Source organism: Parvimonas sp. D2 (assembly GCF_035282635.1).
GTDB lineage: Bacteria > Bacillota > Clostridia > Tissierellales > Peptoniphilaceae > Parvimonas.
The window spans coordinates 115343-230685 of the sequence record NZ_JAYKBO010000001.1 but is presented as its reverse complement, the minus strand read 5'-3'; the positions used below and the strand labels follow the sequence as shown (position 1 = coordinate 230685).

The following is a 115343-nucleotide window of genomic DNA, read 5'->3' as shown; positions in this document are numbered from 1 at the left end:
AGAAAATAGAGTAATAGTTCAAGGAGTAAATATTCAAACTAAACATAAAAAGGCTAGAAATCCTAAAGATGAATCTGGCTTAATTAAAATTGAGGGAAGTATTGATGTTTCAAATGTAATGTACCTTGATCCTAAAGTTAATAAACCTTCTAGAATTGGTTACACTCTTGAAGGAGATAAGAAAGTTAGAATCAGTAAAAAAAGTGGTTCAAAAATAGATAAATAGTTGAAAGGAGGAATCTTAAGTGACTTCCAGAATGCAAGTTAAATATAAAGAAGAAATAGTTTCTGCTTTAATGGAACGTTTTAAATATAAAAATATTATGGAGGTTCCTAAACTAAATAAGATTGTTATCAATATTGGTTTAGGTTCAGCTAAAGATAATCCAAAAGTTTTAGAAAGCGCTTTAAGAGACTTGGAAATTATTTCAGGCCAAAAACCTGTAATAACTACTGCTAAAAAGTCAATTGCAAACTTCAAACTAAGAGAAGGTATGAAGATAGGTACTAAAGTAACTCTTAGAGGAGAAAAAATGTATGATTTTCTAGATAGATTAGTTAACATCGCTCTTCCACGTGTAAGAGACTTTAGAGGTGTTAGTGCTTCAAGCTTTGATGGTAGAGGAAATTATGCATTAGGTATAAAAGAACAATTAATATTCCCAGAAATCGTATATGATATGATTGATCAAATAAGAGGAATGGATATTATAATAGTTACTACTGCTAAGACTGATGAAGAGTCAAAAGCACTTTTAGAGCTATTAGGAATGCCTTTTAAAAAGTAGTAGGAGGAAATTTAATGGCTAAAAAATCAATGGTACAACGTGAATTAAAACGTCAAAAGTTAGTTGAAAAATATGCTGCAAAACGTGCAGAATTAAAAGCCAAAGGGGACTATGTTGGATTAAGCAAATTACCAAGAAATGCTTCTCCAACACGTTTACACAACCGTTGTAAAATAACTGGACGTCCTCATGGATACATTGGAAAATATGGAATCAGCCGTATTGTATTCCGTGAATTAGCTTACAAGGGAGAAATCCCTGGCGTTAAAAAGGCTAGTTGGTAATATTAGATAAAGGAGGAAGCTTATATGATGACTGATCCTATAGCAGATATGCTTACAAGAATTAGAAATGGTAATAACGCAAGACATTCATCTGTTGAAATACCTGCATCAAAAATGAAGAAAAATCTTGTACAGATTTTATTAGATGAAGGTTTTATTGAAGGATATAATGTAATTGAAGATGACAAACAAGGAATCATCACAGTTGACTTAAAATATGGAAAGAACAATGAAAAAGTTATTTCAGGACTTAAGAGAATTTCAAAACCAGGTTTAAGAGTTTATGCTAGAAGCCATGAAATTCCTAAAGTTTTAGGAGGACTTGGAATTGCTATTATCTCAACATCAAAAGGAGTTGTAACTGATAAGGTTGCTAGAAAAGAAGGTATTGGTGGAGAGGTTCTTTGTTACGTTTGGTAACATGTTTAAGGAATAAAACTAAGGAGGTAAACCAATGTCAAGAATTGGATTAAAACCAATTGTTATTCCTGCTGGAGTTGAGGTAATCTTAGGAGACGAAAACTATGTTGAAGTAAAAGGACCTAAAGGGAAATTAACTCAACAATTAAGCAGAGAAATGAACATAAAAATGGAAGGAAATACAATAAATATAGAACGTCCTTCTGAAATAAAAAGACATAAATCACTTCATGGTCTAACAAGAACATTACTTGCGAACATGATTGATGGTGTTTCAAAGGGATTTACTAAAACTTTGATTATTGAAGGAACTGGATATAGAGCAGCAAAATCTGGAAAGAAATTAACTTTAAATTTAGGATATTCTCATCCAATTGAAGTAATGGATCCAGAAGGTATTACTGTTGAAGTTCCTGAACCAACAAAAATTGTGATTAATGGTATTGATAAACAACAACTTGGAAACTTTGCAGCTAATATTCGTTCTTATAGAAGACCAGAACCTTATAAGGGTAAGGGTGTTAGATATGAAGGAGAATATATCAGACGTAAAGTTGGTAAGACTGGTAAATAGAAAGGAGTGAAATTTAATGTTAAAGCAAATTAACAAGAATGAAAATAGAAAAGCAAGACATGCTAGAGTAAGAAAAAAAGTTTCTGGAACTCCTGAAAAACCAAGATTAAATTTATATAGAAGTAATACTAATATATATGCTCAAATTATAGACGATACTAAAGGTATAACTTTAGTTTCAGCTTCAACTTTGGATAAAGAATTAGCTTCATTAGAATCAAAATCAAATAAAGAAGCTGCTAAAGCTGTTGGTCTTGCAATTGGAAAAAAAGCTATTGAAAAAGGCATTACAGAAGTAGTTTTTGATAGAAGCGGATATTTATATCATGGTAAAGTTAAAGAATTAGCTGATGGTGCCAGAGAAGCTGGACTTAAATTTTAGTATCAGGAGGGTAATTAATGGAACTTTTAATTAAAGAAGTAGAAGGATTAGAATTAGAAGAAAGAGTAGTTGCCATCAACCGTGTTACTAAAGTAGTAAAAGGTGGTAGAAACTTTAGATTTAGCGCTCTTGTAGTAGTTGGAGACGGAAATGGACATGTTGGTGTTGGTATTGGTAAAGCACTTGAAGTTCCTGAAGCCATAAGAAAAGGTGTTCAAGACGCTAAAAAGCATGTGATTAAAGTGCCTCTTGTAAATACTTCAATTCCTCATGAAATTGTAGGAGTTTTTGGAGCTGGTAGAGTTTTATTAAAACCTGCTGGAGCTGGTACTGGAGTTATCGCTGGTGGCCCTGTTCGTGCGGTTTGTGAACTTGCAGGAATCAAAGATGTAAGAAGTAAATCTTTGGGAACTACTAATGCTAGAAATATAGTTAATGCAACTATGGAAGGATTAAAGAATCTTAAGAGAGCTGAAGATATAGCTAGATTAAGAGGAAAATCCGTAGAAGAAATATTAGGTTAAGGAGGGCTTTTAAAATGGCAAAGCTCAAAATAACACTTAAAAAGAGTAAAATTGGTAGAATAGAAAAACATGTTAAAAATGTTGAAGCTTTAGGTTTAAAAAAAGTTGGTCAAACAGTTGTTAAAGAGGACACTCCATCAATTAGAGGGATGATCAATCAAATTAGTTTTATGCTTGAAGTTGAAGAAATTTAAGGAGGTATAAAGCGTGAAGTTACATGATTTAAGACCTGCTGAAGGTGGAGGCTCAAAAGCAAGAAAAAGACTTGGTAGAGGTTACGGTTCTGGACTTGGTAAATATGGTGGTAAAGGACGTGACGGTCAAAATTCAAGATCAGGTGGTGGAGTAAGACCTGGATTTGAAGGTGGACAAATGCCCCTATTTAGAAGACTTCCAAAAAGAGGTTTTACAAATATTTTTGCTAAACAGTATGCAGAAGTTAATGTAGAACAATTAAATATTTTTGAAGATGGTACAGAAGTTACTGAAGAATTAATATTTGAAGTTAATTTAGCTAAAAAAGCTAAGGCAAAAGATGGTGTTAAAATATTAGGTAATGGAGAATTAACTAAAAAATTAACTGTATCTTGCAGTAAATTTACTAAGAGTGCTATCGAAAAAATAGAAAGCACTGGAGGAAAGGTAGAGGTGATCTAATATGTTCAAGACTCTATCAAATGCGTGGAGAATAAAAGAAATCAGAAGTAAAATGATTTTTACACTATTGATGATTGTTGTTTATAGACTTGGGAATATTATTCCAATTCCATTTATGGATAAAACAGTTGTTAATAAGCTCATGAGTAGTAATGCTGGAGGTTTAGTAAATTTGTTAGATTTACTTGCCGGTGGTAGTTTAAAACAAATGAGCGTTTTTGCTCTAAGTATTTATCCATACATTACTGCATCAATAGTTGTTCAACTTCTTACTATTGCATTCCCAAGACTTGGCGAAATTGCCAGAGATGGTGAAATGGGCAGAAAAAAAGTTGCAAAATATACTAAGATAGGCGCAGTAATACTTGGAATATTTGAAGCTATGGCAATAGCAAATGGATTATTTGCAAAAGCAATAGTTGCTAAAGGATATATTCAATCAGCATTGATTATTACATCTTTATTAGCAGGTTCTATGTTCTTAGTTTGGTTAGGTGAAATGATTACTGAAAAAGGAATTGGTAATGGTATTTCAATTATTATCTTCCTTGGTATTGTTTCTAACTTACCAACACAAGTCGGAACATTTATTTACGGAATTGCGACTGGAACAGTTGGAATTTTAACAATAATAGGTGTTGTACTTGCTGCTATTGCAATAGTTGTAATTGTTGTACTTATAAATGAAGGTGAAAGAAAAATTACAGTTCAATATGCTAAGAAGGTTGTTGGAAGGAAGATGTATGGGGGACAAGCTACTCATATTCCTGTAAAAGTTAATATGAGTGGTGTAATGCCAGTAATCTTTGCATCATCTTTATTAGCTATGCCACAAACTCTTTCATTATTATTTTCTGGTGGAACTCCAAGTTGGATTAGTTCATACTTAACAGTTGAAGGTTCAGTTGGTGTTTATGTATATTCAATATTGAATTTTATGTTGATTATATTGTTTGGATTCTTTTATTCATCAATTCAATTTAATACTGTTGAATACGCAAAAAATTTACAACAATATGGTGGATTTATTCCAGGAATCAGACCTGGCAAACCTACCGGAGAATATTTACAAAAAATATCAAATAGAATTACTTTCTCAGGTTCTATTATACTAGCATTAATTGCTTCAGCACCAATAGTTATTTCACGTTTAAGTGGAATGAAAATTAATTTTGGTGGAACATCAGCTATAATTATAGTTGGTGTTGTAATTGAAACAATGAAACAAATAGAATCTATGATGTTAATGAGACACTATAAAGGTTTTTTGAATAAATAGTTTATAGGAGATAAAATATGAGACTAATTTTGTTAGGACCCCCTGGGGCAGGAAAGGGAACTCAAGCGTCAAGTATCGTTGCGGAATATGGTATAACTCATATTTCAACAGGAGATATTTTTAGACATAATATTAAAAATGAAACAGAACTTGGAAAAAAAGTAAAGTCATATTTAGATAAAGGTCAATTAGTACCTGATGAACTTACTATTGATTTAGTTTGGGACAGATTATCAAAAGATGACTGTAAAAAAGGATTTTTACTAGATGGTTTTCCAAGAACAATTAATCAAGCAGAAGCTTTACAAAAAGGCTTAGAAGAAAGAGGTCTTAAACTAGATAAGGTTATAAACATTGATGTTGATAAAAATATTTTAGTAAAAAGACTTTCTGGAAGAAGAGTTTGTAAAAACTGTGGAGAAACTTATCATGTAGATAATAAACCAACATTAAAAGATGGAGTTTGTGATAAGTGCTCAGGAGAAGTTATTCAAAGAGCGGATGATAATGAAAAAACTGTATTAGATCGTATAGAAGTATATGAAAAGCAGACTTTTCCACTAATTGATTTTTACAAGAATTTAGGATTGATTTTAACTGTTGATGGTACTTTGTCTATTGAGGATGTCTTTTCACAAATTAAGGAGTCTCTTTCTTAAATGTCTGACATTTTGGAGAGTATACTATGGATCTAAATTTTGATTTTAAAGTAGGTCAGGTTGTAAAATCACTTAAGGGCCGTGACAAGGGCGAAGTAATGATCATAGTTGAGGTAATTAGTTCATCATTAGTAAAAGTTGCTAATGGTAGTAACAGACCTCTTTCTAAACCTAAACTTAAAAAGTCAAAGCATTTGCAAATTTATAATGACGTGCTTAAAGATTTTAGTTTGAATCCATTATCATTTAATGATTCTAATTTGAGAAAATTATTAAAATCATATATACAGGATAATGTAGAAAAATAGGAGGTTCTTTAAATGTCCAAAAAGGATGTTATAGAAGTTGAAGGAACTGTTATTGATGCTATGCCAAATACTATATTCAAGGTTAAACTTGCAAATGGTCATGAAATAACAGCTCATATATCAGGAAAATTAAGAATGAATTATATAAGAATTCTTCCTGGAGATAAGGTATTAGTTGAACTATCACCTTATGATTTAACAAAAGGAAGAATAACTTGGCGAAACAAGTAGCATAGGAGGGACTTAAATGAAAGTAAGACCATCAGTGAAAAAAATGTGCGAAAAATGTAAAATCATCAGAAGAAAAGGTAGAGTAATGGTGATTTGTGAAAATCCAAAGCACAAACAAAAACAAGGTTAATGAAGATGGAGGTGTAGGTAACAGTGGCAAGAATTGTAGGTGTCGACTTACCAAGAGAAAAAAGGGTAGAAATAGGTTTGACTTATATCTATGGTATAGGTAGAAAGACTTCAAATGATATTCTTAGAAATGCTGGAATCAACCCAGATACAAGAGTTAAAGATTTAACTGAAGCTGAAGTTGCTTTAATAAGAGCTGAAATAGATAAATATCTTGTTGAAGGTGATTTACGTAGAGAAATCGCTATGAATATTAAGAGATTAAGAGAAATTAACTGTTACAGAGGAATCAGACATAGAAGAGGTTTACCTGTAAGAGGACAAAATACTAAAAATAATGCCAGAACTAGAAAAGGTCCAAAGAAAGTTTCTGGTACAAAAAAAGGTAAATAAGGAGGGGATTTAATTGGCAATTAAGAAACAAAAAGCTCGTGTTAAAAGAAGAGAGCGTAAAAATATTGAAAAAGGACAAGCTCATATCGTTTCTTCATTTAATAACACTATGGTAACTCTTAGTGATTTAAACGGTAATGTAATTTCTTGGGCAAGTGCTGGACAATTAGGTTTTAGAGGATCAAGAAAATCTACTCCATTTGCTGCACAACAAGCTGCTGAAGAAGCTGCAAAAAAAGCTATGGAACATGGACTAAAAGTTGTAGAAGTTTATGTTAAAGGACCTGGATCAGGTAGAGAAGCTGCTATCAGATCATTGCAAGCTACTGGACTTGAAGTTAGTTTAATTAAGGATGTTACTCCAATTCCACATAATGGTTGTAGACCACCAAAGAGAAGAAGAGTGTAATTGTAAACTTTTAAAGGTATTTAAAAGTTTCAATATGAATTAGACTAAGGAGGATAAAGTCTATGACAGAAGATTTAAATACAAATATTGAAGTTTTAGATATAGATCTTGAAAAAAACTATGGTAAATTTGCTATTATGCCTCTTGATAGAGGATATGGTACTACATTAGGGAATTCAATGAGAAGAGTACTTTTAGGATCTCTTCCTGGTTCTGCCATAGCAACTGTTAAAATTGATGGTGTTGGACATGAGTTTACTACTATTAAGGGTTCAATAGCTGATGTTCCAGAAATTTTAATTAATATTAAGGGAATTGCATTAAAGAAATTTAATGATGAGCCAGTGATATTAGAATTAAATGTAAAAGGTCCAAAAGTTGTAACAGCTGGAGATATTTCTGAAAATCAAAATGTTGAAATAGCTAATAAAGATCATTATATAACAACTCTTAATGAAGAGGGAGAAATCCGTATGGATTTATTAGTCTTAAATGGTAAGGGCTATAGAGTTAGCGACTTGAATAAAGAATATTGCGATATTAATTCAATAGCAGTTGATTCTTCTTTTTCTCCTGTAAAGAAAGTAAACTTTATGGTAGGGAATACTAGAGTTGGACAAAGTATAGATTTTGACAAACTTGAAATTGAAGTTTGGACAAATGGAACTATTACTCCACAAGAAGCTCTTTCAACAGGTGCTGGAATTTTTATAGATTACTTAAGTCTATTTAGATCACTACCAGACATTAACCTTGATAATTCAAGTATAAAAGATGGTAAAAATTTAGACACTAATAGTGTTTTATCAAAGAGTGTTGAAGAATTAGATTTATCCCTTAGAAGTTTTAACTGTTTGAAAAGAGCAAATCTTGATACAGTTAAAGATATTATTTCACAAGATATAGAACAACTAAAGAAGATTAAAAACTTTGGTAAGAAATCTGTAGAAGAAGTAGTAGATAAAATACATGAATTAGGTTTAAAATTTTTAGATGAAGAATAAAAAGAGGAGGTAGTACTTTGGCTAATTTAAGAAAACTTGGACGTAGAGCTGATCATAGAGATGCAATGCTTAGAAATCAAGTTCAATCTCTTATTGAAAATGGTAAGATTGAAACTACGTTGACAAGAGCAAAGGAAACTAGAAGAGTAGCTGAAAAAATGATAACTCTTGGGAAAAAAGGCGATCTTCATGCAAGAAGACAAGCTTTAGCTTATATTTACAAGACTGAAACAGTTCATAAGCTATTCGAAGAAATTGCTCCACTTTATAAAGAAAGAAATGGTGGATATACAAGAATATTAAAGCTAGGACCTAGACAAGGGGACGCAGCTGAAATGGCGATTTTAGAATTAGTAAAATAATTTGCTTAAAGGCTAATATTAGATTTTAATAAAATTTTACTAAAGGCACTGATTAATCAGTGCCTTTTTTGTATAAAAAATAGAATGAAAGATTTTTTATAAGATTATTATAGATTCGTTAGAGTATATTTTATAGAATATTAGGAAATTTTTTTCTTAAACTAAACAAGCTAATTGATAAAATAATAAATACAATAATTTGATTTTTAAAATGAGTAATTACTATTATTTTTGTACTTTTTATTATGTTTTCTTGTAATTTATAGCATTTTGGAGTATAATTATGGTAATGTATTTTTAAAAAATGGAGTTTTATGTATATGAGTAATATTATTTATTTTGATAATTTCGCGACTACAAGTTTAAATGAAGAAATTTTTAATGAAATGAAGAAGTTTTTGATTTTTAATTATTCTAATCCTTCTTCTCTTTATGAATTTTCACAAAAATCTAGAGTTGCTATTGAAAAGTCAAGAGAGAATATTTCCAATTACATAAATGCCGAAAAAAATGAGTTATTTTTTACATCTGGAGGGACAGAAGCAGATAATTGGGCTCTTATGGGACTTACTTTGTTTAAGGGAAGAAAAAATGGTCATATTATATTAACAGCCTTTGAACACTCTGCAATCATAGAAACTGCAAAATTTTTAGAAAATAGAGGTTTTGATGTTACTTTTATTAATCCTGATAAAGAAGGTTTTATAGATAAAAAAGATATTGTGAATGCAATAAGAGAAGATACAATTTTAGTATCTGTTATGTATGTTAATAATGAAGTTGGAACTATTCAAGATATAAAAACAATTTGTAATCTTGTAAAGGAAAAAAATTCAAATATAGTTTTTCATACAGACGCAGTTCAAGCTTTATCTGAACTTGAAATTGATGTTAAAGATTTGAATGTTGATTTGCTTTCTATTTCTGGTCATAAGGTTCATGCTCCAAAAGGAATAGGCGCTTTATATATAAAAACAGGAACAGATATTGAAAATTTTATCTTTGGAGGGAGTCAAGAACGATCAAGGCGAGCAGGAACTGAAAATGTTGCTGGGATAGTTGGTTTTTCGAAAGCTATTGATATTTTAAGAATTAAAAGAGAAGAGAATGTTTCTAAGAGATTTGCATTAAGAAATTATTTTTTGAAGAAAATAAAAGAAAATTTTGAAAACTATAAAATTAATGGTTCTATAGAAAATAGATCTTCTGGAAATATAAATATCTCTTTTTTAGGAATAGATAAAGAAATGATTATTATGTCTATGGATTTTAAAGGAATATGCATTTCAGGTGGTTCTGCATGTAGCAGCGGATCTGTTGAAAATTCTCATGTTTTAACAGCAATGGATATTGATGAAGAATTAAAGAATAGTGCTATAAGAATAAGTTTTGGAGAGAATAATACTTTTGGGGAAATAGATGAATTTATTATAGCTTTAAAAGAAATAATTAATTAGGTGGAGGTAATATGTTAAATTTTGATTCTGTTTTAAATATTACTATAAAAATACTGATTTCTGTTTTATTAATAGTTGGAATATATGTATTTATTCAATTTTCTAATAGAAAGTTAGAAGATGATGATAAAATAAAATTTAATAAATTAAAAATTATAAGAATATTACTGTATATTTTAATTGCATTTATAATATGCTTTTTATTTAAGACTTATCCAATTTTAAGGATAACATTATTTACTTTTATAGCATCTGTAATAATAGCTTATATTTTAAATCCATTTATGAAATTTTTAGAGAAGAAAAATATAAAAAGATTATATGCTATAATACTTATTTATATTATAATTGCATTAGCAATTTTTGTTTTAGCTATTGGAATATTTCCAAGTACATTTAGACAGTTTAAACATTTATTATTTTCATTGCCTGATATGGTTAAAAATTTTGTAGATTATAGTGATAGAATTAGACAAGATTTATTTACAGATGCTCCGTTTATTAGTGAATTTATAACTGGAATTAATGGACAACTAGTAAAGATTGCCAATACATTATTGTCATACTCTGCAACATGGATTACAGGAATGGTAGCTGGAATTTCAAGTTTTATAGGAGTTGTTATTCAATTAATTTTAATTCCTGTAATAACATTTTATTTGTTGCTTGAAAAAGATAAAATTTTAGATGTTATAAGCAAAAATGTTCCTGATAGGTATGAAAACTTTTTGGTTAAAATTTGGAGAGAAATAGATGAATCTCTGTCTATGTTTGTAAGAGGCAGAATTATAATGGCTATTTTTGTAGGAGTAGCTACTATGGTATATCTTATGGCATTTGGAATTGAGTTTTCCTTTGTAATAGGTGTTATAACATGTGTAGCAGATATTATTCCATATATTGGACCATTTTTAGGCTTTGTACCTGCGGTTCTACTAGCATTATTTAAAGGACCTTTTACTGCTTTCTGGGTTGCTGTTCTATTTTGTTTTGTTCAATGGCTTGAAAATAATATTTTGGGGCCAAAAATACTGGGAGATAGTACAGGAATGCATCCACTAATAGTTTTGATACTATTAATAATAGGCGGCGGAATGTTTGGAGTTTTTGGTATGATTTTCTCTGTACCAGTTGCAGCGGTTATAAAGATAATTTATAAACATACAAAGCCATATGTAAAAAAATATTTATACAAAGATAAAATTAATGATTAAGAGGGATATATGAGAAAACTAGGATTAAATGAAATAAGAGAAGAATATTTAGAATTTTTTGAAAGTAAAGGACATTTGCGTTTAAAAAGTTATCCTTTAATACCAAACAATGATAAAAGTCTTTTACTTATAAATGCTGGAATGGCTCCATTAAAAGATTATTTTACTGGAGTAAAAAAAATGAGTAAAAATAGAGCTACTTCTAGTCAAAAATGTATTAGAACAGCAGATATAGATAATGTAGGAAAAACTCAAAGACATGGAACTTTTTTTGAAATGTTAGGGAATTTTTCTTTTGGAGATTATTTTAAAAGAGAAGCTATAACATGGGCTTGGGAATTTCTTACTGAAAAACTAGAAATGGATAAAAATTTATTATCAGTAACTGTTTATGAAGAAGATGATGAAGCTTATAATATTTGGAGAAATGAAGTTGGACTTCCAGCAGAAAAAATTCAAAGACTTGGAAAAGAAGATAACTTTTGGGAATTAGAAGTTGGCCCTTGTGGTCCTTGCTCTGAAATAATGTATGATAGAGGAGAAAAATATACTAATCCTGATGATAGATTTATGGAAATTTGGAATTTAGTTTTTACTCAATTTAATAAAGATAAAGATGGAAATTACCATAGATTAGAGCATCCAAATATTGATACAGGTATGGGACTTGAAAGACTTACTTTGGTTTTAGAAGAAAAAGATAATATATTTGAAATAGGCTTAGTAGATACTATAATAAAGAAAATAGAAGAAATATCAGGTGTTCAATATAAATCAAATGAAATCTCTGATATTTCTATAAGAGTAATAGCCGATCATGCTAGAGCTATGACATTTTTAATATATGATGGTGTAATTCCTAGTAATGAACAAAGAGGTTATGTTTTAAGAAGACTAATAAGACGTGCAGCAAGACATGGCAAATTGTTGGGAATTAAGGATAATTTCTTAGTAGATGTTTCAAAAGTTGTTATGGAAGCATATAATACGGAATATCCTGAATTATTGGAAGATAGTGAAAGAATTTTTAAGATTTTAAATGCTGAAGAATCTAAATTTCAAGAAACAATAGAACAAGGTTTAGGTATTTTAAATTCTTATATAGAAGATGAAAAATCAAAAAATTCAAAGATTCTATCTGGAGAGAAAGCATTTAAATTGTATGATACTTATGGATTTCCTTTAGATTTGACAAAAGAAATTTTAGAAGAAGAAAAAATGGAAGTTGATGAAGAGGCTTTTAATAAAAATATGCAAGACCAAAAGATTAGAGCTAGAGAAGGTAGAAATATTTCATCAGCAGGTTGGAGTGAAAAGAATACTGATTATTTAAAAGCATTAAAAGAAACAGAATTTTTGGGTTATACTGAAAATGAATGTGTTGGAAAAGTAATAAAATTATTTAAAGATGAAGCAGAAGTTTCAACTTTAAGTCAAGGAGATAGAGCTCTTTTAGTTTCTGATAAAACTGTTTTCTATGGTGAAGGTGGAGGACAAGTTGGAGATATAGGAATTATTGTTGGTGAAAACTGTGAACTTAAAGTTTTAGATACTAAGAAAAATAAAAATAATGGAATATTCCATAGTGTTGAGGTAATTAGTGGGAATGTTAAGCTAAATGATGAATTAACATTTAGAATTGATGTAAATAATAGACGTGATATTATGAAAAACCATTCTGCAACACATCTTTTACATCAAGCTTTAATTGAAGTTTTAGGTAATCACATTAATCAAGCAGGTTCTTTAGTAGATGCAAATAAATTAAGATTTGATATTACTCATTTTGAAGCTATAAGTACTGAAGATTTAAAAAGAGTAGAGCAGATTGTAAATGATAAGATAGCTTTAAATCTTAATACAATTGTAGAAGAAATGTCATTAGAAGAATCATCAAAAATGGGAGCTATTGGACTATTTGAAGACAAATATAAGGATGTAGTAAGAGTAGTCTCATTTGGCGGTTGGTCAATAGAACTTTGTGGTGGTACTCATGTAAAAAATGTTAGTGAAATTCAGATGTTTAAAATAATTTCAGAGTCAAGTGTTGCTGCAGGAGTTAGAAGAATTGAAGCTATTACAGGAAGAAGCGTTTACGAGTACCTAAAGAAGACTGAAAATCAAATCGAAGAAGTTTCAAATGTGTTAAAGTGTAAAAAGTCTGAGTTAGTTTCTAAAGTGGCTTCTCTTACTGATGACATTAAGTCATTAGAAAAAGAACTTAAAGAAATTAAATCTCAAATGACTTTGAATAGTTTAGATGCTTTTATTGCTGAAAAGAAAGATATAGAAGGTATTTCTTTTATAGCAAAAAAAGTAGAATTTGAAAATCAAAATGATTTAAGAGATTTAATTGATAAATTAAGAGATAAATTGGGTACAAGTGTAATAGTGTTTGCTAATGTTTATCAAGGAAAACTTACTTTTACAGTTGGAGTAAGTAAAGATTTGAATGCAAGAAAAATTAATGCTGGAAATATTGTTAAAGATGTCGCTAAACTTGTTGGCGGTAACGGTGGTGGTAGACCAGATATCGCATCAGCAGGAGGTAAAGACTTAAGTAAAGTTGATTTTGCTTTAGAACAAGCTGAGGAGATTTTAAAATCTCAATTTTAAAATAGGAGGGATTATATGTCAAACGAATTCAATGAAACAATGAGAATTGAAATACCAACTGATAAGAAAAGTATTAGAGAAATTATAAAAATAGTGTATTGTGCACTAGAAAGTAAGGGATATAATCCAAAAAATCAAATTATAGGATATATTCTTTCAGGGGATCCTACTTATATTACTAGTTATAATAATGCTAGAGGTTTAATTAGACAAGTTAGTAGAGATGAGATACTTGAAGAATTTCTTGAAAATTATATAAAAGATTAATACTATTCCCGGCAAAAATTTTTTGCCGGGGCTTTTACATAATGGAAAAAAGGGGTATTTATGAATAGATATATGGCTTTAGATGTGGGTGATAGAACAATTGGTGTTGCTATTAGTGATCCTTTGTTTATTATGGCAGAAGGACATAGTACAATTTTTAGAGAAAGTATTGAAAAAGATTTTGATATTTTAAAAGATATAATAATTAAAGAAAATATTACTAAAATTATTATTGGACTTCCTAAAAATATGAATAATACTATTGGTCCACAGGGAGAGAAGGTTCTATCTTTTGTCGAATCTTTAAAAGAATTTTTAAAAGAAAATTCTTTTAATATAGAAATTATTATGCAAGATGAAAGACTCACAACTGTAAGTGCAGAAAGAATTTTGATTGAAGGAAATATGAGTAGAAAGAAGCGAAAAAAAGTAATAGACAAAGTAGCTGCTACATATATTTTACAATCATATTTGGATAAAAAATAGGAGTGATATTTTGGAGCGTTTTGAAGCTTTTGATGAAAATGGGAAAAAAATTATTTTTGAATTAATTGATACTTTTGGTATGAATGATTGTGAATATGCGGTTTTAAATTCAAAAGATGATATTAGTACATATATTTTAAGAATTATATATGATAAGGATGGAAATATTAATTTAGAAGGTATTGATGATGAAGAACTTTCCGATGCGATTGAAGTTTATGAGGAATTAAAGTCAGAAAAAGAAAAAATTTAGAAAAGGAGAATAGTTATGGAAGTAAAAGAAATGAAGAAGTTGTTAGTTGAAAACAACTACAAGATTACTAAGCAAAGAGAAATTGTTTTTAATGTCCTTAATGAAAACAAAGGTAATCATTTAAGTCCAGAAGAATTACATGAAATAGCTAGCAAATATGATAAAGATTTAGGAATTGCTACAGTTTATCGTACACTTGTTATTTTTGATAAGATGAATATAGTTCATAAATTGGATTTTGATGATAAAAGATATAGATATGAAATTATAAGAGAAGATGACAAACATCAACATCATCATCTCTTATGTAAAGATTGTGGAAAAATAATTGAAGTTGAAGAAGATTATTTAGAAACTTTAGAACAAATTATTGAAGAAAAGTATAAATTTAAAATTATGAACCACGATTTAAAATTCTATGGAAAGTGTTCAGATTGTTTAAATCTTGAAAAGAAGTAGGGGATTATTGTGGTGCAAAAAAACAAAAAGAAAACTTTAAAGATGATACCCTTAGGCGGAGTTGGTGAAATAGGTAAAAATATGTCTATTTTGGAATATGATGATGAAATTATCATCTTGGATTGTGGGATGACTTTTCCAGATGACGATATGCCAGGAATAGATATTGTAATTCCAGATATTACCTATTTAATGAAAAATATTGATAGGGTAAAAGCTCTTTTTTTGACACATGGACACGAAGATCACATTGGATCAGTCCCATATATATTGAAGAAAATAAATGTACCTGTTTATGGAACTAAATTAACTTTAGGCCTTGTTGAAAATAAATTACAAGAACATAATCTTAGTAAAGAAAATTTGTATTTGGTTAATGCAGGTGAAACGATAAAAACTAAACATTTTTCTGTTGAATTTATAAGAGCTTGTCATAGTATTCCTGATAGTGTAAGTTTTGGAATAAAAACACCAGTCGGAAATATTATTTTTACCGGAGACTTCAAAATTGATTATACGCCTATTGATGGAGATAAGATGGATTTACATCGTATAGCTCAATGGGGAATGGATGGAGTCATGCTTCTATGTGCAGATAGTACTAATGTCGAAAGACCAGGATATACTATGAGCGAAAGTTCAGTAGGGGAAACTTTTATAGAACTTTTTAATAAGGCTCATGGAAGAATTATAGTTGCAACATTTGCTTCTAATTTACATCGAGTTCAACAAATTATAAAAGCTGCAGAGAAATTTAAAAGAAAAGTCGCGGTGTCAGGTCGTTCAATGGTTAATGTTATTAAAGTTGCAACTGAACTTAATAAATTAGAGATAGAAAAAGGAACTCTTATTGATTTAAAGGATATTAATAAGTATGATGAATCTGAAATTGTACTTTTAATGACTGGAAGTCAAGGCGAGCCTATGAGTGCATTAAATAGAATGGCTTACGGTGAACATAGAAAACTAGTATTAACAGAAAATGATACTGTAATAATTTCAGCTTCCCCTATTCCAGGAAATGAAAAAATCTTTTTTGGTCTTGTAAATCGTCTTGTTGAAATGGGAGTTAAAGTAATTCATTCTTCTCTAGCAGAGGTTCATGTTTCAGGCCATGCTTGTCAGGAAGAATTGAAGTTAATTCATACTTTAGTTAAACCAAAGTACTTTATTCCAGTTCATGGAGAATCAAGGCATCTAAAAACTCATGCTAAATTAGCTGTTGAAATGGGAATGTCAAAAGATAATATTTTAATAGGACGAAATGGAACTGTTTTTGAATTTAATTATAAACAAGAAGGATTTATATCAGGAACAGTTGAGTCTGGAAATATACTAGTTGACGGACTTGGAGTAGGAGATGTAGGTAGTGCAGTTCTAAGAGATAGAAAGCATCTATCTGAAGATGGTATTATAATTGTTATGGTAGTTCTAGAAAAATCTACTAAAGAAATAATTTCAGGACCTGAAATAGTTTCAAGAGGATTTATCTACGTAAAGGAAAATTTAGATCTTGTATCTGAAATGAGAAAAGTTGTTGAAAATACTTTAAGTATTTGTAATGATGATTCTATAACAGATATTGGAACTATCAGATATAATATTAGAAAAGATTTAAATTCTTATATTTATCATGAAATAAAAAGAGGACCAATGATTATTCCTATAATTACTGAACTTTAGGAGGTTTTATGAATATATATAATAGTATTTTAACTTTTTCAAATGATTTTAAAAATTGTGATGAAGTTAAAGAATTTAAGAAATTAAAGAAAAAGATTGATGAAAATCCTGAAAACAAAAAAATTATAGATGATTTTCATAAGAAATTATATGATTATCAAATTGCAAAACAAAATGGAGAAGATGTTGCTGAAAAAGAAAAGCAATTAAATGAATTGAATTCTATTTTGATGAGCAATTCTGAAATATCAGAATTTATGGCTGCTGAAGTTAGAATTTCAACTATAATGAATGATATTGTAAAAATGTTAGAAGAAACAATAGCGGAATAATGGAAATAGTTGCAAATTATGTTTCTGAATATATCAGGAGTTTAGAGCAAAGTAAAGAGTCTATATTAATTGAAATGGAAGAATATGCTAGCATAAATAAAGTACCAATTATAGAAGTAGAAGTTGCCAGATTTTTAGAATTTTTGGTAATGTTAAAAAAGCCAAAAAGAATATTAGAGATTGGAACAGCAATTGGCTATTCATCTATAATTATGAATAGAGCTTATCCTGATTCTATTATTACAACTATTGAGATTGATGAGAAAAATTTTTTAAAAGCTAAAGAGTTTATAAAAAGAGCAGGTTGTGAAAAGAATATTGATCTCATATATGCCGACGCAAATGATGCTTTAGATTTTATTACAGACGAATATGATATGATTTTTATGGATGCAGCAAAGGGACAGTATATAAGTTTTTTTGAAAAATCCATTGAAAGATTAAATCATGGGGGAATATTAGTTTCTGATAATATTTTATTTAGAGGTCTTGTTGCAAAAGAGAAAAATAATATAAGAAGAAAAAATACAATAGTTAAAAGATTGAAAGAATTTTTGAAAATCATAACGAATAGTGATAAATTTTCAACTACTATAATACCAATAGACGATGGTATGGCTATATGTTATAAAAAATAGACTAAATATAAATGGGAATCCGATTTTCTTGGATTCCTATTTAATAGTTAAAGGAGAAAATAATTAATGAAAGAAGTTGAACTATTAGCCCCCGCAGGGGATATAGAAAAATTAAAAATGGCAATTATCTATGGGGCAGATGCAGTTTATCTTGCAGGTGAATCATTCGGTTTAAGAAAAGCATCTAAGAATTTTACAGTTGAACAACTAAAAGAAGCTACTGATTTTGTTCATGAAAGAGGTAAAAAAATATATATAACAATGAATATTATTCCTCATAATGATGATTTAATAGGTCTTGAAGAATATGTAAGAATTCTAGTTGATATAGGTGTAGATGCATTAATCGTTGCAGATGCTGGAATATACACTGCTGTTCGTTCTGTAAGTAAAGATATTGAAGTACATATGAGCACACAGGCGAGTGTTACAAATTATAGAACTGTAAAATTTTGGTATGATTTAGGTATTAAACGAATTGTAATGGCAAGAGAATTATCTTTAGAAGAAATTAATTTAATACATAAGGAAGTACCTGAAGTTGATATTGAAGCTTTTGTCCATGGTGCAATGTGTATTTCATATTCAGGAAGATGCTTATTGAGCAACTATATGTGTGGAAGAGATGCAAACAAGGGAGATTGTGCTCATGCTTGTAGATGGAAATATAATTTAGTTGAAGAGAGAAGACCAGGAGAGTATTATCCTATTGAAGAAACAGAACAAGGAACTTTTATATATAATAGTAAAGATTTATGTATGTTGGATTCTCTTGAAGATGTTATTAAAGCAGGAGTTCATAGTTTAAAAATTGAAGGAAGAGTAAAAACTCAATACTATGTTGCAACCGTTATAAGGAGTTATAGGATTGCACTTGATGCAATAAATAACGGAACTTATACAAAAGAAATGGCAGAAAGACTTTTACTTGAAATAAAAAAAGCAAGTCATAGAGATTTTACAAAGGGATTTTACTATAAAAAGCCAGATGAAAATGATCAACTTTACAATTCAAGCTCATATATAAGAACTTATGATTTTGTTGGACTTGTTTTGGACTACGATAAGGAAACAAAAATTGCAACAATAGAACAGAGAAATAGAATTTTTGTTGGAGATGAAGTTGAAATTTTTGGTCCAAGAGATGGTTTTGAAACTTTTAAAATAGAAAAAATGTATGATGAAAATGATGAAGAAATTGATGTTGCACCAAGGGCAAAACAAATTATAAAAATGCCTTTACCATTTGAAGTAAAGCCTTGGGATATAATGAGAAAAAAATTATCTGATGAATAAATTTAGGAGAAATTTATGATTGAACTAAAAAGAATTCAAAGAGATGACTTAAGACGATTATATGATATAGAGTATTCAAGTAAAATGCCTAAATGGAAAGAATATGATGCTCCATATTTCGATGATTTTGAATTTAAAACTTATGATGAATTTATATTATCAAAAGAGATAGAATTCCTTTTGGGAGAAAGAGTAAAAGGAATTTATTTTGATGATGTCCTAATTGGAATAGTTTCAAAATATTGGGAAAATAAAAAAACAAGGTGGCTTGAAATCGGAATAGCAATTTTTGATGAAAATTTCTGGAGTAAAGGAATTGGGTCAGAGGCACTTTCATTATGGATAGATGAAATCTTTAATGCTGAAGAAAATTTAGAGCATATAGGTTTGACGACTTGGAGTGGAAATCTTGGAATGATGAAATGTAGCTTGAAAATTGGAATGATACTTGAGGGAAGAATTAGAAAAGTTAGATATCATAATAATATATATTATGATTCAATGAAATATGGAATTCTAAAAGAAGAGTGGAAAAATCAAATTAAGAATTAATAATTGTAAAATTATAATATAATATAATATCATAAAAATTCGATAATATTCAGTAAAAGTTTTAAAAAACAGTTTACATTTATTGCGTTTTATGGTATACTTATCGAGTACTGTTGCTATGTTTATGGAAACTCCGACCTTTACATTGCTACGGTGAATTATATTTTAGGAGGTAGTTATAATGATAACTAAAGAAGACAAATTAAGAATTATTGATGAATTTAAAAGAAGTGAAGGAGATACAGGTTCTCCAGAAGTTCAAATTGCATTATTAAGTTTCAGAATTAAGTATTTAACTGAACACTTAAAAGAACATAAAAAAGACCATGCAACAAGAAGAGGTTTATTCAAATTAATCGGACAAAGAAAAGGTCTTTTAAAATATCTTAGTAATGTTGATATCGAAAGATACCGTGAATTAACTAGTAAATTACAAATAAGAGGATAATTATTAAAGGGCGATTTTTTTCGCTCTTTATTTTTAGAAGACCATAGGAGGATTAAATGGTTAGAGAATTTATATATGATTTAAGTGGGAGAGAACTTAAAGTAACAATTGGAAAAGTAGCAGAACAAGCTAATGGTTCCTGCCTTGTACAATGTGGAGAAACAGTTGTTTTAGTAAATGCATGTGCTTCTAAAGAACCTAGAGAAGGAGTTGACTTTTTTCCGTTAAGTTGTGATTTTGAAGAAAAACTTTATTCAGTAGGAAAAATTCCTGGTGGATTTATTAAAAGGGAAGGACGTCCAAGTGAAAAATCAATATTGACATCTAGACTTATAGATAGACCACTACGTCCACTATTTCCAGAAGGATATAGAAATGATGTTCAAGTTATTGCAACAGCATTATCTGTTGAACAAGATAATCAACCAGACATACTTGCAATGATAGGATCATCTATTGCACTTACAATTTCAGATATTCCTTTTAATGGACCTACTGGATCTGTTAATGTTGGTTATGTTGATGGTGAGTATGTAATAAATCCAACAATTGCACAAAGAGAAAAATCAAGACTTAATATTACAGTATCAGGAACAAAAGATGCTATTATGATGGTTGAAGCAGGTGCTGATATTTTAAGTGAAGAAGAAGTTTTAAATGCAATTCTTTTTGCACATGAAGAAATCAAATCAATTTGTAATTTTATTGAAACAATAAGAGAAGAAGTTGGAAAAGAAAAATCTGAAGTTATAATAAAACAAAGAGATGAAGATTTATTCAACTCAATTATTGAATTTGGTAAAGAACAAATTATTTCTGCTCTTAGAACTCCAAACAAAATGGAAAGAGAAGAAAATCTTGATAAAATTACTAAAGAAATTTTTGAAAAATTCTTACCTGATTATGAAGATAAAAAAGGTGAAATTAATTCTGCTATAGAATCAGTTATAGTTGATGAAGTTAGAAGATTAATAATAGAAGAAGGAATTAGACCAGATGATAGAGAACTTGATGAAGTTAGAAAAATTTCTTGTGAAAGAGGACTTTTACCAAGAACTCATGGTTCAGGGTTATTTACTAGAGGACAAACTCAAGTTTTAACTTTAACAACTTTAGGAGCTCCTGGAGAAGTTCAAGTTTTAGATGGAGTTATTGATGAAGATGATAAGAGATATATGCATCAATATAATTTCCCTCCTTTTAGTGTTGGAGATGTTAGACCTTTAAGAAGTCCGGGAAGACGTGAAATTGGTCATGGTGCTTTAGCTGAAAGAGCTTTAGTTCCTGTTTTACCAAGTGAGGAAGAATTTCCATATACAATGAGATTAGTTTCAGAAGTTTTATCTTCAAATGGATCAAGTTCACAAGCAAGTATTTGTGGCTCAACACTTTCATTATTGGATGCAGGTGTTCCTATTAAAGATTCTGTTGCAGGTATCGCAATGGGACTAATAAAAGATGAAAAAACTAATAAAATTGCCATTTTAACCGATATTCAAGGTTTAGAAGATCATTTTGGAGATATGGACTTTAAAGTTGCTGGTACTAAAAATGGAATCACAGCTTTACAAATGGATATTAAAATTGATGGTATTAGTAGAGAAATTTTGGCAACCGCACTAGAAAAAGCAAAAAGAGCAAGACTTCACATTTTATCAATTATGAATGACTGTATAGCAACTCCAAGTGAAGAAATGTCAAAATATGCTCCAAAGATATTTACTATGCAAATTTTACCAGAAAAAATTAGAGAAGTAATTGGACCGGGTGGAAAAGTTATCAATAAGATTATTGATGAAACAGGAGTTAAGATTGATACTTTTGATGACGGACGCATTGCAATTACAGCTGATTCAAGAGAAAATGGTGAAAGAGCAAAAGAAATGATTAATGAAATTGTTAAAGAAATTGAGGTTGGAGAAATTTACAGTGGTGTAATTACGACAATCACAAATTTTGGAGCATTCGTTGAACTTATTAAAGGTAAGGAAGGCTTACTTCATATCTCAAATATGACTCACGAAAGATTAAATAAAGTTGAAGATTTATTTAAAGTTGGAGATGTAGTTGAAGTTAAAGTAATAGAAATTGACAATCAAGGAAAGATTAAATTGTCAAGAAAAGCCTTACTTGAAAAGCCTAAAAAAGATAAAGAAAAAGAAGAAAAATAAATAACAGAAATAGGTCAATATTCTAATTAGATTAGGATTGACCTTTTTTATTAAAATCTTATGATTGGAGGATTTGAATATGGGAAAAATAGTTTATAGTGCATTACAGCCTTCAGGTCAACTAACAATAGGAAATTATTTAGGTTCTATAAGAAATTTTAAGAGTTTACAAGATCAATATGAATGTTTTTTTAATGTTGCAGATTTACATTCTATAACTGTACCACAAGAGCCTAAATTACTTAGAGAAAGAACATTGGACTTAATGGCTATATTTTTAGCATCAGGATTAGAACCTGATAAATCTACTCTTTTTGTTCAGTCACATGTACCTCAACATGCTGAATTATCTTGGGTTTTAAGTTGTATGAGTTATATGGGACAACTTAATAGAATGACTCAATTTAAAGAAAAATCACAAAAATCTGAAGAAAATCTAAATGCAGGTTTGTTTACTTATCCCGTATTAATGGCTGCAGATATTTTACTATATCAAACAGATTTAGTTCCTGTTGGTGTTGATCAAAAACAACATTTAGAGCTTGCAAGAGACTTAGCTGAAAGATTTAACAATAAATATTCAGATACTTTTGTAGTTCCTGAAGGAATAATTGGAAAAGAAACTGGTAAAATTATGAGTCTTAAAAATCCTGAAAAGAAGATGAGTAAATCTGATGAAGATGTTAATTCATTTATACTACTTCTTGATGATGAAGAAACTATCAAGAGAAAAATTAAAAAATCTGTAACTGATAGTCTTGGAAATTTCGATTATAATGATGAACAAAAAGGACTAAAAAACTTAATAAATATGTATATTGCTTTTAGTGGAAAAACAAGTGATGAAATTGTGGCAAAATATAGAACTGAAAATTATTCGGTGTTTAAAGAAGATTTAGGACAATTAATTGCAGATAGTTTAAAACCGCTAAGAGATAACTACAAAGAATTTATTTCAGATAAGGCATATCTTGAAAAAGTTATGAAAGAAGGAGCAGATAAAGCATCCTATTATGCAACTAAAACACTTAGGAAAGTTTATAAAAAAGTTGGTTTTTTACCAAGATAAAAAAAAGACAGAAAATTTTATATTTTCTGTCTTTTTCTTTTAATTATTTATAATCTTCTACAATCATTTTTGCAAGTTCATGTGGATTTCCACATCCTGTTGTAATTATAGTATCTTTATCTTTAAATGTTTCAAAGATATAATCTCTTGCTTCTTCAAATGTTTTTAGGTATATAGCATTTACTCCATTTTTATTTAGTTTTTCAACTAAATCTATTGAATGAATAGTAGGATCGAATTTTTCTCTTGCAGCATAAATCTCAGTAACAATAACTTCATCACAATCATCAAAACATTTTGCAAAGTCATTTAATAAAGCTTTTGTTCTTGAATAAGTATGTGGTTGGAAAATACATACAAGTCTGCCTTCTTTATGTTCAGCAATTGAACTTAGACAACTTTTAATTTCTCTTGGATGATGTCCATAATCAGTTAGAATAGTAGCTTTTTTACCATTACCTATTACTCCATAAACTTCCATTCTTCTGTGTAAATTTTTATATTTTGAAATAGCATTCTTAATATATTCAACATCTATTCCTGTTTCATAAGTAGCTATAATAGCAGCAGCTGCATTGTAAATATTATGTCTTCCTATTATATTTAAACAAAAATGATGTTTTCCAAATTTTTCATTTTCAATATCAAAACAAGGATGACCAACTTTATCAAAACTTATATTTGTAATGTTATAAGTAGCATTTTCATTATTTATACCAAATGTAATAGTTTCTCCTTTGATATGTTCTAATAGGGGAAGACAGTTTGGATCATCAATATTAATTATAGCTTTTGAATTTTCATCCAAATTTTTCATATATCCTATAAAAGTATCTACAATATGATCTAAGTTTTTATAGAAATCTAAATGATCTTCATCTATATTTAGAATAATAGCCATACTAGGATAATAATGAAGAATATTTGCCTTAAATTCACAGGCTTCTGTTACAAGATAATCTTCGTTTCCACATAGAACATTTCCGTCAATTTCATCTAAATTTCCACCAATTAAAATTGATGGATCAAATGGGGAATTAATTAAAATTTTTGAAATCATACTCGTAGTTGTACTCTTTCCATGTGACCCAGAAATTGCAATAGAATGAGTATAATTTCTCATCAATGCACCTAAAAACTGTCCTCTTGTTACACAAGGAACTCCAATAGATTTTGCTTTTATTAATTCTTCATTATCCGGTAAAATTGCATCTGTATATACAATTAAATCAGGATTTTCAATATTTTCCTTTTTTTGACCTATAAATATTTTTGCTCCATTTTGTTCTAATATTTGAATTTCTTTAGAAGTATTTCTGTCACTTCCAGAAATATTATATCCCTTTTTTAAAAGTAGTTTAGCAATTCCACTCATACTAATTCCACCAATACCGATGAAATGTATATTTTTGTATTTTTTATCATTAAAATTAAACTTAAACATAATAACTCCATTCAAAATAATATAATCATTGTAATTATATCATAAAATTAATATATATGCCAAATTTTTATCGTAGAGACTAAAAAAGAGAAGAAAAACTTCTCTTTTTAAAAAATAAATATATTTATTTACATGTTATAACTAATATTTCACCATAAATAGCTACATAAGTATTTTCATCTTTACATACTATTTCTTTTAGTGTTAAGTTATTTCCATACCAACAATTTGTATCATTATCATATTCGTTATAATACTTATTATATGGGAAATTAGATGAATTTCCATAAACCTTTATAGTTTTAAATTTTACTATTATTCCTGTATTGAACTTGTTAATATTAAATGAATTAGTAGATGTCATATCTTCAGTAGCATCCAAATCACAAATCCTAGAAATTTCATCTTTATCTACAATCGTAAAAAAACCTTTTTTAAATTCAATTTCTAATTTTCCATTTTCTAGTTCTCTAACTCTATATTCTTCTTTAATTCCATATTCTTTTCCGGATTTAGTGTTTTTGTGAGTTGGTTCAAAATGTTCATTTGCCATTACTTTATTGTATCCTAATCCCATTGATAAAATCAATGTACAAAGTATCAAAAATTTTTTCATATTAACCTCCATAAAACAATCAAATCATTAAATTAACTTCTTTACAATACTACAATATCATAAAAAAACAAAGCTGTCAATATATTAATAAAATTTTTAAAATACTCAACTTTATGCTATAATTAATATAGTTTTACGCCGAGTGGTAAAACTATAATAATTTCAGCATAATAACCAAAATTTAGTTATAATATAGGAACTATGTTATAATTAATATAGTTTTACACCATATGGTAAAACTATAATAATTTCAACATAATAACCAAAATTTAGCTATAATACAGGAATTATGTTATAATTAATATGGTTTGCCAAGTGGTAAAACTTATAATAATTTCAGCATAATAACAAAAATTGATTTATCTTATGGGAATTATGCTATAATAGATTCAACACGATAACATTAATAGAAAAAAAGAACAAGTTTAATAATTTTTATGATAGAATATATTTTGGAGAATAAAATGAAAAAAATACTTTTAATTGATGGATCAAGTCTTATTTTTAGGGCTTTTTATGCAATAAGAAATTTAACAACTAAAGATGGTGTTTTTGTTAATGGAGTTTATGGCTTTTTAAATATGTATTATAAGGCTTTAGAATTAATAAAGCCTACTCATGTTTTTGTTGCCTTTGATAAAGGGTCAAAAACTTTTAGACATAATGAATTTGCAGATTACAAAGGAACTCGTGATAAAGCACCTAATGAAATAATTTACCAATTTGGAATTTTAAAAGATTTGCTTTCTTCTATGAATGTAAATTATTTAGAACTTGATGAATATGAAGCTGACGACATCTTAGGAACTATAGCAAAACTTGCTCAAAAAGAAGGTTTTGAAGTAGATATTTTCACAGGAGATAGAGATTATTTACAATTGGTTGATGAGAATATTTTAGTTTATTTAACTAAAAAAGGTATAAGTGAAATTAAACTTATGAATAATGAATCAATTTTTGAAGAATATGGACTTTCTCCTAAACAGCTGATTGATGTTAAAGCTCTTCAAGGAGATAGTTCAGATAATATACCTGGAGTTAAAGGAGTTGGAGAAAAAACTGCTTTAAAGTTAATCCAAGAATATGGTAATCTTGAAAATTTATATGAAAATTTAGATAGTCTTAAAGGGAAATTAAAAGAAAATCTTGAGAATGAAAAGGATAAGGCCTATTTGAGTCGACATCTCGGAGAGATTTTTTTGAATGTTCCTATTGCAAGAAATATTGAAGATTTTGAAATTAAAGATGTTTCTAATGAATATCTTGAAAAATTAGAAAAATTAGAGTTTAAGAGTATTATTAATAAGCATTTTAAAGATATAAAAAAAGAAAGCGACGTAAAAGCAGACCAAAATATTGATTTTGAGGTTATTAATTTTTCAGAAATTTTTGAAAAAATAAAAAATGATGATGCAATATCAATAAAATTTTTCTCTGATAAAGGATATATTTATAGGGAAAAGTTTTATACTGGAATTTATTCAAACTATAACAAGAAAGCTTATATTTGTAAAGATTTTATGTTATCTGATTTTGAAAAGTTTTGTAATTTAGATGTAAATATAATTGGTTATGATATAAAAGAAGAATTGTTTTTTGCATTAAAAAATAATTTAGAATTTAAAAATTATGAAGATGTTATGATTTTAGAATATTTATTTGATTCTAATAAAGGAAATTATGACATTGGAAAAGTAAGCAACGAATTATTGCATTTAGAAATTCTAGACCTAAAAGAGATATCAGGAAAAGGAAAGAATAAAAAGACTTTTTTTGAATTTGAAGAGGATATTATTTTTAAATATATTTCTCAAAATGTATTTGCTATTTATAAATTATACAATATTTTTATTGAAAAATGCAAAGAAAATAATTTGATTTCGTTGTACGAAAATGTTGAAAAACCTTTAGTAAAAGTATTAGCAGATATGGAAAATACGGGCGTTTTAGTAGATAAAAGTATGATTAAGGAATTAAAAGAGGAGTATTCTAAACTTGCAAATGAGTATGAACAAAAGGTATATGAATTAGCAGGTGAAGTATTTAATCTTAATTCTCCAAAACAACTTGGGGTAGTTTTATTTGACAAAATGAAATTGCCTGTTGTAAAAAAGACAAAAACAGGATATTCAACAGATGTTGAAGTTTTAGAAAAACTATCTAAAAAGCATGAGATTGCAGATTATATTTTAAAGTATAGGTCTTTGAATAAATTAATTTCAACTTATCTAGATGGTATATTGGAATATATTATGGATGATGGTAGAGTTAGAACTTCTTTTAAACAAATGATTACTGCTACTGGAAGGCTTAGTTCAGTAGATCCTAATTTACAAAATATTCCAATAAGAAGTGAAGAAGGAAAAAATATTAGAAAGGTATTTGTAGCAGATAAAAATAAAGTATTTATTGATGCGGATTACTCACAAATTGAGCTTCGAGTTTTAGCACATTTATCTAAAGATTCTGTTATGATTGATTCTTTTAAAAATGATTTAGATATACATTATAAAACCGCAAGTGAAGTTTTTGGTGTTCCTATTAATGAGGTTACAGATAATCAAAGGAGAAGTGCAAAGGCTGTAAATTTTGGAATAGTTTATGGAATAAGCGATTATGGTCTTTCAAAAGATTTAAATATTACAAGAAATGAAGCTAGACAGTATATTGATGGATATCTGAATACTTATCCTAGTATAAAGAAATATATGGAAGAAATAGTTAATAAAGCTAAGAAAGATGGCTATGTAACAACTATTTTGGACAGGAAGAGATATATTCCAGAAATTAATTCAAAAAATTTTAATATTAGAAGTTTTGGAGAGAGAATTGCTTTGAATACTCCTATACAAGGAAGTGCAGCAGATATTATAAAACTTGCTATGATTAAAGTTTATGAAAGATTGAATTCAGAAAATGTTAATGCAAAATTAATTTTACAAATTCATGATGAGCTTATTATAGAGTGTGAAGAAAGTGAAAAAGAAATTGTTAAGAAGATATTAAAAGATTCTATGGAAAATGTATATAAATTAGATTTGCCATTGAAAGTTGATGTTTGTGAAGGGAGGAATTGGTATGAGTCAAAATAAGAAATATATTGTTATTACAGGTCAGGCTGCTAGTGGTAAAAGCAGTTTAGCTAATTTTATTAGGGAAAAAAATGAAAATTATTTAGTTTTGGATGCAGATGATCAAATTAAAGAGTTATATAAAAGGGGTGCTGAACTTTATAAAGTTCTAGTAAAAGAATTTGGAGATAGCATTTTAAATGAAAAGGGTAATATATCAAAAGGAAAGCTAAGAAGAACAATTTATTTTAGTGATGAAAATAGAGAAAAGCTAAATTCTTTAACTCATCCAGTCATTTTAAAAAATATGGTTAATATAGCTAAGAACTCTGATGCAGATGTTGTTTTTTTACAAATTCCACTATTAAATGAATCAATAGATAGATTAGAAAAATTAATTGATATTGATGAAGTATGGAATATAACAGCAAGTGATGAAGTTAGATTTAAAAGGCTAATGGAAAGAAAGGGAATGACTGAAGAAATTGCTCATAGAATTATGGAAATTCAATCAGAGTTTGAAAATGAAAACTATGATATTTTAACTGTTGAGAATAACGGAAATTTTGAAGATTTAAAAAATAAACTTGATTTATTTTTTAAGAATAGTTGTATAAACGAACAAAAAAAGTCGGGGTTTTTTGGAAGATTAAAGAAAAATAAGAAGGAAAGCGAAACTGATAAAATCGAAGAAAATCTTGATGATAAAAATGATGATACTGGTGCTTTTAGAAAAATAACTGAAGAAGAGGTCGTACCAGAAAAAATTGAAGATATTGACTCTAAAAAAGAAATTTCTGAAGAGCAAAATCTAGACAATTCTAAAATTATTGATGAACAAAGACAACCAATATTTTTTCAAGAACAAAACACTGAAAATATTGATTTAGAAAATTTAGATAATCAAGATTCATTAGATATGAAAAAAACAAAATTAACAGATTTAAGTTCAGTACGTGATGATATTAAAGAAGATGATACTAATTCTGTTAAAAGTGAAATAGCTAATTCTAACGAAGAATTTTTTGAAGAAAGTGTTGAAGAAGAAAAAAAAGATGAAGTCAAAAAGAAAAAGAAAATGAAAGTTTGGAAAAAAGTATTAATAACCATAGTTACTATAGTTATTATATGTAAGGCACTATTTTTAGGTGCTGTATATTATGGTGGTCAGAATTATCCAGTAAATTATATTGAAGAAATACAAAAATATTCAAATGAATATGGTGTAGATCCTAAAGTAGTTCTAGCCATTATGAGAGTTGAAAGTAATTTCAAAAGCGATGCAGTAAGTAAAGTTAATGCAAAAGGTCTAATGCAAGTTTTACCTGATACTGCTAAACATGTAGCAAAGTTATTAAATGTTGATGCTAATTCTTTAGATTTAAATGATCCCGAAACTAATGTTAAAGTTGGAACATACTATTTAAAATATTTAATGCAAAATTTTAGTAATATGGATACAGTTTATGCGGCCTATAATGGTGGTATAGGAAATGTGAAAACTTGGTTGAAAGACTCAAAATATTCTAGTGATGGAGTCAGTCTATATACTATACCTTCAGCTGAAACGAAAAATTATGTTAATAAAGTAAATAAAGCTTTGAAAGCTTATGAGATTCTTTATGGAAATGAATTCCCTACAAAAAAACTTAAGGGATTTGCTAAATTTAAAGAAAATGTAAAGAATACGGTTAGATATATTTTGAATAATTTTTAATTAAAAATTTATAACTTAATATTGAATATAAAAAGCAATGAACGAAATATTTCATTGCTTTTCTTGTTAATAAATTTTAAAATCATAAGAATAAATTGATTATATAAAAGTAATATGCTATAATCACCATAGTATTGTAATTACTGTATTGGAGATTTGTATGTATAATAAAATTAATAATTTATTAAATAATTTTACAAAAGATAAAGAAACTATAATAAAATTCTTATTTAGGTGTTCAATAGCGTTGGATTTATTTTTAATTTTGAGTTTTGTTATTGGTTTTTCTCTTGGAATGATAAGTTATGAAATTGGTTTTTTCATAGTAGGAATAGTTTTTAGATATGGTTTTATTATTTTTATATTAAGTATTCTACTTAAGTTTATAACTTTTATTTTGAGTTTTCATAGAAATACTGCAGAAGAAAAGAGATTTTTTTCTACTAGTTTAACTTATATGTTTAGATTGTTATTTGTTGCAGCATTACTTTATGGAATTTATTATATTGGAAAGGTTATGACTGCAGTTGGATAATAAACTCTAATAATATGATTAGTTTAAAATAAGAATCCCACCCTTCCACGATGCTTCGCATCGGGTGGGTCCTGGGAACCTTGTTGTTTTACAATAATAAAGTTGAGTTAATATTAAAAATTTACTCAACTTTTTTGATATAGAAAATATTTTGAAACTTAAAAAGTTTTTTAAAATGTAAAATAGTAAAAATCATTGGGTATAATATAATAAAGGTCAAAGTAGGTCAGGAGGTGCTCTTTTGGCAGGTATTAGTGATGTTATTGAAAAATTTTTGAAAGAAATGTTAGAAAATTCGGAAGATGGAATTATTGAGATAGGTAGAAATGATTTAGCAAGTAAATTTTCTTGTGCACCTTCTCAAATAAATTATGTTTTAACAACTAGATTTTCCTCTACAAATGGATATTATATTGAAAGTCATCGAGGAGGAAGTGGTTATATAAAAATTTCTACTCTTTCAAATGAAGATGTATTTTTTAATTCTGTTTTTGATTATTTAGAAAATAATGTAATTACTTTTAATGAAGGTAGAAGGATTGTAGACAGATTGTTTGAATTAGGATATATTACAAAAAGAGAAAGATTTATTATATTACATGCTATAAGTGATAACTCTCTTTGTATTGATACTAAAGCAAAAGATAGTTTAAGAGCAAATATATTATTAAATATTCTATATTCATTTGGGAGGAAAAATGACTAGGAAAATTGCAACAATTAGTTATGAAAAAGAAATATCAGATAATGAATATGACAATTTATTTGAATTTTTAAAATCTAGTGAAAAAGATGATTTGTTTTCTAATTTTAAAGGTCAAGTTTCTAATTCAAATGTTAAATGTAAAAGATGTAAAACATCTGTAAAGGATATGATTTTTACAAATCGAACAGTATGTCCATGTTGTTATGAAACAATTTTTAAATTGATAAGAAAAAAGAAAATAAAACCAAGTCTTATTTATTCAGATATTCTCGATAGATTATTAATGGACGATTTTAAAAAATATAAGGGTAAGGTACCTGAATATACAAAGATTTATTTTGATAATATAATAAAAATTGCGGACTTAGAAAGAGAGTTGAATCATTGTATAGAGACTGAAGAATTTTTAAAATGTGATGTTTTAAAAAATACTATTGAAGATTTAGAAAATAAAAATCTTAAACTTAGGAGAAAAATTAATGAGTAATTTCTTAGGAAAAATTTCTGAAAAATATATTTCCCTTTCAAGTCAAGTTGATGTTTATAGAAATGTAAAAGGTTATAATTTTAATTATATGTTAACTTTTAATGACGAAATTAACTTATATAATAAAATTTGTTCTTCATTCTATAAATTGTATTATAGTGATAGATTTTCCTTTGAAAAAGTGAATTCAAAAAAACAAATCATAAAATATTATAATGATGGGCTTTTTATAGATTCAAATGATATTTTTAGAGAAAATTCATATATAGCATCAAGAGATGATGGATTTGTTTATATGAATATAAATATTAGAGAACATCTTAGATTTACAGGAAAACTTCCGGGAGTAAATTTTCTGAGATGCGGACATTTTGCTTATGGATTAGAATCTGATTTAGAGGAAGAACTTGATTTTTCATTTAATACAAATTTTGGATATGTTTTTGAAGACATTAACTTAATAGGTAATGGATTAAAAATGATTAGTGTTTTACATATTCCATCTTTGAAATACTATAAAACAACTGAATTTTTAGAAAAGAAAATGAAAAAAATGGGGATAAATTTTTATTCTTTATCAAAAATAGGATTATGTGATGATTTTTATATTGCAGAATTTTCCAATCCTAAATCAGAAGAATTTTCAGCAATTAGAAAAATGGATAAATATATTAGTGAGATAGTAAATTTAGAAATAGATAATCGTAGGAAGCTTTTAGGTATAAAAACTGACTACTATAGAGAAAAATATGAAAAACTTAAAAAAGTTCTGATAAATAGAGAAAATATAACTCCATTTATAGTTAGTAAATTTATTTCTCTTTGTATATTATTGCAAAGTTTAGAACTTATTGTAGATTATGATATAAATTTACTGTATAAATGTCTTATGAGTATAAGAAGTTTAACTTTTTTAAATGATAAAGAGAGCAATAAAGAACTTTTAAATATAATTATAAAGTTAATTTAGGAGAGGTGATTGTATGTATGAAAATGTAATTAGAAGTGTGGATGAGTTTATTCGTTATGCTGTTAATGAAGCTTTTTATTTAAAAGATGATTATATCGGTACTGAACATATATTACTTGCATTCTTGAAGATAAACAGTAGAGAGACTGAGTGTCTTGTTTCTGCTGGTGCAAATTATAATTCTTTAAAGGGTTATTTAATAGATAAAAAGGGTTTTGGTGATTTTACAAATGTTGCAAGTAAATTATCAAAAAATGCAAAGAAAGTTGTTGATAATGCAGTTAATATTGCAATGGAATCTGATAATGTTCAAGTTTTACCCTGTCATCTTTTAATTTCATTAATGGAACTAAAAACAAGTCTTGCATATAAAATGCTTATTGATGCAAATATAAGTCCTGAAGGTATTTCTGCTGATATAAAAGAAAAGATACATTTTGCTTCAGATACTGAAGATAATGGTGGAGTAATGACAGAAACTTTAGATAAATATACCATTAATTTAAATGAAAGAGCAAAAATAGGAAAGATTGACCAAGTTATTGGTAGAGATAAAGAAATAGATAGAATCTTGCAGATTTTACTAAGAAGAACAAAAAATAATCCAATTCTAATTGGAGAAGCTGGAGTTGGAAAAACAGCTATTGTAGAAGGACTTGCTCTTAGAATTGTTGAAGGTAATGTTCCAGAGTTTTTAGAAAATAAAACAATTTATAGTTTAGATTTACCAGCTATGCTTGCAGGAAGTAAGTACCGTGGAGACTTTGAAAAAAGAGTAAAAGATACGTTAAATGAAATTATGAAAAATAAAAATGCAATTGTGTTTATTGATGAATTTCATAATATTGTTGGAACTGGTGGTAGTGAAGGATCTATTGATGCTGCTAATATTTTAAAACCATTTTTAGCTAGAGGAGAAATACAATTAATTGGTGCCACAACAATCGATGAATATAGAAAACATATTGAAAAAGATTCTGCTCTTGAAAGAAGATTACAACCAATAGAAGTTTTAGAACCTACAGTTAGTCAAACTATAAACATATTAATAGGATTAAAAGAAAAGTATGAAAAACATCATGGGATAGTAATCACAGACGAAGCAATAAAAGCTGCTGTAGAATTATCTAATAGATACTTAACAGATAGATTTCTACCTGATAAGGCAATTGACTTAATTGATGAAGCTGGATCTATGTTAAGAATTAAATCATATTTAAATCCCGATGATATCATTTATTTGAAAGAAAAAAATATAAAGTTAAAATCAGAAATTAAACAATTTGTTGAACATCAAGAGTTTTTAAAAGCTCAAGAATCAAAAAATAAGTATGAACAAAATCTAGAAGATATAAAAAAACTTAAAGAGATAAAAAAAGATAAGAAAAATAATGAAAATTTAATTTTAAAGTATGATGATATTGCAAAAGTTGTTTCAGACTGGAGTAAAATTCCAGTTAATAGATTGACAGCAAAGGAAAGTCAAAAATATCTATCTCTTTCTGATAATTTAAAGAATATAGTTATTGGACAAGGAACTGCTATTGATAGAGTCACTAATGCTATAAAGAGATCTAGAGCAGGAGTATCTTTGGGTAGTAAACCTATTGGTAGTTTTATATTTGTTGGAGCTACAGGTGTTGGAAAAACTTATCTTGCAAAATCATTAGCAAATCTTTTATTTGAATCTGAAGAAAATATGATTAGAATTGATATGAGTGAATATATGGAAAAACATACAGTTTCTAAACTAGTTGGATCTCCTCCTGGATATGTTGGATATGGAGAAGGTGGATATTTAACTGAAGCGGTAAGAAGAAAACCATATAGTGTAGTTTTGTTTGATGAGATTGAAAAAGCACATCCAGATGTATTTAATATGCTTCTTCAAATTCTAGATGATGGAAGATTAACAGATTCTCAAGGAAAAACAGTAAATTTTAAAAATACTGTAATTATTATGACTTCTAATGTAGGAGCATCTGCAATCGAAAAGAAGAATACATTAGGATTTTCTTCAAAAAAGGATGAAGAAGAAAAGGAATATGATAGAATTAAAGAAATTGTTAATTCTGAACTAAAAATTATGTTTAAGCCTGAATTTTTAAACAGGGTAGATGATATAATTGTATTTTCAAAATTAGATGAAAAAGACATATTGAAAATTACAGAACTTTTACTAGAAAAACTGAAAAAAAGACTTAAAAATATTGGGTTAAATATTGGATATAGTAATAAAATAATAAAAAAATTATCTGATATGGGCTTTGATAAGTCTTATGGAGCAAGACCTCTTGAAAGAATTATTAAATCAGAACTTGAAAATAAAATTGCAGATGAAATTTTAAAGAATCAAATTTTAAGTGATGAAAAATTATTTTTAGATGTAAAAAAAGGTAATATTGTATTAGAAAAAGTAAAAATAAAAACAAAATAGAATATCCTTTATTAATTTATATATTAGTAGAAAAACTATTGATAACATTTTACAAGTGTGTTAATATTATAAAAAAAGGAGGATATTTCTATGATTATTACAACTACAAATAATATTGAAGGATATGAAATTGTTGAATATAAGGGAGTTGTCTTCGGTGAAGTTATTACTGGAGTAAGTTTCTTAAAAGATTTTAAAGCAGGTCTAAGGGATATATTTGGTGGACGTTCATCTTCTTATGAAAAAGAATTGATGGGTGCAAGAGACGATAGTTTAGATGAGATTACTGAAAGAGCTAATGAAATTGGAGCTAATGCTGTAGTTGGACTAAAAATGGATTATGAAATGCTTGGAGCATCAAATGGAATGATGATGGTTACTTGCTCAGGTACTGCTGTTAGAATTATAAAAAAATAAATTTTTAGGTGTTTTAAAAATTTTTTAAAACACCTTTTTTGTGAAACAGCAAGATTTCTAGGAACTATCTCAATATAAAACATTATAGAATGTTGAGGTTAATGTTAAAAAATAAAGTTTTAAATATTCATTCAATGCAAAGATTAGCGAAATGTTGTAGTATTATTTTTATTTAAAATTACTTGAAAAATTTTTTAAAATTTAGTATAATATAACTAATAAAGGGGAGTAGCTAATTTTGTTTAGTCGTCAATACGGTTTATCCCGGCTAAACACCTAACTATTTCAATAGGAAGCAAGACCTTTGTTTAATTTAATTAAACAAGGTTTTTTTTATGCAAAAAAAGCCTTAATTCAAGGAGGATAAATTATGTTTTGGTACAACAAAAGTGTTGATGAATGTATCAATGAACTTGGAAGCGATGATAAAAATGGACTTTCAAGTAAAAAAGCTTTAGAGCTTTTAGAAAAAAATGGAAGAAATGAGTTAAAAGAAAAGAATAAAAAATCACTTCTTTCAAAAATTATTGACCAATTTAAAGACCCTATGATTTTAATTTTAATTGGAGCTTGCATTATGTCAGCTATAGTTGGTGAAATAACAGATGCTTTTATAATCATAGCTATTGTAATTGTTAATGCAATTCTTTCACTTAATCAAGAGGGAAAAGCTGAAAAAGCTATAGAAGCTTTACAAAAAATGGCTAGTCCAATGGCAAAAGTTTATAGAGATGGAAAATTAATTCATATTCCTTCTCCAGAAATTGTAGTTGGAGATATTGTAGAGCTTGAAACAGGTGATATTATTCCAGCAGATTTAAGATTAATTGAAAGTTTTATTTTAAAGATTGATGAAGCTTCTTTAACTGGAGAATCTGTACCTGTTGAAAAATTTGCATATAAAGTTTATGATGGAGAAATTGAGATTGGTGATAGAGAAAATATGGCTTACTCTTCTACTATTGTTGCTTATGGTAGAGGAAAAGGAGTAGTAGTTTCTACTGGAGAAAATACGGAAATTGGTAAAATTGCAACAACTCTTGATTCTTTTGAAGATGAAGACACTCCACTACAAAAAAAGCTAGCTGGTCTTTCAAAATCTCTTGGGCTGATAACAATAGGAGTTTGTATTGTAGTATTTATAGTTGGGCTTTTGTATAAACAACAGTTTTTACTTATGCTTTTAACTGCAATTTCACTAGCTGTTGCAGCGGTTCCTGAAGGGTTGCCAGCAATAGTTACAATAGTTTTATCTCTCGGTATGACAAAAATGGTAAAAAAGAATGCTATAGTAAAAAAACTTTTAGCAGTTGAAACATTAGGAACTACAACAGTAATTTGTTCTGATAAAACAGGAACTCTTACTCAAAATGAAATGACTGTAAAAAAAATTTTTGTAAATAATCTAGTTTATGATGTAGAAGGAACTGGTTATGAACCTGTTGGAGATATATATTTAAACGGAGAAAAAGTTAATGCTAAAGAAATAGAAAATTTTATTTCAATTTCTAAAATTTCAACTCTTGTTAATGATGCAAAACTACTTAAAGATGAAAATATGTATAGAATAGCAGGAGATCCTACTGAGGGTGCATTGCTTACTCTTTCAGAAAAAGTTGGCATTACTAAAGATGAATTAAATAACAATCATAAAAGAGTAGCAGAAATACCATTTGATTCAACTAGAAAGATGATGACAACATTTAATGAAAATGTATTTTCATCTAATGTTATATCTGCTACAAAGGGTGCACCTGATATTATAATAGATAATTGTAAATATATTTTAATTAATGGAAAAGAAGAAGAATTTACTTCAGAATTAAAAGAAAAAGTTCTTTTACAAAATAGTCAATTTGCTAAACAAGCACTTCGTGTTTTAGCTTTTGCTTATAGAAAATTTGACTCATTACCTGAAGAAAAAACTTCAGAAAATATAGAAAGAGATATGGTTTTTGTTGGTCTTATGGGAATGATAGATCCTGCAAGGCCAGAAGCAAAAGAAGCAATCAAAGAATGTAAAAAAGCAGGAATAATTCCTATAATGATAACTGGAGATTATCTAGAAACTGCAGTCGCTATAGCTAAAGATTTAGGAATTTTAGATGAAAATTCAAAGGCTATTATGGGTCGTGAGCTTAACAAAATGACTGAAGAAGAAATTTGTGAAGTTGTCAAAACTACACGAGTTTTTGCAAGGGTAAGTCCTGAAAATAAAGTGCAAATAGTTAGTGCGTTAAAGAAAAACGGACATATTGCTGCAATGACAGGCGATGGGGTAAATGATGCTCCTGCAATTAAGAGAGCTGATATTGGAGTTTCAATGGGAATTACAGGAACAGATGTTGCAAAAAATACTTCAGATGTAATTTTAACAGATGATAATTTTGCTACAATAGTATCAGCAGTTCATGAAGGACGTATTATTTATTCAAATATTAAAAAGTTTGTTTCTTTCCTATTATCTTGTAATGTAGGAGAAATTTTAATAGTTTTAATATCTATTCTTTTAAATATACCAGTACCTTTTATACCAATTCAATTACTTTGGTTAAATCTAGTTACAGACAGTTTTCCTGCATTGGCACTTGGTGTTGAAAAGGGTGATGAAGATATTATGCAAGTTCCACCAAGAAATCCAAATGAACCAATTTTAGATAAAGAAATGATTTATAGTATAATTTCTCAATCTTTAGCAATTACAGTTGCAACACTTGGAGCGTATTTCTATGGAATGCATCATTATCCTAATCATATTGAAGGAGCAAGAACAGTTGCATTCTTTACACTTATAACTGCAGAACTACTAAGAAGCTATTCTGTTAGAAGTAGTAGATTTACATTATTCCATATTGGAATATTTTCAAATAAAACATTGGTATATGGAACAGCATTATCTTTCTTTATGATGCTAGTAGTTGTATATGTACCTTTCTTACAACCATATTTTGATACTGTTTCTTTAGGAATAAAAGAGTTAGCAGTTGCAATACCACTTGCATTCTTACCTTTTGTTGTTGCTGAAGTTTCCAAAGTGTTAAGAAAGAAATAAAAGAATTAAAAAATATTATAAAAAGTTGGATTATTAAATTATAGTCCAACTTTTTTTATATTATATTTCTGATATTAAAAATAATTATTTGTAAAAATTGATAACATATTTATAAATTTATACTATAATCTTTATATTTTTAATAATAAACAAACGTTCATCATGATATTAACAATTATATAATTTTATAATAAAATCTGTTTTGCTTTTTATTTATAAGGGTATTTTATTCTATAGGTGTATAGTTTATTTTACAATGATATAAGATTCTTTTTACAATAAAAGATATTGACATATTATTAAATAAATTGTATACTGAATAAAGGGAATAACGATTCCCAATAAATGTTTTTTAAATTAAAAAGGAGGACTTTTATGAAGACAGATGTGCAAATTGCTCAAGAAGCAAAAATGAAACCTATCAGAGAAGTAGCTGATTACTTAGGATTTCCGGAAGAAGCTATTGAACTTTACGGAAACTATAAAGCAAAGTTGAATATACATGAATTGAAAGATTATAACGAAAGACCAAATGGAAAGTTAATTTTAGTAACTGCTATAACTCCAACTCCTGCAGGAGAAGGTAAAACTACTACTGTTGTTGGGCTTGGTGATGGACTAAATAAAATAGGAAAAAGAACATCTCTTGCATTAAGAGAACCTTCTTTAGGACCGGTTTTTGGAGTTAAAGGTGGTGCTGCAGGTGGTGGATACGCACAAGTAGTTCCTATGGAAGATATAAATTTACACTTTACTGGAGATTTTAATGCTATTGGTGCTGCTAATAACTTATTAGCTGCTATGTTAGATAATCATATTAATCATGGAAATGAATTAGATATCGATTCCAGAACTATTACATTAAAAAGAGTTGTTGATATGAATGATAGACAACTTCGTTTTATTGTAGATGGATTAAACGGAAAAGCAAATGGTGTTCCAAGAGAAGATGGATTTGAAATAGTAGTTGCATCTGAAGTAATGGCTATTTTATGTCTATCAAATGATTTAAAAGATTTAAAGGAAAAATTAGGAAAAATCATTGTTGCTTACAATAGAAAGGGTGAACCAGTAACAGCAAAAGATTTGAATGCTCAAGGTGCAATGGCGGCATTATTAAAGGATGCTATCAAGCCAAATCTTGTTCAAACATTAGAACATACTCCTGCATTTATTCATGGTGGACCTTTTGCTAATATAGCTCATGGTTGTAATAGTATAATTGCTACAAAATTAGCATTGAAATATTCTGATTATGTTGTTACTGAAGCTGGTTTTGGAGCTGACTTAGGAGCTGAAAAGTTCTTAGATATTAAATGTAGATTTGCAGGTTTAAATCCTAATGCAGTTGTAGTTGTTGCTACTGTAAGAGCTTTAAAGATGCATGGTGGACTTGCTAAGACAGAATTAGGAAATGAAGATTTAGTTGCTTTAGAAAAAGGACTTCCAAACTTACTAAAACATGTTGAAAATATGCAAAATCTATTTGGCATTCCTTGTGTTGTTGCAATTAACAAATTTCCATTAGATACTGATGCAGAAATTCAATTAATTGAAACTAAATGTAAGGAATTAGGTGTTAATGTTGTTCTTTCAGATGTTTGGGCAAAAGGTGGAGAAGGTGCAGTTGACCTTGCTCATGAAGTTGTAAGACTTGCAGAAAATGACAAACCAATTAATCAAATATATGATATTGAAGACTCTTTAGAAGAAAAATTAAATAAAATCGTTCAAAAGGTTTATGGAGGTTCTGGTGTAACATTCTCTCCAGGAGTTAAAAAGAAAATTAAAACTATAGAAGAATTAGGTTTTAAAAATGTTCCTATCTGTATGGCAAAAACGCAATATTCATTCTCTGATGACAAGAATAAAGTTGGTAGACCAGAAGGATTTAAGGTAAATATCAAAAATATAAAGATTGCTGCAGGTGCAGGATTTGCAGTTGCTTATAGTGGTGATATTATGACTATGCCTGGACTACCAAAAGTTCCTGCTGCAAATAATATTGACATTACTGATGACGGAAAGATAGTTGGATTATTCTAGTTAATAGGAGGAATTTATGGAACAAAAAATGTGTGATAAAACCATAAATTTATTTATTCAAGAATTATCAGATAAACAACCAGTACCAGGGGGAGGAGGAGCATCCGCCCTTGTAGGTGCTTTGGGAGTTGCCCTTTTAAATATGGATGCAATTTATACTACTGGTAATGAAAAATTTAAAGATGTTGAAGAAGAAATTAAAGAGCAAATAAAAAAATATAACGAATTAATTACTTCTTTAAAAGAATTAGTTCAAGGGGATGCGGATGCTTTCTATCCACTTTCTCAATGCTATAAGATGCCAAGAAATACTGACGAGGAAAAGAGATTAAAGAGAGAAGCATTAGAAGAAAACCTTTATAATGCTGCTATGATTCCTTTACAAATAATGGAAAAATCTTATGAGGCACTTTGCTTAGTAGATAGACTTATTAGAATTGGAAATAAAAATCTTATTGGAGATGTTGCAACTGGAGCTGTATTTTTAGAATCCGCTCTTAAAGGGGCAAGTCTTAGTGTCTTTGCGAATACTTCTTCAATGAAAAATGAAGATAATATTAAGATGATAAATGAAAAATCTATGAAATTATTAAAAGATGGAACGAAACTTGCTAACAAGGCGTTTGAAGAAATATTTAATGGATTTTTAAAATAAGGAGACTATTATGACAACAATAATGAAAGGTAAAGAAGTAGCAATTGCTTTAAAGGAAAAGATTAAAGCAGGAGTTGCTGAACTTAAAGAAAAAGGAAAAGTTACTACTTGTGGTTTTATTAGAGTTGGAGATAGAAGTGATTCTATAGGTTATGAAAACGCAGCAATTAAAGTTTTATCTTCTTTAGGAATTGAATGTGTTCAATTTCACTATCCAGAAGATATTACTGAAGCTAATTTTATTTCTGAATTAGAAAAAATTGGAAACGATGATAGTGTTGATGGTTTTTTACTTTTAAGACCATTACCTGCACATATTGACGATGATTTGGTTGGAATGAAAATTAATCCTAAAAAAGATATTGATGGAGTAAGTCCATATAATATTGGAGAAGTTTTCTATCCGAAAGAAGATAGTTTCATTCCTTGTACCGCTGCTGCTGTTATAAAAATGTTAGAATTTTATGATTTAGATTTAACAGGTAAAAATGCAGTTGTATTAGGTCGTAGCAATGTAATCGGCAAACCTGTTGCAATGTTATTATTGGCAAAGAATGCAACAGTTACTGTATGTCATAGTAGAACTCAAAATTTGAAAGAAGTTTGTAAGAATGCAGATGTCTTAGTTTCAGCTATTGGGAAAGCTCATTTTGTTACAAAAGAATTTGTAAAAGAAGGAGCTATAGTAGTTGACGTTGGAACAAATTATGATGAAAATGGAAAGGTAACTGGTGATGTTCATTTTGATGAAGTTTCTGAAATTGCAAGTTATATTAATCCAGTACCAGGCGGTATCGGATCAATAACTACTTCAGTTTTAGCAGAAAAATGTTTAATTGCCGCTAGAAAAAAGGTAAAATAATATGGATTATGAAACTGCAATGATTAAACTCAGAGGAGAAGTTTGCAGTGGAGTTAAATTAGGTTTACAAAATATAAAAAATCTTATGGAAAAATTAGGAAATCCACAAGATAAATTAAAAATTATTCATATTGCAGGAACCAATGGTAAGGGTTCCTGCACTTCTTTTGTAAATTCTGTTTTAGTTTCACAAGGGTATAAAGTTGGGATGTTTACTTCTCCTTCTATTTACAATTTTGAAGAAAGAATTAGAATAAATAATAAAAATATTCCAGAAGATAAATTAATAGAATTAATGAACGAGGTAAGGGAAATTGCAAATACTCTTGAAGTTTTTCCGGCCGATTTTGAACTTGTAACGGCTTTAGCATTTTTGTATTTTTACAGAGAAGATTGTGATTTTGCTATTATGGAAGTAGGATTAGGTGGAAGACTTGATGCTACAAATGTAATAAACAAACCTTTAATTACATTAATTACATCTATAAGTTTTGATCATCAACAATTTTTAGGAAATACTATAAAAGAAATATCTCTTGAAAAAGCAGGAATAATTAAAGATGGTGTCCCTCTAGTTCTATATTCCCAAGATACTGAAATTATGGATAATATAATAGGAGTTGCAAAATCTAAGAATTCTAAAGTTATAGTAAATGATTTATCTAAAATTAAAGTATTGGAAAATAAAAAATCAGGGCAAGTTATTGATTATAAAAATTTTAAAAATTTAAAAATAAATTTACTTGGATCACATCAAGTTAAGAACGCTACAATATCTATTGAATTACTTTTAGAGCTTAGAAAAATGTGTTTTGATATTTCAAATGAAAGTATATATAATGGATTTTCAACAGTTGATTGGCCTTGTAGATTTGAACTTGTTTCTAAAAATCCAGATTTTATTTTAGATGGAGCACATAATATTGACGGTATAGAAAAATTTATTTCAAATATGAATTTTTACTATAAAAATAATAAAAAAATTGCAATTTTTGGAGTGTTAGCTGATAAAGATTATAATGAAATGCTAAAGAAAATTATTCCATGTTTTGATGTTTTTCTAACTGTAAGGCCAGATTCAGAAAGAGCAATGGAAGCTAATGAATTAAGTGAAAAAATTGAAGCGTTAACTGAAAAAAAGGTTTATAGTTTTGAAAGTTATCAAGATGCTATTGATAAAGCCTTTGAAATTTCAAATAAAGAAGATGTAATTTCAGCATTTGGATCTTTATATTTTGTGGGGGAAGTTCGCAAACTTTTGGGAGTGAGTGATTATTAATGGATAAAAAAATTATAAGAAAACAAATTCAAGAAAAATTAAAAAAAATATCTGAAGAAGATAGAAAAATATTTGAAGAAATTTTATATAAAAAATTGTATGAAAATGGAAATTTTAAAAATGCTAAATGCGTAGCATTAACAATTCCATTTGGAACGGAGATAAACACATACCCTATAATTGAAAAATTATTAAAAGAGGGTAAAACAGTATGTTCACCAATATGCGAAAAAGAAACTAGAAAAATGACTTTTTATAAAATAGATTCTTTGAATGAATTAATTGAGGGTTATTATGGAATTAAAACACCTCCTGAAATTGAAAAAAACATTGTTGAAAAAAATGATATTGATTTAATATTAGTACCTGGAGTAGGATTTGATAAAAATAATTATAGAATTGGCTTTGGTGGGGGATATTATGATAGATATTTAAAAGATTATAAAGGACATACTATAGCTTTGGCATTTAAAGAACAAATTGTAGAGAAAGTTCCGAAAAACGAATTTGATTTGCCCGTGGATTTGGTAATTACAAATTAAATATTAATTTTCAAAAATAGTTTTATTTTAAAACTATTTTTTTCTTGCAAAAAATTCCAAAATAGTATATTATATAGACTAGGTAAGTTTTTAAAAAATGGAGGTAGATATGATAAAGTTATTTTCTGATATGGGAGCTGATATTCCAGTAGAAATTGCAAAAAAATATAAAATCCAAATTTTTAATATGGTAGTTACTGATGGAGAAAATGAATATATTTTAAATCATGATATAAATAAATATAAATTATTTGAGAATATGGCTAAAGGAGTTAATTATAAAACATCCCAGGTATCATATAAAGATTTTTATGATACATTTAAAAAAGAAGTATTAGAAAAAAATGAAATTATTTATATTTCCTTATCTTCAGGCCTTTCTGGAACTTATAATACTGCTAATATGGTAAAAAATGACTTATTAGATGAATTTCCAGAAGCTAAAATTCACATAATAGACAGTTTAGGAGCTAGCTTTGGATATGGAATTCTTGATATAAAAGTTGCTAAAATGATTGAAAATAATGAAGGTATAGAAGAAATATTAAAATATATAGATTTTTATAAAAAACATATTAATTATATTTTTTCTGTTGATGATTTAACATATCTTTATAGAGGTGGAAGATTAAATAAGGCTAAGTTCATAATAGGGAACTTATTGAATATTTGTCCTATATTAGATATTTCGAAAGATGAGGGGAAGCTTAATTTTATTGATAAAGTTAGAGGTCATAAGGCATTTAAGAAAAAATTGATAGATATTATAAGGAGTAAATCTGATGTTTTAGATAAACAAACACTTGTTATTTTTCATGGAGACTGTAAAGATAAGGCAGATGATTTGAAAGAGCTATTGATTAGTGAGTTTAATAATAGTGATGTAATAATTAGTGGAGTAGATGCTGTTATTGGATGTCATACAGGGCCAACAGTAGTAGCAATGGTTTATCTTGATGAATTATATGGGAAATATGATAAGTTTGAAATTTAAGGGTTAGAGATAACCCTTAAATTATTTTGGGAGATGATTTTTATTAAACATATTTATGAATTTTTAGTTATTTTAATTTTTTTATTTTTTGGAACTATTTTAGAGGTTATTTTTAAATCTCCAATACCAGCAACAATTTTATCAATGTTATTCTTAGTTGCTTTGTTATATTTTAAAGTAATTCATTTAAAGAAAATAGAGAAAGTTTCAGAATTCTTACTTGAAAGTATTACACTTTTTATGACACCATTAGTTATTGGAGTTATAGATAAATTTCATTATTTTAATGAGAAATTTTTACAAATTTTCTTAATCTTATTTGTAAGTGTAGTTGTATCTATGATTATTACAGCTTTTGCTACAACTTTTTTTGTAAAGATTTTTGTAAAAGGAGATAAAAATGGAATTAATAATTAACAATCCACTTTTTGGTATTTTTTTAACTATAATAACATTTGTAATAGGGTATGAAATTCAATTAAAATTAGGATTAAAATTTTTAAGTCCAATGGTTACATCTTCTGTTATAATTATTTTAGTTCTTGTTGTTCTTAATATACCATATTCAAATTATAAGCAAGGAGCCGATATATTAACTTTTTTTGTTGCACCAGCAACTGTAGTACTAGCGGTACCATTATATAAAAATTTAGATATAATAAAAAAATATTTTCTTCCAATATTGTTTGGATGTCTAGTTGGAATAAGCGTTGGAGCAATTGTTGGAATATTTTTATGCAATGTTTTTGGAATAAGTAAAGAGATTTTGCTTTCTATGTTACCAAAATCTGTTACATCTGCTATAGGTTATGAAATTTCAAAGAAAATTGGAGCAATTATGGAAATTTCTATGGTATTTATAGTTATCTGTGGAATTATAGGTTATAGTGTAGGAGAATTAATTTTTAAGATTTTTAAAATAGATGATAAAGTTGCAAGAGGAGTTGCACTTGGTTCTTGCAGTCATGTTCTAGGAACTGCAAAAGCAATGGAACTTGGAGAAATCGAAGGCACTATTGCTACAGTATCAATTTCAATTTCAGGAATTTTAGCAGTAATTTTAATTCCTGTAATATTAAATTTTATTTAGCAAAAAGCTGATAAAGAATACAATAGTAGTCTTTATCAGCTTATTTTTAATGTCTAATTATTGGAAATTACTAGATAAACATCATACATTTATGATTGTATTATTTTATATTAGACAACTATTATTATATTTATTCATGCAAAAAAGATATAAACTCAGTTTCATTTTTGGTATTTGTGAATAGCTTATAAAGTTTTCTTGAATTTTGTTCAATTTCAAATTTATTTTTTTGAAAATCCGATAGATTTTGTGTGCTTTTGTTTGTTGTTATAATTTCTAGATTAGTTTTATTTTTAATTTCTTTAAGCAGTTCTTGTCCTTTTTTGTTAAATCCTAAAACTGTTATATATTCAATATCTTTAGAATACATTTCCTTTATTTCATTATTTATATTCAATAGATAATTGTAAATAAATCTTTTAATTCTAACTTTTTTATATCTTTTACTCTGTATTTTCTCTGCTAATTCTTCTATAGAGTTTACTGAATAAATATTTTTCTTAATTAAATTTAAAATTCCATTTTCGTAATTTACAATATTTTCAGGATTGATTTGATTTATTAAAATATTGTATTTTAAAATTTCTAAAATAACTTTTTCATTAGGTAAAATATTATTTATTACTGAATTTTTTAATTCATCAAAAGTATTTTCATCTATAAAGTTTTCAATTATTTCAAAATTATTTTCATAGATTGCTTTTCTTATTGCTGAAGCGCTTAATTGCTCTTTTGAATTATAATCCTCATCATTATAATTTTTTCCTTTTCTTTTTATAGGAAAAGGAGTTATTTTAGATTTTGATAGTATTATATTTTTGACATATTCAATTGATAGAATATTATTGGAAATAAAAAAGTCATCTTGTATTTCTAAAATCTTATATTTTCTGTTAATTTCTATACAAGCATTTTTATATGCAACTGCATAACTTTTTCCAAGTTTCATTTCATAGCTTAAGATTTTTTCTATTTCATTTTTGTATTGAAGTTGAAATTTTGCAATTTCTATAATATCCTCTTTTTTCTCACATTCGAAACCAAAGCAAAGATAGTCTATGATATCTAGTTTATTTAGAATAGATATTCCACCTTTTACAAAGTTTTCAGCACTTTGCAAACTGTAGTAAAATGGAAGTTCTATTACGAGATCAACTCCATTATTAACTGCAATTCTAGCCCTTGTGTATTTGTCTAAGATTGAACATTCACCACGCTGAACAAAATCTCCGCTCATTATTGCAATTATATTGGAATTCAATTCATTTTTTATTCTATCTATTTGATATTTATGACCTAAATGAAATGGATTGTATTCAGCAATTATTCCTGAGTTTTTCATAAAATCTCCTTTTTAAAATTATTTAAAGATTATTATATTAAAATATTCGTAATAAAGTAAATAATTTTACTATATACGATTATTATATCATAACATTTTATTAATTGAAAAATAATTAAAAAATATTAATCATAAAATTATCAATTTTATATGCTTATGATTATTGACTAAAACTAAAAAAAAATATATAATAATTGTACTATTTTTATTATAAGCTTTTGGAGGTTTGTTATGGATATTAGAGTAGTTAGCGAAAATATTTTTGATATTGAATCTGACTGCATAGTTTATTTCGTTGATAATTCTTTTTCAAATGATGATACTATGGAAATAATATCTAAGGCCGGAAATAGACTACTCGATGTTTTTAGTAAATTAAGTTCACTAACAACAGGAGAATTTAAAGTTGTTCCGGCGTTTAATCTCAAAGCAACTTATATTGTACTTTGTTCAATTCCACAAAAAATTGAAAAAGAAGAAGATGAAAAATTTTTGGAAGGTATTTTTTCTAATATTTTAATTGAAATTGAAAGACGTGAATTCAATACAGTTGCTGTTGATATTACAAGGCTTTTTAATAGTTATGGATCTAAACATAGTGAAGTTTTTAAAAGATTTTTAAGAAATTTAAATAATGATATAGTAGTTTTTTTGTGTAAATAGCTTAAAACAATGTTTTTTTGAAAATATTAATGATTAAATTAAGGGAGGAGGATAATATGAATGCGTTATTAGATAAAGACACTAGAATTGCTTTAGAATATAATTTTTTATATTTAAAAGATTCAGTTGCCTTTGATATTTTTATTTCCTCACTCTCAATTGAACAACGTGGATTTAATGTAAGATTTAGACAAGCAATTTTTAATAAAATCTCAAAGAGTTTAGACAGCTTCTACAAGAATAGATCTGATAAAGAATATATAAAAAGTGCAGTACAAAAATTGGTTTATGACGATATAAATCGTCTTGAAATTGTTTTAGCTGTAGATTCTTATATATATGGAAAAAAATCAAATGTTTTTGCTAATGAAGTGGAAAATTATTTTTTAGTCAATTATCCTAATTTAAAAATTAGTAGAAAGCAAAAACTTATTGTAAGAAAATTATCATCTAAAGATTATAGATTTAGAAATAGATTAATAAATAATGTTATAGATTATTATAATTTAAATAAAAAATTTGAAGAAAAGACTAATGATTTTTTTGAAAATGTGATTAAGGATTATATTTTTAATCTTAATAATTATATTGTAAAACAATTAAAATTAGAATTTAAAGATAATAATTATTATGTTTTACAGAAAGAAAAATTTTTGACAAAAAAAGATTTAGAGGAACTTTATAATCATATAAATAAAGTTTTTATGGATCATTTACATAAAACTTCAAGAATATTTATATGGTATGGACTTAATGATAAAGTAACAAGTAGATATAAAAACTAAAGTCAAAAACTTATGTTTTTGACCTTTTTTATGATAGGAGAATTTTATGGGTTATACAGCTTTTTTGCTAATGGTTATAAATATTTTATCTAAAATATTAGGATTTTTTAGAGAAATACTATTATCTTATTTTTATGGAACAGGAGAGATAGCAACTGCTTTTCAAATTTCACTTTTGGTTCCTTATACAATTTTAGGATTTGTTATGTCTGGTATTTCAATTAATTTTATACCAACTTACACTTCTTTGGAAAAAAGAGAAGGAAAAGCAACATCTGAAAAATTTACAAGTAATATTTTAAATATAATTTTTATAATTTCCCTTATTGCAACAGTTCTAGCTTATATATTTGCAAGACAAATTGTATTTTTATTTGCAATGGGATATTCTGGAGAAATTTTTGAATTATCAGTTACATTTACTAGAATTACTATACTTGGAATGTTTGCTCAACTACTAAACTCAATCCTTAAAGGATATTTAAATATAAAGGGTAATTTTGTAGTTCCTGGTTCAACAGGATTTATATATAATATTGTAATTATAATATTTTTAATAATAAGTTATAAGATAAATCCAATATTAGCACCAATTGGTGTTGCAATTGCTACAATTTTTCAGTATATACCATATATTCCAGCTATTAGAAGTACGGGATATAAACATAAATTTATTGTAAATTTTAAAGATGAAAATATAAAGAGAATGTTAGTATTAGCACTTCCAATTATTTTTGGGGTTGCTGTAAATCAAATAAATCAACTTATTGATAAAAATTTAGCATCTTTTATTTCTGTAAGAGGTATTTCTGTTCTATCTTATTCAGTTAAATTAAATGAATTTGTATGGGGAATCTTAGTAGTATCTATTGTTACTTCTATTTTCCCAACACTTAGTAAATTAGCTATAGAGTCAAAACAAAAGTTTAAAGTACAGATTGCTAAAACTCTTTCAACTATTATATATCTAGTAACACCTGCTTGTGTAGGAATACTAATTTTTTCAAAGGAAATAGTAACTTTGATATTTAAAAGAGGAAAGTTTGATGAAAATGATGTTATTCTGGTTTCTGGAGTTTTGTTTTATTATGCAATAGGACTTATAGGGTTAGGAATTAGAGATGTACTTTCTAATGCTTTTTATGCACTAAAAATGACTAGAATACCACTTATAAACTCTGTTGAAATGGTAATATTAAATGTAATTATGTCAATTATTTTATCAAGATTTATGGGACTTAATGGTCTTGCATTAGGCTCAAGTATTGCAACTATATTTGGAGCAGTAAATTTATATATTAAACTTGAAAAACAAATTGGAAAGATAAAGTCAAAAGCAATTGTTAATAATGGTATAAAAGTCTTAATTTCTGTGATTTCAATGGCAATTATATCAAAATTAATATTTATTTTACTAAATATTAAGTTGTCTTCAAATTTAAGCTTTTTAGTTGCTTTAATATTCGCAGCTATTACTTATACAATTGTTTCTGTTTTATTGAGAACAAGACAAGCAATAGATATATTAAAAGTTATTGTTAAAAAATTTTAAATAAAAATAATAAAAAGGAGATATTATGAAAAAAGGAAATATTTTATTTGGAACGATTGGTGCAATTATCGGATGTTTACCAGGAGTTGCATTGTATGTAGGAGTGGCTATGTTAAGAGTGTTTAGTTCATGGTCAGGATTTGTTGCTTTATATTGTGCGATTTTTATGTATACTTTATTTTCAAGAAAATTAACGAAAATTGGAGTTATTATATCAATTATTATTTCTTGTGCATCAATGCTTTTAGCTGAGGTAATTGTAACTTCTATAAGTATAGCTAACCGCTATCATTTTACATTTTTTACAGTTTTTAAAAATTTTTTAAAGATATATCCTAAATTAAATAATAAATTTTCATTTTGGATTTATCCTATTATTGCATGTGTATTTGTTGTTATAGGTGGATATGGGTATTTAACTAACAAAAATAAAAATGATGTTGAACTTGTTGATAATAATGAAGTTGAATATGATTATGAAGAAGATGATGAGATAGAAGAAATAAATGATAATATAGAAAAAGAAACTAAAGAATAGTTTTATAATAGGAGCTTATTATATTATTGGTATCTTACTTTTAAGTATTAGGAATTGTGTATAATTCGTTTTGTTGACTTTTTTTGATAATATTGATATAATTACTTAAATTAGAATATTAGGCGATGAAGGAAAAAAGTTTTGTTAAGATTTTTAGAGAGGTAACAATTGGTGAAAGTTACTAATTAAAACAAAACGGGACAATCTGGAGCTATTATTATAAAGAGAGATACCTATAATTAGGGTGGTACCGCGGATTTAATTCGTCCCTGCATTTTTGCAGGGATTTTTTTATAAGGAGGATAATATGGCACAAATGGGAAAATTAAGAAGAACACATATGTGTGGAAATTTAAGAAAAGAAGATATTGGTAAAGAAGTAATTTTGATGGGCTGGGTTGCTAAGGAAAGAAATTTAGGTTCATTAATTTTTATGGATTTAAGAGATACTACTGGAATTTCACAAATAGTTGTGAGAGATACTTTAGGAGAAAGTGTTTTTAATAGTGCAAAAGAAATAAGATCAGAATTTGTTTTAGCTGTTAAAGGAGTTGTTAGTGAAAGAGAAAGTAAAAATTCAAAAATACCTACTGGAGATATTGAAGTTGAAGTAAATGAATTAGTAGTTTTAGACACAGCTCAAACTCCTCCAATTTATATTAAAGATGACGACAATGTTTCTGAAAGTTTAAGATTAAAATATAGATTTTTAGATTTAAGAAAAGAAAGTTTACAAAATAATTTAAAATTAAGGGCTAAAGTATGTAAGATTATCAGAGATTTTTACACTGAAAATAATTTTGTTGAAATAGAAACTCCATATCTTAATAAACCAACACCTGAAGGAGCAAGAGATTATCTCGTACCATCTAGAGTAAATCCGGGAAATTTTTATGCGCTTCCACAATCTCCTCAAATAATGAAACAACTTTTAATGATTTCAGGAATGGATAGATATTTTCAAATAGTTAAATGCTTTAGAGATGAGGACTTAAGAGCTAATAGGCAACCCGAATTTACTCAGGTTGACCTTGAAATGAGTTTTGTTGATGTTGAAGATGTTATTGATGTAAATGAAAGAATGTTAAAAAGATTATTCAAGGAAATTAAAGGAATTGATATTGAATTACCTATAAAAAGAATGAAATATGATGATGCAATGGAAAAATATGGAAGTGATAAACCAGATTTACGTTTTGGTTTTGAAATTAGAAATATTACAGATTGTGTTAAGGAAGTTGAATTTGATTTATTTAAAAATGCAATTGCTTCTGGTGGGAGTGTAAGAGCAATTTCAATTGGAAAATATTCAAAGGAATATACTAGAAAGAAAATTGATAAATTAATTGACTCAATTAGAGATTATGGTGCAAAAAATTTATTCTGGATAAAAATAACTGATGGAGAAGTTACATCTTCTATTTCAAAATTTTTAAATGAAGAAATTATCTCTAATATAAAAACAAAGGTAGAAGCTAAAGATGATGATTTGATTTTAATGCTTGCAGATAAAAATGATATTGTTTTAAATTCACTAGGAGCTTTAAGATGTGTTATTGCAAAAGAAATGAATTTATTAAATCCTAATGAATATAACTTATGCTGGATTGTAGATTTTCCACTTTTTGAATATGACGAAGAAGAAAAAAGATATGTTTCAAAACATCATCCTTTTACTCATCCGAAAGATGAAGATATTAAATACTTGGAAAGCAATCCCGAAAAAGTTTATGCAAAAGCATACGACATTGTAATAAACGGAGATGAACTAGGTGGAGGTTCAATTAGAATTAACAATTCTGATTTACAAAATAGAATGTTTAAAGCTTTAGGACTTACTAAAGAGGAAACAGAAATAAAATTTGGATTTTTACTTGAGGCTTTAAAATATGGAACACCACCACATGGCGGTCTTGCATTTGGACTTGATAGATTGATTATGCTGTTAGCGGGTACAAACAATATAAAGGATGTAATAGCATTTCCAAAGACGCAATCAGCATCTGATTTATTAACAGATGCACCATGTATTGTATCAGAAGGACAACTTGAGGAGTTAAATTTAAAAATTGGAAAATAATATTTATTCAAGAACTGAAAGTCTAATAGGGAAGGATTCACTTGAAATTTTAAAAAATTCTAAAGTTATTGTATTTGGAATTGGTGGAGTAGGAAGTTTTGCAGTTGAATCGCTTTGTAGATGTGGAATAGGAGAAATCTCATTAGTAGATTTTGATACTATTGACATAACTAATGTAAATAGACAAATTCATGCAATGTCAAATAATATTGGGAAATATAAAGCAGATGAAATGAAGAATAGAATAGAACTTATCAATCCAGATATAAAAGTAAATATATTCAAAAAAAAGCTAGATAAAAACAATATTGAAAATTTCAATTTGAAATACTATGATTATGTTATTGATGCGATAGATACTATTACTTCTAAAATTTATCTGATAAAATATTGTTATGAAAATAATATAAATATAATTAGTGCAATGGGAGCAGGTAATAAACTGGATCCTACAAGATTTAAAGTAGTGGATATATATAAAACATCATGCTGTCCACTTGCAAGGGTAATGAGAAGAGAATTGAAAAAGCTAGGAATAAAAAAATTAAAATGTGTTTGTTCTGATGAAATTTCTAGTGGAGAAATAATTGAATCTGATAAAATTAGAAAATCATCCCCTTCAAGTATAAGCTTTATTCCTTCAACTATGGGACTAATTATTACATCAGAAGTAGTAAAGGATTTGATATTATGGAACAAGTAGGATATGTAACAAAAATCTTACCTGAAGATAAGTGTAAAGTTTTAATTTCAAGAATAAGTGGATGTAAAGGAACCTGCAAAACTTGTGGAGGATGTCCAACTCCAACAATGCATATTGTTATGAAAAAGACATTAGATGTTTCAGTTGGAGATTATGTAAAAATAGGAGTGGATAGTAATATTGTATTAAAATATTCTATTTTCTTATATGGATTTCCTATTTTAATGTTTATCCTTTCAATATTATTAGTCAATATAGCTCTACCTAATTTAAAAGGAATTGATTTGATTGGATTTGGTATTGGTTTATTTACGATGTTTTTGGCATTTTTAATTGTCAAATTTGTAGATAATAAATATGCACATTTATCAACAAAAGCAATGTATATGGAAGAAATTATTTCAAAAAAAGATTAGATAGTAGTAGATATAATTTATGTTGATAATATAGATTGGAGGTTTTATTATGATTTATATTGTAGCAATCGTATTTATATCAGGAGGGATTATTATGAAGGTATTTCCTCCAAAGTTCGATTCGGGAATATATGGTTTTAGAACTAAAAAATCAAGTAAGAACAAGGAAAATTGGGTAATAGCTCAAAAGAAATCTTCAAACTATATTATATTTTTTGGAATATTTGATTTTGTTTTAACGTTTATAAACGATACTTTTGTAAAAAATAATTTATATTATGATTTACAAGGACTTTTAGTAATTGTTTATTCTATATTGATATATATTTTGGTTCAAAAAAATTTAAAATAAATAATTGTTACTGAGAAAAAATTATTTTTTAGGCATAGTTTCAAATACTTGATTGAAACTATGTCTTTTTTTTGCTAAATTTTTAATTAAAATTATTAATAAATAAAAATCTATAATAAATTAAGTACAATTACATTTAATAACAAATAAATTTGATAAAAAATATTAAAATATGAAATGTTTTTAGAACATAATCAATGAAGTAATTAGAAAAAATATGCAAATAAAGATATTTTATACTTACATCAGATTAATAGATAAGAAATTTTAATATTAAAATTGGTGTTTTTTATTGAAAAAAATAATTAATTTTAGTAGAATTGATAATGCCTATTGTTATATTTATAAATAAGTGACAAATTTATAAATATAACAAAATAAACAAAGGAGGGATATATGAAAAAAAATAGTGTTATTGCAGGTTTATTTGTTTTTTGTATTACAACTGCAGGAATAGGTTACACTGTTTATAATAGTGTTTATTCTGATAGACAAAAACACAGAGCAAATGAAACTACAAAGCTCGACAGTGCAAAGGCTCCAAATGAATTGAAAGATGGAGAATATATAGCAAGTGCTGAGGGATATGAAGGTCCTATAACGGTAAAAGTTGTAATTAAAGAAGGTAAAATTTTTTCTGTTGAAGTGCTTTCACATAATGAAACACCTGAATACTATGAAATGGCAAAAAAAATTTTACAAACCATTGTAGAAAAGAATACATTTAATGTCGATTCAATTTCTGGGGCAACAGTTACTTCTGATGCTATTAAAGTTGCTGTTTACAAGGCGCTTGTTCAAGCTGGAGCAAAAACAAGTGATGTAGCTGAATATCTTGAAAAGGAAAATCAAGAACTAAGAGATAAAGAGAAAGCAAAATTGTTAGCAAAGCAAGCTTCAGCTGTTGCCGGTAAAATTGGATTTAACAGAAATAATCTTAAAGATGGTACATTTATTGGCGTTGGACGTGGATATAATGGACCAATCAAGGTTTCTATTTCTATAAAAAATGGAGTAATTTATGATGCAAGAGTTATAAGTCATAGTGATGACTATCCATATTTTACTTGGGCATCCAGTGTACTTAATAAAGTTATAAGAGGAAATACCAGTATTGATACAGTCTCAGGAGCAACTGTATCAAGTAGAGGGATATTAAATGCTGTAAAAGATGCCTTACGAAAGGCTAGTAATGGTAATAATAATTTAGATATTAATTCGCCTGAAGGAACAGAGCAAAGTATTCCTAGACAAAATAGACGACAAATAGAACAATTAAAAAAATATTTTAAAGGTTTAAAAGACGGCATTTATTATGGCAAATCAAATGGATATTATACAAATTCAATTGAAGTTAAAGTAACTGTTAAAGATGGTAAAATAGCTAAAATAGAATTGATTAAAAATAAGGATGATGAATCATATTTTGATAATAAAAAAGCAGGGATATTAGGAGAAAGAATTATTTCAAGTCAATCTACAAATATAGATACAATTTCTGGAGCTACAACATCTTCAAAAGGTTTTATAAATGCTGTTGTTAATGCCTTAGAAAAAGCAGTTGATTCTAATGGAAGTGATGCTGATAAATATATTTATTCCCCTAAGACTATAATTGCAACTGTAGGTGAAATTATTGGATTACAAAAGATAAGAGATGCATTAGAAAAATTGCCAGATGATGCACAAATTAATATAAAAAGTAATGCAGATACAAGTTCTGAAGGTAAAACTAAAATTATAGTTGAACTTATATTCAAGGATAATAGTAAAAAAATTGTAGAAATTCCTGTATTGGTAAATGTTAAAGTGAATGGAAGTTATAAATTTTTATCAGCAGAGGAAGTTAAAAATCTTGACAAAAATGTAAATTACCCTGACGGAGTTTACTATGGTGACAGTTATGGATTTGTTTCTAATAAGCCTATACCTGTAAAAGTTACTATTAAGAACAATAAAATTGAGAATGTAGAGCTTGTTAAAGAAGAATTAAATAGATTAAAAGGATTAACATCACCTGGAAATATAGATGATGGTGGAATATTCCAAGAAAAATTTTATACTGTAATTGATAGGATTAAAAATATGCAAAAATTTGAATCCTTGATATATAAATTTCAGGTATTAAGAGATGCGACTAATAAGGTTATGGAAGAAGCTCGTGGTAAAGAACAAACTGTAGAAGTTTATAGAGACGCATTGGATAAAGTAATTGGAAAACATAATTTTGGTAAATGGAGATTAACTATAGATCAGTCAGATATAAAAGGTGAGAGAAATATTCATGATAGAATATTTACATTGTTAAAAATATATGTTAGAGAAGAACTGGGCTATGATGGTGACGATTATGATGCAGTAAGTGGTGCTACGTTCACTGCAACAGGGACTGCTACATCTATAAAAAATGCATTATTAAAAGCTAAAAACTTTGATTTTTATGATATGAGAATTGACGATAGCAACTTTAAAACTTCATATAAAGAAGGAGATAAACTTGATTTAAAAGACTTAAAAGTTACTATATATAAAAAAAATAATCAAAAAATTACAGTCTCTTATTCTGACTTCGACAAATATGGATTGAAGGTAATTGATGAGTATAAGAAGGAACTAAGAGATGGATTAGTTTTGAATAAAGAAAACTTGGGCTACAGTGTTACAGATGGATTGAGACTTAGAGTGGTTCATAAAGAAAGTAATAGCTTTAAATTTTTAAATACAATTCTTATATCCAAAAATAGAATTAAGAATTTTGAAATTTCTGGAATTAAGATAAAAGCTAAGAATGAATCTGAGTGGTATGATACCAAGGGATATAATACTGCAGATTTTATTCAAAATATTACTGTTTCTAAAGTAGTTGCAGAAAAACTTAATTGTAAAGAAATAGAGTTTAAGATAATTGCCAAGGACAAAAATTCTTCTGATGAAATTGAAATTCCTTTAAAACAAGCACAAAATAAGACTTTAATTGGAGATTTTGTTAGTGGAGAATATACATTAGATGTTATTGAAAAATATAAAGGTGTATTATTTAATAATACTTTCCGTATTAAAACAAAAGTTGATGGGAAGATTCCAAAAGCATTTTTATACAAAGAAATACCAGAAACTATGATTATACCAAAAGGAACAGAAATAACAGAAGATAAAATAAGAAATGTTCTTAAAAATTTACCCGATGAAACTAAAATCTCAGTTTTAAGTCAAGTTGATGTAAACAAAGTAAATGAGAATATTCCTCAAAAGCTTTTAATTAATCTTAAATTTGATGATGGTAGTGAAAAAAAATTAGAAATAGATGTTATTGTAAAAGAAAAAGTTACTTCTATGGCTGACAAATATGTTTATAAACCAAAAGATTTGATTACAATTAAAGGTAAAGAAGTAACGTTAAGCCATTTGAAAAATCACCTCGATGACTTGCCAGAAGGTACAAAAATTGAGATTATTTATGAAGCTGATGTAACTGAAGTGAATGAAGAGGGTACTTCAATGGAAGTAAGGCTTGAATTTGCAGATAAAAGTATAAAGGATATATCAATTAATGTTATAGTAAAAGATACCGCTCCAAATAAAGCTGAAGAATTTAAGATTTTATATCCTGAAATAAAAAATGAAATAGTAAATGTAGTTGTAAAAGACTCTAAATATGGAAATATGAAAAATTTTGCCGAAACTGTTAAATGGGGTTCCTTTTCAGACTTTGCTATAAATAGAGATTTAAAACTTAAATCTCGTTCTGCAGATATTTCACGTATTGAAGTATTAAAAGAACCAGACAGATCGAAGTTAGGAGATCAAAAAGGTAAGATAAAATTAAGCTTTAAGGATGGCTCAAAACTTGAACTTGAAGTATCAGTAAAAATAGTACCATATCCAGTATATAGAATATTTAGATTAACTTCAAATAAAACGCAGTATAAGTTAGAAGATAGATTTAATTTGAATGATTTAAAAGTAACATTATTTATTTCTAATAAGTTGGAAAATGAGTCAGATTGGGCTACAACCGGAACACCTATTCAAAATATTCCTTATTCTGATTTTCATTTATTTGGAATTAAAGTTGTAGATTTAGATTCAAAAAAAGAAATTGAAAATAACAGTATAATAAGTACACTTGTTAAAAATAACAAATTATCAGTTGGAGCATATTGTGAAAATCTAATTCAAAATAATGATTACGAAAGTGGAAAAAAACTGGTAGAAATTTTTAATATAAAAATAACAAATATTGATAAATTGATAGAATCTAAAAAAAATATTGTAGAAGTTAAAGATGAGAAAGATGTTAACGAAGTAGATGACTCTAATAAATCAGGAAAAGTTATAGAGTCAAAAAAAGATATTAAAAATGTTGATAACATAAATAATACTTCAAAAGAAATTAAAACTATTGAATCTGAAAAAAAAACTAAGGACAATGTTCAAAAAAAAGATTCGAGTAGTGGAGGGAAAATAACTTATGACTCATCAGAAAAACAAAAAGTAAAAACTAATGAAAGGGAAGAATAGATGAATTTAATAGTAGGATTAATTGCAATAACATTATTTTACATTTTATTTGCAAATATTATAAAAAAATATCCAGTGCTATTTTATATGGCAACTTATATTTTGATAATTCCCGTTGTTTTATATTATGAAACAAAGTTTTATAGAGAAATGCCAATCTGGTTTACAAAATATGTTATGGACATATTCAGAAGAGGAATTTTCTCGACAGTAACATTTATGATAGTAATGTTTCTAGGAGTAGTTACAACTCATAATAAATATACTAGAAAACTTATGAGTATAAGAGGAGAAATGTCAATTATAGGATGTTTTGCTGCGCTTTGTCATAATGTGGCTTTTGGAATAAGATACTTTGTAGAATTTTTTACAAATGCATCAAAAATGAATGTATATACTAAGACGGCAACAATAATAAGTTTAATTCTTATAGCTATGATGATTCCGCTTATGATAACTTCATTCAAGTGTGTAAGAAAGAAAATGAAAGCTAAAAATTGGAAAAATTTACAAAAATTAGCATATCCGTTTTTTTACTTGATATATGTTCACTTGATGGTTTTGTTTATGCATAAACCTGAAAAACATATGCTATCAATAGCATTATATACTTTTATTTATTTGCTATACACAATTCTAAGATTAAGAAAATATCTACTAATTAAAAAAAGGAAAAACTAAATTTTAATAATACTATTGTAATCTTGATTACAATAGTATTATTTTTTTGTAGATATAGTATAAAACAAAATAATGATTTAATTTATGACGTTTAGCTTTTATAAAATATGAATAAGATGTTAATTAAAAATGAAAATTTTTATTAATTTCTTGAAATTTTTTTCTGAATATGATAATATATATTTGATAAAAATAATAATAAGTATAAGGCATTGATTGATTTGTAATTAGTGCTTAACTTTTTAGTAATTATATGATATATATTATCTTTATCATAAATTGTTTTTAGGGAGGTGCTAAGTTATAAAAAAGATATTTTCATTTTTTCTAATACTTTGTAGTGTTTTGCTTGTTTGTAACATAGGAAATGTAGAAGCTAAATCTGAAAAGAAAAAGTACTCTAATTGGCAAGAAGTAGCTAAAGATATGCATTTAAAATTTACAGAAGCAAAAGAGTATATTGATAAAAAAGATTATCAAAATGCTTATAAATCAATGGATTCTGCGTATTTTGATTACTATGAAGTTCAAGGTTTTGAAAAAAATGTTATGGTTGCAATATCTAATAACAGAGTAAATGAAATTGAGGCTGCATTTAGAGAAATTAAGCATACTCTTTTAGGAAATACAAGTGATTCTGTTGAAAAAATTAAGGCATCAATAGATGAACTTGATATGAAAGTTTATAGAGATGCACTTGTTTTGGATAAAGTAATTTCAAAAAATGCACCGGATTCTGAAGGTAAAGCTGTATTTGGAGATACTGAAATTAAACAGGGAGATGAGAAAGCTAAAAATATCCAAGATTTTTTAACATCATTCGGATTGATGCTTAGAGAGGGATTGGAAGCAATTCTTGTTTGTGTTGCAATTATTGCTTATCTTGTTAAAACAGGCAATAAGCATCTTTGTAAGTCAGTTTATTTGGGAATGGGTGCTGCCGTTGTATGTAGTTTTGGTTTAGCCATAATAATAAACTATTTATTAGGAGGAGTTGGACAGGAACTACTTGAAGGCTGGACTATGTTTTTAGCGGTTATTGTTTTATTCTATGTTAGTAACTGGATTTTATCTAAATCTGAAGAAGAAGCATGGGAAAATTATATTCAATCTAAAGTTCAAAAATCAATAGATAACAGAAGTAAGTGGACTTTGGTTTTTGCTGCTTTTTTAGCTGTACTAAGAGAAGGAGCAGAGCTTATTTTATTTTATAAGGCCTCATTTTCGGGTGGAGGTAAGATTTTGTATCCAATGGGAGGGCTTGTTGCAGCCTCTGTTGTTTTGGTTATAATATTTTTACTTTTTAGATTCACATCAGTTAAATTACCGCTTAAACCATTTTTCTTGTTTACAAGTATATTATTATATCTAATGTGTATCTCGTTTATGGGAAAAGGGGTTATTGAGTTAACTGAAGCCGGAGTTATTTCTGGTTCAACAGTTATACCTGCAATGCAAGGTTGGAGTATTCCAATTTTGAATATCTATGATAGAGCCGAAACTTTAATTCCACAAATTATGTTGGTAATAATTACTGTTTGGATATTGTTAGGTCACTATTTAAAATTAAGAAAAATAAAAAAGGAAAGTTAAATTTCTATTTTATTAAAGTTAAAAAATTAGGAGGATTTATTTTATGAAAAAATCAAAAATGGTTGTAACATTAGCATTATTAGCGTCAGTAGGTTTAGTTGGCTGTCAAAAAAATGACACAGCAAAAATAAATGAATTGCAAAAATCAATTGAAGAAAAAGACAAAAAAATTGCTGAATTAAATGATAAATTAAAAGAAGCCGGTGGCGACGATGAAAAAGCTGAAGATGCTGAAAAACCAGGTGAATCAGGATTTGAAGAAATAAAAATTGGAGAAGAAAAAATTGTAGGTCCTTTCCAAGTTGCTACAGTTTATTTTCAAGGAGTTGATATGATTCCTGAAGGAAGACAACCTAGTGCTGCAGAATCAGATATGCACTTAGAAGCTGACATTCATTTGACTAAAGAAGCTGGTAAAAAATATGGTTTCGGTAGTGGAAAAGATATTTGGCCTGCATATTTAACAGTAAATTATAAAGTATTATCAACTGATGGAAAAGAAGTTACTTCAGGATCAATGATGCCAATGAACGCTGATGATGGGGCACATTATGGAACTAATATTAAAAAGAATGTTCTTAAAGTTGGTAAATACAAATTAGTTATTGAAATTCAACCATCTGCAGATTATTTACTACACACTGATGAAGAAACAGGTGTTCCTGCTATTAAAGATGGCGGAAAAGAAGCCGCTTCAAAGTACTATGAAAAACAAACTGTTGAGTTTGAATGGAATTATACTGGAGAACAATTACAAAATAAATAATATTGATTTTTAAATTAGAATATTAGTATTCAATATATGACAAACGGATAAATCCTCTCTTATTATTTTAAGAGAGGTTTTGCCGTATTTTAGAAGTGAGGTTTTATTTTGGGAAAATTTTATGTTGATGTAATTTTTACTATATGTACATTTTCTTTTTTCTTTGCATTGGTGTTATCTTTTTTAAAGAAAAATTCAACACTGATTAATAAAATAATTTCTTTTTCAATTTTAGTGATAGGAATTTTTTTAGGTTTTTATATACATATTCTTAGAGTAAAAAATAAAAAGGAAATGATACATACAGTTACAAAATTAAATAGATATGTTTTTGCATTATGTCTTTTTGTTTTTATTTTAATGAGTATTACATTGATTTTAGGAGTTATAACAAAAAATAAAAATAAAATATATAATTTTATTACTTCTATAAATTTAGGTTTTATGTTTATAACTATCTCGTTTATGCTATATTTGCTTATTCCTAAACTTTTAACTCAAGCGATGGAATTTATTGCATTTGGAGAAGATTCTGTAAGTACTGTGACTCTATTTAGAGTAAGTGGATTTATTCTTGGAATTTTAACTGGAATATTATTAGTATTAGCATTTTATAAGTTTCTAGTTAGATGTAGCAAAAAACAATATATTATAATGTTTATTGCTATATTTATTAATACATTTTTAGAATATGCTTTAAAAGGGATAACATCAATAGTTAGACTTAAAGAATATCTAAAGAAAGACTTTAATATGCCACCAATTTTAACTGAAAAGAGCAATATTTTTGGAATAAAGGTTTTTGACTTAATGATTATAGAAGATAAAAGTGAAACATATTTTATTTCTGTAGCTTTTATAATAATTTTATTAGGTATGATTTTTTTTGTATCTAAAAATTTAAGGGTAAAGGAAAAATTTGATAATAATGCAAGTTTAAGAAAAGAAAAATGGAGATTGATAGTAAATAGAAGATGGGCTTATTTTACTACAGTATTATCATTTGTAATGTTATTTTCTGCGACTTACTTAAATTATCAACTTACAAAACCAGTTGAATTAACAGCAGCACAGCCATATCAAGAGGAAGGGGATAAAATTATTATTCCCTTATCTGATGTTGATGATGGGCACTTGCATAGATTTTCATATAAGAAAGATGGTCATGATATTAGATTTATAGTTGTTAAAAAGCCTAATAGTACTTCTTATGGAGTAGGCTTAGATGCTTGTCAAATATGTGGAGTTGCAGGATATTTTGAAAGAAAAAATGATATAGTGTGCAAAAGATGTGATGTTGTTATGAATAAAGCAACTATAGGATTTAAAGGTGGATGTAATCCAATTCCTTTTGATTATAAAATTGAAAATTCAAAAATAATAATTGATAAAAAAGTTTTAGATAAAGAAAAAGAAAGATTTCCAATAGGAGAATAGTATGTTTTGGAGAATGGTTTTTGGAACTTTAATCAGACAACGAAAAAAGATGTTTATGATAGCTTTTACTGTCGCACTTGGTGTATCTCTTGCTACAGGAATGTTAAATGTAATGCTTGGAGTTGGTGATAAAGTAAATAAAGAGCTTAAAACTTATGGGGCAAATATAAATGTAGTTTCTAAGGATGCTTCATTAATTTCTGATTTGTATGAATTAGAAAATTCTGAAACTACAACAAATGATAAATATTTAAAAGAAGAAGATTTACCTAAAATCAAACAAATTTTTTGGGGGTTTTCTATAGTTGATTTTACTCCTTATCTTGAGAAAACTGCAAAAGTTAATAATCAAAAAACTAAATTAATAGGTACATGGTTTTCTAAACACATGGATTTAACAACTGGTGAACAAATTGATACTGGTATGAAAAACTTAAAAAATTGGTGGAAAATCACTGGAGAATGGTTAAATGAAGATGACGATAATAGTATTATGGTTGGAAGCTTGTTTGCGGGAAAAAATGGAGTTAAAGTTGGAGATAAAATAGAAATAAGTAATGGTAAAAATACTAAGATGTATAATGTTAAAGGAATATTTGAATCCGGTGGAAATGAAGATTTAAACGTTTTTTCTACTTTGAAGTCAGTTCAAGACTTATATGGAATTGAAGGAAAAATTTCTAATATAGAAGTTTCGGCACTTACTACTCCTGATAATGAATTAGCAAAAAAAGCAACTAGAGATCCAAATAGCTTAACACCTACTGAATATGAAACTTGGTATTGTACAGCTTATGTTAGTTCTATTTGTTATCAAATACAAGAAGTTGTTGAAGATAGTGTAGCCAAACCTATAAGACAAGTAGCAGAGTCAGAAGGAAAAATATTAGATAAAACGAAATTACTTATGATTCTAATTACAGCATTAGGATCAATTGGCTCTGCACTTGGAATTTCAAATCTTGTTACTGCTACTGTAATGGAAAAAAGTCAGGAAATAGGTCTTATAAAAGCAATTGGAGGTTCTAATCTTAGGATAATGTTGCTTATTTTAACAGAAATTGTATTAACTGGTATCATAGGTGGCATAGCAGGATATTTTATTGGGCTTGGATTTACACAAATAATAGGAATTACTGTGTTTGGATCTTATATAGAACCAGCAGTAATGGTTATTCCTATTGATATTGCTCTGGTAATTGGAGTTTCATTAATTGGAAGTATTCCAGCTATTCATTATCTATTTAAACTTAAACCGACAGAAGTTCTTCATGGAAGGTAGGATTAAAATGAGTAAGAGAAAAATGTATTTAAAAATGATTTTAAGTTCTTTCATAAGAAGAAAGTCAAGAATGGTAGTAGCTTTATTAGCTGTAATAATAGGAGCTACGATTATGTCTGGTCTTATTACTATATATTTTGATATTCCAAGACAGTTGGGTAAAGAATTTAGATCATATGGCGCTAATTTTATATGTCTACCTAGTGAAGGAAAAATTACTGAAGAAGAATATAAAGAATTTAAAGAAATTATAAAAAATATGAATGTTGTAGGTATAGCTCCATACCGATATGAGACGACAAAAATTAATCAAAAGCCATATATTCTTGCGGGTACTGATATGGATGGAGCAAAAAAAAATAGTCCTTTTTGGTATGTTGAAGGAGAATGGGCAACAAATAGCGATTCAAATGAAGTTATGGTAGGAAAAGAAATTGCCAAAACTTTAGGACTTTCAGTAGGAGATAAATTTAAAGTTAGTGGAGTAAAACACGGGAAAAGTGCAATTGCTTCAGATGTGAATGATTCTGCAGAGAAAAGTAAAAATAAAGATACAGGTGATGATTTTTACGACGTAACTTTAACAGTAAAAGGAATAATTACAACTGGGGGTAAAGAAGAATCCTTCATATTTTTAAATATAGACAAACTAAATGAAATAGTTGAGGATACAACAAAAATTGATTCAATTGAATGTAGTATAGAAGCTAATCACAATGAATTAGATACTTTCGCAAAAAATTTGAGTAATAAATTACCTAATGTTATAGGTTCTGCTGTAAAAAGAGTTACTCAATCTCAAGATACTGTATTAAATAAATTAACTGCTTTAATATTATTAGTTAATATAGTTATATTAGTTTTGACAACAATTTCAGTTTCGACAACTATGATGGCGATAATTGCTGAAAGAAGAAAAGAAATAGGATTAAAAAAAGCACTTGGCGCACATAATAAAGAAATTATAATGGATTTTATAGGAGAGAGTGTATTACTTGGACTAATTGGAGGAGTTATTGGTGTTATATTTGGGTTTATATTTGCTCAAAGAGTAAGTCTTAGTGTTTTTGGTAGGACAATTACATTCCAATATATATTAATTCCTGTAATTGTTGTGATTTCAGTATTAGTAACTACTGCAGGTTGTATTTTACCGGTTAAAAAAGCTGTTGACATTGATCCTGCATTAGTATTAAAAGGAGAGTAAAATATGGATAATGATAAAGTAATATTAGAACTTAGAGATGTTTCTAAAATTTATGAATCAGTTAATGCTCTTAGTAACATTAATTTAAAGGTTAAAAAAGGTGACTGGATTGCTATAATGGGCTCATCAGGTTCTGGAAAAACAACTATGATGAATATAATAGGATGTATGGATAGACCATCAAATGGACAAGTATTAATTGATGGAATAGACATTTCAAAAGAAAGTCAAAAAAATCTTACTAATATTAGAAGAGAAAAAATTGGTCTTATATTTCAACAATTTCATTTGATTAGTTATTTAACCGCTCTTGAAAATGTAATGGTTGCTCAGTATTATCATAGTATGATTGATGAAAAAGAAGCTTTAGAAGCACTTAAAAAAGTAGGTCTTGGTGATAGAGCAAAGCATTTGCCAAGTCAATTATCTGGTGGAGAACAACAAAGAGTATGTATAGCAAGAGCTTTAATAAATAATCCTGAAATAATATTAGCTGATGAACCAACAGGAAATTTGGATGAAGCAAATGAAATTATGGTAATAGAAATTCTAAAACAACTTCACAAGGAAGGTGCTACTATAATTGTTGTTACTCATGATCCTGAAGTAGGAGATGAGGCTATGAGAAAAATAATATTAGATTATGGAAAAATTGTAGATGATAAATTATTGACAATATAAATTATAGATGTTATAATGTTTTTGGTGGTATATATGAAAAGGAAAAATTTTAATTTTTTTATTATTCTAATTTTATCTATGATATTTGTTACTTCATGTAGTTCAAAAAAAACATTAAAAGATGGAGTATATGAAGGATATTACAAAGATGAAAGTTCAAATGTTAAAGTCGTAATTACTGTTAAAGATAAGAAAATTGTAGATTGTGTTAGAGAAGAGAGAGAAAATAAGAATAATAAGATAAAAGACGAAAATTATGGTAAAGATGATGCTGATTTTAATTATAAGCAAGCACAAAAAGCTGTAAAGAATAGTGAAGGATATGCAAAAAAGTTAGTTGAGGTTCAAGATATTGATAAAGTTGACTCAGTTAGTGGAGCGACAATTTCTTATAAAAGATTTAAAAATGCGGTTAATAATGCTTTAAATAAATAATTTTTAGGAGGATTTTCGTGAAAATATTAAAGAAGAAAATTGTTAATATTATTATTTTACTATTAGGGACTGTACTTGCATTAACACCATTTGTAATCGCACCTGTTTGTCCTGCAATGGCTAATGGGTCAAGAATGAGTTGTTATTATAGCGGTCTATTAGCAACTTGTGTTGGTGTAGGAATTGTTATAATTTCATTAGTATCTGTTTTTGTAGATAATAAAATTTCAAAGATTATTTTTAATATTATTAATATATTAGCAGGAATTAGTGTTCATTTAATACCAAATAAAATAATTAAGGTTACTATTGGTGCCGGAAAAGATGGAGCTCCTAGATTCATGGGATATTGCATGAAAGATTCTATGGATTGTATCAAACATAATACATTTACAATAGTTTCTATTTTAGGAATTGCAATTGCTCTTATCTCAATTTTTTATTTGATTTATGTTTTGATAAGAAAAGAAAATTAATTCATTAAAGAAAAGAGAAAAAAATGACTAATAAGAAAATTGATATTAAGTTTTTAGCGAAAGAAAACATAAGAAAAAAACCTCTTAGAAGTATTTCATTAATTAGCATTATTGCTATTTTTGTTTTATTTTTGTTCTGTGGTACGATTTTATCATCAAGTATTTCTGGTGGAGTTAATAATCTGTCAAATAGACTTGGTGCAGATATTATTGTTGTTCCAGAAGGTTATAAGGCAAATATTGAAAGTGTATTACTAAAAGGAGAACCTAGTGAATTTTATCTTCCTAATGATTCATTAGAAAAGATAAAAAAAATTGAAGGTATAGAATCAGCAACACCTCAGCTTTATGTTGCAACACTTTCTGCATCTTGTTGCTCGTACCCCGTTCAAATTATAGGAATAGATTATGATACAGATTTTTTAATTAAGCCTTGGCTTCAAAAAACACTTAAGAGAGAATTAAAAGATGATGAAGTAATTGTAGGAAGTAATATTGTTGGTGAAAAAAATTCAAAAGTTAAATTTTTTGAAGAAGAGCTTGATATAGTTGGAAAACTCGAACAAACTGGTATGGGTTTTGATGCAACAGTTTTCGTTAATATGAAAACTGCTAGAAAACTTGCAAAAGCAAGCGAACGAATTCAAAAAAATCCAGCTTCTGAAGGCGAAAAAATTTCTACAATTTTATTGAAATTAAAGCCAAATTACAGTGCTTCAGAAGTATCTAATAAGATTATGAAAGAATATGCTAAAGATGGAATTTTTGCTATGTTTAGTAAAAAATTTGTAAATGAAGTATCTTCAAATTTAAAGGTTATTTCAAGTTATATATATATTTCAATAGCTGTAATATGGGGAATGTCAATGATTTTATTGGCAGTAGTATTTTCTGTAATACTTAATGAAAGAAAAAAGGAATTAAGTATTCTTCGAGTGTTAGGAGCGTCTAAGAAAAAGTTATCTAAGATTATTATGTATGAGTCCTTATATATAGGTTTTTATGGATCAGTTCTTGGAATAATTATTGGCATTATAGCTGTGTTTTCAATAATTCCAATTATTCAAAAAAACTTAAATTTACCGTTCTTAACTCCTTCAATACCAAAATTAGTTCTAGTTTCATTGTTTAGTTTATTAGTTGGAACAGTAATTGGATGTTTATCATCATTAAATGCTGCTAGAAAAATCAGTAGAACTGATGTTTATTTGACTATGAGGGAGAATGATTAGAATGTTAAAAGTAGAACAATTATACAAAACATATGTTAGAGCGAAAGAATTTAATGCATTAGATGATGTTAATTTGGATATTAAGAGCGGAGAATTTGTTGCAATAGTCGGAAAATCTGGAAGCGGCAAATCTACACTTTTAAATATCATATCTGGAATATTAAGTCCTACAAGTGGGAAAGTGTCATTGGATAATAAAGAGATAAGCTCTCTTTCTGATGATGAAAAATCTTTTATAAGAAATGACTTAATGGGATTTGTTCCACAATCTACAGTAGTATTGTCAACACTTAACATTCTAGATAATATTTGTTTACCTTTTTATCTAAGTAAAAGAGAAGGAGATTCTGTTGGTCGCGGAAAATATTTGTTAAAAGAATTAGGTTTAGAACATTTAGAAAGTTCATATCCTAGAGAATTATCAGGGGGAGAACTTAGAAGAGTTACAATTGCAAGAGCACTGATGAATTATCCTAAAATAATTCTTGCAGATGAACCTACTTCTGATTTGGATGTTGAAAATACTAAGGAAGTATTAGAAATAATGAAAGATATTAATAAAAAAAATAATACAACAATTGTACTTGTTACACATGACCTAGCATGTCTATCATATGCAGATAAGGTTTATACTATGATTTCTGGAAAAATTTCGGAAGGTAAGAATATATAATTTTGTAAAACTGGTTTATTTTTAGTAAATCAGTTTCTTTTTATATAATGTGAAAACATTATTTAATAGGTTATTTAATAATTTTAAAAAAATCTTTTTAAAAATTATTTTTAAATATGGACAATTATAGATTGTTTTGATATAATATAGATTAAGAAAGAAAAATAAAGGAGGCAAATATGTTAAAGGAAAAGGTTGTAGTCAAATCGGAAATTGGCCTTAATGCCAGAGTAGCTTCTATGTTTTTAAGGAATTCAGTAAAATTTAATTCTGATATTATATTAATAAAAGATAATAATAGATACAATGGAAAAAGTATTTTAAGTATTTTATCAATGCAGGTTGGAAATGGTGAAGAAATAGAAATTGAAGTAACAGGAGATGATGAAAATGTGGCTATGGAAACTTTAATTTCATTTTTTGAACAAGACTTAAAAGAATTTTATACAATATAATAAAATGTTTTAAAAAATTCTCTAAAAGAGAATTTTTTTTATTGCGAAGCAACAAGTTTCCCAGGTACCCACACGAAGCGAAGCATAGAAAAGGGGTGGGGTTCTTATTATAAGTAACGTCAAAAAAACATAACATATGGAATAGAATTATTTTTTAAGATTAAAATGGATATAATTTAAGAAAATAATTAGATTAATTATATTGTTAATTATATAGATAAAATTAAGTATTAAATAAAATATTTTTTTTGAAAATCTATCAAAATTTTTAATACTTAAAAGCTAAAATGCTTGAAAAAATTTGCTGATTTTGCTATACTCTAAGTATGATGTAGTATTGTATTTCGCTATATTATAACTAGAATAACTATATGATGGTTATATACTAAAATAGTACATATTAATGGATTAGAGTATTGTTATCAATGTTTAATGTTTTAAATAAGTAATTTCTTGTTTTTTATTATATAATTACATATGGTTCTTCTAAAAAATTTTACAAGGAGGCAAATTATGGCTTTTGTTTTTAATGTTGAAGAAAATCAAGACAAAATTGATGAGCTTTGTGAATTTATTGATAAGAAGAAAGATATTCCGGGAGCATTAATGCCAGTTTTACAAGAAGCACAAAGTATTTTTGGGTATCTTCCAGAAGAGATTATGGATTTGATAGCAAAAAGAATGAAAATATTCCCTGCTAAAGTATTTGGTGTAGCTACTTTCTATTCACAATTTTCATTTATTCCAAAAGGAAAATATCAAATTTCTGTATGTATGGGAACTGCTTGTTACGTAAAAGGAGCTCAAGAAATTTTAAATGAGTTTTGTGACAGAGTAGGTGTAGATGTTGGTGGAACTAGTGAAGATTTGAAGTTTTCTGTTGCTCAAACTCGTTGTATTGGTGAATGTAATTTAGCACCTGTTGTTACAATAAATGAAGATGTTTATGCTCATATAAAAAAAGCAGATATCAGAAGAATAATGAGAAAGTATAAATAGAGGTGATCTTATGATAAAAACTGAAGTTGATTTTAAAATATTAGATACTATTAAAGAAAAAAACTATCCTCTATTAATTGAAAGGTTAAATCAAGAACCTGATAAGTACATAATTGACGAAAATGGTATTCGTCTAAAAGGAGAGTTTTTTGAAAAACAAACTAGAATTGCATTAAAGAATTTTGGAATAGTTGATGAACATAGTGTTAATGAATATGTTGCATTAGGTGGATATTACGCTTTAGCGAAAGTAATAGGAAGTCTTACTCCTGAAGAAGTTGTAAATGAAATGAAAAATTCAGGACTTAGAGGCCGTGGTGGTGCAGGTTTCCCAACAGGGAGAAAATGGGAAGGTGCTATGCAACAACCTGCGGGTCAAAAATACGTAGTATGTAATGCAGATGAAGGAGATCCAGGAGCATTTATGGATAGATCTATACTTGAAGGAGATCCACATTCTGTATTAGAGGGAATGGCGATTTGTGGCTTTGCGATTGGGGCTGATAGAGGTTTTATCTATGTTAGAGCTGAATATCCTAAAGCTGTCATAAATTTAAGAGAAGCAATAAAGAAGGCAGAAGAAAAGAATCTTCTTGGTGATAATATTCTAGGAACAGATTTTAGTTTTCATGTTGAATTAAGGCTTGGTGCTGGAGCATTTGTTTGTGGAGAAGGCACAGCACTTATAGAATCTATAGAAGGTAAACGTGGTATGCCAAGAACTAAGGTTTATAGAACAACAGTTAAAGGCCTTTTCCAAAAACCTACTGTTTTAAATAATGTTGAAACATTTGCAAATGTACCGCAAATTATGTATAAAGGTTCAGATTGGTATAAATCAATTGGTACAGAAGATAGTTCTGGAACTAAAGTATTTGCCCTTGTAGGTAAGGTTGCCAATGCAGGACTTGTTGAAGTTCCTATGGGAACTACAATAAATGAAATTGTATATGACATTGGTGGTGGTACTGGTAATGATAAAAAAGTAAAAGCTGTTCAAACTGGTGGACCTTCTGGTGGTTGTATTCCTACAGATTATTTTGATACACCTGTAGACTTTGGATCTTTAGCTAAGATTGGTTCTATTATGGGATCAGGTGGAATGGTTGTAATGGATGAAACAGATTGTATGGTTGATATTGCAAGATTTTTCTTAGATTTTACTGTTGAAGAATCTTGTGGTAAATGTGTTCCTTGTAGAGAAGGTACAAAGAGAATGTTAGAGTTATTGGAAAAAATAACTTCTGGGAAAGGTGAAGATGGTGACATTGAAAGACTTGAAGATCTTTCCGAAACAATAACTGTTGCATCACTTTGTGGACTTGGACAAACGGCTGCAAATCCAGTAGTAAGTACTTTGCATTATTTTAGAAATGAGTATGAAGCTCATATTTATGATAAAAAATGTCCTGCGGGAGTTTGTCAAGCTCTTCTTGAATTCTTTATTACAGATAAGTGCATTGGTTGTACTAAATGTGCTAAGGCTTGTCCAGTTGATTGTATTACAGGAGTTCAAAAGCAATTACATGTTATTGAACCATCTAAGTGTATTAAATGTGGATCTTGTGAAGCTGCGTGTCCAGTTAATGCTATAATTAGAAGATAGGTTCTGGAGGTATATTATGTCTAATATGATTAATTTAACTATAAATGGAAAGAATGTTAGTGTTGAAAAAGGAACTACTATTATTGAAGCTGCTAAAAAGGTTGGAGTAGATATTCCAAACTTATGTTATGAAAAAAGTCTAACTGCATTTGCTGGATGTAGAATGTGTGTTGTTGAAATTGAAGGAAGTAAAAAACTTGAAACAGCATGTTCAACACTTGTAAAAGAAGGAATGGTTGTAAATACTGAAAGTGAAAAATTAACAAAAATAAGAAGAAATATTCTAGATTTATTGTTTTCTAATCATCCAAGTGATTGCTTAACTTGTGATATGGTTGGTAATTGTAAATTGCAAGAATATTGCTATAGATATGGAATGAAGAAAGGTACATGGATTGGTGAAGTCCAAAATCATGAAATTGATGCAAACAATCCTGTTATGATAAGAGATCAAAACAAATGTATTTTATGTGGTAAATGTGTTAGAGTATGTCAGGATGTACAAGTTACAGGAGCTATAGATTTTGTAGAAAGAGGATTTAATGCTTATATTGGAACTCATAAAAATCTAGATTTAAATACTGATAACTGTAGATTTTGTGGGCAATGTATTAGTGTTTGCCCTACAGGAGCTTTACTAAATAAACAATTAATGGGAACTAGACCTTGGGAAGTAAAAAAAGTGAGAACAACATGTCCTTTCTGTGGTACTGGTTGTAATTTTGATTTAAATGTAAATGTTAAGACTGGAAAAGTAATTGGAGTTACTCCAAATGAAGATTCTCCAATTAATGGAACTCAGCTTTGTGTTAAAGGGCGTTTCCATACTGACTTAATTAACAGTCCTGATAGACTTACTGATCCATTGATTAAGAGAAATGGTGTATTTGAAAAAGCAACTTGGGAAGAAGCTTTAGATTTAGTTGTTTCTAAGTTAAGTAGCACAAAAGAGACTTATGGTCCTGACTCAATTGCAGGTTTAAGCTCTGCTAGAACTTGTAATGAAGACAATTTTGCTTTTCAAAAGATGATGCGTGTTGCCATTGGTACAAATAATGTTGATCACTGTGCGAGAACCTGACATGCTCCTACAGTTGCAGGTCTTGCAACAACATTAGGTTCTGGAGCTATGACAAATTCTGTTAACGAAGTTTTTAAGACTGATTTAATGTTTGTTATAGGTTCAAATACAACTGAAGCTCATCCAATAATCGGAAATAAAATGCAACAGGCTCATAGACAAGGTAAAAAGCTAGTAGTAGTTGATCCAAGAAAAACTGAATTAGCAAGAGAAGCCGATTTGCACATTTCATTGAAATCAGGAACTGATGCTGCTTTAATTAATGGTATCATGAATATAATAATAACTGAAGGTTTATATGCTAAGGAATATGTTGAAAATAAAGTAGAAAGATTTGAAGAAGTTAAAGAACTTGTTTCTAAATATACTCCAGAATTAGTTAGTAAAATTACTACTGTTCCTGTAGATCAAATTTATGAAGCTGCAAGAATGTATGCTTCTGCTGAAAGAGCCGGAATTTTCTATACTTTAGGTATTACTGAACATACAACTGGTACATCAAATGTAATGAATCTTTCTAACTTAGCTTTATTATGTGGAAATATTGGAATTGAAGGTGGTGGAATTAATCCTCTTCGTGGACAAAACAATGTTCAAGGTGCTTGTGATATGGCAGCTTTACCAAATTATTTTCCGGGATATCATAAAGTATTGGAAGAAGATAATGTTAAATTGTTTGAAAACCACTGGAATTGTAAATTAAATAGAAAGATGGGACTTAGAATCCCTGAAATGCTTGATGGAGCAGCAGAAGGTTCAGTTAAAGCTATGTACATTATGGGTGAAGATCCTGTACTTTCTGATCCAGATGCCAACCATGTAAAACATGCATTAAGTAGTCTAGATTTCTTAGTCGTTCAAGATATTAACTTAACTGAAACTGCTAAACTTGCAGATGTTATTTTGCCAGCCACATGTTATGCTGAAAAAGATGGTACTTTTACTGCATCTGAAAGAAGAGTTCAAAGAGTTAGAAAAGCTGTTGAAGCTCCTGGACAAGCAAGATTGGATTGGGCTATTTTAGCGGATGTCTCAAAACGTCTTGGAGGTAAGGGATTTGATTGGAAGACATCAGAAGATGTTTTTGATGAAATTAGAAAGTGCATGCCAACTTATAGAGGAATTACTTATGATAAAATAGATAAGTTGAATGGAGTTCAATGGCCATGTACATCAGATGATCATTTGGGTACAAAATATCTTCATGAAGGTAAATTTACAAGAGGAGATAAAGCTCTTATGATACCTGTTGAATATGAAGGTCCAAAAGAACTTGAAAATGAAGAATATCCAATAATCTTATCTACTGGTAGAGCATTATACCACTATAATGTAATGACTAGATATTCTGATGCGCTTGATGGAATTTTACCATATGAGTTAATTGAAATTTCAGCAGAAGACGCACAAAAATATGGATTAGAGGATGGAGATTTTATGAGAGTTACTTCTAGAAGAGGTAGTGTAGTTGGTAGAGCAAAAATTACTGACAAAGTAAAACCAGGATTAATCTATATGACATTCCATTTTGCTGAAACACCAGTAAATCAATTGACTAGTGCACACTATGATCCTATTACTAAAACTGCAGAATATAAGGTAACTGCTGTAAATATTAAGAAGGTAAACAAACTAGATAAAGGATTAAAAAGTGAAAAGTTTGTTGACTTAAATGAATTAGTTGATGAAACAGTTTAGTTAAATAGTTACTATTGTTTAATTAATTAGATTGGGAAGTCCAAAGAACTTCCCAATTTTTTTATATGTATTTTTAACATTATTATTGAAACTTAATTAAATTTAATATATACTTATAGTAGTTTATTTATTTTTTAGGAGGTTACAATGAGTAAAATTTTATTAGTTGAAGATGAAGAAAATATTAGATTGTTTACAAAAATTAATCTTGAAAGAGAAGGTTTTGAAGTTCTAGAAGCTGAAAGTGGAGAAATTGGAGTAGAACTTGCCTTAAAATATAATCCTCAAGTTGTTATTTTAGATGTAATGCTACCAGGAATAGATGGCTTTGAAGTATGTAAGATTCTTAGAGAAAAACTTCCTAAAATTGGTATTATAATGCTTACTGCTAAAACTCAAGATGTAGATAGAATTAATGGATTAGAAAGTGGAACTGATGATTATTTAAGTAAACCATTTAATCCTGTTGAACTTATTTTAAGAATAAAATCTCTTATTAGACGTCTTGTTTCAATTCAAAATAGTAGTGACTTGATAAGTATATATCCTTTTAAATTAGATTTATATTCTAAGAATTTTTATAAAGATGGAAAAGAAATTGAACTTACGCCAACAGAACTAACTATTATTACAATATTTATGTCAAATCCTGGTAGAGCTTTTTCAAGAAATGAGCTTTTAAATATGACATGGGGAGAAGAATTTGATGGAGACATTAAAATCGTAGATGTTAATATTAGAAGACTAAGAGCTAAAATTGAGGATAATTCAAGTAAACCAAAATATATTGAAACAGTTTGGGGGACTGGATATAGATGGAATTCAAACTAAAGTACAATAAACTAGTTGATAAATTTAATGAAATAAAAGATTTAATTTTAAAAAAATCTTTAAGAACTAGAATAATGACTCAGTTTTTTATGGTTATAGTTTTAATAGTAGTTTTCTTTGAAATTTTTTTGATTTTTACAATAAAAAACTATTATTATTCTGGTGTTACTGGAATAATACAAAATCAGGCTAAGTATAGTGCAAAGCTATATGAAATTCATTTAGCCAATTCAAGTTTATCTGAGCTTGTATTAGATGATATTGAAGAGTTTTATAGTGAAGTAAATGCACAGGTGCAAATTCTAAATAATTCGGGAAAAGTTTTACTTGATACAGTAAATGGAAATCAAATCGGTAGTGTATTATCTTCAAATGACGTTACATCAGCCAAAAACGGAAGTAATGGTTCAACTGTATATAAAAATCCTATTTCAAATAAAAATGAATTGGCTGTAACAATTCCTCTTAATAATGGGAATGAACAAGTTGGCATAGCAAGGTTTATAATTTCTATGGAAAATATTGATAGTATGATTGCGCAACGTTATCTTGTTTTCTTTTTATTTGGTTTTTTTGTTATAATAATAGGGATGAGTATAAGTATATTTATGAGTAATAGAATTGTCAATCCTATTGAACGATTAACTAATGTCGCATTAAAATTAGCTGATGGGCAATTAAATGAAAAAGCAGATGAGGTTGGAGATTTTGAGATTTCAAAGCTTGGTAGTACAATGAATTTAATGAGTGAAAATTTGGTAAAAAAAGAGCAATTAAAGAAGGATTTTATTTCAAGTATTTCTCATGAATTAAGAACACCCCTTACTGTTATAAAGGGATGGGCTTTTACTTTACAACCAGAGGCTAAAAATAATAAACTTTTAGAAGATGGTTTAAGTATTATAGAAAAAGAAAGTGATAGATTAGGGAATATGGTTACTGAGCTTTTAGATTTTTCTGAACTAAGTAGCGGCAGACTTATAATGAATAAAGAACTTTTTGACCTTAATGAGCTTGGAATTTTTATTAACAAACAATTAATGCCTAAATCAAGTTCTAAGAAAATAGATATGATTCTAAATTATGATGAGACAAAAAGAGTTATGGTAATGGCTGATAGAGATCGAATCAAACAAGTGTTCATAAATATTTTAGATAATGCTCTAAAATTTACTGATGAAGGTGGAGTTGTTTTAACAGATATTAAAATTGAAAATGAAAGAGCTGTTGTTGAAGTCATAGATAATGGTTGTGGAATTTCTGAAGATGAAATATCTTTAGTTACTGGTAAATTTTATAAAGGTTCTAATAGTAACTCACATACAGGTCTTGGTTTGTCAATTTGTGAGGAAATTGTAAAAGCTCATAATGGGAACTTGATAATAAGAAGTGTTTTAGAGAAAGGTACTGTTGTTAGAGTTGAATTGCCAATTGAAAAAGGAGATATTCAAAATGAGACATAGAAAAATTATTTTAAGTAGTATTGGAATAAGTTTAGCGTTTTTAATAATTTTATTGTTTTTTGTCTTAAGAGGAAATTTTTTTAGATATACTGATATTAATTCTATGATATTAGAGCCAAAATCAAATTCGCTGTTAATTTCTGGAACTTGGAAATTGACTTCTATAACATCATTGAGTGATGGAAGTGAAGAAAAAAGTTCTGATGATAAGTGTTATATTAACGAAAAATTTGTTTACTTTGAAAAAACAAGTACATCAAATCCAAATTTTAAGTTTAGGCAACTCAATTTTAAAAATTATTTGTTGTATAATGGCATCATAACTGATAAGATTAGTATTGATTCTGATGAGGTGATAGTAGTTTCTATAAAAGATGAGAGAAATTTTTATAAAGAATTTATAATTTTGAATAAAAATAAAATTGCTACAATTCATCACAAAAAGTATTATGTTTTTGAAAAAATTTCAGATGATGTAGATAATGATCTTATTGATAAGTTAAAACTTAATGAAAGTTCTAATAATACTAAAAAAGATATTTCATTTTTAATTGGAGTAAAAAGTGTTGGAACAAAGGATGTTGATTATGAAACTTTTTTAATAAGAAAAAATGGAAATGATAAACCTACTGCAAACAAGATAAATGGGCTCTTTGTCAATAATCAAAACAAATTTTTTCTTGTAAATTCTACCAAGGATAGTATTTATATAACAAATGACTATATAAATAACACAACAAAAAATATATTAGATATAAAGAATGCTACAATAAATTTTTTGAGTAAAAACTATATTAGTATTGAATCATATAATTCAGAAACAAATAAAAAGAATTATTCTATTTATAAAATTGGAAATTTATCAGAAGAGAGTAAAATGTCTATTAAAGATATTGCCGGAGATAGAGGAGAGAAGGCATATTTTAACAATATTAGAAAACTTGGATATTCAAGTGAAAATGTTAACTCATATGATATGAAGAATTTTGGGGTAAAGAGAAACAATTTTAATTGGTTTTTTAAGGGAATATTAAGTAACTATTCAAACGATAATTTTGTTTCTAGTGAGATTGATTTAGATTTAATTCCTAATGTAGATATTTTTACGAATAAATCAAGTAAAATTTCAAAATTAAAAGTAAAAGAAAAAGTACAAAATGTGTTGGATTATTTTGTTTCTCCAGACGAGAGTATGATAGTTATTTTAACTGCTGATGATATTTCAATGTATGAAATAAAAAATAACGAAATTGGAACTTTACCAATATTTAATACAACTTTGAAAAATCGAAGAGAGGTTGTAACTTTTCAATGGACTAACTCAATTAGTAGTGAATTGACATATACTGAGTTTATGAAAATAAAACAGGTAAATTAAATAGAAAAATCTCTATGCATTCATAGAGATTTTTCATTATATAGAATTTATATCTAATTCTTTTTTTAATTCATTAATTTCATCCATCATAAAATCTTTGAATATTTTATTGATGTTAGAAAATTGTAAATTTTTATTGTATACAAAATAAAATTTACGATTCAAATAAAGATTTTTTATATTTAATATTTTAACTTTATCTTTAAATGGAGATATATTTAACATTCTTTGAGATACAAAGCCAGTTCCAACTCCTTTTGTGATAAGTTCTAATATTGTGTTAGTATCATGTATTGTAGCTACACTATTAGAAATTACATTTAAAGAGTTATTTCTTTTTAATTCATCTTCTACAATTTGTCTTGTACCCGAACCAATTTCTCTTAGTATAATTTTATCATTACTTAAATCTTCAATATCTATAACTGAATAGTTCTTTAGGTCAGGATAATTATCCTTATTTACAACATAAACAATATGATCATCCATAATTTGAGTATATATCAATTTAGGATTAGAAATCTTTAATCCTACAATACCAAAGTCAGTTTCTCCTACCAAAATACTGTCTATTACAGTTCTTGAATCATCATTACTAATATTAAAAGATATATCAGGAAATAAATTTGAAAATTTTTCAATCAAATTTGGTAAAATTATTTTTCTTGGAACGGAAGAAACACAAATATTTAAAGTTCCCTTTAAATTTTGAGAATATATGTCCAAATCCCTTATTATTTCATCATAAGAAGCTAAGATATTAAGCGCATGTTTATATACGATGCTACCTGCTTGTGTCAGTGTTACACTTCTTCTAGTTCTTACAAATAAAGAAGTATTTAGTTCAGATTCAAGAGCTTGTATATGATTAGTAACAGATGGTTGAGTTATATATAACACATCTGCTGTTTTTGTAAAAGATTTAGTTTTTACAATTGTAATAAAAGTTTCTAATTGTTTAAAGTCCATAAAATCCTCCATATTTATAATTAAGACAATAAAATGTAATTTTTATATATTTTTTAATATTATAACATTTTTTTAACAAAAAGTAAATATTAATAAAATATTATAAATTTAAATGAATTGTCTTTAATAACCTGGTAAATAGCGAAATAAGTTTGAAAATAAAAAATTTTAGAAAACGTGTTGACTTAAAATATAAAATATGATAATATATCATTGTTAGGGGGTAATAGAAATGTTTTCAAATGAGAATATAAAAAAAGTTGATCCAGCTATAGCTGAAGTGTTGGATAAAGAATTAGAAAGACAAAATAGCCATATTGAATTAATAGCTTCTGAAAACTGGGTAAATGATGCGATTTTAGAAGCAGCAGGAAGCATATTAACTAATAAATATGCTGAAGGATATCCTGGAAAAAGATATTATGGTGGTTGTGAAGTTGTAGATGAAGCAGAAAAATTAGCTATTGAAAGAGTTAAAGAACTTTATGGTTGTGAATATGCAAACGTTCAACCTCATTCAGGCTCTCAAGCTAACTTTGCTGCATTTTTTGCTATTTTAAAACCAGGTGATACTTATATGGGTATGAACTTAAACCATGGTGGACATTTAACACATGGAAACCCTATTAACTATTCAGGTAGTATATATCATCCAGTTCCATATGGAGTAGATGAAAATGGATTTATAGATTACGATGAAGTTTTGAAAATTGCAAAAGAATGTAAACCTAAATTAATTTTGGCAGGTGCATCTGCTTATGCAAGAAAGATAGATTTTAAGAAATTTAGAGAAATTTGTGACGAAGTAGGTGCAGTATTAATGGTAGATATGGCTCATATTGCTGGTCTTGTTGCTGCTGGATTACATGAATCACCAATTCCTTATGCAGATGTAGTTACATCTACAACTCATAAGACATTAAGAGGACCAAGAGGCGGACTTATTTTGTCCAATGCTGCTGCAAATGAAAAATTTAATTTTAATAGAGCGGTATTTCCTGGATCACAAGGTGGACCATTATTACACATAATAGCTGCAAAGGCTATAGCTTTTAAACAAGCTTTAGAGCCTGAGTTCAAAGAATATCAAAAACAAGTTTTGAAAAATGCTCAAGCATTAGCAAAAGGGTTAATGAGTAGAGGAATTAAACTTGTATCTAATGGTACAGATAATCATTTAATGCTAGTTGATTTAAGAGATTATGATATGAGTGGTAAAGAACTTGAAAAGGCATTAGATTCCGTTCGTATTACTTGTAATAAAAATACTATTCCAAATGATCCAAGATCACCATTTGTTACAAGTGGTATAAGACTTGGAACTCCAGCAATTACTACTAGAGGATTTAAAGAAGAAGAAATGGATTTAATAGCTGAAGCAATTGCCGAAGTTATAAAGAATGGAGAAGAAGGTAAAGAAAAAGCATTGAAAATAGTTGAAGAATTAACTAAGAAAATTCCTTTAAAATAGTATTATTTAATATTTATAAAAAAAAGACGTCAGCACATTTTACTGACGTCTTTTTATGGAATTAATGATATTATCTTATTAATTATTAATTGTTCGAAATTAAAATTATTTTTTTCCAATTCTAAAATTTCTTTTGAAAGAGTAACTTCATCTGTTATTATTCCGTCTGCACCACTAGAGTATGCCTTTGTGATATCTTCATGAGTATTCGCAGTCCAGATATATACTCTTTTTCCATTTTTTTGAATTTTTCTTATCATTTCGTTCGTTACTATTTCTTTTTCTATGCAGAAAAAATCTACAAATTTCATGTTGTAAAAATTGCCATAACTAAAAGCTAAAATTAGTCCCGTTGGAATATTTGGCTCTATATCCTTGACTTCTTTTAATACTTTAGGAGATAATGAAGAAACAATTACATCATAAGGTTTATCTTTGATTAATTTTGTAACTTCTTTAGCTAAATTCTTTTCGTTATTCTTAAAGGGTTTTAATTCTATATTTAATTTTATCTTTCCTGAAGTTTTTTCAAGAACAGTTTGTAAATTAACAAAATTATATTCTTTAGAATTTTTTTTATCAATTATTTTATATTTTTTTAATTCTTCAAAAGTTAAATCTTCAATATTAACTTTTTTTCCAGTAAGTCTTTTCAAGTTATGGTCATGCGATAAAACAACTACATTGTCTTTGGTTAATACAAGATCAATTTCTGCAAATTCTGCTTCGTTTTGTATAGCTTCATTTATAGATTCCAATGTGTTTTCAGCAGAATTTTTTGTGCTTCCTCTATGAGCCATAATATCCGGTTTTAAATTTCTAAAAGTATGATAAAATTTAATTTCTTCATTTGAGTTTCTGTATTTACTAAAAATTCCGGCAAAAATTAGAAATATTATTACAAGAGACATCTTTAGTTTAATTTTATTTGTAGGATAGACTATGTTACTAAATTCAACATTGGTTGAAGTTTTAAAATAAAATTTTGATAAATCATAAAAGGTAACAGTATTTGATAAAACATTTGTGAAAATTTTTAAAATTGTTGCTATAGATAAATAAGCTATTATTCCAATATTACTTAATGTTTTATTACTTGTTTGCATATAAAATATTAATATTATAACAAATAAGAAGATAAATTTTACTATTTGAATTAGTAAATTTTTTATCCCTATTATTAATAGTACTTTTATACTTTTGAAGATATTTTGTTTAATTCTCTTAAAACTTATTTTTATGCTTTCTATAAAATTTTTATTTTCTAAAAAAAATATATGGTAAACAAACAATAAAATTATTGAAAAAATTATTGCTAAAATAATTATGATAATAAATAAAACTATGCCTGTAGTCGAATTTAAAATATATTCAGTAATAAAATTGGGAATTTTAATTCCTTTATGAATTGATGTTGATATTGGTATGTTTATGGATACTAATATCAAAATTAAGTAATTTTGTATTTTTTTTATTTTAGATTTAACTAGTTTATATGAATTATTAAAAATCTCTAAAATAGAAACTTCATTTCCAAGTCTTATTTGATTTGTAGTAAATATAAACCCACTTACTTCAAATAATTTAACTATGGAAAATGAAAAAATAATTATTAAAATAGACCATATTTTTGTTGGAGATTTTGCAAAAATACTAGGACTTTCTATATAGAAAAAGCCAAATTTAGTTAATTTTAAAATATATGAAAAAAATTCTTTTGCAAAAGGCAATAAAATAACAATAAAAGCAAGTTGATATAATAAGTCAAAAACTAATAAATTTCTAAAACTTTTCTTTTTTAACAGTTTAAACATATTATCTCCTTTCTAAAAAATATATAGATAATAATACCATAAATAGAGATAATTATAAAGTAAATAATGTTTTAAGAATTTATTTATGGTATAATTGATTTGGAGGATGCTATGAGAATTAATTTAAAAAAAGAATTAAAAGGTGATATTTTAGATATTGGTGGTGGAGGAGAAGGAATAATAGGACGTCTATATACCAATCAGGTTATTTCAATAGACAATAGAAAAGAAGAGCTTGATGAATCTCCTGATTTTTGTAATAAAATTTTGATGGATGCTACCAATTTAAATTTTAAAGAAAATTCATTTGATGTTGTAACATTTTTTTATTCATTGATGTATATGAATGAAGAAACTAAGAAAAAAGCTATATTTGAATCCTTCCGTGTATTAAAAACAGGTGGTATTTTATGTATATGGGATACAGAGATAGAAAATATTTATCCTAAACCATTTTTAGTTGAATTGGATATTCGTTTTGAAAATAATGAAGTTCATACAACTTATGGAGTAATAAGAAATGAAATACAAACGATTGATATGATAAAAAATCATGCAAAAGAATGTGGATTTAAACTAATTTTATCTGAATTTGAAGAAAGTATATTTTATTTAAAGTATTATAAATAATAAATTATGTAGAACAATTTATAATAAAAATATTTTTTAAAGTCATATTGACAAAATACAATTTTCTTGCTATCATTTAGTTGTAAGTTAATTACGATTACTAAAATGAAATAAAATCTATGAGAGAAAGAGTATCTAGGGTTCCGAATTTATTTGCTGGTCCGAGCGATACGAATACTTTTTAGTATTACACCTAAGGGAGAAAAGCCCAGGAGGTAGGTTTCGCTTGAAGCCTACTTGCTGGGCTTATTTATTTCTTATGTTTAATTTTAGGAGGTATTTTATGGAAAAAATTTACACTGGAAAGACAAAAGATATTTACAAGAGCGAAGATAGGAATTACATTTTAAAGTTTAAGGATGACGTTACAGGAGAAAATGGAGTTTTTGATCCGGGTGCTAACACTGTTGGTTTATCAATTGAAGGTGTAGGACATGAAGGTTTAAAGATTACTAAATTTTTCTTCGAAATTTTAAAGAAAAAGGGAATTAGAACTCATTATATAGATTGCGATTTAAACGAGAATACTATGACAGTAAAACCTTGCGAAGTTTTTGGTAAAGGTATAGAAGTAATTTGTAGATTTAAAGCTGTAGGTAGTTTTATAAGAAGATATGGTTTATATGCAAAACCTAATGATGATTTAGATACTTATGTTGAAATTACATTAAAAGATGATGAAAGATGTGATCCTTTAATTACTAAGGATGCACTTGTTATGTTAAATATATTAACTGAAAAGGAATATGAAGACTTAGTAGCACTTACTAAAGAAATTTGTACTATTATTAGAGATGTTTTAAAAGAAAAGGGACTTACTTTATACGATATTAAGTTGGAATTTGGTAAAGTTGATGGAGAGGTTGTATTAATTGATGAAATATCAGGTGGCAATATGAGAGTCTATAATGGAGATAAAATTGTTGCACCTACTGATTTATATTCTTTTTTGCTTAAATAATCATAGCCGGAGAATATTCCGGCTTTTTATATTGTGAAACTACAAGGCTTTTAGAGGCCAACCAGGTGATAAGAATTGAGAAAGGGATTAATATTTAAAATAATTTGGAGGTAAATATGAAAGTAGCTATTATTATGGGCAGTATTTCTGATAAGGATATTGCCAAAAAAACTTGTGATATTTTAAAAAAATTTGAGATAGAATATGATGCAAGAGTTATCTCTGCACATCGTTCATTAGACTTTGCAATAGATTTTGTTAATAAAATGGAAGAAAATAAGATTGAATTAATTATAGCATTTGCAGGTAAAGCAGCTCATTTAGCTGGTGTTTTAGCTGGTATTTCAACAGTTCCGGTAATAGGGGTTCCAGTTAAGGCTTCAACACTTGATGGATTGGACGCATTACTTTCAACTGTTCAAATGCCTAAAGGAGTTCCTGTTGCAACAGTAGCAATAGATGGTGCTGAAAATGCCGGTATTTTAGCAACACAAATTTTATCATTAAAATATGATGAGTTAAAAGTTAAACTTAAAGAATATAAGCTTGAGATGAAAGAACAAGTAAAAAAAATGGATAATGATTTAGATATATAAATGGAGGATATTTTAATGGCATTAACATATAAATCTGCAGGAGTAAATAAACATGAAGGATATAATGAAGTAAATTTAATAAAAAAATTTATTAAAAACACATATACAAAAGGGGTTCTTTCTGATTTAGGCGGTTTTTCAGGACTTTTTGAACTTGGAAAAGATTTTAAAAATCCTGTTTTGGTTTCCGGAACTGATGGGGTTGGAACGAAAGTAAAATTGGCTCAAATGATGGATGTTCATAATACAGTTGGAATAGATTGTGTTGCAATGTGTGTTAATGATATTTTATGTCAAGGTGCTAAACCTTTATTCTTCTTAGATTATATTGCTACCGGAAAACTTGTTGCAGAAAAAATGGCAAGTATTGTTGAAGGTGTTGCAGAAGGATGTATTCAATCAGGAAGTGCTTTAATTGGCGGAGAAACTGCTGAGATGCCAGGAATATATAAAGAAGAAGATTATGATATTGCAGGTTTCTGTGTAGGTGTTGTCGAAAAAGATAAAATAATTGATGGTAAGAAAAATGTAAAAAAAGGAAATGTTATTTTAGCATTACCATCTTCAGGGGTTCATAGTAACGGTTTTTCTTTAGTCAGAAAGATAATTTTTGATTATAAAAACTTTTCATTAAACGATATGATAGAAACAGGAAAAACTTTAGGGGAAGAACTTTTGACTCCGACTAAAATTTATGCGAAATCAATAGTTAATTTGTTAGAAAAATTTAAGGTAAATGGTCTTTGTCATATAACAGGTGGAGGAATTTATGAAAATGTACCAAGAGTTTTAGGTGATGATGTTGATGCTAAAATTATAGAAAAAAATATTCCTCAAAAAGAAATTTTTTCACTTCTTCAAAGATGGGGAGAAATTTCAAAAGAAGAAATGTATGGAACTTTTAATATGGGGATAGGTATGTTAATCTTTGTAGAAAGAGAAGATGTTGAAGGAATAAAAGACTTATTTAAAGAAATGAATGAGGAAATTTACGAAGTTGGAGAAGTTGTAGAAGGAAATTCTAAAGTAATTTTATGTTAGTAAATTTTGGAGGAATTATGGATAAGAGAATTTTTGTTAAGAAGAGGGATGGATATAATAAGGAAGCTTTAGATCTTAAATACAATTTAAATATTGAATATAATTTAGGAATAAAAGATTTAGAGCTTTATATTATATATGACATTTACAATATCAATGAAAAAACTTATGAATTAGCCAAAAATTCAGTTTTTTCAGAAATAATGATTGATGAAGTAGTTGAAGACATAATACTACAAGATGGAAGATATTTTGCTTATGAAACATTACCTGCTCAATATGATCAAAGAGCTGATAGTGCAGTTCAATGTGTATCTCTTTTAGATAATAATTCAAAAATTACTGTAAGAAGCGGAAAACTTATAATTTTTGATAGAGTTTTAAATCAAGATGAAATGGATAAAGTAAAAAAATATTTGGTTAATCCTATTGAATCAAGAGTTAAAGATTTGAGTATTTTGAGTTTTTCTATGAGTTCAGAAATGAAAAAAATGAAAGACTTAAAAGGCTTTTCTTCTTTTTCAAAAGATGAATTAATTGATTTAAAAAATGAAATGTCTCTAGCTATGAATATTGAAGATTTAATTTTCATTCAAGATTATTTCAAAAATGAAGGAAGAACACCTACTGAAACTGAAATCTACGTTTTAGACTGTTATTGGAGTGATCATTGTAGACATACAACTTTTGAAACTGTTTTAGACGATATTAAAATTGAATCTGAGCTTTTCCAAAAAGAAATGCAAAGTGCTTTTGATATTTATTTAAATGTTAGAAAAGAATTAAATATTACTAAGCCTATAACTCTAATGGATATGACAAGTATATTTGGGAAATATCACAAAAGAGTATTAAATGATAAGAATATAGAGGTTAGTGAAGAAATTAATGCTTGTTCATTTTTTACTGATATTGAAAATAATGGAAAAATAGAAAAATGGTTAATTCAATTTAAAAACGAAACACATAATCACCCTACAGAGATTGAACCTTTTGGTGGAGCGAGTACTTGTGTTGGTGGAGCAATTAGAGATCCGTTGTCCGGAAGAAGTTATGTTTATCAAGCAATGAGAGTAACAGGTTGTGGAAATATTTTACAAAAAAGAGAAGAAACTTTGAAGCATAAATTACCTCAAGTTGATATTTCTACAAAAGCTACAAGCGGCTACTCATCTTATGGTAATCAAATTGGACTTGCAACAACTTATGTAAAGGAACTCTATGATGACTCTTATGTTGCTAAACATATGGAAGTTGGAGCGGTTGTTGGAGCAGTCAAATACGGAGATTTCAAAAGAGAAACTCCTGTTAAAGATGATATTGTAATCTTAATTGGAGGAAGAACAGGTAGAGACGGTATTCAAGGAGCAAGCGGTTCAAGTTTAATTCATACAAATGATTCTCTTGAAACAGCATCAAGTCAAGTGCAAAAAGGAAATGCCATTGAAGAGAGAAAAATTCAAAGATTATTTAGAAAACCTGAAGTTACAAAATTGATTAAAAAATGTAATGATTTTGGTGCGGGTGGTGTTTGTGTTGCAATCGGAGAATTATCTGATGGAATTGAAATTCATTTAGATAAAGTTTTATTGAAATATGAAGGGTTAAATCCAACAGAAATTGCCACAAGTGAGTCACAAGAACGTATGGCAATTGTAATATCACCAAATGATTATGAAATTTTTATAAAAGAATGTGAAAAAGAAAATATAGAATATTCTAAAGTAGCAACTATAACTGATAGAAGAAGACTTGAGATGTATTATTATGATGATAAGGTTATGGATTTAAGTGCAGACTTTTTGGCAACAAGTGGAGTAAGACAACATTCAAAAGCAACACTATGCGATAATGATGGTAGCAATCCTTTTGAAAATAAGATTGTTTCTAAAGAAAATGTATTAAATGAATTATCTTCATTAAATGTGGCTTGCCAAAAAGGAATTGCTCAAAGATTTGATGCTTCAATAGGTGCAACAACTGTATTAATGCCTTTCTCAGGTAAAAATCAATTAACTCCGGTACAAGCTGGTATTCAGGCATTACCTACAATTCACTCAACAAGTGATACAGCTACAATTTTGAGTTATGGATTTATTCCAAAGATATCTCATTACTCTCCATTCTTATCAGCTATTTATGCTGTTTTAGAATCTGTTGCCAAAGTTTATGCTGTTGGTGGAGATAAAAGTAATTTATATTTTTCTTTCCAAGAATATTTTGAAAAACTTGGAAAAGACAGTAAAAAATGGGGAAAAGTTACTCAAAGCTTACTCGGAACTATCTATGCTCAAAATGAGATAGGATGTCCAAGTATCGGAGGAAAAGATAGTATGTCTGGAACATTTAATGAATTAAATGTCGTTGAAACATTGATATCTTTTGCATGTACTCCTGTTAAAATTAAGAATGTAATTTCTCCGGAATTAAAAACAATTGGAAATTATATATATTATGTTCCTATTGTAAAAAATTCGAAAGGATATCCTGAAATTAAGGAAACATTAAAAAGCTATGAACTAATAAATGAACTTATAAAATCAGGTAAAATTTTATCAGCATATGTTCAGGAAGAAGGTAGTGTAGTAAGTTCTCTAGTAAAAATGGCAGTTGGAAATGGTTTAGGTTTTACAGTTAATAAGGAAAATATTTTAAATTTTGATCCTGCATCAATTGTTGTAGAATCAAATTGTGAATTACCTTTTGAAAAAATTGGAATGGTTAGTGAAGAAATATCTATAAATGGAATTAAATTTGATTATGATGAAATATATAATGCATATACAAAAACATTAGATAAAATCTATCCTTTATATCAAAATTTAGACTGTGGAAATTGTGAAAATTTATCTAATGACAAAAATGAAAAAAAAAATTACAAAGAATATATTGAAAATGTAAATGTCTTAATTCCTATATTTCCTGGAACAAATTGTGAATATGACGTAGAAAAAGCATTTATTGACGTAGGTGCTACAACAAAAACTGTTATATTTAGAAACAAAAAGGAAGATGATATTGAAAAGTCAATTGATGAATTGGTAAATGGAATAAAAGATGCACACATTATTATGATACCAGGCGGATTTTCAAGTGGAGATGAGCCTGATGGAAGTGCAAAGTTCATAGTAAATGTTTTAAAAAATGAAAAAGTTAAAGATGCAATTCATAAACATTTAGATGATAAAAAATTAATTTTGGGTATTTGTAACGGATTTCAAGCATTAATTAAGTCAGGACTTATACCTTACGGAAGAATAAAGTCTTTAACTGAAGATGACTTGACATTATACAGAAATGACAGTTATCATCATATTTCAACAAGTGCTATAACTCGTGTTGCAAATTTAAACTCTCCTTGGACTCAAGATTTTGAAATTGGACAGTTGCATGAAATTATGTTTAGTCATGGTGAAGGAAAACTTGTTGGAAACAATATTGAGAAATTTAAGGATTTATGTGCCTTCCAATACTGTGATTTTGAAGGTAATGCAAGTAGCAATGGAAAATTTAATCCTAATGGTTCATTATATGCCATTGAAGGTATGATTAGTGAAGACGGATTGGTTTTAGGAAAAATGGGACATAGTGAGCGTTATGGAACCGGTTTGTATAAAAATAAAACTATAAAAGGAATTCAAAATATATTTAGAAATGGTGTAAATTATTTTAAAGGAGAAAAATAATATGAAACTTTTATATGAAGGCAAGGCAAAACAATTATTTCAATGTGAAAATAATGAAGAAATATATATTCATTATAAAAATAGTGCAACTGCATTTAATGGAGAAAAAAAGGAGGAATTTGATAAAAAAGGCATTTTAAATAATACAATCACCTCATTTATTTTTGAGTATTTAGAAAGAAATGGAATAGAAACTCATTTTATTAAAAAAGTGAATGATACCGATCAAATCTGTAAACATGTTAAAATTATTCCTTTAGAAGTTATTACTAGAAATATAGTAGCGGGTTCTATGGCTAAAAGATATGGTTTAGAAGAAGGTATGAAATTAAAAAAGCCAATTTTTGAACTGAGCTATAAAAATGATGAACTCAATGATCCTCTAATAAATGATGACCATGCAATAGCTTTAGGAATTGTTTCAGAAGAAGAACTTTCTTTTATAAAAAGAGAAACTGAAAAAATTAATGAACTTTTGAAAAAATTTTTTTTAAAAGCGGGATTGATTTTAGTTGATTTCAAAATTGAGTTTGGAAAAACAAGTGACGGTAAAATAATTTTGTCAGATGAAATTTCTCCTGATACTTGCAGATTATGGGACGTAAAAACGAGAAATAAACTTGACAAAGATCGTTTTCGTAGAAATTTAGGTTCAGTTATGGATGCATATGAAGAAGTTTTAAGGAGAATAACAAGTGCGTGGAATTAATGAAGAATGTGGAGTTTTTGGTGTCTGGAATCATAAGGAAGCTTCAAAGTTAACATATTTTGGGCTTCATAGTTTACAACATCGAGGTCAAGAAGGTGCAGGTATTATAAGTTCCGATGGAGAAACTTTATATAGTTATAGAAATTTAGGATTAGTTTCTGAAGTTTTTAAAGATAAAGAAATTCTCTATAATTTAGTTGGAAGTTCTGCAATAGGACATGTAAGGTATGCAACTGCAGGAGATAATAGTGTTAGAAATGTTCAACCATTTTTATTTGACTTTTATGATATGAGTATTGGTATTTGTCATAATGGGAATTTAGTGAATGCTAAAACTTTAAGATTAGAATTAGAAAAAAATGGTGCTATTTTTCATTCTTCATCAGATACTGAAGTATTAATTCACTTAATCAGAAGAAGTAAAAAAGAAACTTTTGAAGAAAAATTAAAAGAGAGTTTAGGTAAAATTAAAGGAGGATTTACTTATTTGATTTTAACTAAAGATACTTTATATGGAGCTGTTGATCCTAATTCTCTGAGACCTCTAGTTATTGGAAAAACTGAAAATGATACCTATGTTATGGCAAGTGAAACTTGTGCTATAGATAATATAGGAGTTGAATTTCTTTGCAATGTAAAAGCTGGTCAATTAGCTATAATCGATAAAGATGGTCTTAAAATTGAAAATTATACTACTCCTGATAGGATTTCTATTGCTGCTATGGAATATGTTTATTTTGCAAGACCAGATTCGAATATTGCGGGAGTAAATGTTCATACTGCAAGAAAAAACACAGGCAGAACTCTTGCAAGAGAATGCCCTGCAGATGCAGATATAGTAGTTGGTGTACCTAATTCTTCGCTTTCTGCAGCAAGTGGATTTGCAGAAGAAAGTGGCCTACCTTATGAAATGGGATTGATTAAAAATCAATATATTGCAAGAACTTTTATTCAACCTACTCAGGAACTTAGAGAGCAAGGTGTAAGAATGAAATTATCTGCGGTAAAAGGGGTTGTTAAAGGAAAAAGAGTTATTATGGTTGATGATTCAATTGTTAGAGGTACAACATGTAAAAGAATTGTTAAACTTTTAAAAGATGCAGGAGCATCTGAAGTTCATGTTAGAATTGCATCTCCTCCTTTTGCGTTTCCTAGCTTTTATGGAATTGATATTTCTACTTCAGGAGAACTTATTGCAGCCAATAAGACATTGGAAGAAATAAAAGAAATAATAGGAGCAGATTCATTAGGATATTTGAGTGAACAAGGACTTGTAGATTCAATAGGTCTTAAATTTGATGCTCCATATAACGGATTATGTATGGATTGTTTTAATGGAGACTATCCAGCTGGATTGTATGATTATGAAGAGGATTTTAATAATTCTTTAACTGATATTCAAAGAAGAATTTTAGAAAGAAAAAATAAATAATATTAGGAAAGGTAAATTATGTTGAATATAGCTGTTTTTATTTCTGGTGGAGGAACAAATTTACAAGCAATAATTGATGCTGTTAAAGAAAATAAAATTAATGGAAAGATTAAATTCGTTTTTTCAAACAGAAAAAATGCTTATGGACTTATAAGAGCACAAAATGAAAGTATCGATACATTTTATTTGAATAGAAAGAAATTTTTTTGTAATGAAGAATATGATGAAAGAATACTTGAAGAGCTAGAAAGAAAAAATATTGATTTGATTGTACTTGCGGGTTATTTGAATATTTTATCTTCAAAATTTGTTTCGAAGTATTCTAATAGAATTATAAATATTCACCCATCTTTAATTCCTTCTTTTTGTGGAGACGGGTTTTATGGAGAAAATGTTCATAAGTCAGTTATAAAATCTGGTGTCAAATTTACCGGAGCTACAACACATTTTGTTGATGAAAAAGTAGATACCGGAGCCATAATCTTGCAAGATGTTGTTCCTGTTTATATAAATGATGACTTTGAAACTGTTGCTAAAAGAGTTTTAGAAATAGAACATGAAATATTGGTGAAGACAGTAAAGGCATTTTGTGATAATAAGATTGTTTTTAAAGATAATAGAGCATTCATAGTGGAGGAATAAGATGTCAAAAAGAGTGTTAATAAGTGTTTTTGAAAAAGAAAATATTGTTGAATTTGCAAGTGAACTTGTAAAATTAGGATGGGAAATTATTTCAACTGGAGGAACTTATAAAATTTTAAAGGAAAGTGGACTTAATGTTATTGAAGTTGATGAAGTAACTAATTTTAAGGAAATTTTAAATGGTCGTGTTAAGACTTTACATCCTTATATTCATGGTGGAATTTTATATAAACGTAATGAACAAAATCATGTTGAAACAGTTGAAAATCTTGGTATTTCTTCAATAGATATGGTTGTAAACAACTTATATCCTTTTGAAAAAGTTTTAAATAGTGATAATAAAACACATGAAGATTTAATTGAGAATATTGATATAGGTGGACCTTCTATGATTAGAGCAGCAGCTAAAAACTATAATGATGTATCTATTGTTGTTGATCCTAAAGATTATTCTGAGATTATTGAAAGATTGAAGGAAGGTAAATTGGATAAAGATTTTAGATTGTATCTATCTTGTAAGGCTTTTAATTATACTGCATATTATGATGCATTGATTTCATCTTATTTCAATGATTTATTAAATATTGATTTTCCTGAAAAACTAACAATGACTTATAAAAAAGTTAATAATTTAAGATATGGAGAAAATCCTCATCAAAATGCTTCTTTTTATGAAAAAGTTTATATTAAGGATGATGAAAAAACGGATTTTAAGCAATTACACGGAAAAGAATTGTCATATAATAATTTAACTGATATGTACTCAGCTATTAAAATTGTGAAAGAATTTGATGAACCTTGTGTAGTTGCAGTTAAACATAACAATCCTTGTGGACTTGCAATTTCAGATTATATTGATGATGCTTATGATAAGGCTTATGCTTGTGATTCAGTTTCAATTTTCGGGGGAATTATAGCTCTAAATAGAGAAGTGACAAAATATATAGCAGAAAAGATAAATAGTTTTTTTGTAGAAATTGTAATTGCAAATAAATTTTCTAAAGAAGCCATTGAAATTTTAACTCAAAAGAAAAATATTAGATTAATTGAAGTAGGAAATATTTCAGATTTTAAACTTCCAAAAACAACAATAAAAGAAGTTTTAAATGGTATTGTTGTTCAAGACTATGATAATATTTTATTTAAAGAAGATTTAAAAGTTGTTACAAAGAGAAAACCGACTGAAGAAGAGTTAAAAAATTTAATTTTTGGTTTTAAAGCTTGTAAAACAGTTTGTTCAAATGGAATTGTAATCGTAAAAAATAATGCTACTATTGGAATAGGACAAGGAGAAGTTAGACGTTCTTGGGCAGTTGAAGAAGGATTAGAAAGAGCAAAAGAAAATTTAAAAGATGCAGTTTTAGCATCAGATGCATTTTTCTTCGAAGATACTGTCGAACTATTAAAAGAAAATGGAATTAAAGCAGTAATTCAACCGGGAGGTTCTATAAAGGATGAGAACGTAATAAAATTATGTGATGAATATGGGATAGCGATGGTATTTACATCTACAAGACATTTTAGACATTAGGAGGAAGTTATGAAAGTTTTAGTTATTGGTAATGGTGGAAGAGAAGACGCTATTTGTAAAAAAATATCTGAAAGTAATAAATGTACTGAACTCTTTTGTTCAAAGGGTAATGCAGGAACTCTTAGATATGCTAAAAATGTCGAATTGAATAGTAACGAAGAAATTTTTGAGTTTTCAAAGAACAATAATATTGATTTAGTAGTTATAGGACCAGAAGCTCCGCTTTGTGAAGGTATTGTTGATTTTTTTAAGGGTAGTAATATACGAGTTTTTGGAGCGGACAAAAAAAGTGCAAGACTTGAGGGTAGTAAAGACTTTGCAAAAGAATTTATGAAAAAATATGATGTTCCAACTGCAAAATATGAAACTATAAAATCGATAGAAGAAGGAAAAAAAGCTATTGAAAATTTTTCGTATCCAATAGTTATAAAGGCTGATGGACTTTGTGCAGGAAAAGGTGTTAGAATTTGTAATACCGAAGAAGACGTTTCAGAATATTTTAAAGAACTTTTTGAAGATAAAATTTTTGGAAAAGAAGGGACTACAGTTGTTATTGAAGAATTTTTAAAAGGAAAAGAAGCTTCTTTACTTTGTTTTGTATCTAAAGGAAATTTAATTCCTATGGAAAGTGCAAGAGACTATAAGAGAATTTTTGATAATGATGAAGGTGAAAATACAGGAGGCGTAGGATGTTATTCGCCAAGTGAGTTATTTAATGAAGAATTAAAATTACAAATTGAAAAAATTTTAGATAAAATTTCAAATGGATTAAAAAAAGAGAATTTAGAATATTCTGGCGTGCTTTTTATTGGATTTATGATAGATGAAGATGCTAAAGTATTAGAATTTAATGTAAGATTTGGAGATCCTGAAACGGAAGTAGTTTTACCTAGAATGGAAAGTGATTTACTCTTAGCTATAGAAAAATCTTTAGATGGTAGTTTAGAAGGAGAAGATTTAAAGTGGAAAAAAGAAAAATGCCTAACAGTTATTTTGACTTCCAGAGGTTACCCTAAAAATTATGAAAAAGGAAAAGAAATAACAGGCATAGATTCTGTTGATAAGGATATCTATGTTTATCATAATAATACTAAGATTAATGGAAATAAAATATTGACAGATGGAGGTAGAGTTTTATCTATTACAGCACTTGGTAACAGCTATGATGAAATCAGAGAAAAAGTTTATAGAAATATTGAAAAAATATCATTTGAAACAAAACAATATAGAAAAGATATTGGAAAAATGTAATATTCTATAAATCTAAGTGAAGTTTATGTAATTTTTTACATAAAAACTTTACATATATTTTTTTGTGTGATATAATATATCAGTAAATCCTTGCTCAATAAAAAGAGCCAGAGACCATAAGGAGGTGAATATAATGAGAAAATATGAAGGGGTTTTTATTTTTAAACCAAATCTAGAGGATGAAGTAAGAAATCAAGCTTTTGATAAGATTAAATCTGCTATAGAAGCTAATGGTAGTATTACTGAAATTAATGAATGGGGAAATAGAAAACTTGCTTATGAAATTAACTACATTAAAGAAGGATATTATATCATAGTTAATTTTGAAGCAGCAGCTGAAGTAGTTGCAGAAGTAGAAAGAAGATCAAGAATATCTGATGCTATCATTAGATATATGGTTGTTAAGCAAGAAGCTTAGTGGAGGAACTTTATGAATAGTGTAATTTTAATAGGTAGATTAATCAAGGATCCCGAATTAAGATATACTCAGACATCTAGTAGTAGTTATGCTAGATTTACCATTGCAGTAGATAAGGGAATGTCTAAAGAAAAAAAACAAGAATTAGAAGCTAAAGGTCAACAAACAGCTGATTTTATAAATATAGTTGTTTGGGGCAAACAAGCTGAAAATTGCCAAAAATATTTGCAAAAAGGTAGAAATGTAGCAATTCAAGGAAGACTTCAATCTGGAAGTTATACTGCTCAAGATGGAACTAGAAGATTTGTCACAGAAGTTTGGGCTGAAAGAGTTCAGTTTATTGACTGGGGTGATAGAGCTCAAAAACCTGCTGCAACACAAGGATTTGGTTCATTTGATACAGGAATGGATGACGGATTTGATTTACCTTTTCAAGATGCATCAGATGAAGAAATTCCATTTTAATTTTTAAAGGAGATAACAATATGCAAAGAAAATTTAGACCAAGAAAAAAAGTTGTTGCATATTTCTCAGATAACAGTAAACCACTTGATTATAAAGATGTAAATACTCTAAAAAAATTTATTAGTGAAAGAGGTAAGATTTTACCAAGAAGAGTGACTGGTGCTACTGCTAAACAACAAAGAGAAATCACAGCAGCTATTAAAAAAGCTAGACAAGTTGCATTATTACCATATAGTGCAGAATAGTTTGTAACTAACGGGAGAGAAATCTCCCTTTTTTAGTTTGATAATAGCTTTTTAAATTATTAGGAGATAGTATGAATACTAAAAAAAGAAATTTATTTATTTTTGCTGGATTATTATGGCTATTTGCTGGAATAATGGTTATGAATGTTGGAATACCATTTTTAATAAATGATGATAAAATGTTTATATTTGGGTTTCTAGGTGCAATAGCAATATTTTTAATATTTTATATAATGATATTTTCTAAATATGTACATAAACATAAAAATAGGATTTTAAATGATAAAAGAGAACAAATGAAAATTTGGGAGTTTTTTGATAAATCAAGTTATATTTTAATGTTTTTTATGATGACTTTTGGAATAGCATTAAGATTTAGTGGATTTTTACCGAATTTTTTCTTTGAATTTTTCTATTCTGGATTAGGATTCGCATTATCTTTAAGTGGAGTTTCATTTTTGATATTAGCATTTAAATATTATAATTTTTAAATATTCATTTTAATATATGGTATTAATATTAACAATTTGCTTAGTTATTAGCGAAACAATCGCAAAATCAAGTAGTTTTTGATTGTTTCCTTTTTTATATAATGTAATTTTGATTTTATAAAATTATACTAGTATTTACTAAAATTTTAATTAAATTCCTGTTATAAAAAATTTTTTAGACATAATATTCTAGATTAAGTATATTAATAAATAGTATGTTATAATTTTATTTGTATAACATTATTTCTAAAATATTAAATGTTAATTTAAATTTTGAATAAAATATTGATAATTTAATAGTTTTATGATACAATTTATTATGAATATATTTGAGTAGATTATATTTTTTCTTTTACAAATATTATAACTAAAAATATTATTATTAAGGTAAAAAAATGAGAATTATATCAGGTGAAAAGAGAGGATTAAAATTATTATCGCCTATAGATTATAGAGTAAGACCAACTACTGATAAAATTAAGGAGTCTATTTTTAATATTCTATCAGAAATAGATGAAAATTCAATAGTTTTAGATTTATTTTGTGGTAGTGGTGCTATTGGCATAGAATTTATTAGTAGAGGAGCCAAAAAAGTATATTTTTGTGATTTTTCAAATGATAGTATTAAAGTTACTAAAAAAAATATAGAAAGTACTAATTTTGTAGAAAAATCAGTTATTATAAAAAATGATTATATGGAATGTTTAAAATATTTTTTCAAAAATAACTTAAAATTTGATTATATCTTCCTAGATCCTCCATATAAAAATAATTATATTGAAAATACATTGGAATTTATATGGGATAATAATATTTTAAATGAAAATGGAATAATTATATTAGAGACGGATAAAAACATAATAATAAAAAATTTTATTCCAATAAAAGAAAAAAAATACTCTAAGATAAGAGTAATATTTCTAGAAAGGAAATAATATAAATGAAAGTAGTTTTTCCGGGTAGTTTAGATCCTTTAACTATTGGACATAAAAAAATTATTTTAAAAGCCTTAGATATTTTTGGCTCTATAAATGTTCTAATTTTAAATAATATAAATAAAAAACCTCTTTTATCACTTGAAGAAAGAAAAGATGTTATCTCAAATGTATTTATGGAATATACAAATGTTAGTGTTGATGTTTATTGCGGGTTATTGAGCGATTATATTATGCATAATGATGTCAATATTATTGTAAGGGGTGTTAGAAATACTTTAGATTTTGAATCTGAGAAGATTAATGCTAAAGTAAATCAAGAGCTTTGTGGGGTGCAAACAATTTTATTCTTTTCTGAATCTTCAGAAGAACATATTAGTTCAAGTGTTGTTAAAGATATATTCTTTAATGGTGGAAATATTGAACCATATGTAGATAAGATTGTTTTAGATATATTAAATAAAAAATTTAGGAGGAATGGATAATGGAAATTTTAGAATTAATTGATCGTATTGAAGATTTGGTGGAAGAAAGTTCAAGTTTACCTTTTTCAAAGAAAGTTATGGTTGATTCAGAGGCTTTGTTTTTCATTTTAAAAGAAATGAGAGAAAATATTCCTGAAGAAATTAAACAAGCAGAATGGGTTAATGTTGAAAAAGATAGGATTTTAAATGATGCTACAAAAGACGCAAATCAAATTTTAGAACAAGCAAATAAAGAAGCATCTAATATAAAAACAGCAGCTGAATTAAAATGTCAACAAATGATTAACGAAAGTGATGTTGTTGTAGCTGCCGAAAGTAAAGCAAATGATATTTTATTAAATGCCGAACAAAATGCAAAAACTATTAAAATGCAAACTAATACTTATGTTGATGATGTTTTATCTAAAACTCAAGAGAAATTAAGAGATATAATAACAGTTTTAGATAATAACAGAAGTGAAATTAGAAAATAAATTGGAGAAATAATGAATAAAGTTACTGAAAATTTAATTTTAGATATTGAAGATATTAGAAATTTATTTGGAAATTTAGATTCTAATATAGATTTTATTTCTAAAAAATTTGACGTTTCTATAAAAAATAGTGATGAAGGTTTATCTATAACTGGAGAAGAAAAAATGGTTTTATTATGTATTAGAACCATTGAGTTTTTAGTTAAAGATAAATCATCGGAAAGTATGGATAAGCAAAAAATTTCTTATGTAATTGAGAAAGTAAAAAGTGAAAATAAGGAAATTCTAAAAGATTGGTTAGATTATGTTATATGTATAAATGCAAAGTTAAAACCTATTAAGCCTAAAACTTTAGGTCAAAGGAAATATATATCTGCAATAGAAGAGAACATAATTACTTTTGGTATAGGTCCAGCAGGAACTGGAAAAACTTTTTTAGCTATTGCAATGGCTGCTAAAGCTTTAAAGAATAATTCTGTATCAAAAATTATTTTAACAAGACCGGCAGTTGAAGCTGGGGAAAATTTAGGATTTTTACCTGGTGATTTACAAGAAAAAATTGATCCATATTTAAGACCTTTGTATGACTCATTGTATAATATTTTAGGATATGATAATTTTCTTAGACTAAAAGAAAAAGGTATTATTGAAGTGGCACCCTTGGCTTATATGAGAGGAAGAACATTGGATGATGCATTTATAATTCTTGATGAAGCTCAAAACGCTACGAATGAACAAATGAAGATGTTTTTAACCAGAATAGGATTTGAGTCTAAGGCTGTTATTACTGGGGATATTACTCAGATTGACTTAGGAAGAAGAAAAAATTCAGGTCTTGTTTCAGTAAGTAAAATCTTGAATAATATTGATGGAATAAATTTTAATTATTTTGATAGTTCTGATGTTGTAAGACATAGTATTGTTATGAAAATAATTGATGCTTATACTAAATATGAAGATAATTTAGTGGAGAAAAAATAATGAATGTTCTTTTTGATAATAGACAAGATGCTTTTGATGTGTCTGAAAATCTCAAAGAAAAAATAGTTGAATGTATTGAAACAGCTTTAAAAGTTGAAAAAATTGAAATGAATAACATTGAAGTTTCTATATCATTTGTTACAAATGAAGAAATAAAAAATATAAATCTTGAGTTTAGGAATATTGATAAAGAAACGGATGTGCTTTCTTTTCCGATGGATTTTGAATTTTCAGAAGAAGGAATGCCTTACATTTTAGGAGATATTATTATTTCTACAGAAAAATCTATAGAACAAGCGAAAATGTTTGGTCATAGTATTGATAGAGAGATATTATATCTAGTTTGTCATTCGGTCTTTCATTTACTTGGGTATGACCACATTGAAGAATCAGACAAATTAGTTATGAGAAATAAGGAAAAAGAGACTATGAAATTGATGGAAGTTTTTAAAAATGAAGAAGAATTCTAATTTTTTTGAAAGTTTTCTTTGTGCTTTCAGAGGAATAATATATATTTTTAAAACAGAGAGGAATTTTAGATTTCATATTGTATTTTCTTTGTTAGTATTGTTGAGTTCTTTAACTTTAAATTTATCTTATGTTGAATTATCTGTAATATTGATTATGATAGCAGTTGTTTTGACTTTAGAAATTATTAATACTATCATTGAAAATATTATGGATTTTTTATGTAAAAATTATAATTTTAAGGTTAAAATTATAAAGGATATGGCATCAGGAGCAGTTTTAGTTTCAGCTTTTATTTCTGTAATAGTTGGTTATTTAATATTTGTTCCAAAAATATTAGTTATAATTGGTGGTTAAATGAATATTTATGAAAAAATGATAGATTGTGCTTTAGATAGTCAAAAAAAAGCTTATACACCATATTCAAATTTTAAAGTAGGAGCTTGTGTATTAACTGATTCAGGTAAATTATATGGAGGATGTAATATAGAAAATGCATCGTATACCCCTACAGTTTGTGCAGAAAGAGTAGCTATATTTAAAGCAATATATGATGGAGAGAAAATGATTACAAAAATAGCAGTTGTTGGGAAAGAAAATTCTTTAACATATCCTTGTGGAGTCTGTAGACAAGTTATAAGAGAATTTTGTTCTAATGATTGTGAGATAATTATAATAAAAAATGAACAAGAATATAAGATAGTAAAATTTTCAGAAATTTTACCTTATAGTTTTGGACCAGAGGATTTGTAATATGGATGATATAAAATCAGGATTTGTTACAATTGTTGGTAGATCAAATGTTGGTAAATCAACATTATTAAATAGAATAATTGGAGAGAAAATTTCGATTATATCTAACAAACCACAAACTACTAGGTCTAATTTAAAATTAATATATAATTCTTTAGATTCTCAAATTATATTTCTGGATACTCCCGGTATTCAAAATCCAAAAAATAAGTTGGGAGAATTTATGCTTAATGAAGCTAGAAGTTCTCTTAAGGATGTAGATTTAATTCTATATATGGTTGATGTTAATTTTGAAATAGGAGAATTGGATAATTTAATAATAGATATGTTAAAGAAGATAAATCTTCCAAAATTATGTATTATTAATAAAATAGATACATTAAATGTTGACGAGATTTCTAAACTTTTTTCAAAATATGAAGATATGAATTTGTTTGAAAAAATTATTCCAATATCCGCTTATGAAGGAACTAATGTATATAATTTAATAGATAGTATAAAATCATATTTACCCTATGGGCCTAAATATTATTCAGATGACATGATTACTGACCAATCTGAAAGAGAAATAGTAAGTGAGATAATAAGAGAAAAAGCTCTTAATTTCTTAAGAGATGAAATTCCTCATGGGATTAATATATTAATTGAAAAATTTTCTATAAGAAAAAATAAACCTATTGTTGATATTGACGCAATAATTTGTGTTGAGAAAAAATCTCACAAAGGTATGGTAATTGGTAAAAATGGAGATATGATATTAAAAATTGGAAAGTCTGCTAGGTTAGATATAGAAAAGTTTTTAGATTCAAAAGTTAATTTAAAACTTTTTGTTAAAATAGATGACGATTGGAGAAACAAATCATTTAAGGTGAAAGAATTTGGATATTTTAGAAAATAGTATTTATGGTAATATAAATGGCTTCGTTATTTCAGAAAATGCCTATTTAAATAATGCTAAAATATTTAGAGTATATACTGATGAGTTTGGACTTATTTCAATTTATACAAAAAATATTGAAATGTATTTATCTATGTACTCTAATTATAGTTTTAAATTAAATTACAGAAACGAATTTTTCTATTGTAATGAATATGAGTTGTTAGAATTTATTTCTTTTAAATCTAAGGAACATATATTATTTTTGAACATTCTTTCAGAAATTATTTTAAAGACTACTGTATCTGAATTTAAAAATACAGAAGTTTATGATCTAATAAAAGAGGTGTTAATAACTAAGCAAATAGATTATAAAATAATATTAAGTTATTTTATTCTTAAATATTTGATTTTTAATGGATATCATATATTATTTGATTGCGATAAAAATATAAAAAATTACAATTTTGATATTTCAGAATTAATTATAAATTCAAGTCTAAAATATAATTATAAGTACAATTATATAATTGATGAAAATGAATATAATTATATTTATTTTCTTTATAATTCTAAAAAATTAGAAAATATTGTTTTAAATAATATTAACATGAATTTTTCAAGAATTCTTGGAATATTAATAAATGCATTATGCTTAAATTTTAACATATATCAATTGAAAAGTTTTAACATAAGGTGATAGAAATGTCTTATATAAAAAAGGAAAAAATTGAAGAAATTAAAGAAAAATCGGATATTATATCAGTTGTTAGTGACTATGTATCCTTAAAAAAAAGTGGAAGGTACTATATGGGAAATTGTCCTTTTCATAGTGAGAAAACACCTTCTTTTTTTCTTTATCCAGAAACAAATACTTTTCATTGCTTTGGATGTGGTAAACATGGTGATAGTATTTCCTTTATTATGGAAATAGATTCATTGGATTATGTTAGCACTCTAAAAAAGTTAGCTGAAAAGTTTGGGATTGAATTAGAATATGAAAACTCTTTTAATGTTAGTAATAAAATAAACCTTGATAAATATTATGAAATAAACGAATTTGCAGCTAGGTTTTATTATAAAAGTATGATGGAAAATTCTATTCCTAAACAATATTTATCAAAAAGAGGTATTAATCAAAAATCAATTAATCTTTTTTTTATTGGCTATGCAGATGAAAATTGGAAATCTTTTTATAATGAATTAAAACTAAAAAAAATGGATATTAAAATTGCTGAAGAGTTAGGATTGATAATAAAAACTAAAACTGGTGATTATATTGATAGGTTTAGGAATAGGATTATGTTTCCTATTTTAAATACAAGCAAAAAAATTATAGGTTTTGGTGGAAGAACTATTGTAGATGATAGTGCTAAATATTTAAATTCTCCTGAAAGTGTTGTATTTAAAAAAGGAGATAATATATATGCTCTTGATAAAATAATCGAAAATAATATTAGAAATAAAGTATTAATTGTTGAAGGATATATGGATGTAATATCTTTGTATCAAAGTGGTATAAATTACGTTGTTGCAGGACTTGGAACGGCATTTACTGAAAGTCAAGCAAGACTTATTAAAAGATATTTTAGAAATAATGTATATTTATGTTATGATGGTGATAATGCAGGCATAAGTGCAACAGAAAAAACAAATTTTGTATTTAATGAAATTTCTGTAAAACCTAATATAATTATGCTTCCAGATAAATTAGATCCAGATGATTATATAAAAAAATATGGATTGAATGAATTTAATAAGCTTTTAGAATCTCCATATGATATTAATAGTTTTAACTATGAAATATTGAAAAAAAACAAAAAAAATTCTAATTCAATTACTGATAATTCAATTTTTTACGATTCAATATTAGACTTTTTAGTTAAGATTGATACTAATATACTAAGAGATTTATATATAAATAAAATTTCTAATGAATTTGGGTTAGATAGTAATTCGCTTAAAGAAGATTTTTTAAACTATGATAAAAAAGAAAAAGTAGTTGAAAAAAAGGATGAAGAAGTTGAAATAAATTATAAAACAGAGCATTTATTATTAAATTCTGACAAAAAAGTTTTAATATTGGGTATCATACTATTAATGAGATGTGAAAATAATGTACTGAAGATCATTAGTAAATTGGAAAAATTATCTAAGAATTCTGATTTGTTTGATATCTTTTGTTATGTTAAAAATAATGCTGAGAATAATACTATAACCGTTCCATCAGCATTAATTGATGAATTTAAGAATAGTATTAATAACTTAAAAATTGTTGAATATATAGTTAAGTGTTATAATGAAAAGATAAAATTATCAACATTAGATTATAATAGATTACTTGATATAACTATTTTAAATTTTGAGATTAGAAAAACAACTTTGAATATTGAAAAATTGAAACAAATGGATAAAACTAATAAAGACGTTATATCAAATTTGAATTATAATATCGAAAAGTTAATGGAGCTAAACAGGAATCTTAAAAATATTGAGAAAGGGGTTCATCATGAATAATAAATTAAATGATATTGAATATGATGAGGTAAAAATTCTAATAATAGAGGAACTTACAAAATATGCTAATGAACATGGTGGTTTTGTTAATAACAAGTATCTTGAATCTTTAGATTTATTTAATTTAATAGATATTGATGATATTGAAGAAATAAAAGCAAAATTAGCTGATAATCAAGTAGAGTTTATTGATGAAAGCGAAAACTTGGAGGATCTTGAAATTACTGATGATTTAATTGATTTAGAAGATGAAAAAGAAGATCCTGAAGATGAAGAAATTAAATTAGAAGATTTTTCTGACTTAAAGGGTTTTAATATTGATGATCCTGTTAAAATGTATTTAAAAGAAATTGGAAAAATACCTTTATTAAGTGCTGATGAAGAAAGAATTTTAGCAGAAAATATGGAAGCTGGAGATATTGAAGCTAAGAAAAAATTAGCAGAAACAAACTTAAGGCTTGTAGTGAGTATAGCTAAAAGATATGTTGGAAGAGGAATGCAATTTTTAGACTTGATTCAAGAGGGAAATATGGGTCTAATGAAAGCAGTTGAAAAATTTGATTTTAGAAGAGGTTTTAAATTTAGTACTTATGCTACTTGGTGGATAAGACAAGCAATTACTAGATCTATAGCAGATCAAGCTAGAACTATAAGAATCCCAGTTCATATGGTTGAAACTATAAATAAATTAGTTAGAATTGAAAGACAATTAGTTCAAGAACTTGGAAGAGAACCAACAAACGAAGAAATTTCTGAACATATGGGAATTGAAGTCGAAAAGGTAAATGAAATAAGAAAAATTGCTCAGGAACCGGTAAGTTTAGAAACTCCTATAGGGGAAGAAGATGATAGTCATTTGGGAGATTTTATTGAAGATGAAACGGCAATTGCTCCAGATGAAGCAGCAAATTTTTCTATGTTAAAAGAACAATTAAATCAAGTTTTAAGTACTCTTTCAGATAGAGAGAAAAAAGTTTTAGAACTCAGATTTGGACTTAATGATGGTACACCTAGAACTTTAGAAGAGGTTGGGAAAGAATTTGAGGTTACTAGAGAAAGAATAAGACAGATTGAGGCTAAAGCACTTAGAAAATTAAAACATCCAAGTAGAAGCCAAAAATTAAAAGATTTCTTGGAATAGATATATGACTAGTTTAAGATTAAAAAAAATTTGCAATTTAGTTGATGAAAATTCAATTGTTGCAGATATAGGAACTGATCATGGAATAATACCTATAGAATTATCCAAAAATAATATATCAAAAAAAATTATTGCAACTGATATTAGTAAAAACTCCTTAGAGAAATTAGAACAAAAACTAATATATAATAGCAATATTGTAAATATTGAAACTAGAGTATCTGATGGTTTAGATTCCTTTGTTGAATTTGAAGTAGATACAATAATTGTATCTGGTATGGGTGGAATTCTAATTAAAGAAATTTTAGAAAAAAATTTAAATGTTGCAAAATCTGCAAATAGCTTAATTTTATCTCCAAATAATTCATTGGATATTCTTAGAATGTTTTTATTGCATAATAATTTTGTTATAGAAAAAGAAGATGATGTACTAGAAAATAGAAAATATTATCAAATTTTGAAGGTAAAAAGAGGTAAAGATTACTACAGAAATGATTATGAATACCTATATGGAAAGTTACTTATAAAAAACAAATCTGAGAATTTGAAATTATTTTTAGAAAATGAATTAAAAAAATATAGAGATATTAAACATAAAATTAGTATACAAAGTAAAAATAATGAAAGAATCATAGAGATTACTAATTTAATTGATGAAATTAGAGGTATTTTAAATGAATTTTAAAGTAAGTGATTTAATCGATTTATTGGATTCTGAATATTCATTTTATTTACAAGAAGATTGGGACAATTCAGGTTTCCAGATTGGAAATCTTGAAGCGGAAATTAAAGGAATTTTAATAGCACTTGATATTACTATTGATTCAATTAATTATGCGGTATCAAATAATATTAATTGTATTATAACACATCATCCTTTATTTTTTGAAAAAATTCAATATTTAAATGTGAATTCTGAATATTACAAAAAGATTGAACTATTAATGAATAATAAAATTAATGTAATTTCCATACATACACCTTTAGATATTCATCCAAATGGAGTAAACAAATATTTGGCAGATAAATGTTTGTTAAATAATCAAGAAGTTTTTGTTGATTATAAAGAGGATTATGGTTATGGAATAGTTGGAAACGTTGAAAATGATACATTTAAAAATTATCTTATAAAACTAAAAAATAATTTCGAAAATCCATTATTATATTTTGGTGATATTGAAAAAAGTATTTCAAAAGTTGCAGTATTAGGAGGATCTGGTGCATTTTCTATTAAAAATGCAGTTTTAAGGAAAGTAGATTTATTAATTAGTTCAGATTTTAAATATCACGATATTCAATTAGCTTTAGAAAATAATCTAAATATTATTGACTTAGGTCATTTTGAGTCAGAAATTTCAGGTTTGATTTCTTTAAAAGAATTTTTGATAAATAAAAATATTAATTTAAAGATGCTAATTTATAGAGATAATATTTTTAAAAGAAATATATTTTAATCAAATTAAGTAAAACAGACAATCGCGTGATATAATCACGAGGAAAGTCCGTGCACCGCAGAGCAGGATGCTGGATAACGTCCAGTGGGGGCGACCCTAAGGCTAGTGCAACAGAGATATACCGCCATTTATAATGGTAAGGGTGGAAAGGTGAGGTAAGAGCTTACCAGCATATAGGAGACTATATGGCTATGTAAACCCCATTCGGTGCAAGATCAAGATTGAACTTTTGTAGTTGCTCGCTACGTTCATAGGTAGATTGCTTGAACAAATTGGCAACAATTTGTCTAGATAGATGATTGTCTAATACAGAACACGGCTTATAGTTTTGCTTAATATTTATAATTAAATATAAGGTATGACCTTATATTTTTTTACTTTTTACATACAAGGAGATTTTAATGAATTTAGAAAAACAATTATTAAATTTTATGAAAAAAAAGAATTATATTCCATTAACAAAGGAAGAACTAGCTGTAGCTTTAAATATTTCATCTAATAATTTAAAACAATTTTTTAAATTATTAGATTCTCTTGTTAATAACAGAAAAATATCATTAATTGATTATAAATATAGTATTTATCAAAAAAAAGAAATCTTAAAAGGGAAAATTTCTTTTACAACAAAAGGTAATGCATTTTTCATTTCTGAGGATGATATTGATGATGTTTTTATTCCCAAAAAGGAATTAAATCACGCTAATCATAATGATGATGTTGAAATAGAAATAATAAAAGAAAAGGGAATAAACTCGAAAGCTGAAGGTAGAGTTATAAATGTCTTGAATAGAAATAACAATTTAATTGTTGGTACTTTTACAGAAAATAAAAATTTTGGATTTGTGGTTCCTGATGATATTAAATGTAATTATGATATTTTTATTAAAAAAGGTGACAAAAACGGAGCAAAAACTGATGACAAGGTTGTGTGTAAATTAGTTGAATTTCCTGATAAGAAGCGTAACCCTGAAGGAGTTATTATTGAAGTAATAGGAAATAAAAATAATAAAAATACTCAAATTATTTCATTGTTAAAAGATATGGAAATACCTTATAAATTTTCAAATAAGATTAATAAAGAATTAGAAGAATTAACACAAATTGATATAAAAAAAGAAATTAAAAATAGAGTAGATTTTAGAAATTTATTTACGGTTACTATTGATGGAGCTGACGCAAAGGACTTTGATGATGCCATTTCTATAGATAAAAAAGGAAATGATTATATACTATATGTTCATATAGCAGATGTATCTCATTATGTAAAAAAAGACAGTAAGTTGGACAGAGAAGCTTATAAAAGAGGTAATAGTGTATATTTAATTGATTATGTTGTTCCCATGTTACCTGAAGTGCTTTCTAATAATCTTTGTTCTTTAAATCCTAATACTGATAAATTATCTATTACTGTAAAAATGATAATTGGAAAAAATGGTAATGTTAAAGAATATAAATTTTATGAATCCGTTATAAATAGCAATTATAGATTAGTTTATGATGATGTTACAAATTTTTTAGAAGGTAAAAAGCATTTTTATAATGATGAAACTTTAAAAGAAAAATTATTAGTTATGAAAGAATTAGATGAAATTTTAACTAATAAAAGAATAAATAGAGGAACTATAGACTTTAATTTTCCTGAAATTGCAATTACTTTTGATAATGATGGTAAAGTAGAAAATATTAGTAAAAAAGAAAACGGAGTAGCAAATAGGATAATTGAATCATTTATGATATGTGCTAATGAAGTAGTAGGAAAGCATTTTGGAGATTGTGATATCCCTATAATATATAGAATTCATTCTAAACCACAAGAAGATAAATTAGAAATCTTAAGAAATCATCTAAATCGTTTAAATATAAAAATGAAACCTATAGATATGATTACTTCAAAGTATTTAAGTGAAATAATAGATCAATTTAAAGATACAAACCAATCAGAATTTATAAACTATTCTATTTTAAGATCTATGACTAAAGCTAGGTATTCTCCAAATATTGATATACATTTTGGATTAGCAACATTTTTATATTGCCATTTTACTTCTCCTATAAGAAGATATGCAGATTTAACTGTTCATAGAACTTTAAAAAATTATTTACATTCAAACATTGAAATACCTAAAAATTATATAAGCTACTTAGATATAACTTCTAATCATATAAATGATACTGAAGTATTAGCTATTGATGCAGAAAGAAAGTTGGAAGATATCAAAAAAGTCGAATTTATGAAAAATAAAATAGGTCAAGTTTTTAGAGGAATTATCGTTTCAGTTACTTCATTTGGACTTTTTGTACAATTAGAAAATACTGTTGAAGGACTTGTCAAGTATGAGGACATTATGGATGATTACTATGAATTTGATGAACAAACATTAACCGCTATTGGTAGAAGAAGAAAAAATGTATTTGATATAGGGATGGGAGTAGAAGTTATTGTTGCAAAAGTAAATGAAATAACTAATGAAATAAATTTTTATTTAAATAGGTGATATTATGAGAGATAAAACGACTATAAAAACAATAGCGAGCAATAAAAAAGCAAGACATGATTATTTTATAGAAGATATCTATGAAGTTGGAATTTCTTTATCAGGTACTGAAGTTAAAAGTATTAGGCAAGGAAAAGTTTCTATTAAGGAGAGTTATTGTTCAATTAAGAATGGAGAAGTTTTTATTCTCGGAATGAATATAACGCCTTACGATCATGGAAATATATATAATTTAGAACCCACAAGAGAAAGAAAATTACTTTTAAATAAAAGAGAAATTAATAAATTAATTGGACAAACAAAAGAAAAAGGATATTCATTAATTCCTTTAGATGTTCACATAAAGAATGGATGGATAAAACTTGATATTGCACTCGCTCGTGGCAAAAAAAATTATGATAAGAGAGACAGTATGCTTGAAAAAGAACACGAGAGAAAGATACAATATGCATTAAAAAACAAATATAAATAGAGGTGAATTTTTTGAGCAAAAAATATACAATTATAACTTATGGTTGTCAAATGAATCATCATGATTCAGAAAAAATATCATATTTATTAGAAACTTTAGGGTATACAAAAGAAGATGATTTAGAAAAATCAGATTTTATTATTTATAATACATGCTTAGTCAGAGAAAATGCAGAACTTAAAGTTTATGGACAACTTGGTGCTTTGAAAAATTTAAAAAGAAAGAAACCTGAAATGATTATAGCTGTTTGTGGTTGTATGATGCAAACAGGAGATGCAAGAGCTACTATAATTTCAAAATATAAACATGTGGATATAATTTTTGGGACGAAAAATATCTCAAGATTGCCTTCTCTTATTTCTAGACATAGAAGTACAGGAGAAGTTGTCGTAGATATTGAAGAAGAAGATATACTTGACGATGAAACTCCTATAAATAGAGAACATCCATTTATTGCTTATGTAAATATAATGACAGGTTGTAATAATTATTGCACTTTTTGTATAGTTCCTTATGCTAGGGGAAAAGAAATTAGTAGAACCCCTGAAAGCATAATTAATGAAATAAAAGAATTGGCAAAAAAAGGATATAAAGAAATAACATTATTAGGACAAAATGTTAATTCATATGGAAAAACTTTAAGACCTAAAGTGACATTTCCAGAATTATTAAAAATGGTTAATGAGATAGAAGGAATTGAAAGGATTAGATTCTTGACAAGCCATCCGAAAGACTGTTCTGATGAATTAATAGATGCCATAGCAAATTTGGATAAAGTTTGTGAAAATATTCATTTACCATTCCAGTCTGGTAGTAATAAGATACTAAAGGATATGCATAGAGTATATACTAGAGAACATTATTTGGAATTAATCAGAAAATTAAAAGAGAAAGTACCTAATATTACTCTTTCTACTGATATAATTGTTGGATTTCCAGGTGAAACGGAAGAAGATTTTGAAGATACATTAAGCATGGTGGAAAAGGTTAAATATGACCAAGGATTTACTTTTCTATATTCTATAAGAAAAGGTACAAAAGCTGCTGAAATGCAAAATCAAATACCACACGAAGTAAAACAAGAAAGATTTCAGCGACTAATAGATTCTATGTATAAAATTTTTTATGAAAAAAACAAAGAATGTTTAGGACAAACTCTTGAAGTATTAGTTGAAGGAATTAGTAAAAATAATCCAGATATTCTTACAGGTAGAACAAGAGGATATAAATTAGTACATTTTAAAGGCGGAAAAAGAAATATTGGACAGTTAGTTAACGTTAAAATAACTGGACATAATTCATTTGCACTTGAAGGAGAGATAGTTTAGTAAGGAGTAATTATGAGCGATTTTACACCAATGATGAAACAATATCTAGAAGTTAAATCTGATTATAATGATTGTATTATTTTTTATAGACTAGGTGATTTTTATGAAATGTTTTTTGAAGACGCAAAAATAGTTTCAAAAATTTTAGATCTAGCATTAACTAAAAGGGATTGTGGCAGTGGTAAAACTGCACCAATGTGCGGTATTCCACATCATGTTGTAAATCAATATTTATATAAGTTAGTTTCTGAAGGTTTTAAAGTTGCTATTTGTGAACAAGTTCAAGATCCAAAACTTGCTAAAGGAATTGTAAAGAGGGAAGTTATTAAACTAGTAACTCCGGGAACTATTGATGAATTCGATGAATTAGCTACTAATAAAAATAATTATATTATGAGTATCTATATGGATTCTACAAATTTAAGTATCACATATTCTGATATTTCAACCAGTGAAATATTCTGTACAAGTATTTTTGAAATGAACAGAGATAATTTAATTACTGCTTTAGAGGAAGAAGTAATTCGTACAACTCCGTCAGAAGTTATAATAAATTCAAATATATTAAAATCATTAGAAAAAAGTGTTGTTAAATTATTAAAAAATTTAGGAATTATTTATACAAAAGTAGATATAGATCAAGATTTTAAATCTTTAAGAGAGAATAATGAAGAATTTTATTCTAATAATCTTAGTAATAAAATATTACTTTTTTCAATAGATAACTTTTATAAATATGTTTGCAGATTTAATGTTAAATTGAATGATTTTAAAAAAGTTAATTTATATAAATTAAGCGATTATCTAAGGATTGATGCTAATTCAAGAATTAATTTGGAACTTAAAAAAAATAATTTTAGTAATGACATAAATGGATCTTTATTATCAGTTATAAATTATACTAAAACTCCTATGGGTTTTAGATTGCTTAATAAATGGTTAGATCAACCTCTTCTAGAAATAGAAAAAATTCAAAAAAGACAATCGTTGGTTGAAGATTTAGTTTCAAACTCTAATTTAAGAAATGAATTAGAAGAACTATTAGCAAGTATTTCTGATATAGAAAGAATAAATTCAAAAATTTCTTTTGGAAATTGTAATGCAAGAGATTTAATTCATTTAAAAAATTCTTTATCAGCTGTTCCAAAGATTAAAAGATTATTTTTAGATAGTAATACTTTATTTTCTAATATAGCTTTAAATATTCCTGATACCGAATATATCTATAATCTTATAAATTCAGCTATTCTTGAAGACGTAGGAATTTTATTGAAAGAAGGAAATTTGATAAAGATTGGTTATGATGAAGAACTTGATTTAATAAGAAATAATAAAATAGTTGGAAAACAAAAGTTAATTAAATATGAAGTTGATCAAAGAAATATTACCGGAATTAAAAATTTAAGATTAATATTTAATAAGAAAACAGGTTATTTTTTTGAAGTTACAAAATCATATCAAAACTTAGTTCCTGAATATTTTGAATTAAAACAAACTTTAACTAATGCAAATAGGTATAAAACAAATGAGCTTCTAACTATTGAAAATATGATATTCGGATCTGAAAGTGATATTATAGAAAAAGAATATGAATTATTTATTTCAATAAGAAATACAATAAAAATGAATATTAAAACATTACAAAAATTATCAGATATAATTTCATTCATAGATTCTATATTTTCTTTATCAATAGTTGCATTTAAAAATAATTATTGTAAACCGACTTTAAATTCAGAAGGGATAATAGATATAAAAAATGGTAGACATCCTGTTATAGAAAGCTTTTTAAGTTCAATAAATGAATTTATCCCTAATGATACAAATATTGGGCAAAGTGATAATTTAATTCAGATTATAACAGGACCTAATATGAGTGGAAAATCAACTTATATAAGACAGATAGCTCTCATAGTTATATTAGCTCAGATTGGTTCATTCGTACCTGCTGATAGTGCAAATATTTCGATAGTAGATAAGATATTTACTCGTATTGGAGCTTCAGATAATCTATATAAAGGAGAAAGTACCTTTATGGTAGAAATGAAAGAAGTTAATAATATTTTAAGATATGCTACTAAAAATAGTTTACTTATACTTGATGAGGTTGGAAGAGGAACTTCAACTTTTGATGGATTAAGTCTCGCTTGGGCAATTCTTGAGTATATTACAAAAAATATAAAATCGAAAACATTGTTTGCTACACATTATCACGAATTAATTGACTTAGAACATACTTTTGCTTGCATAAAAAATAAACATATTCAAGTTATTGAAGATAAAGAAAATGATGAAATAGTCTTTTTAAGAAAGATAATGGATGGAGGAGCTAATAAGAGTTATGGGATAGCAGTTGCAAAACTTGCAGGACTTCCTATGGAAGTTATAAATCGTTCAAAAATTATTTTAGATAGCATTGAAAATAAGGAAATTGAAATAGAAAAAGATATTATTGATAGTTCAAATGTAATAAAAACTAAGGTCAATGATAAAATAATTACTAATTTAAATAGTATAAATATTGAAAAAATAAGCCCAATGGAAGCTTTTGGTATATTAAATGATTTAATAAATATATCTAAAAGTGATAATGAATAGATAGGAGATTTATATGTCTATAAAATTATTGTCAGAAGATACAATTCAAAAAATTGCAGCAGGAGAAGTTATAGAAAATCCTTATTCTGTAATAAAAGAGTTGGTTGAAAATTCAATAGATTCAGGTGCAACATTTATTAAGGTTGAAATTAAAAATGCCGGTAAAAAAGAAATTATGATTTCTGATAACGGCTGTGGAATTGAAGAAGATGATATAGAGTTGGCATTTACCAAACACGCTACATCTAAATTAAATAATTTTGAAGATATATATTCTATTCTTTCTTATGGATTTAGAGGAGAGGCATTAGCTAGTATATCTGCAATTTCAAAAGTTGACATTAATACAAGAACAAAGAACAGTGAATTCGGAATTCACTGTTATCTTGAAAATAATAAGATTATTAGAAAAAATAAGATAGGGATGAATTTAGGAACAACAATTTACATTAGAGATTTATTTTACAATGTTCCTATTAGAAAGAAATTTTTAAAATCAGATGCATATGAAAACTCAATCATAACAACGTTGATGTACTCTTTTGCATTGGCTAATCAAAAAATATCTTTTAAATATATAAAAGATTCGAAAGTTGTATTCGAAACAAGTGAAAAAAATACTTTAAAAGATAATATAAAATATATTTTTAAAGATGATTTTTATAAGAATTTAATTTCTGTAAATATTGAGGACTCAGATTATAAGATTTATGGATATATTTCAAATAATCACTTTTATAAAGGTAGTAGAGCATCACAATTTTTATTTGTTAATGGAAGATATATTTTTGATGAAAAGATTAGAAATATAATAGAAAAATCAA

General features: G+C 27.2%; 115 protein-coding genes and 1 other RNA gene (2 of these 116 running past the window's edge). 111 read left to right on the top strand and 5 right to left on the bottom strand.

Going from position 1 to position 115343, the window contains the following annotated elements; translation table 11 throughout:
* From rplX to trpS, 33 genes are all read left to right on the top strand, one after another.
* Nucleotides 1–226, top strand: partial view of a 50S ribosomal protein L24 gene (gene rplX, locus VJI77_RS01075; RefSeq protein ID WP_009372618.1) — the 3' portion only. 86 nt of this gene lie to the left of the window's left edge; only the last 226 of its 312 coding nucleotides appear in the window; its start codon lies beyond the left edge, outside the window; the stop codon is at nt 224–226.
* Between the two features lie 19 nt (nt 227–245).
* The gene (rplE, locus tag VJI77_RS01070) at nt 246–788 is read left to right on the top strand and encodes a 50S ribosomal protein L5 (RefSeq protein ID WP_009372736.1); all 543 of its coding nucleotides are present in this window, start codon (nt 246–248) and stop codon (nt 786–788) included.
* Between the two features lie 14 nt (nt 789–802).
* On the top strand, nt 803–1072 hold the full coding sequence (rpsN, locus tag VJI77_RS01065; RefSeq protein ID WP_004833609.1) for a 30S ribosomal protein S14: 270 nt from the start codon (nt 803–805) through the stop codon (nt 1070–1072).
* A 24-nt stretch (nt 1073–1096) separates the two neighbouring features.
* Nucleotides 1097–1492: a 30S ribosomal protein S8 gene (rpsH, locus tag VJI77_RS01060; protein WP_004833608.1), complete on the top strand. Its 396-nt coding sequence runs from the start codon at nt 1097–1099 to the stop codon at nt 1490–1492.
* Between the two features lie 34 nt (nt 1493–1526).
* A complete protein-coding gene (gene rplF, locus VJI77_RS01055) occupies nt 1527–2066 on the top strand; it encodes a 50S ribosomal protein L6 (protein WP_009732759.1) in 540 nt (179 codons plus the stop codon).
* A gap of 16 nt (nt 2067–2082) precedes the next feature.
* Entirely contained in the window at nt 2083–2448 is a 366-nt protein-coding gene (rplR, locus tag VJI77_RS01050) for a 50S ribosomal protein L18 (RefSeq protein ID WP_009372294.1), read from the top strand.
* 17 nt (nt 2449–2465) lie between these two features.
* Complete coding sequence (gene rpsE, locus VJI77_RS01045) at nt 2466–2972, top strand: 30S ribosomal protein S5 (protein WP_009372402.1); 507 nt, start codon at nt 2466–2468, stop codon at nt 2970–2972.
* A 14-nt stretch (nt 2973–2986) separates the two neighbouring features.
* Nucleotides 2987–3166, top strand: a complete 180-nt coding sequence (gene rpmD, locus VJI77_RS01040) for a 50S ribosomal protein L30 (protein ID WP_004833601.1) — start codon at nt 2987–2989, stop codon at nt 3164–3166.
* Between the two features lie 13 nt (nt 3167–3179).
* Nucleotides 3180–3629: a 50S ribosomal protein L15 gene (gene rplO / locus VJI77_RS01035; RefSeq protein ID WP_323987928.1), complete on the top strand. Its 450-nt coding sequence runs from the start codon at nt 3180–3182 to the stop codon at nt 3627–3629.
* 1 nt (nt 3630) lies between these two features.
* Nucleotides 3631–4908 (top strand): preprotein translocase subunit SecY, encoded by a 1278-nt coding sequence (gene secY / locus VJI77_RS01030; RefSeq protein WP_009372363.1) that lies wholly within the window; start codon nt 3631–3633, stop codon nt 4906–4908.
* Between the two features lie 17 nt (nt 4909–4925).
* Complete coding sequence (locus VJI77_RS01025) at nt 4926–5567, top strand: adenylate kinase (protein ID WP_009372458.1); 642 nt, start codon at nt 4926–4928, stop codon at nt 5565–5567.
* A gap of 26 nt (nt 5568–5593) precedes the next feature.
* On the top strand, nt 5594–5875 hold the full coding sequence (locus tag VJI77_RS01020; protein ID WP_009372611.1) for a hypothetical protein: 282 nt from the start codon (nt 5594–5596) through the stop codon (nt 5873–5875).
* Between the two features lie 12 nt (nt 5876–5887).
* Nucleotides 5888–6106, top strand: coding sequence for a translation initiation factor IF-1 (gene infA / locus VJI77_RS01015; protein WP_004833593.1), 219 nt, complete (start codon nt 5888–5890; stop codon nt 6104–6106).
* Between the two features lie 16 nt (nt 6107–6122).
* Complete coding sequence (gene rpmJ / locus VJI77_RS01010) at nt 6123–6236, top strand: 50S ribosomal protein L36 (RefSeq protein WP_004833592.1); 114 nt, start codon at nt 6123–6125, stop codon at nt 6234–6236.
* A 23-nt stretch (nt 6237–6259) separates the two neighbouring features.
* A complete protein-coding gene (gene rpsM / locus VJI77_RS01005) occupies nt 6260–6628 on the top strand; it encodes a 30S ribosomal protein S13 (protein WP_004833591.1) in 369 nt (122 codons plus the stop codon).
* A gap of 13 nt (nt 6629–6641) precedes the next feature.
* The gene (gene rpsK, locus VJI77_RS01000; RefSeq protein WP_004833590.1) at nt 6642–7037 is read left to right on the top strand and encodes a 30S ribosomal protein S11; all 396 of its coding nucleotides are present in this window, start codon (nt 6642–6644) and stop codon (nt 7035–7037) included.
* A 62-nt stretch (nt 7038–7099) separates the two neighbouring features.
* Nucleotides 7100–8041, top strand: coding sequence for a DNA-directed RNA polymerase subunit alpha (locus tag VJI77_RS00995; RefSeq protein WP_009372538.1), 942 nt, complete (start codon nt 7100–7102; stop codon nt 8039–8041).
* 17 nt (nt 8042–8058) lie between these two features.
* Complete coding sequence (gene rplQ / locus VJI77_RS00990; RefSeq protein WP_009372580.1) at nt 8059–8403, top strand: 50S ribosomal protein L17; 345 nt, start codon at nt 8059–8061, stop codon at nt 8401–8403.
* A gap of 320 nt (nt 8404–8723) precedes the next feature.
* The gene (locus tag VJI77_RS00985) at nt 8724–9860 is read left to right on the top strand and encodes a cysteine desulfurase family protein (protein ID WP_323987925.1); all 1137 of its coding nucleotides are present in this window, start codon (nt 8724–8726) and stop codon (nt 9858–9860) included.
* Between the two features lie 11 nt (nt 9861–9871).
* Nucleotides 9872–11074 (top strand): AI-2E family transporter, encoded by a 1203-nt coding sequence (locus tag VJI77_RS00980; RefSeq protein ID WP_293439871.1) that lies wholly within the window; start codon nt 9872–9874, stop codon nt 11072–11074.
* 9 nt (nt 11075–11083) lie between these two features.
* Nucleotides 11084–13690, top strand: coding sequence for an alanine--tRNA ligase (alaS, locus tag VJI77_RS00975; RefSeq protein WP_323987923.1), 2607 nt, complete (start codon nt 11084–11086; stop codon nt 13688–13690).
* Between the two features lie 15 nt (nt 13691–13705).
* Nucleotides 13706–13957 (top strand): IreB family regulatory phosphoprotein, encoded by a 252-nt coding sequence (locus tag VJI77_RS00970; RefSeq protein WP_009732730.1) that lies wholly within the window; start codon nt 13706–13708, stop codon nt 13955–13957.
* A gap of 60 nt (nt 13958–14017) precedes the next feature.
* Complete coding sequence (ruvX, locus tag VJI77_RS00965) at nt 14018–14443, top strand: Holliday junction resolvase RuvX (protein WP_323987922.1); 426 nt, start codon at nt 14018–14020, stop codon at nt 14441–14443.
* A 10-nt stretch (nt 14444–14453) separates the two neighbouring features.
* Entirely contained in the window at nt 14454–14696 is a 243-nt protein-coding gene (locus VJI77_RS00960) for a DUF1292 domain-containing protein (protein WP_009372314.1), read from the top strand.
* A gap of 15 nt (nt 14697–14711) precedes the next feature.
* The gene (locus VJI77_RS00955) at nt 14712–15155 is read left to right on the top strand and encodes a Fur family transcriptional regulator (RefSeq protein ID WP_009372682.1); all 444 of its coding nucleotides are present in this window, start codon (nt 14712–14714) and stop codon (nt 15153–15155) included.
* A 9-nt stretch (nt 15156–15164) separates the two neighbouring features.
* Nucleotides 15165–16838, top strand: a complete 1674-nt coding sequence (locus VJI77_RS00950) for a ribonuclease J (protein WP_323987920.1) — start codon at nt 15165–15167, stop codon at nt 16836–16838.
* Nucleotides 16839–16846: 8 nt separating this feature from the next.
* Nucleotides 16847–17170, top strand: a complete 324-nt coding sequence (locus tag VJI77_RS00945) for a YlbF family regulator (protein WP_004833572.1) — start codon at nt 16847–16849, stop codon at nt 17168–17170.
* Nucleotides 17170–17808 (top strand): O-methyltransferase, encoded by a 639-nt coding sequence (locus tag VJI77_RS00940; RefSeq protein WP_323987919.1) that lies wholly within the window; start codon nt 17170–17172, stop codon nt 17806–17808. Before VJI77_RS00945 ends, VJI77_RS00940 begins: the two co-directional genes overlap by 1 nt.
* 66 nt (nt 17809–17874) lie before the next feature.
* A complete protein-coding gene (locus tag VJI77_RS00935; RefSeq protein ID WP_323987917.1) occupies nt 17875–19104 on the top strand; it encodes a peptidase U32 family protein in 1230 nt (409 codons plus the stop codon).
* A gap of 15 nt (nt 19105–19119) precedes the next feature.
* Complete coding sequence (locus VJI77_RS00930; protein ID WP_323987915.1) at nt 19120–19656, top strand: GNAT family N-acetyltransferase; 537 nt, start codon at nt 19120–19122, stop codon at nt 19654–19656.
* A 181-nt stretch (nt 19657–19837) separates the two neighbouring features.
* Nucleotides 19838–20104: a 30S ribosomal protein S15 gene (gene rpsO, locus VJI77_RS00925; protein WP_004833566.1), complete on the top strand. Its 267-nt coding sequence runs from the start codon at nt 19838–19840 to the stop codon at nt 20102–20104.
* Between the two features lie 56 nt (nt 20105–20160).
* A complete protein-coding gene (locus VJI77_RS00920) occupies nt 20161–22275 on the top strand; it encodes a polyribonucleotide nucleotidyltransferase (protein WP_009372297.1) in 2115 nt (704 codons plus the stop codon).
* A 79-nt stretch (nt 22276–22354) separates the two neighbouring features.
* Nucleotides 22355–23344 carry a tryptophan--tRNA ligase gene (gene trpS / locus VJI77_RS00915; protein WP_313960820.1) on the top strand — a complete coding sequence of 330 codons (990 nt, stop codon included), beginning with the start codon at nt 22355–22357 and terminating at the stop codon, nt 23342–23344.
* Between the two features lie 43 nt (nt 23345–23387).
* Here the strand turns inward: trpS and murC are convergent, their stop codons facing one another.
* Nucleotides 23388–24788, bottom strand: coding sequence for a UDP-N-acetylmuramate--L-alanine ligase (gene murC / locus VJI77_RS00910; RefSeq protein ID WP_009372506.1), 1401 nt, complete (start codon nt 24786–24788; stop codon nt 23388–23390).
* Nucleotides 24789–24912: 124 nt separating this feature from the next.
* The gene (locus tag VJI77_RS00905) at nt 24913–25404 is read right to left on the bottom strand and encodes a hypothetical protein (RefSeq protein ID WP_323987912.1); all 492 of its coding nucleotides are present in this window, start codon (nt 25402–25404) and stop codon (nt 24913–24915) included.
* 464 nt (nt 25405–25868) lie between these two features.
* Here VJI77_RS00905 and polA point away from each other — a divergent pair, with 464 nt between their 5' ends.
* The 17 genes from polA (at nt 25869) to VJI77_RS00820 (ending at nt 46264) form a co-directional block, all read left to right on the top strand.
* Nucleotides 25869–28496, top strand: coding sequence for a DNA polymerase I (gene polA, locus VJI77_RS00900; RefSeq protein ID WP_323987911.1), 2628 nt, complete (start codon nt 25869–25871; stop codon nt 28494–28496).
* A complete protein-coding gene (coaE, locus tag VJI77_RS00895) occupies nt 28483–30192 on the top strand; it encodes a dephospho-CoA kinase (RefSeq protein WP_323987910.1) in 1710 nt (569 codons plus the stop codon). The genes polA and coaE overlap by 14 nt, the downstream gene beginning before the upstream one ends.
* Nucleotides 30193–30352: 160 nt before the next feature.
* Nucleotides 30353–30727, top strand: a complete 375-nt coding sequence (locus VJI77_RS00890) for a hypothetical protein (protein WP_323987909.1) — start codon at nt 30353–30355, stop codon at nt 30725–30727.
* Between the two features lie 241 nt (nt 30728–30968).
* Complete coding sequence (locus tag VJI77_RS00885) at nt 30969–31433, top strand: CtsR family transcriptional regulator (RefSeq protein ID WP_009372373.1); 465 nt, start codon at nt 30969–30971, stop codon at nt 31431–31433.
* A complete protein-coding gene (locus VJI77_RS00880; RefSeq protein ID WP_323987908.1) occupies nt 31426–31920 on the top strand; it encodes a hypothetical protein in 495 nt (164 codons plus the stop codon). Before VJI77_RS00885 ends, VJI77_RS00880 begins: the two co-directional genes overlap by 8 nt.
* On the top strand, nt 31913–32890 hold the full coding sequence (locus VJI77_RS00875; RefSeq protein WP_313960814.1) for an ATP--guanido phosphotransferase: 978 nt from the start codon (nt 31913–31915) through the stop codon (nt 32888–32890). The genes VJI77_RS00880 and VJI77_RS00875 overlap by 8 nt, the downstream gene beginning before the upstream one ends.
* A gap of 13 nt (nt 32891–32903) precedes the next feature.
* Entirely contained in the window at nt 32904–35327 is a 2424-nt protein-coding gene (locus VJI77_RS00870) for an ATP-dependent Clp protease ATP-binding subunit (RefSeq protein WP_323987906.1), read from the top strand.
* 90 nt (nt 35328–35417) lie between these two features.
* On the top strand, nt 35418–35744 hold the full coding sequence (locus tag VJI77_RS00865) for a heavy metal-binding domain-containing protein (RefSeq protein WP_293439855.1): 327 nt from the start codon (nt 35418–35420) through the stop codon (nt 35742–35744).
* Between the two features lie 370 nt (nt 35745–36114).
* The gene (locus tag VJI77_RS00860; protein WP_323987904.1) at nt 36115–38796 is read left to right on the top strand and encodes a cation-translocating P-type ATPase; all 2682 of its coding nucleotides are present in this window, start codon (nt 36115–36117) and stop codon (nt 38794–38796) included.
* 375 nt (nt 38797–39171) lie between these two features.
* On the top strand, nt 39172–40842 hold the full coding sequence (locus tag VJI77_RS00855) for a formate--tetrahydrofolate ligase (RefSeq protein ID WP_009372757.1): 1671 nt from the start codon (nt 39172–39174) through the stop codon (nt 40840–40842).
* A 16-nt stretch (nt 40843–40858) separates the two neighbouring features.
* Nucleotides 40859–41497 carry a cyclodeaminase/cyclohydrolase family protein gene (locus VJI77_RS00850; protein ID WP_269753030.1) on the top strand — a complete coding sequence of 213 codons (639 nt, stop codon included), beginning with the start codon at nt 40859–40861 and terminating at the stop codon, nt 41495–41497.
* Nucleotides 41498–41507: 10 nt separating this feature from the next.
* Entirely contained in the window at nt 41508–42359 is an 852-nt protein-coding gene (locus VJI77_RS00845) for a bifunctional 5,10-methylenetetrahydrofolate dehydrogenase/5,10-methenyltetrahydrofolate cyclohydrolase (protein ID WP_323987903.1), read from the top strand.
* A 1-nt stretch (nt 42360) separates the two neighbouring features.
* Complete coding sequence (locus VJI77_RS00840; RefSeq protein ID WP_323987902.1) at nt 42361–43638, top strand: bifunctional folylpolyglutamate synthase/dihydrofolate synthase; 1278 nt, start codon at nt 42361–42363, stop codon at nt 43636–43638.
* Entirely contained in the window at nt 43638–44180 is a 543-nt protein-coding gene (locus VJI77_RS00835; RefSeq protein ID WP_293439851.1) for a 5-formyltetrahydrofolate cyclo-ligase, read from the top strand. Before VJI77_RS00840 ends, VJI77_RS00835 begins: the two co-directional genes overlap by 1 nt.
* Before the next feature lie 109 nt (nt 44181–44289).
* Nucleotides 44290–45174 carry a DegV family protein gene (locus VJI77_RS00830; protein ID WP_323987901.1) on the top strand — a complete coding sequence of 295 codons (885 nt, stop codon included), beginning with the start codon at nt 44290–44292 and terminating at the stop codon, nt 45172–45174.
* Between the two features lie 33 nt (nt 45175–45207).
* A complete protein-coding gene (locus VJI77_RS00825; protein WP_293439849.1) occupies nt 45208–45591 on the top strand; it encodes a CidA/LrgA family protein in 384 nt (127 codons plus the stop codon).
* Nucleotides 45575–46264, top strand: coding sequence for an LrgB family protein (locus VJI77_RS00820; protein ID WP_323987900.1), 690 nt, complete (start codon nt 45575–45577; stop codon nt 46262–46264). Before VJI77_RS00825 ends, VJI77_RS00820 begins: the two co-directional genes overlap by 17 nt.
* A 130-nt stretch (nt 46265–46394) precedes the next feature.
* Here VJI77_RS00820 and VJI77_RS00815 read toward each other — a convergent pair whose 3' ends face one another.
* Nucleotides 46395–47606: a tRNA(Met) cytidine acetate ligase gene (locus VJI77_RS00815; RefSeq protein WP_323987899.1), complete on the bottom strand. Its 1212-nt coding sequence runs from the start codon at nt 47604–47606 to the stop codon at nt 46395–46397.
* A 231-nt stretch (nt 47607–47837) separates the two neighbouring features.
* On the opposite strand from VJI77_RS00815, the gene VJI77_RS00810 reads away from it, so the two are divergent.
* The 27 genes from VJI77_RS00810 to VJI77_RS00680 all read left to right on the top strand — a co-directional run bounded on the left by VJI77_RS00810 (nt 47838) and on the right by VJI77_RS00680 (nt 79190).
* On the top strand, nt 47838–48269 hold the full coding sequence (locus tag VJI77_RS00810; RefSeq protein WP_293439846.1) for a macro domain-containing protein: 432 nt from the start codon (nt 47838–47840) through the stop codon (nt 48267–48269).
* A gap of 56 nt (nt 48270–48325) precedes the next feature.
* Nucleotides 48326–49054: a hypothetical protein gene (locus VJI77_RS00805; protein ID WP_009372728.1), complete on the top strand. Its 729-nt coding sequence runs from the start codon at nt 48326–48328 to the stop codon at nt 49052–49054.
* Between the two features lie 46 nt (nt 49055–49100).
* Nucleotides 49101–50606, top strand: a complete 1506-nt coding sequence (gene murJ, locus VJI77_RS00800; RefSeq protein WP_009372416.1) for a murein biosynthesis integral membrane protein MurJ — start codon at nt 49101–49103, stop codon at nt 50604–50606.
* Nucleotides 50607–50631: 25 nt separating this feature from the next.
* Nucleotides 50632–51144, top strand: coding sequence for a hypothetical protein (locus VJI77_RS00795; RefSeq protein WP_313960805.1), 513 nt, complete (start codon nt 50632–50634; stop codon nt 51142–51144).
* 307 nt (nt 51145–51451) lie between these two features.
* Nucleotides 51452–53224: an aspartate--tRNA ligase gene (gene aspS / locus VJI77_RS00790; RefSeq protein ID WP_323987898.1), complete on the top strand. Its 1773-nt coding sequence runs from the start codon at nt 51452–51454 to the stop codon at nt 53222–53224.
* Nucleotides 53214–53927 carry a tRNA threonylcarbamoyladenosine dehydratase gene (locus tag VJI77_RS00785; protein ID WP_269722241.1) on the top strand — a complete coding sequence of 238 codons (714 nt, stop codon included), beginning with the start codon at nt 53214–53216 and terminating at the stop codon, nt 53925–53927. The genes aspS and VJI77_RS00785 overlap by 11 nt, the downstream gene beginning before the upstream one ends.
* Complete coding sequence (locus VJI77_RS00780) at nt 53915–54343, top strand: SoxR reducing system RseC family protein (protein ID WP_293439844.1); 429 nt, start codon at nt 53915–53917, stop codon at nt 54341–54343. Before VJI77_RS00785 ends, VJI77_RS00780 begins: the two co-directional genes overlap by 13 nt.
* Nucleotides 54344–54392: 49 nt before the next feature.
* Nucleotides 54393–54695, top strand: coding sequence for an SdpI family protein (locus VJI77_RS00775; RefSeq protein WP_323987897.1), 303 nt, complete (start codon nt 54393–54395; stop codon nt 54693–54695).
* 396 nt (nt 54696–55091) lie between these two features.
* Complete coding sequence (locus VJI77_RS00770) at nt 55092–59216, top strand: FMN-binding protein (protein ID WP_323987896.1); 4125 nt, start codon at nt 55092–55094, stop codon at nt 59214–59216.
* A complete protein-coding gene (locus VJI77_RS00765) occupies nt 59217–59897 on the top strand; it encodes a hypothetical protein (RefSeq protein WP_323987895.1) in 681 nt (226 codons plus the stop codon).
* Between the two features lie 345 nt (nt 59898–60242).
* A complete protein-coding gene (locus VJI77_RS00760; protein WP_313960800.1) occupies nt 60243–61490 on the top strand; it encodes an FTR1 family iron permease in 1248 nt (415 codons plus the stop codon).
* A 43-nt stretch (nt 61491–61533) separates the two neighbouring features.
* Entirely contained in the window at nt 61534–62256 is a 723-nt protein-coding gene (locus tag VJI77_RS00755) for an iron transporter (protein WP_009372429.1), read from the top strand.
* A 108-nt stretch (nt 62257–62364) separates the two neighbouring features.
* Entirely contained in the window at nt 62365–63693 is a 1329-nt protein-coding gene (locus VJI77_RS00750; RefSeq protein ID WP_323987894.1) for a Fe-S-containing protein, read from the top strand.
* Between the two features lies 1 nt (nt 63694).
* Nucleotides 63695–64975: an ABC transporter permease gene (locus VJI77_RS00745; RefSeq protein ID WP_009354244.1), complete on the top strand. Its 1281-nt coding sequence runs from the start codon at nt 63695–63697 to the stop codon at nt 64973–64975.
* A 7-nt stretch (nt 64976–64982) separates the two neighbouring features.
* Complete coding sequence (locus VJI77_RS00740) at nt 64983–66182, top strand: ABC transporter permease (protein ID WP_293439838.1); 1200 nt, start codon at nt 64983–64985, stop codon at nt 66180–66182.
* A gap of 3 nt (nt 66183–66185) precedes the next feature.
* Nucleotides 66186–66863, top strand: a complete 678-nt coding sequence (locus VJI77_RS00735) for an ABC transporter ATP-binding protein (protein ID WP_009354227.1) — start codon at nt 66186–66188, stop codon at nt 66861–66863.
* A 33-nt stretch (nt 66864–66896) separates the two neighbouring features.
* Complete coding sequence (locus VJI77_RS00730; RefSeq protein WP_293439837.1) at nt 66897–67298, top strand: FMN-binding protein; 402 nt, start codon at nt 66897–66899, stop codon at nt 67296–67298.
* 17 nt (nt 67299–67315) lie between these two features.
* Nucleotides 67316–67774, top strand: a complete 459-nt coding sequence (locus tag VJI77_RS00725; protein ID WP_293439836.1) for a DUF4418 family protein — start codon at nt 67316–67318, stop codon at nt 67772–67774.
* Between the two features lie 23 nt (nt 67775–67797).
* Nucleotides 67798–69006 (top strand): ABC transporter permease, encoded by a 1209-nt coding sequence (locus VJI77_RS00720; protein WP_293439835.1) that lies wholly within the window; start codon nt 67798–67800, stop codon nt 69004–69006.
* A complete protein-coding gene (locus VJI77_RS00715; protein ID WP_323987893.1) occupies nt 68999–69679 on the top strand; it encodes an ABC transporter ATP-binding protein in 681 nt (226 codons plus the stop codon). The genes VJI77_RS00720 and VJI77_RS00715 overlap by 8 nt, the downstream gene beginning before the upstream one ends.
* Before the next feature lie 179 nt (nt 69680–69858).
* Complete coding sequence (locus VJI77_RS00710; RefSeq protein WP_009372558.1) at nt 69859–70134, top strand: HPr family phosphocarrier protein; 276 nt, start codon at nt 69859–69861, stop codon at nt 70132–70134.
* Between the two features lie 513 nt (nt 70135–70647).
* Nucleotides 70648–71133, top strand: coding sequence for an NADH-quinone oxidoreductase subunit NuoE family protein (locus VJI77_RS00705; RefSeq protein ID WP_009372536.1), 486 nt, complete (start codon nt 70648–70650; stop codon nt 71131–71133).
* 10 nt (nt 71134–71143) lie between these two features.
* Nucleotides 71144–72739, top strand: coding sequence for a complex I 51 kDa subunit family protein (locus tag VJI77_RS00700; RefSeq protein ID WP_293439833.1), 1596 nt, complete (start codon nt 71144–71146; stop codon nt 72737–72739).
* A 25-nt stretch (nt 72740–72764) separates the two neighbouring features.
* Nucleotides 72765–75518, top strand: a complete 2754-nt coding sequence (gene fdhF, locus VJI77_RS00695) for a formate dehydrogenase subunit alpha (protein WP_323988142.1) — start codon at nt 72765–72767, stop codon at nt 75516–75518.
* A 147-nt stretch (nt 75519–75665) separates the two neighbouring features.
* Entirely contained in the window at nt 75666–76349 is a 684-nt protein-coding gene (locus tag VJI77_RS00690; protein WP_009372593.1) for a response regulator transcription factor, read from the top strand.
* A complete protein-coding gene (locus tag VJI77_RS00685; RefSeq protein WP_009372499.1) occupies nt 76334–77812 on the top strand; it encodes a sensor histidine kinase in 1479 nt (492 codons plus the stop codon). Before VJI77_RS00690 ends, VJI77_RS00685 begins: the two co-directional genes overlap by 16 nt.
* A complete protein-coding gene (locus VJI77_RS00680; protein ID WP_323987892.1) occupies nt 77802–79190 on the top strand; it encodes a hypothetical protein in 1389 nt (462 codons plus the stop codon). The genes VJI77_RS00685 and VJI77_RS00680 overlap by 11 nt, the downstream gene beginning before the upstream one ends.
* Before the next feature lie 36 nt (nt 79191–79226).
* On the opposite strand, the gene VJI77_RS00675 is transcribed toward VJI77_RS00680, so the two are convergent.
* Entirely contained in the window at nt 79227–80159 is a 933-nt protein-coding gene (locus VJI77_RS00675) for a selenium metabolism-associated LysR family transcriptional regulator (RefSeq protein WP_293439829.1), read from the bottom strand.
* A 232-nt stretch (nt 80160–80391) separates the two neighbouring features.
* On the opposite strand from VJI77_RS00675, the gene glyA reads away from it, so the two are divergent.
* A complete protein-coding gene (gene glyA / locus VJI77_RS00670) occupies nt 80392–81630 on the top strand; it encodes a serine hydroxymethyltransferase (RefSeq protein ID WP_323987891.1) in 1239 nt (412 codons plus the stop codon).
* 53 nt (nt 81631–81683) lie between these two features.
* Here the strand turns inward: glyA and VJI77_RS00665 are convergent, their stop codons facing one another.
* Nucleotides 81684–83444: a glycerophosphodiester phosphodiesterase family protein gene (locus VJI77_RS00665; protein WP_323987890.1), complete on the bottom strand. Its 1761-nt coding sequence runs from the start codon at nt 83442–83444 to the stop codon at nt 81684–81686.
* A gap of 111 nt (nt 83445–83555) precedes the next feature.
* Here VJI77_RS00665 and VJI77_RS00660 point away from each other — a divergent pair, with 111 nt between their 5' ends.
* From VJI77_RS00660 to mutL, 33 genes are all read left to right on the top strand, one after another.
* Nucleotides 83556–84074 (top strand): class I SAM-dependent methyltransferase, encoded by a 519-nt coding sequence (locus tag VJI77_RS00660; RefSeq protein ID WP_323987888.1) that lies wholly within the window; start codon nt 83556–83558, stop codon nt 84072–84074.
* A 283-nt stretch (nt 84075–84357) separates the two neighbouring features.
* Nucleotides 84358–85035 (top strand): phosphoribosylaminoimidazolesuccinocarboxamide synthase, encoded by a 678-nt coding sequence (locus tag VJI77_RS00655; protein ID WP_323987887.1) that lies wholly within the window; start codon nt 84358–84360, stop codon nt 85033–85035.
* A gap of 116 nt (nt 85036–85151) precedes the next feature.
* Nucleotides 85152–85631 carry a 5-(carboxyamino)imidazole ribonucleotide mutase gene (purE, locus tag VJI77_RS00650; RefSeq protein ID WP_150262924.1) on the top strand — a complete coding sequence of 160 codons (480 nt, stop codon included), beginning with the start codon at nt 85152–85154 and terminating at the stop codon, nt 85629–85631.
* Nucleotides 85632–85646: 15 nt separating this feature from the next.
* The gene (purM, locus tag VJI77_RS00645) at nt 85647–86672 is read left to right on the top strand and encodes a phosphoribosylformylglycinamidine cyclo-ligase (RefSeq protein WP_281703392.1); all 1026 of its coding nucleotides are present in this window, start codon (nt 85647–85649) and stop codon (nt 86670–86672) included.
* 17 nt (nt 86673–86689) lie between these two features.
* Nucleotides 86690–90358, top strand: a complete 3669-nt coding sequence (locus tag VJI77_RS00640) for a phosphoribosylformylglycinamidine synthase (RefSeq protein ID WP_323987886.1) — start codon at nt 86690–86692, stop codon at nt 90356–90358.
* Between the two features lies 1 nt (nt 90359).
* A complete protein-coding gene (gene purC / locus VJI77_RS00635; RefSeq protein WP_323987885.1) occupies nt 90360–91067 on the top strand; it encodes a phosphoribosylaminoimidazolesuccinocarboxamide synthase in 708 nt (235 codons plus the stop codon).
* Nucleotides 91054–92499: an amidophosphoribosyltransferase gene (purF, locus tag VJI77_RS00630; RefSeq protein ID WP_323987884.1), complete on the top strand. Its 1446-nt coding sequence runs from the start codon at nt 91054–91056 to the stop codon at nt 92497–92499. Before purC ends, purF begins: the two co-directional genes overlap by 14 nt.
* Nucleotides 92500–92517: 18 nt before the next feature.
* Nucleotides 92518–93141: a phosphoribosylglycinamide formyltransferase gene (gene purN, locus VJI77_RS00625; RefSeq protein ID WP_323987883.1), complete on the top strand. Its 624-nt coding sequence runs from the start codon at nt 92518–92520 to the stop codon at nt 93139–93141.
* 1 nt (nt 93142) lies between these two features.
* Complete coding sequence (gene purH / locus VJI77_RS00620; protein WP_269753826.1) at nt 93143–94672, top strand: bifunctional phosphoribosylaminoimidazolecarboxamide formyltransferase/IMP cyclohydrolase; 1530 nt, start codon at nt 93143–93145, stop codon at nt 94670–94672.
* 9 nt (nt 94673–94681) lie between these two features.
* The gene (gene purD, locus VJI77_RS00615; RefSeq protein ID WP_323987882.1) at nt 94682–95923 is read left to right on the top strand and encodes a phosphoribosylamine--glycine ligase; all 1242 of its coding nucleotides are present in this window, start codon (nt 94682–94684) and stop codon (nt 95921–95923) included.
* A 133-nt stretch (nt 95924–96056) separates the two neighbouring features.
* Nucleotides 96057–96341 (top strand): 30S ribosomal protein S6, encoded by a 285-nt coding sequence (rpsF, locus tag VJI77_RS00610; RefSeq protein WP_009372299.1) that lies wholly within the window; start codon nt 96057–96059, stop codon nt 96339–96341.
* Nucleotides 96342–96353: 12 nt separating this feature from the next.
* Nucleotides 96354–96806 carry a single-stranded DNA-binding protein gene (locus VJI77_RS00605; protein WP_009372453.1) on the top strand — a complete coding sequence of 151 codons (453 nt, stop codon included), beginning with the start codon at nt 96354–96356 and terminating at the stop codon, nt 96804–96806.
* A 20-nt stretch (nt 96807–96826) separates the two neighbouring features.
* Nucleotides 96827–97051, top strand: coding sequence for a 30S ribosomal protein S18 (gene rpsR / locus VJI77_RS00600; RefSeq protein WP_004833472.1), 225 nt, complete (start codon nt 96827–96829; stop codon nt 97049–97051).
* A gap of 71 nt (nt 97052–97122) precedes the next feature.
* A complete protein-coding gene (locus tag VJI77_RS00595; protein WP_313960785.1) occupies nt 97123–97542 on the top strand; it encodes a hypothetical protein in 420 nt (139 codons plus the stop codon).
* 395 nt (nt 97543–97937) lie between these two features.
* Nucleotides 97938–98477, top strand: coding sequence for a 16S rRNA (guanine(966)-N(2))-methyltransferase RsmD (rsmD, locus tag VJI77_RS00590; protein ID WP_293440871.1), 540 nt, complete (start codon nt 97938–97940; stop codon nt 98475–98477).
* 5 nt (nt 98478–98482) lie between these two features.
* A complete protein-coding gene (coaD, locus tag VJI77_RS00585) occupies nt 98483–98962 on the top strand; it encodes a pantetheine-phosphate adenylyltransferase (protein WP_323987881.1) in 480 nt (159 codons plus the stop codon).
* Nucleotides 98962–99435 (top strand): hypothetical protein, encoded by a 474-nt coding sequence (locus tag VJI77_RS00580; RefSeq protein WP_009354249.1) that lies wholly within the window; start codon nt 98962–98964, stop codon nt 99433–99435. Before coaD ends, VJI77_RS00580 begins: the two co-directional genes overlap by 1 nt.
* Before the next feature lie 12 nt (nt 99436–99447).
* Complete coding sequence (locus VJI77_RS00575; protein WP_323987880.1) at nt 99448–100416, top strand: PhoH family protein; 969 nt, start codon at nt 99448–99450, stop codon at nt 100414–100416.
* Nucleotides 100416–100886, top strand: coding sequence for an rRNA maturation RNase YbeY (gene ybeY, locus VJI77_RS00570; protein ID WP_009372721.1), 471 nt, complete (start codon nt 100416–100418; stop codon nt 100884–100886). Before VJI77_RS00575 ends, ybeY begins: the two co-directional genes overlap by 1 nt.
* On the top strand, nt 100870–101241 hold the full coding sequence (locus VJI77_RS00565; RefSeq protein WP_293440860.1) for a diacylglycerol kinase: 372 nt from the start codon (nt 100870–100872) through the stop codon (nt 101239–101241). The genes ybeY and VJI77_RS00565 overlap by 17 nt, the downstream gene beginning before the upstream one ends.
* Nucleotides 101242–101637 carry a cytidine deaminase gene (gene cdd / locus VJI77_RS00560; protein ID WP_009372513.1) on the top strand — a complete coding sequence of 132 codons (396 nt, stop codon included), beginning with the start codon at nt 101242–101244 and terminating at the stop codon, nt 101635–101637.
* A gap of 1 nt (nt 101638) precedes the next feature.
* Nucleotides 101639–102535: a GTPase Era gene (era, locus tag VJI77_RS00555; protein WP_323987879.1), complete on the top strand. Its 897-nt coding sequence runs from the start codon at nt 101639–101641 to the stop codon at nt 102533–102535.
* Nucleotides 102516–103214, top strand: coding sequence for a DNA recombination protein RecO (locus tag VJI77_RS00550; RefSeq protein ID WP_323987878.1), 699 nt, complete (start codon nt 102516–102518; stop codon nt 103212–103214). Before era ends, VJI77_RS00550 begins: the two co-directional genes overlap by 20 nt.
* Before the next feature lie 5 nt (nt 103215–103219).
* On the top strand, nt 103220–105031 hold the full coding sequence (dnaG, locus tag VJI77_RS00545; RefSeq protein WP_323987877.1) for a DNA primase: 1812 nt from the start codon (nt 103220–103222) through the stop codon (nt 105029–105031).
* The gene (gene rpoD, locus VJI77_RS00540; protein WP_009732753.1) at nt 105024–106172 is read left to right on the top strand and encodes an RNA polymerase sigma factor RpoD; all 1149 of its coding nucleotides are present in this window, start codon (nt 105024–105026) and stop codon (nt 106170–106172) included. Before dnaG ends, rpoD begins: the two co-directional genes overlap by 8 nt.
* A gap of 4 nt (nt 106173–106176) precedes the next feature.
* On the top strand, nt 106177–106857 hold the full coding sequence (locus VJI77_RS00535) for a tRNA (adenine(22)-N(1))-methyltransferase (protein ID WP_323987876.1): 681 nt from the start codon (nt 106177–106179) through the stop codon (nt 106855–106857).
* Nucleotides 106847–107626, top strand: a complete 780-nt coding sequence (locus tag VJI77_RS00530; RefSeq protein WP_313960780.1) for a Nif3-like dinuclear metal center hexameric protein — start codon at nt 106847–106849, stop codon at nt 107624–107626. Before VJI77_RS00535 ends, VJI77_RS00530 begins: the two co-directional genes overlap by 11 nt.
* Before the next feature lie 6 nt (nt 107627–107632).
* Nucleotides 107633–107965: RNase P RNA component class A (rnpB, locus tag VJI77_RS00525), an RNA gene on the top strand.
* A gap of 62 nt (nt 107966–108027) precedes the next feature.
* Nucleotides 108028–110121, top strand: coding sequence for a ribonuclease R (gene rnr / locus VJI77_RS00520; RefSeq protein WP_323987875.1), 2094 nt, complete (start codon nt 108028–108030; stop codon nt 110119–110121).
* A gap of 4 nt (nt 110122–110125) precedes the next feature.
* Nucleotides 110126–110593: an SsrA-binding protein SmpB gene (gene smpB, locus VJI77_RS00515; RefSeq protein ID WP_004833402.1), complete on the top strand. Its 468-nt coding sequence runs from the start codon at nt 110126–110128 to the stop codon at nt 110591–110593.
* Nucleotides 110594–110604: 11 nt separating this feature from the next.
* A complete protein-coding gene (miaB, locus tag VJI77_RS00510; RefSeq protein WP_009448701.1) occupies nt 110605–111921 on the top strand; it encodes a tRNA (N6-isopentenyl adenosine(37)-C2)-methylthiotransferase MiaB in 1317 nt (438 codons plus the stop codon).
* Between the two features lie 12 nt (nt 111922–111933).
* A complete protein-coding gene (mutS, locus tag VJI77_RS00505) occupies nt 111934–114519 on the top strand; it encodes a DNA mismatch repair protein MutS (protein WP_323987874.1) in 2586 nt (861 codons plus the stop codon).
* 13 nt (nt 114520–114532) lie between these two features.
* Nucleotides 114533–115343, top strand: partial view of a DNA mismatch repair endonuclease MutL gene (gene mutL / locus VJI77_RS00500; protein WP_293439759.1) — the 5' portion only. 1040 nt of this gene lie beyond the right edge of the window; the window shows 811 of its 1851 coding nt (coding positions 1–811); its start codon is at nt 114533–114535; the stop codon falls past the right edge of the window.

Excerpts from the sequence above, each read along its gene's own strand:
- rpsN (WP_004833609.1), top strand. The coding sequence starts at position 803 with ATGGCTAAAAAATCAATGGTACAACGTGAATTAAAACGTCAAAAGTTA.
- rpsH (WP_004833608.1), top strand. The coding sequence starts at position 1,097 with ATGATGACTGATCCTATAGCAGATATGCTTACAAGAATTAGAAATGGT.
- rplF (WP_009732759.1), top strand. The coding sequence starts at position 1,527 with ATGTCAAGAATTGGATTAAAACCAATTGTTATTCCTGCTGGAGTTGAG.
- rplR (WP_009372294.1), top strand. The coding sequence starts at position 2,083 with ATGTTAAAGCAAATTAACAAGAATGAAAATAGAAAAGCAAGACATGCT.
- rpsE (WP_009372402.1), top strand. The coding sequence starts at position 2,466 with ATGGAACTTTTAATTAAAGAAGTAGAAGGATTAGAATTAGAAGAAAGA.
- rpmD (WP_004833601.1), top strand. The coding sequence starts at position 2,987 with ATGGCAAAGCTCAAAATAACACTTAAAAAGAGTAAAATTGGTAGAATA.
- secY (WP_009372363.1), top strand. The coding sequence starts at position 3,631 with ATGTTCAAGACTCTATCAAATGCGTGGAGAATAAAAGAAATCAGAAGT.
- VJI77_RS01025 (WP_009372458.1), top strand. The coding sequence starts at position 4,926 with ATGAGACTAATTTTGTTAGGACCCCCTGGGGCAGGAAAGGGAACTCAA.
- VJI77_RS01020 (WP_009372611.1), top strand. The coding sequence starts at position 5,594 with ATGGATCTAAATTTTGATTTTAAAGTAGGTCAGGTTGTAAAATCACTT.
- infA (WP_004833593.1), top strand. The coding sequence starts at position 5,888 with ATGTCCAAAAAGGATGTTATAGAAGTTGAAGGAACTGTTATTGATGCT.
- rpmJ (WP_004833592.1), top strand. The coding sequence starts at position 6,123 with ATGAAAGTAAGACCATCAGTGAAAAAAATGTGCGAAAAATGTAAAATC.
- VJI77_RS00995 (WP_009372538.1), top strand. The coding sequence starts at position 7,100 with ATGACAGAAGATTTAAATACAAATATTGAAGTTTTAGATATAGATCTT.
- VJI77_RS00985 (WP_323987925.1), top strand. The coding sequence starts at position 8,724 with ATGAGTAATATTATTTATTTTGATAATTTCGCGACTACAAGTTTAAAT.
- VJI77_RS00980 (WP_293439871.1), top strand. The coding sequence starts at position 9,872 with ATGTTAAATTTTGATTCTGTTTTAAATATTACTATAAAAATACTGATT.
- alaS (WP_323987923.1), top strand. The coding sequence starts at position 11,084 with ATGAGAAAACTAGGATTAAATGAAATAAGAGAAGAATATTTAGAATTT.
- VJI77_RS00970 (WP_009732730.1), top strand. The coding sequence starts at position 13,706 with ATGTCAAACGAATTCAATGAAACAATGAGAATTGAAATACCAACTGAT.
- ruvX (WP_323987922.1), top strand. The coding sequence starts at position 14,018 with ATGAATAGATATATGGCTTTAGATGTGGGTGATAGAACAATTGGTGTT.
- VJI77_RS00955 (WP_009372682.1), top strand. The coding sequence starts at position 14,712 with ATGGAAGTAAAAGAAATGAAGAAGTTGTTAGTTGAAAACAACTACAAG.
- VJI77_RS00945 (WP_004833572.1), top strand. The coding sequence starts at position 16,847 with ATGAATATATATAATAGTATTTTAACTTTTTCAAATGATTTTAAAAAT.
- VJI77_RS00940 (WP_323987919.1), top strand. The coding sequence starts at position 17,170 with ATGGAAATAGTTGCAAATTATGTTTCTGAATATATCAGGAGTTTAGAG.
- VJI77_RS00935 (WP_323987917.1), top strand. The coding sequence starts at position 17,875 with ATGAAAGAAGTTGAACTATTAGCCCCCGCAGGGGATATAGAAAAATTA.
- VJI77_RS00930 (WP_323987915.1), top strand. The coding sequence starts at position 19,120 with ATGATTGAACTAAAAAGAATTCAAAGAGATGACTTAAGACGATTATAT.
- rpsO (WP_004833566.1), top strand. The coding sequence starts at position 19,838 with ATGATAACTAAAGAAGACAAATTAAGAATTATTGATGAATTTAAAAGA.
- VJI77_RS00920 (WP_009372297.1), top strand. The coding sequence starts at position 20,161 with ATGGTTAGAGAATTTATATATGATTTAAGTGGGAGAGAACTTAAAGTA.
- trpS (WP_313960820.1), top strand. The coding sequence starts at position 22,355 with ATGGGAAAAATAGTTTATAGTGCATTACAGCCTTCAGGTCAACTAACA.
- murC (WP_009372506.1), bottom strand. The coding sequence starts at position 24,788 with ATGTTTAAGTTTAATTTTAATGATAAAAAATACAAAAATATACATTTC.
- VJI77_RS00905 (WP_323987912.1), bottom strand. The coding sequence starts at position 25,404 with ATGAAAAAATTTTTGATACTTTGTACATTGATTTTATCAATGGGATTA.
- polA (WP_323987911.1), top strand. The coding sequence starts at position 25,869 with ATGAAAAAAATACTTTTAATTGATGGATCAAGTCTTATTTTTAGGGCT.
- coaE (WP_323987910.1), top strand. The coding sequence starts at position 28,483 with ATGAGTCAAAATAAGAAATATATTGTTATTACAGGTCAGGCTGCTAGT.
- VJI77_RS00890 (WP_323987909.1), top strand. The coding sequence starts at position 30,353 with ATGTATAATAAAATTAATAATTTATTAAATAATTTTACAAAAGATAAA.
- VJI77_RS00880 (WP_323987908.1), top strand. The coding sequence starts at position 31,426 with ATGACTAGGAAAATTGCAACAATTAGTTATGAAAAAGAAATATCAGAT.
- VJI77_RS00875 (WP_313960814.1), top strand. The coding sequence starts at position 31,913 with ATGAGTAATTTCTTAGGAAAAATTTCTGAAAAATATATTTCCCTTTCA.
- VJI77_RS00870 (WP_323987906.1), top strand. The coding sequence starts at position 32,904 with ATGTATGAAAATGTAATTAGAAGTGTGGATGAGTTTATTCGTTATGCT.
- VJI77_RS00865 (WP_293439855.1), top strand. The coding sequence starts at position 35,418 with ATGATTATTACAACTACAAATAATATTGAAGGATATGAAATTGTTGAA.
- VJI77_RS00860 (WP_323987904.1), top strand. The coding sequence starts at position 36,115 with ATGTTTTGGTACAACAAAAGTGTTGATGAATGTATCAATGAACTTGGA.
- VJI77_RS00855 (WP_009372757.1), top strand. The coding sequence starts at position 39,172 with ATGAAGACAGATGTGCAAATTGCTCAAGAAGCAAAAATGAAACCTATC.
- VJI77_RS00850 (WP_269753030.1), top strand. The coding sequence starts at position 40,859 with ATGGAACAAAAAATGTGTGATAAAACCATAAATTTATTTATTCAAGAA.
- VJI77_RS00845 (WP_323987903.1), top strand. The coding sequence starts at position 41,508 with ATGACAACAATAATGAAAGGTAAAGAAGTAGCAATTGCTTTAAAGGAA.
- VJI77_RS00840 (WP_323987902.1), top strand. The coding sequence starts at position 42,361 with ATGGATTATGAAACTGCAATGATTAAACTCAGAGGAGAAGTTTGCAGT.
- VJI77_RS00835 (WP_293439851.1), top strand. The coding sequence starts at position 43,638 with ATGGATAAAAAAATTATAAGAAAACAAATTCAAGAAAAATTAAAAAAA.
- VJI77_RS00830 (WP_323987901.1), top strand. The coding sequence starts at position 44,290 with ATGATAAAGTTATTTTCTGATATGGGAGCTGATATTCCAGTAGAAATT.
- VJI77_RS00825 (WP_293439849.1), top strand. The coding sequence starts at position 45,208 with ATGATTTTTATTAAACATATTTATGAATTTTTAGTTATTTTAATTTTT.
- VJI77_RS00820 (WP_323987900.1), top strand. The coding sequence starts at position 45,575 with ATGGAATTAATAATTAACAATCCACTTTTTGGTATTTTTTTAACTATA.
- VJI77_RS00815 (WP_323987899.1), bottom strand. The coding sequence starts at position 47,606 with ATGAAAAACTCAGGAATAATTGCTGAATACAATCCATTTCATTTAGGT.
- VJI77_RS00810 (WP_293439846.1), top strand. The coding sequence starts at position 47,838 with ATGGATATTAGAGTAGTTAGCGAAAATATTTTTGATATTGAATCTGAC.
- VJI77_RS00805 (WP_009372728.1), top strand. The coding sequence starts at position 48,326 with ATGAATGCGTTATTAGATAAAGACACTAGAATTGCTTTAGAATATAAT.
- murJ (WP_009372416.1), top strand. The coding sequence starts at position 49,101 with ATGGGTTATACAGCTTTTTTGCTAATGGTTATAAATATTTTATCTAAA.
- VJI77_RS00795 (WP_313960805.1), top strand. The coding sequence starts at position 50,632 with ATGAAAAAAGGAAATATTTTATTTGGAACGATTGGTGCAATTATCGGA.
- aspS (WP_323987898.1), top strand. The coding sequence starts at position 51,452 with ATGGCACAAATGGGAAAATTAAGAAGAACACATATGTGTGGAAATTTA.
- VJI77_RS00780 (WP_293439844.1), top strand. The coding sequence starts at position 53,915 with ATGGAACAAGTAGGATATGTAACAAAAATCTTACCTGAAGATAAGTGT.
- VJI77_RS00775 (WP_323987897.1), top strand. The coding sequence starts at position 54,393 with ATGATTTATATTGTAGCAATCGTATTTATATCAGGAGGGATTATTATG.
- VJI77_RS00770 (WP_323987896.1), top strand. The coding sequence starts at position 55,092 with ATGAAAAAAAATAGTGTTATTGCAGGTTTATTTGTTTTTTGTATTACA.
- VJI77_RS00765 (WP_323987895.1), top strand. The coding sequence starts at position 59,217 with ATGAATTTAATAGTAGGATTAATTGCAATAACATTATTTTACATTTTA.
- VJI77_RS00755 (WP_009372429.1), top strand. The coding sequence starts at position 61,534 with ATGAAAAAATCAAAAATGGTTGTAACATTAGCATTATTAGCGTCAGTA.
- VJI77_RS00745 (WP_009354244.1), top strand. The coding sequence starts at position 63,695 with ATGTTTTGGAGAATGGTTTTTGGAACTTTAATCAGACAACGAAAAAAG.
- VJI77_RS00740 (WP_293439838.1), top strand. The coding sequence starts at position 64,983 with ATGAGTAAGAGAAAAATGTATTTAAAAATGATTTTAAGTTCTTTCATA.
- VJI77_RS00735 (WP_009354227.1), top strand. The coding sequence starts at position 66,186 with ATGGATAATGATAAAGTAATATTAGAACTTAGAGATGTTTCTAAAATT.
- VJI77_RS00730 (WP_293439837.1), top strand. The coding sequence starts at position 66,897 with ATGAAAAGGAAAAATTTTAATTTTTTTATTATTCTAATTTTATCTATG.
- VJI77_RS00720 (WP_293439835.1), top strand. The coding sequence starts at position 67,798 with ATGACTAATAAGAAAATTGATATTAAGTTTTTAGCGAAAGAAAACATA.
- VJI77_RS00715 (WP_323987893.1), top strand. The coding sequence starts at position 68,999 with ATGATTAGAATGTTAAAAGTAGAACAATTATACAAAACATATGTTAGA.
- VJI77_RS00710 (WP_009372558.1), top strand. The coding sequence starts at position 69,859 with ATGTTAAAGGAAAAGGTTGTAGTCAAATCGGAAATTGGCCTTAATGCC.
- VJI77_RS00705 (WP_009372536.1), top strand. The coding sequence starts at position 70,648 with ATGGCTTTTGTTTTTAATGTTGAAGAAAATCAAGACAAAATTGATGAG.
- VJI77_RS00700 (WP_293439833.1), top strand. The coding sequence starts at position 71,144 with ATGATAAAAACTGAAGTTGATTTTAAAATATTAGATACTATTAAAGAA.
- VJI77_RS00690 (WP_009372593.1), top strand. The coding sequence starts at position 75,666 with ATGAGTAAAATTTTATTAGTTGAAGATGAAGAAAATATTAGATTGTTT.
- VJI77_RS00685 (WP_009372499.1), top strand. The coding sequence starts at position 76,334 with ATGGAATTCAAACTAAAGTACAATAAACTAGTTGATAAATTTAATGAA.
- VJI77_RS00680 (WP_323987892.1), top strand. The coding sequence starts at position 77,802 with ATGAGACATAGAAAAATTATTTTAAGTAGTATTGGAATAAGTTTAGCG.
- VJI77_RS00675 (WP_293439829.1), bottom strand. The coding sequence starts at position 80,159 with ATGGACTTTAAACAATTAGAAACTTTTATTACAATTGTAAAAACTAAA.
- glyA (WP_323987891.1), top strand. The coding sequence starts at position 80,392 with ATGTTTTCAAATGAGAATATAAAAAAAGTTGATCCAGCTATAGCTGAA.
- VJI77_RS00665 (WP_323987890.1), bottom strand. The coding sequence starts at position 83,444 with ATGTTTAAACTGTTAAAAAAGAAAAGTTTTAGAAATTTATTAGTTTTT.
- VJI77_RS00660 (WP_323987888.1), top strand. The coding sequence starts at position 83,556 with ATGAGAATTAATTTAAAAAAAGAATTAAAAGGTGATATTTTAGATATT.
- VJI77_RS00655 (WP_323987887.1), top strand. The coding sequence starts at position 84,358 with ATGGAAAAAATTTACACTGGAAAGACAAAAGATATTTACAAGAGCGAA.
- purE (WP_150262924.1), top strand. The coding sequence starts at position 85,152 with ATGAAAGTAGCTATTATTATGGGCAGTATTTCTGATAAGGATATTGCC.
- purM (WP_281703392.1), top strand. The coding sequence starts at position 85,647 with ATGGCATTAACATATAAATCTGCAGGAGTAAATAAACATGAAGGATAT.
- VJI77_RS00640 (WP_323987886.1), top strand. The coding sequence starts at position 86,690 with ATGGATAAGAGAATTTTTGTTAAGAAGAGGGATGGATATAATAAGGAA.
- purC (WP_323987885.1), top strand. The coding sequence starts at position 90,360 with ATGAAACTTTTATATGAAGGCAAGGCAAAACAATTATTTCAATGTGAA.
- purN (WP_323987883.1), top strand. The coding sequence starts at position 92,518 with ATGTTGAATATAGCTGTTTTTATTTCTGGTGGAGGAACAAATTTACAA.
- purH (WP_269753826.1), top strand. The coding sequence starts at position 93,143 with ATGTCAAAAAGAGTGTTAATAAGTGTTTTTGAAAAAGAAAATATTGTT.
- purD (WP_323987882.1), top strand. The coding sequence starts at position 94,682 with ATGAAAGTTTTAGTTATTGGTAATGGTGGAAGAGAAGACGCTATTTGT.
- rpsF (WP_009372299.1), top strand. The coding sequence starts at position 96,057 with ATGAGAAAATATGAAGGGGTTTTTATTTTTAAACCAAATCTAGAGGAT.
- VJI77_RS00605 (WP_009372453.1), top strand. The coding sequence starts at position 96,354 with ATGAATAGTGTAATTTTAATAGGTAGATTAATCAAGGATCCCGAATTA.
- rpsR (WP_004833472.1), top strand. The coding sequence starts at position 96,827 with ATGCAAAGAAAATTTAGACCAAGAAAAAAAGTTGTTGCATATTTCTCA.
- VJI77_RS00595 (WP_313960785.1), top strand. The coding sequence starts at position 97,123 with ATGAATACTAAAAAAAGAAATTTATTTATTTTTGCTGGATTATTATGG.
- rsmD (WP_293440871.1), top strand. The coding sequence starts at position 97,938 with ATGAGAATTATATCAGGTGAAAAGAGAGGATTAAAATTATTATCGCCT.
- coaD (WP_323987881.1), top strand. The coding sequence starts at position 98,483 with ATGAAAGTAGTTTTTCCGGGTAGTTTAGATCCTTTAACTATTGGACAT.
- VJI77_RS00580 (WP_009354249.1), top strand. The coding sequence starts at position 98,962 with ATGGAAATTTTAGAATTAATTGATCGTATTGAAGATTTGGTGGAAGAA.
- VJI77_RS00575 (WP_323987880.1), top strand. The coding sequence starts at position 99,448 with ATGAATAAAGTTACTGAAAATTTAATTTTAGATATTGAAGATATTAGA.
- ybeY (WP_009372721.1), top strand. The coding sequence starts at position 100,416 with ATGAATGTTCTTTTTGATAATAGACAAGATGCTTTTGATGTGTCTGAA.
- VJI77_RS00565 (WP_293440860.1), top strand. The coding sequence starts at position 100,870 with ATGAAGAAGAATTCTAATTTTTTTGAAAGTTTTCTTTGTGCTTTCAGA.
- cdd (WP_009372513.1), top strand. The coding sequence starts at position 101,242 with ATGAATATTTATGAAAAAATGATAGATTGTGCTTTAGATAGTCAAAAA.
- era (WP_323987879.1), top strand. The coding sequence starts at position 101,639 with ATGGATGATATAAAATCAGGATTTGTTACAATTGTTGGTAGATCAAAT.
- dnaG (WP_323987877.1), top strand. The coding sequence starts at position 103,220 with ATGTCTTATATAAAAAAGGAAAAAATTGAAGAAATTAAAGAAAAATCG.
- rpoD (WP_009732753.1), top strand. The coding sequence starts at position 105,024 with ATGAATAATAAATTAAATGATATTGAATATGATGAGGTAAAAATTCTA.
- VJI77_RS00535 (WP_323987876.1), top strand. The coding sequence starts at position 106,177 with ATGACTAGTTTAAGATTAAAAAAAATTTGCAATTTAGTTGATGAAAAT.
- VJI77_RS00530 (WP_313960780.1), top strand. The coding sequence starts at position 106,847 with ATGAATTTTAAAGTAAGTGATTTAATCGATTTATTGGATTCTGAATAT.
- rnr (WP_323987875.1), top strand. The coding sequence starts at position 108,028 with ATGAATTTAGAAAAACAATTATTAAATTTTATGAAAAAAAAGAATTAT.
- smpB (WP_004833402.1), top strand. The coding sequence starts at position 110,126 with ATGAGAGATAAAACGACTATAAAAACAATAGCGAGCAATAAAAAAGCA.
- mutS (WP_323987874.1), top strand. The coding sequence starts at position 111,934 with ATGAGCGATTTTACACCAATGATGAAACAATATCTAGAAGTTAAATCT.